This is a genomic window from Streptosporangium roseum DSM 43021 (assembly GCF_000024865.1).
GTDB lineage: Bacteria > Actinomycetota > Actinomycetes > Streptosporangiales > Streptosporangiaceae > Streptosporangium > Streptosporangium roseum.
In genome coordinates this window covers 2,907,872-3,020,530 of the sequence record NC_013595.1, presented here as the reverse complement: position 1 = coordinate 3,020,530, position 112,659 = coordinate 2,907,872, and the positions used below count along the sequence as shown (strand labels likewise).

Below are 112,659 nucleotides of genomic sequence, written 5' to 3'. Positions count from 1 at the left end.
ATCGCCCAGGACCCCCAGCCCAACGCGGAGATCGACAAGGGTGCCGTCGTCCGACTCACCCTCTCGCAGTGCAACAACGGCGAGTGGCGCTGGCCGTGGGAGCACGAGGGCGACAACGGTGGCGGCGGCGACGACAAGATCATCATCATTCCCAACGTGATGTTCAAGGACGTCAAGGCGGCCCGCGAGGAACTACGCGTGGCGGGGATGAGGGTGAAGATAAAAAAAGGCCCGGGCCGGGGCGTGGTCCTGGCCCAGATCCCGCCGGGTGGGCAGCAGGCTCCCCCCGGAACTGAGGTGACCCTCTGGCACTGAGCCGGCGGGCAAGGCGCCCCCCGGCGCGTAAGACACCGAGCCGGACGCGAAGGGCCCGGTCTCCGACCACGGAGACCGGGCCCTTCGCCTCTCCCGGCGCTCGTCCGGGGAAGCCGCCCCGCAGGTCCTTCCGGCGCTCACCGAGAAAGCCGCCCGGGGCAGTGCCGGCCCCGCTGAGGAAGCCGCCCGGCAGGGCCTCCCGGTGGCTCGCCGGGGAAGCCCGCCGACAAGGCCCGTCAGCGCTCGCTGAGGAAGCCGTGCAGGCGGACGCGGGCGAGGCCGCCGTCGGGGTAGACGTCCACCCGGACGTGGGTGGCGACGGGCGCGTCGTCGAGGCGGAAGCGGTGCGAGGTGTCGGGCTGCAGGCGGGTCCTGGGCAGCAGCTCGAACCAGGTGTCCCCGTCGGCGGTGCCCGTGATCGAGACCGCTCCCGGCGCGTTGAACAGCAGGTTGGTCGTGTCGATCTCGGCGAGCTTGACGACACCGGCGCCCGCCAGGCGGATCAGCAGCCAGTCGTTGCCGTCGTCGCGGCGGCGGGCGGTCTCCCAGCCCTCGGCCTGGTGCCGGGCGAGGCCGGGGGCGATGACGTTGTTGGGCGAGGAGTAGAACTCGTTGGAGCAGCCGGTGACCAGCGCGCCGTTCGCCAGCGCGGCCAGGTCCAGGCCGAGGCCGTCGTACAGGGTCAGATCGGGCTTGACCTCGCCGTGCACGCGCAGCCGGGCGATGCCGCCGTCGGGGAACATGTTCAGCCGGACGTGCGTGTGGCGCCGGCCGTCGGTCACGTCGAACAGATGCTCGGCGTCACCCTTGAGGGCGCTCTTCGGGACGATCTCCACCCACTCGGCGGCCTCCAGCTCGGCGACCGTGGGGTAGCCCTCGACCGCGGCCGCCTCGACGGAGGCGTGGGGCGGGTAGTTGCCCTTGAACCACGCGGTGTCGATCACGACGCCGCGGATCACGCCCGGCAGGCCGAGCCGGACCATGGCCCAGTCGTGGCCGGGCTCGCGCCGCCGCCGGGTCTCCCAGCCGTCGTAGACCTGCCCCTTGGGGCCGAAGGTGTGCGCCTGGAAGGCGGGACGGCCGGGGCTGATCAGGCTCTCCCGCTCGGCGAACGACTCGTCGTTGGCCGCGACGACCGAGCCTCCGTGGGTGCGCAGGGCGAGGTCGGGCAGTGCGGTGAATCCGCTCACGGTGAGGGCCTTTCTTCCGTGGTGCGTTCCGATCCCGGGTGGCGCGCTCCGGCCGGGGAGGGGCGCAGGAGCTCTCCGCCGGGGGGGTCGCCCACGGCCCGGCCGCGCAGCCAGGTCGCGCGGACCACGCCGCGCAGCGTCCTGCCGTGGTAGGGCGTGACCGGGTTCCTGTGGTGCAGGGCGGCCGCGTCCACGGTGTGGCCGGCGTCGGGGTCGAAGGCGACCAGGTCGGCGTCCTTGCCCACGGCGATGGCGCCCTTGCCGTCCAGGCCGGCCAGCGCCGCGGGGTTGGCGGCCATCCACCGGACCACCTGGCCGAGGCCGTGCCCGCGACGCGAGGCCTCGGTCCACACGGCCGCCAGGCCGAGCTGGAGGGAGGAGATCCCGCCCCAGGCCGCGGCGAAGTCGGGCACCTTGAGGTCCGGGGTGGACGGTGAGTGGTCGGAGACGACGCAGCTCAGCACGCCGTCGGCGAGCCCGCGCCAGAGTCGCTCGCGGTTGGCGGAGGTCCGGATCGGCGGGCAGCACTTGAACTCGGTCGCGCCCCGCGGCACCTCCTCGGCCGTCAGCGTCAGGTAGTGCGGGCAGGTCTCGGCGGTGATCCTGACGCCCTCCCGCCGCGCCCTGGCCAGGGGTTCCAGGCAGAGCGCGGAGGAGACGTGCAGGATGTGCGCCCGCACACCGGTCTCCCCCGCCAGCGCGACGACCAGTTCGACCGCGCGGCGCTCCGACCGGCCGGGGCGGGAGTCGAGGAACTCCTCGTAGCCGGGGCCGGCCGGTTCGGCGAGCAGCCCCGGGTCCTCGGCGTGGACGATCAGCAGGCCGTCGAAGGAGGCGATCTCCACCATGGCCGCCCGCAGCCCGTCCACGTCCAGCGGCGGGAACTCCTCCACGCCGGACGGCGACAGGAAGCATTTGAAACCGTGCACCCCGGCCTCGTGCAGCGGCCGCAGGTCCTTGACGTTGCCGGGGACCGCACCGCCCCAGAAGCCCACGTCCACCAGGCACTGCCCGGCCGCGGCCCTCCGCTTGCCGGCCAGCGCGCCCACGTCCACCGTCGGCGGCAGCGAGTTGAGCGGCATGTCCACGATCGTGGTGACCCCGCCCGCGGCGGCCGCCCGGGTGGCGGAGGCGAAGCCCTCCCAGTGCGTCCGGCCGGGCTCGTTGACGTGCACGTGGGTGTCCACGAGGCCGGGCAGCAGCGCGGTGTCGCCGAGGTCGACCTGTTCGGCGGCCTCCAGGACGGCGTCGTAGGCGTGCAGGCCGGCGATCCTGCCCCGCCGTACGGCCACCGCCGCCGGGCCCTCCCCTTCCGGGAGCACGGCCCGGCGAGACCGGATGACCAGGTCCGTCACATCTTCGGCCCGCATGCCCATCGCCTCTCAGTCCTCCCCGCCCGGCAGCCGGACGTCCCGGCGCCCGGCCGTCCGGGCCGTCCTCGCCCGGTGCGGCGTGAACGGCCCGGTGGCCGGACCCTCGTCAAAGGTGCCCGCGCGCGACCTCGCGCGCGAGCCGCTCCAGCAGCGGGCCCGCCTCGGACATGCACACGGCCGGGTCGGGCTCGATGTCGGTGAGCGCGTAGGCGGCCGTGATGCCCGCCGCGTTCAGCTCCTCGTCGCCGAGGGTACGGCGGCCGCAGACCGCGACGACGGGGATCCCGGCCTTGGCGGCGGCGGCCGCGACCCCGGCGGGGGCCTTGCCGCGCAGGGTCTGCTCGTCCAGCGAGCCCTCGCCGGTGATGACCAGGCGTGCGCCGTCGAGCCGGTCGTGGAAGCCGAGCAGGTCGAGCAGGTATTCGATGCCGGGGCGGACGTCGGCGGACAGGAAGGCCAGGGCGGCGAAGCCCACTCCCCCGGCGGCGCCCGCGCCCGGCTGGGCGGCCACGCCCATGGGACGGACGATCCCGTCGTGCTCGATGGCACCGGCCAGGCCGTGGGTGTGCGCGGCGACAGCGGCGAGCCTGGCCAGGGCCCCTTCGAGCACCTTCACCTCCTCGGGGCCGGCGCCCTTCTGCGGGCCGTACACGGTGGCGGCGCCGTACGGGCCCAGGAGGGGGTTGTCCACGTCGCCGGCGACGACGAACTCGACCTCGTCGATCGCGACAAGCCCAGATTTGTCGATCTTCTCCAGGGCGCGCAGGGCGGCGCCGCCGCGCGGCAGCTCCTGCCCCGCGGCGTCCAGGAAGCGGACCCCCAGCGCCTGCATCATGCCGGCGCCGCCGTCGGTGCAGGCGCTGCCGCCGAGCCCGAGCACGATCCGCCGGGCGCCGCGCCGTACGGCATGGGCGATCAGCTCGCCGGTGCCGTAACTGGTCGCGGTCAGGGCCTGCGGGTCACCGGGCAGGCGGCGCAGGCCGGACGCCTCGGCGAGCTCGATGACGGCCGTCGCCACCTCGGCCGGGAACGGCGAAGACCCCGGACCGGCCGGGGACGGCGGGGAGCCCGGGACGGCCGCCGCGTCCTCGCCGGCGGCCGGGCCCCGCGCGCCCTCTGCGGCGGGATCGCGCCAGGCGTAGGCGGCGCGGACCGGCTGCCCCGTGGGACCGGTGACCTCGACCTCGACGCGGGTGAAGCCGCAGGCCACGACCGCGTCCACGGTGCCGTCGCCGCCGTCGGCCACCGGCAGCGCGACCGTGACGACATCCGGGCCGAGCCCCGCCGCCACGCGGGCGGCCACCTCGGCTCCGGTCAGCGACCCCTTGAACTTGTCCGGGGCGATGACGACATGTCCCGAAGACTCAGACAACCCTGCTCCCTGATGGAGAATCGGCGGACCCGCGCTCCCGCCCGGCGCGGGGCGGGATGGGCGCGTTCCGGAACCCGGTGAGATGGAGGACCATCATCACACCTGCCCGTCGGCGGGCTCGAACCCGCCTACGCCTCCGGCGGCCGGATCGTGCGGACGGGTGCCCGACCGCCGCCCGGTCACGGTGCCGGGCGGGATCGGGCGGAGGGCCCGCACCCGCTCAGGAGCGGACCTCCTTGCCCGCGGCGAAGCCCCGCTCCTCGGCCAGGCGCATGAGACGGCGGTGGGCCTCGCCCCCCGCCCGGCCGAGCTCGTCCTGGGCGACCGTGCGCAGCTCGTCGTCCTCGACGACCGTCTCGCCGCCCACCAGCAGGCGCGCCAGAGGCGGCTGGCGGCTGCCGAAGACCAGGGTGCAGACCGGGTCGGTGACGGCCGAGGCGAAGGCGCCGTCGGTCCGCCACAGGGCGATGTCGGCGAGCTTTCCCGGCTCCAGGGAGCCGATCTCCTCCTCACGGCCCAGGTTCCGGGCCCCGCCGAGGGTGGCGATCTCCAGGGCCTGCCGGGCGGTGAGCGCGGTCGGCCCGTACCTGGCCCGCTGGAAGAGCAGGGCCTGCCGCATCTCCCCGGACAGCGAGGTCAGCTCGGCGGAGGCGCTGCCGTCCACCCCGAGGCCGACGACCGCGCCGCGCCGGAGCATCTCCGACACCCGGGCGATGCCCGCGCCGAGACGGCCGTTGGAGCTCGGGCAGTGCGCGGACCCGGTCCCGGTCTGGGCGAACACGGCGATGTCGGAGTCGCTCAGGTGGATGGCGTGGGCGAACCACACGTCCGGGCCGAGCCAGCCGAGCTTCTCCATGTAGTCGACCGGGCGCAGGCCGACCTGGGCCAGGCAGTGCTCCTCCTCGTCGAGGGTCTCGGCGAGATGGGTGTGCAGGCGCACGCCCTTGGACCTGGCCAGCGCGGCGGCCTCGGTCATCAGGTCCGCGCTGACCGAGAACGGCGAGCACGGGGCGACCGCGACGCGCAGCTTCGAGGAGAAGGACGGGTCGTGGTAGGCGTCGACGGCCTCGGCCGTCGCGGCGAGGATGTCGTCGAGCTTCTCGACCACGACGTCCGGCGGAAGGCCGCCCTGGGAGGCGCCCCGGTCCATCGACCCCCGGGCGGGATGGAACCGGATGCCCAGGTCCCGGGCCGCCTCGATCTCCGCGGCGAGCAGGTCCCCGCGCCCCTTGGGGAAGACGTAGTGGTGGTCGCTGGAGGTGCTGCAGCCGGACAGGGCCAGGTAGCCCAGGCCCGCGCCGGCCGCGCCCTTGACGACCTCGGCGTCCATGGCGGCCCACACCTGGTAGAGCGCCACCAGCCACTCGAAGAGCGTGGCGTCCTGGGCCAGGCCCTGCGAGGCCCACTGGTAGAGGTGGTGGTGGGTGTTGACCAGGCCGGGGGTGGCCAGGCAGCCCGTACCGTCGATCCTGGTGGCACCCGGGACGGCCGGGGCGGGCCCGGGACCGAGCGCCACGATCCTGTCGCCCTCGACGTGGATGTGACCGGAGGGGATCTCCGGGCCCACGACCGGGGCGATGTGGACGTTCTCCATCAGAACGACGCTCATCGGCGCGGCCCATCCGCTCACGGGGCCGCCGCCTTCCGTGCCGCGGCGAGCCGTACGGCGTCGAGGATCTTCTCGTAGCCGGTGCACCGGCACAGGTTGCCCGCCAGGGCCTCGCGGATCTCGGCGTCGGAGGGCCGCGGGATCCGCTCGATCAGGTCGTGGGCCTGGACGACGAGGCCGGGGGTGCAGAAGCCGCACTGGACGGCGCCGCACTCGACGAAGGCCTCCTGGACCGGGTCGAGCCGGTCGCCCTCGGCGAGCCCCTCGACCGTGCGGACCTCCCGGCCCTCGGCCTGACCGGCCGCCACCAGGCAGGCGCAGACGGGGACGCCGTCGAGGTAGACCGTGCACGACCCGCATTCGCCCTGCTCGCAGGCGTTCTTGGAGCCGGGCAGGCCCACCCGCTCGCGCAGGACGTACAGCAGGCTCTCGCCCTCCCAGACGTCGTCGGCCGTCTCCGCACGGCCGTTGACGGTGAAGCTGACGCGCATCAGCCCGCCCTCCTTCCGAGGTGCCCGGACCGGAACTCGTTCCATGCCCAGGTCAGGGTGCGGCGCGCCATCACCCCGATGGCGTGCCTGCGGTAACCGGCGGTGCCGCGGACGTCGTCGATCGGCGAGGCCGCCTCCGACGCCAGCTCGCCGAAGCGCCTGAGCACCTCGGGATCCAGCCGGGCGTCCCAGTCGAGTTCGGCGGCGAGGAACTCCTCGGCCGCGACGGCCCGGCGGGGGGTCGGAGCGGCCGAGCCGATGCCGGTGCCCACCCGCCGCTCGCCGGGATGCAGCGCGATCGCGAACGAGCAGACCGCGATCACCATGGCGTTGCGGGTGCCGACCTTGGAGAAGTACTGCGGGCCGCTCGCGGGGCTCATCCAGAACGCCCGGATCAGCTCGTCCGGCCGCAGGGCGCTCCGCTTGACCCCGAGGTAGAACTCGGCGGCGGGGATCATCCGCACGCCCCGGGCAGCGGACTCGACCTCGATGACCGCGTCCCCGGCGAGCAGCGGCGGGTGGCTGTCCCCGGCGGGCGAGGCCGCGCCGAGATTGCCTCCCACGGTGCCGCGGTTGCGGATCTGCGGGGAGCCGACCGTGCGCGCCGCCTGCGCCAGGCCCGGCAGCCGGTCGCCGAGTTCGGCGATCAGCCGCGCGTACGGCACGCCCGCGCCGACCCGGAGCCGGCCGTCCTCCTCGGTGGTCCACCGGGCGAGCTCGGCGACCCGGTTCAGGTCGAGCAGCGCGTCGGGCCGGTGGACGTCGAAGTTGATCTCCACCATCATGTCGGTGCCGCCCTGGATGGGCGCCGCGCCGGGCATGGCGGCCTTGGCCTCCAGTGCCTCCGCCCACGTGGCGGGTCGCAGGAATTCCACGGTCACTCCCACGCGAACCGGGCGGCGGGGGCGTCGTCGTCGAGCACGGCGCCCTCGATGAGCCCGTAGGGACGGTCGGCGGCGTAGAAGACCTCGTCCGGGTTGTCCAGCCCGAACGGCGTCAGGTCCACCGGGAAGTGGTGCTTGTTCGGCATCGCCAGGCGCACCTCGCAGATCTCGCCGCGGGTCTCCAGCACCCGCTTGCCCATCGCGTAGAGCGTCTGCTGCAACGACAGGCTGTGGGTCTCGGCGAACGCCTCCAGAAGGCATCGCCGCACCTCACTGTATGACTTGCCGAACGGGGAGCCGTCGGAGACATGCCGCCAAGCGGCCGACACCTCGGTGGCCAGGATGCGGTCGGTGACCGGCTGGAGGGTGGTGTACTCGTCCACGGCGAAGCCGTGGAACTCCGAGCCGGTCGAGTTGAGCACCACCAGGTCCTTCAGGCCGGACAGCACGGTGGTGGTCCCGTCCCGGTCGTGGTGGACGACGCAGGTGCGCACCTCCCTGCCCGAGCGGACGAAGGAGTGCCGCTCCCCGGACGGCCCCTGGACGGGGATGCGGTCCCAGAAGTACTCCTCGATCTCCACCCGGGCGTGGTGGACGGCGGGCTGGGAGCTGACGTAGTGGCGGGCCAGCAGGAGCGCGAAGTCCTCGATCTGGTCGACGCCGTACTTCCGGGCGAAGGCGTAGGCGGTGTTCTTCTGGGTGTCCGTCGGCAGGATCGCGGTGTTGTCCCCGCTCAGGTGGGCCTCGTCCATGTCGCCCGAGAGCGCGGAGCTGACGTTGACGTCCTTGATGTGGTGGACACCGCCGTCCCTGACGACGCGGACCACCCGGGTCTCCGCCTTGCCGTAGCGGTTGGGGCCGAGAATGACGGCCATGCCTAGCTCCCTCGATACGTCGAATAGGCGAACGGGCTCAGCAGCAGGGGCACGTGGTAGTGCTCGTCCGGGTCCCCGACGGTGAAATCGATCGAGACCTCCGGGTAGAAGGCGTCCACCGCCCGGGCGGCGAAGTAGCCGCCGGTGTCGAAGACCAGCCGGTGCGCGCCCTCCCCGGGCGCCCAGCCCCCGATCCGGCCGTCGGCGTCGGTGACGCCCTCGGCGAGCACCGTGCCCGCCCGCTCCAGCCGTACGGCGACGCCGGCCGCGGGCCTGCCCAGCGCGGCGTCCAGGACGTGCGTGGACAGGCTCATCCGAGATCCCTCCGCCTCATGCGGCCTCCCCCGCTCCTCCGCGATCTCCGCGCCGTCACGGCGCCTCTCCCCGCAGCTCTCATGGCGCGTCCCCCAGCAGTTTCGCCACGCGCAGGCAGGTGATGCGGGCCAGCTCGGCCCGGACGACGTCGCGCTCCGTCGCGTCGTCGTTGCGCAGCCGTTCCCGCAGGCGGCTCAGCATCTCCTCGGCCGTCATGCCGGTGGCGCAGACGAGGTAGACGTGGCCGAACCGCTCCTCGTAGGCCCGGTTGCCCTCGGCCAGCCCGTCGAGCACCGTCCGGCCGGCCGTGTCCACGCCGGACTGCTCCTGCCGGGACCAGGACGTCTCCCGCGCCGCCCGGCCGCCGTCGCGGGGCGGCTCACCGATCCTCGCCGGGGACGGGGGGGCGGCCCGGCCACCCTCGCGGGGCGGCTCACCGATCCGAGGATGCGCGGCCAGCGCCTCCTGGACGTCCGGCCAGGCCAGATCGCGTACGGCGGCACCCGCGGCCGCGGTCAGCCCGGCGAGGTCAGGGTAGGGGCGCCGCGCGGCCACCGCGCGGGCGAAGGCCCGGGAGGCGCAGCACGCCAGCAGCTCCGCCTCGGCCTCGGCGGCGCCGAGCGCGTTGAAGCCGGCCGGCCCCGCCGCCGATGCCGCGGAATTCACATTCGGCATGTGAGCAGTACACACACCACCGCCGTACGGGGTCCAGCAGCGAGAACTCCCAAGTGGAATAAAGGTTTGCCCTGGGTTTTCGTGTCATGCTCCAACTGCCCGGTTCCGCGGACCGGTCAGGGCGCCTGCCACCGCGGACCGGCAGGTGGAAGACGCCGGCCCGACGGCCGGGAAGTGTCGGCTCCAGCGCCTAAACTGACGGCATCATGACTTCTCTCTCCCTCATCGGCGGACAGGTGTCCGTCACCGGCGGCCTGGCCAAGGGCGGCCTGCAGTACGCCTCGGACATCGGCGCCGAGATGATCCAGGTGTTCGTCAGCAACCCCCGGGGCTGGACGCCGGCGATGGGCAACCCCGTCCAGGACGCCAAGCTCATCGAGTCGGGCGTGCTCTCCTTCGTGCACGCCCCCTACCTCATCAACATGGGCTCTCCCAGCGCCGACACGCTGGAGAAATCGGTGGCCACCGTACGGCACGGCCTGCTGCGCTCCCACGCGATCGGCGCCGCGGGCATGGTGATCCACACGGGATCGGCGGTGAGCCAGCCCAGGGAAGACGCCCTGCGCCAGTTGCACGAGCACCTGCTCCCCCTTCTGGAGGAGATCCCCGACGACGGCCCGGACCTGCTGCTGGAGCCGATGGCCGGGCAGGGCGCCATGCTCTGCGCGACCGTCCAGGACCTGGAGCCCTATCTCGCCGCCCTCGACTGGCACCCGAAGGCGGGGATCTGCCTGGACACCTGCCACGCCTTCGCCGCCGGCCACGACCTGTCGACCGTCGAAGGCGTCGGGGAGACCCTCGACGCGCTGCACGCGATCGCCCCCGGGCGGCTCAAGCTGATCCACGCCAACGATTCCAAGGACGTGTGCGACTCCAAGAAGGACCGGCACGAGAACATCGGCGCGGGTCACATCGGCATGGAGCCCTTCGCGGAGCTGATGCGTCACCCGGTGTCCGCCGGAGTGCCGCTCTGCATCGAGACTCCGGGCGGCGTCGACAAGCACCGTGAGGACATCGAGCTGCTGAAGAAGCTCCGCGACGGCAACGCCGGGGACTGACGGCGGCGGGGACTGCGGGGGCTGACGGCAGCGGGCGGCTCCAAGCCGCGGCGAGCGGCCGGAGACCGCCGGCTGCGGGCGTGGGTGTTGATCACCTGGCCGGGTTCAGGGCCGCGGCGCGCAGGGCGAGGGCGACGACGGCGGCGTCGCCGGGAGCGCGGACGTCGCGGCCGGTGAGGTCGCGGAAGCGGGCGAAGCGGTGCTGGACCGTGTTGCGGTGGCAGTAGAGCGCGACCGCGGTGTCGGCGATCGACCCGGTGCCCGACAGGTGGGTGCGCACGGTCTCCAGCAACCGGTCGCGTTCGGCCGCGCCGATGGCGGCCAGCGGGCCCAGCACCCGCTCGGCGAGCTCGGCGGCGAGCTCCGGGCTGTGCGCGGCGAAGACGTCCAGCCAGCGCTCCTCCAGCCGCTGGGGCCCCTCGGTGTCCGGGCCGGCGGCCCGCGCGGCCGCCGCCGCCAGCCGGACGGCATGGGGGACCTGGGCGAGCTCGTCCACCGGGGGTGACACCCCGCACCGCACGCCGCCCAGCAGGCCCAGCACGGTCTTCTCCGGGACGCCCACCCTTCCGGAGGGCTGGGCCACGAGCATGTCGCCGGTCGGCGACTCGTGGCGGTGGCAGCGCAGGCCCGAGGAGGCCATCACGGTCGCCGCGGCACGCAGCTCGGCGCTCGCCCCCGGGTCGGCCACCGCCACGAAGAACCGGCCCGAGACGTCGAAGCCCAGCACCTGCCCGGCGTCCCGCACCACGTCGGGGTTGCGGCCGTCGTTGTCGAGGAGCCGGGCGAACCAGGCGCGGCGCTGGTCCTCTCGCTGCCTGCCCATCTCCAGCACCGCCCGCTGGTAGCCCGCCATCAGCCCGGTGACGTGCTGCTCGACCGCCTCCCAGACCAGGTGCGCGCTGCGCAGCAGCTCGGTCATGTCCTCCGGACCGGCCCGCTCGACCAGGCCCTGCCACAGCGCCCGCGCGTCCAGGCGGCCGGCGGCCAGCAGGGACGCCAGCGGCACGCCCTGCCCGGCCCGCCGCTCCCCCAGACGCTCGGAGTGCTCGGCCAGCTCGGGCGGGACCTCGCCCTCGGCGACGTGCCGCAGGATGAGCGCGAACCCGATCCGCGCGCCCTCCCTGACCTCCTCGCGGGGCACGAGCCCTCCGGCGTACGACTCCAGCGCCATCACCTGGTCGGTCCAGACCTCGATGAGGCCCTGGAGGTCGGCCAGCCGCTCAAGGGCCAGGCGTGAGAGCACTTCATTGGGCACATGCACAATCTATCGGCCCATTTCCGCGTTGTATCACCGTTGGCTGCCCCTCTGACCTGCACATACGGTGAACGGAACGTTGCAACTCGGAAGGCGGTGCTGTCGCGCTGTGCACCTGACACCCCGTGAGCAGGAGCGGCTCACCATCTTCACCGTGGCGGAACTGGCGCGCCGCAGGCGCTCCCGGGGCCGCCGTCTCAACGCCCCGGAGGCGATCGCGCTCATCTGCGACGAGATCCTGGAGCAAGCCTGGGACGGCGCCTCGCTGGAGGAGGTCGTGTCCGCCGCCCAGACCCTGCTGACCGCCGGGGACGTGATGGACGGCGTGCCGTCCCTGGTCACACACGTGCAGGTGGAGGCGCTCTTCCCGAACGGCACGGCGCTGGTGGCGGTGGACGCCCCCTTCGGCCCCGCCGCCGGGCAGGGGCCGGGCTGGGTCGAGGCCGGCGAGGGCTCGGTGGAGCTGAACGCGGGGCGCGAGCGGCGCACGCTGCCGGTGCTCAACGAGGGCGACCGCACCGTCTACGTGTCCTCCCACTTCCCGCTGACGGAGGTCAACGCCGCCCTCGCCTTCGACAGGGAGCGGGCGGCCGGAATGCGGCTGGACATCCCGGCGGGCACGGCGACGGCCTTCCCGCCCGGCGAGACCCTGGAGGTCGAAGTGGTGGTGAGGTCGTCATGAGCAGTGTCTCCCGCGACACCTACAACAAGCTTTACGGCCCGACGGCCGGGGACCGGGTCCGGCTCGGCGACACCTGCCTGTGGATCGAGATCGAGCGTGACGACGTCCCGCACGGCGACGAGCTGCTCGGCGGCTGCGGCAAGACACTGCGCGACGGCCTGCTGGCCGCCCCCCGCGGCGACCGGGACTCGGCGCTGGACGTGGTGGTGGCCGGGGTCGTGCTGATGGACCCGGTGCTGGGCGTGCGCAAGACCCACATCGGCGTCAAGGACGGCCGCATCGTCCCCTTCGAGGGCGCCGTCATCGACTCCCACACCGCGATAGTGCCCGGCGAGGGGCTGATCGCCACCCCCGGCGTCGTCGACTCGCACGTGCACCTGTCCTCACCCGAGATCGCCCCGGCGGCGCTGGCCTCCGGCGTCACGACGGTCGTGGGCATGGGCCTGGGCGGCGTCTGGGACGTGGGCTGCAACCCGGCGCACAACCTGCACACGCTGATGAGCGCCTGGCGCGGCACCCCGCTGAACGTCGCGTTCCTGGCCCGGGGATCCTCCAGCTCCTCGACGCTGCTGGAGGAGGCGGTGCTGGCCGGGGCCGGCGGTTTCAAGATCCACGAGGACTTCGGCGCCACCCCGCGCATCGTGGACACCTGCCTCGGCGTCGCCGAGCAGGCGGACCTGCCGGTGGCGTTGCACTCGGACTCGATGAACGAGTCCGGCTACCTCGCCGACACCGTCGGCGCCACGCGGGGCCGTACCGTGCACGCCTACCACGTCGAAGGCGGCGGCGGCCATCCCGACCTGCTGGAGATCCTCGGCGAGCCGAACATCCTCGCCTCCTCCACCACGCCGACCATCCCCTACACCACCAACACGGTCGGCGAGCTGTTCCCGATGACGATGACCGTGCACCGGCAGAACCACCACATCGACAGCGACGTGGAGGTGACGAGGACCCGGCTGCGCGTCCACGGCATCGCCGCCGAGAACGTGCTGCACGACCTCGGCGCCATCAGCATCGTCAACTCTGACTCCATGGGCATGGGCCGGGTCGCCGAGACCGTCCGCCGCACCTGGCAGCTGGCCCACCTGCAGGCCCTGCGCGCGGGGACCCCCGGCGTCGACAACGCCCGGGTGCTGCGGTACCTGGCCAAGCTGACCCTGAACCCGGCCATCGCCCACGGCCTCGCCCACGAGGTGGGCACCCTGCAGCCGGGCCGTCTGGCCGACATCGTGCTGTGGCACCCCGCCTGGTTCGGCACCAAGCCCGAGCTCGTGCTCAAGGGCGGCTTCGTCGCCCACGGCGTGTCCGGCAGCGGCTCGGGCTCCACCCGGCTCACCCAGCCCCGCACCTACCGCCCCTACTTCGGCGGGCTCGGCGACGCGCCGAGCCGGCTGTCGCGGGTCTTCGTCGCCCACGAGGCGCTCGACTCCGCCGAATCCCGTGACGCGCTGCCCACCGGCCTGCGCTACGCGGCCATCCGGCACTCACGCGGCCTGACCAGGGCCGACATGTGCCGCAACACCGCGACCCCGCAGGTCGAGGTGCCCCGCGATCCCGGTCCCGTCCTGGTGGACGGGACCGAGGTCGGCGTGGCCCCCGCGACCGAGGTGCCGCTCGCCCGTCTCCACCACTTCGCCTAACCCCCCTGGTGACTCCCATGAGCAAGACGAACGCCCGCGGCGCGGGCATCGCCTCCTTCGTCGGCACCTCCATCGAGTGGTACGACTTCTACATCTACGGCACCGCGTCCGCGCTGATCTTCGGCAGGCTCTTCTTCCCGGAGGCCAGCCCGACCGCCGGCGTGATGGCGTCCTTCGCCACGTTCTGGGTGGGCTTCCTGGCCCGGCCGCTGGGTGGTGTGATCTTCGGTCACCTGGGCGACCGCATCGGCCGCAAGGGCACGCTGGTGGCCACGCTGCTGCTGATGGGCGGCGCGACCACGCTCGTGGGCGTGCTGCCCACCTACGAGTCGATCGGCATGCTCGCCCCGATCCTGCTGGCCGTCCTGCGCCTGGTGCAGGGCATCGCGGTCGGCGGCGAGTGGGGCGGCGCGGTGCTGATCGCCGCCGAGCACGCCGGGCCGAAGCGCGTCTTCTACGCCGCCTTCGCCCAGCAGGGCTCCCCGGCCGGCTCGATCCTCGCCACCGGCATGTTCGCCCTGGTCAGCCTGATGCCCGACGAGGCCTTCCTGTCGTACGGCTGGCGTATCCCGTTCCTGGCGTCCGCCGTGCTGCTGGCGATCGGGCTGGTCATCCGGCTCAAGGTCGAGGAGTCGCCGGAGTTCGTGAAGATGCGCGACCAGCGCGAGGTGGCCAAGCTCCCCGTCGCGGAGGTCTTCCGTACGGCGTGGCCGCTGGTCCTGCTCGGCATCGGCGCGAGCGGCGTCGGCATCGCCTCCGCCTACTTCACCAACACCTTCATCCTGTCCTGGGCCACCACCGACCTGGGCATCGCCAAGGGCACCATGCTGAACGTGCTGCTCATCGTGGCGGTCGTGCAGTTCGTCACCCAGCCGATCGGCGCGGTGCTCGGCCAGAAGTGGGGCGCCGCCCGCTACATGCTGATCGCCTTCTCGGCGCTGCTGGTCTGCACGCCGATCACGTTCCTGATGGTGGGCACCGGCTCGCCCACGATGGCCACGCTGGGCCTGGCGCTGAGCATCGTGTTCGGCGGCTCGTCCTACGCCGCGCTGGCCGGGTTCCTGGCCGAGGTGTTCCCCGCCCGGGTCCGCTACACCGGCATCTCGCTGGCCTACCAGCTCTGCGGCGCGCTGATCGGCGGCACCGCCCCGATGATCGCTCAGGCCCTGCTGGGCTGGTCCGGCACGATCTGGGCGGTCGTCATCCAGTACATCGCCATCATCCTGCTCACCATGGCCTGTGTCGCCGCGCTGCACCGCCGCTCGGCGGCCACCGCCGAGCCGGTTCCCGTGGGCGCCTGAGAGATCTGAGAGAGAAGAGAAGGGTCGCCATGCGTCTCGACGCACTGTTCGTCAACGGCCGGTTCACCACGCTGGACCCCGGCCGGCCCGAGGCCACCCGTCTGGGCGTGTTCGGCGGCCGGATCGCGGGGCTCAACGAGGAGCTGGACGGCGTCACCGCCGATCTGGTGGTCGACCTCGGCGGCGCGCCGGTGGTGCCCGGCTTCAACGACGCCCACCACCACCTGAGCATGCGCGGCCAGCGGCTGCGCGAGCTCGACCTGCGCGAGAGCCAGGTGGGGTCGCTGGACGAGCTGTACGCGAAGGTGGCCGAGCGGGCGGCCGGGCTGCCCCCGGACGCGTGGGTCCGGGGCGCCGGCTACGACCAGAACAAGCTGGGGGCCCACCCCACGCGCGAGGCCCTGGACAGGGCCTCGGGCGGGCGTCCCGTCTGGCTGCAGCACGTCTCGGGACACATGGGCGTCGCCAGCACCGAGGCCTTCGCCCGGATGGGCTTCTCCCGCGTGGAGGACGTCCCGGAGGTTCCCGGCGGCACCGTCGGGCGCGACGCCGCCGGGCTGCCCGACGGCCTGCTCACCGAGCAGGCCCAGGAGCTCGCCAACCGCGTGCTGCGGCCGGTGACCCACGAGGACTACATCCGGGGCCTCGCGCTCGCGAGCCGGGTGGCCGCGGCCGAGGGCCTGACCAGCTTCACCGAGCCGGGGGTCGGCCACGGCCTGGCCGGAAACGGCTCCTGGGACGTGGCCGCCTTCCAGGAGGCCGTACGGCAGGGCCTGCTGCTGCAGCGGGCCACCCTCATGCCGGGCTCGCCCAACCTCCACGACGTGGGGAACGGCCAGTTCGGGCTGGACCTGGGGATCGGCACCGGCCTGGGTGACGAACGGCTGCGGATCGGCCCGGTCAAGCTCTTCTCCGACGGCTCGCTGATCGGCAGGACCGCGGCGATGTGCTGCGACTACCAGGGGGAGCCTGGCAACCGGGGCCTGCTGCAGGAGGACGCCGAGGCGCTGCGTACGTTCATCCTGCGCGCCCACGCCTCCGACTGGCAGATCGCTACGCACGCCATCGGCGACCACGCGGTGGAGGTGATCCTGGACGCCTACGAGGAGGCCCAGGCCCGCCACCCGCGTCCCGACGCCCGCCACCGGATCGAGCACTGCGCGGTCACCAGCGACGCCCAGGTGGCCAGGATCGCCCGCCTCGGCGTGATCCCGGTCCCGCAGGGCCGGTTCATCTCCGAGCTCGGCGACGGCATGCTCGCCGCGCTCGGGCCCGAACGGGCGCGCGGCTGCTACCGGCAGCGGTCCTTCCTCGACGCCGGGATCCCGCTGCCGGGCAGCTCCGACTGCCCGGTCACCGACGGGGCCCCGCTGCTGGGCATTCACGACCTGGTCAACCAGCGCACCGCCGGCGGGGTCCCCTTCAACCCCGCCGAGGCGCTCACCGTCGCGCAGGCGCTGCACGCCTACACCGCCGGCTCCGCGCACGCCGTGCACGAGGACCACCTGAAGGGCGTGCTGAGCCGCGGCAGGCTGGCCGACTTCGCCGTGCTCTCCGACGACCTGTTCGCGGTGCCCGCCGAGCGCATCCGCGACCTCACGGTGGCCGCCACCGCGGTCGGCGGCGTCCTGGTCCACGACGCCGCGGGCTTCGCCCGCTGACCCCGCTCCGGGCGCCGGCCGGGCGGCCCCCGCTGCCCCGGCCGGCGGCCCCCGGCTGAAGTCGGGCGGCCCCGGCTGAGGACGGGCGGTCCCCGGCTGAGGACGGGCGGTCCCCGGCTGAAGACGGGGCGGCCCCCGCTGCCCCGGCCGGCGGCCCCCGGCTGAGGACAGGCGGTCCCCGCTGCCCGGCCGGGCGATCCCCGGCTGAGGACGGGGTGGGACGGGACGCCCGCTCTCGTGATCCGGCCGCCCCCGCGGGCCAGATCACGGTCCGGCCCGCGGGCTAACGCGGGCGTCCCATCGCACCGGAGATCGCCGGGCCCTCCCCCCGATCCAGGGCCCGGCAACCGGATGACCGGTATTGGTGGTCACCCGGGACTCCGCGCACCAGGACCCGAGCCTTCCGGCTCTGTCCCCCCCTGGTGCGGCGGGTTTGGCTCTCCGATGAAGGGAACACTAGAGGGGAGGCCGGGCAGGCGACCGCCCCTTTCCGACCAGCGCGATTAACGGTCCGTGGTCGTCGATGTGCGGAGCGTCTCATCGCGACGAGCGGTCCGGGCGGCGCGACGAGCGGTCGATTCCCGCGTCCCCGAGGTCTTCGGGGAGGTGCATCCTGGCGAGCTTGCGGGAGACCCCCGGCGGCACGCTCCCGGGTGTCGCCAGCGAGACCACCACCATCACCAGGAAGGCGACCGGGGCGACGAACGGCGCCGGGTAGCGGACCGGCAGCCCCAGGCCGGCCACGAGAGCCGCGGGGGCCAGCCCCTCCACCGCGACGAGCACGGCGACGAGCCCGCCACCGACCACCAGCCCGGCGGCGGCGCCACGGGCCGACAGCCCGCGCCACCAGATGCCGAGCACCAGTACCGGGCAGAGCGTGGCGGCCGACAGGCCGAACCCGAGCATCACCAGCAGGATCACGCTCCCGTGGGGGGCCGCCCAGGACAGCAGCAGGGCCGTCAGGGCGACCCCCGCCACCGAACCCCTGAACCGGCCGATCCGGGTGATCCGAGCGAGCCGGGCCACCCGGGGCGTCCCAGGCGACAGGGCCGCCCCCAGGGCGACGAGCACCCCGCAGGAGGTGGCCAGGAACGCGGCGAAGGCCCCGGCGGCGAGCAGCCCGGTGAGCGCGTCGCCGACCGGCCCCGGCAGCATGCGCGCGGGCAGCACCAGCACCATCACGTCGGCCGGCGCGCCGGGGGTGAAGACCCGCCCCAGCACCCCGTACACGGGCGGCAGCAGGTAGAAGGCGACGAGCATGGCCAGCGCCGCCACGACGGACCTGCGGGCCGACCTGCCGTCGGGGCTCGCGTAGACCCGGACGATCACATGGGGCAGGCCCATGGCGCCCAGCGCGCACGACACCAGCACGCTGAGCACCCCGAGCGGGGACGGGTCACCGGCTCCCGCCAGCACGTGTCCCTGGACGAGGTGCGGCCCGGCCGGCGGCACCGGGACGGCGGGAGGCGCGGCCGCGCCCCAGCGCCAGGCCGACCACAGGACCAGCGCGCAGCCGGCGAAGATCAGGAGCTTCAGCCAGAACTGCAGCGCCTGGAGCCCGGTGACGCTGCCCATGCCCCCGGTCAGCGCGACCGCCACGGCCGCCACGGCCGTCGCCAAGCCCCCAGCCCACGGCGGCAGGCCGGTCACCAGGCGGAGCACGACCCCGGCGGCCTGGAGCTGAGCCACCAGACAGATCATGCCGATCACCGTCACGATGCCGGTGACCAGCCGCCTGACCAGCGGCGAGCCCAGCCGCCACTGGGCGAAGTCGGACAGGGTGTAGGTGCCCGAGCGGCGCAGCGGGGCCACGACCAGGATCAGGACGACCACGTAGCCGCCGGCGGCGCCCACCGAATACCAGAGCATCGGGACGCCGTGCAGGGCGATCAGCCCGGCCAGGCTCAGGCAGCTGACCGCCGAGGTGTACTCGGAGCTGATCGCGGCGCCGTTCCGCCAGGGACCCACCGCCCGCGCCGCGACGTAGAAGTCGAGGATCGTGGCGTATCTGCGCGGCCTGACCACCCCCATCGCGGCCGATCCGAGGAGCACGACCGCCACGCCCAGCAGTGACGCGACGACGGCGGTGCTCATCCGCCGTCCCGCGCCGCCCGGACGAACTCGCGTTCGATCCGTTCGGCGCGGCGCAGATGGGTGACGGCGAGGAGCGCCCAGAGCGGTGGCGGCACCAGGCACAGGACCAGCCACGCCCCGGACGCCCCGATGCCGGCGCGCTCGCCCAGCCACGGCAGGACCGCCACGCCCAGCAGGATCCCGGCCACCGCCGCGAGCGTGCGCCCGGCCAGCGAGAGCTGGCCGGCGACGATCGAGCGCAGCCGGAGCTCGCCGGGCTCGGCCCACCCGTCCGGGTCGGCGTCGACGTCGGCGCCGAGCGGCCGGAGGGGGCCGGCGGTCCCCGTGCCGGCCGCCTGGGCCGGGCTGCGGGTCACGGTCACCCGGCGACCGCTCACCCGAGCACGCCGGAGGACAGGGACCGGTCCTGGAGCTGGCGGTCGCGGACGAGCTGCTCGCGGACCTGCCGGGTGTGGCGGCGGCTGACCGGCAGCGTCTCCGAGCCGACCTGCAGCGTCACGCGGCCGCCGTCGAAGCGCAGCTCGCTCACGTGACGCACCGAGACCAGCGTGCTGCGGTGCACGCGGATGAACCCCGAGTCGGCCCAGCGCCGCTCCAGCGCGGCCAGCGACATGCGCACCAGGTAGTTGCCGTCGACGGTGTGCAGCCGTACGTAGTCGCCCTGCGCCTCGGCGAAGCGGACCGTCTGCTGGGACACGAAGCGGGTCCGCCCGCCGAGCTCGACCGGGATGACGTCCTCCGGGACCGGCTCGCCCGTCGCCGGCGTCATGCACTCCAGGCGTCGTACGGCCTCCGCCAGCCGGTCGGCCCGGACCGGCTTGAGCAGGTAGTCCACCGCCTCCAGGTCGAACGCCTGGATCGCGCAGTCCTCGTGGGCGGTGACGAACACCAGCCGGGGCGGGTTGGGGAAGGCGCCGATGAGCCGCGCCAGGTCGAGGCCGCCGAGACCGGGCATCCGGATGTCGAGGAAGACCCCGTCGAGCCGTTCGCCCGTGCCGATCATCTGAACCATGTCCTGAAGCGCGGTGATTCCTCCGGGGGCGGTGGAGACGTGCTCGATGCGGGGGTCGTGGCGGAGGAGGTAGGCCAGCTCCTCCAACGCGGGGACCTCGTCGTCGACGGCCAGGACTCGCAGCATGGCCCCACGCTGCCCTCGAACCGCGTTCACCGCAATAGAAATGTCAACTTTAAGTAAAACTATGACTACTATTAGCTATTACCTGGTGGGAAGCTTGGGCACGCGCAGCCGGATTTTGGTACCGGCGCCCAGCGCGGTCTCCACGACGAGCCCATAGCCCTCGCCGTAGATCTGGCGCAGCCGTACGTCCACGTTTGCCAGGCCGATGCCGCCCTCGCCCGGCCCCTGGCACGGGTCGTCGTCGAGCAGCCGCCGGGCCCGCCCTGGGTCCATGCCGAGCCCGTCGTCCTCGACGCTGATGTGGGCCTCGGGTCCGGCGTCCCTGACCACCACCCGCACCTCGCCGGAGCCGCCGGTGGCGGCTATGCCGTGCTTGATGGCGTTCTCGACCAGCGGTTGCAGGCACAGGAACGGCACCGGCACCGGCAGCACCTCCGGCGCCACCCGGACGGTGAAGCGGAGCCGTTCACCGAACCTGGCCCGCTCCAGCAGCAGGTAGCGGTCCACGCAGCGCAGCTCGTCGGCCAGGGTGGTGAAGTCCCCTCCCCGGCGCAGCGCGTGCCTGGTGAAGTCGGCGAAGTCCATCAGCAGCTCGCGGGCCCGCTCGGGGTCGGTGCGGACGAAGGAGGCGATGGTAGTCAGGGAGTTGTAGACGAAGTGCGGGGAGATCTGCGCCCGCAGCGCCCGCGTCTCCGCCTCCATCGCGCGCCTGCGGGAGGAGTCGAGCTCGGCCAGCTCAAGCTGGCCGGAGACCCAGCGGGCGACCTCGGTGACGGTCCTGACCAGCCCCGCGCTCACCTCGGTGTCGTAGGCGGCCAGCGCGCCGATCACCCGGCCGTCCACGGTGAGCGGCACCACGGCCGCGCCCCGGATCGCGCAGCCCGGCGTGTCACAGGCGATCGCGTCCCCCGCCACCACGTACGGGCGGCCCGACGAGAACACGGTGCGGGCGTGCTCGGGCGCGTGGTCGCGGTGGCAGCCGGCCGCGCCGTCCCAGGCGAGCACGCCGTCGGCGTCCGTCACCGCGATGGCACTGACGCCCAGCAGCGTGCGCAGGTGGCGGATCGCCTTGCGGGCGGAGTCGCGTGTCAGGCCGGCCCGCAGCGACGGAGCCGCCAGCGCGGTGATGTGCAGGGTGGCGAAGGTGGCTTCGTCCGGCAGGCCGGCCGGATGGCGGGGGGACGCCGGTCGCCGGCGGGAAAGGACGAATCCCAGAAAAGTGCTGAGGGCGCAGAGCAGCACCCAGGCACTGGTCGACCACATGCGGGAAACCGTAGTCAACCACTACGGTCAATCAGGGGAGAACGCGGATCACAGCGGGCCTTCGCCCGGTTCCTCCTGATAGGAGTAGCGCTGCTCGCGCCAGGGGTCGGCGAGGTTGTGGTATCCGCGCTCCTCCCAGAAGCCACGCCTGTCCTCCAGCAGATACTCCACGGCGCGCACCCACTTGACGCTCTTCCACGCGTACAGGTGCGGGACGATCGCCCGGACCGGGAACCCCCGTTCCGGGGAGATGGGCTTCTCGTCGAGTTCGAGGGCGAACAGCGTGTGGCCGCGGCCGAAGTCGCTCATCCGCATGTTGGCGCTGTAGCCGTACTCGGCCCAGATCATCACGTGCTTCACGCCGGGGGCGGGCGGGGCCAGCTCCATCAGCGTCGCCGTGGACACCCCCCGCCACTCGTTCCCCATGATCGAGAACTTGGTGACGCAGTGGAAGTCGGCCATGACCGTGGTGCGCGGCAGCTCGGAGAACTGCGGCCAGGTGAACCTGTGCTGCTCGCCGGAGGCGGTCGCCCCCATGACCCGGAACTCCCACGTCGCCGGGCGGAACGTGGGCACCCGGCCATAGTGGATCACCGGACGCCCCCGGGGGACGTACTGGCCCGGAGGCAGGCGAGTCTCCTCCTGCGGAGTTTCGGACTGCTCCACCACCACTCCCCTCGCCGCTTCCCGATGGCACGGGGTGGTCCTGTTCCCCTACGGCACGGGGTAATCCTGCCATCGTGTGTCCGCCGCCGCCGCAGCGGCCACCGGATAACGCCCTCGCGCCGCGCCGGCGGCGAGATCGCGTGTCGCGGCGCGGGCTCCGGCGGCCGTCCTCGCCCGACCAGGTCTCCGACTGGTCCCGGCGGTGCGCTACCATTACCGGCGATGCGTACTTCGTTCTGGTTTTGGTATGGCGACGGGCCCGTGGGTCGGACCGTTCGCCACCAGATGCTGCGCTGACAGCACAGGCGAACGCGAAGGCCCCGGGTCCGGATTACGGACTCGGGGCCTTTTGCTTTTCGGACCTTTTCATCGAAGGAGAGACATGGTCATCGTCATGGGCCCCGACGCCACCCAGGGTGACGTCCAGGCGATCGTGGAGATCATCGGCACGGCGGGCGGCGACGCGTTCGTCAGCCGCGGCGTGAGCCGTACGATCATCGGACTGGTCGGCGACGTCGCCCAGTTCAGCGCGCTCGACCTGCGCGGCATGCGCGGGGTGGCCGACGTGATGCGGGTGACCGCTCCGTACAAGCTGGTGAGCCGGGACAACCACCCCGAGCGGTCCACGGTCCGGGTCGGCGGCGTGCCGATCGGCCCCGGCACCGTCACCCTGATCGCCGGCCCGTGCGCGGTGGAGACCCCGCAGCAGACCCTGGAGGCGGCGGAGATGGCCAAGGCCGCCGGGGCCACCCTGCTGCGCGGCGGCGCCTACAAGCCCCGCACCTCCCCCTACGCCTTCCAGGGCCTGGGCGAGGCGGGCCTGCGCATCCTCGCCGACGTGCGCGAGCAGACCGGCCTGCCCGTCGTGACGGAGGTCGTGGACGCCCACGACGTCGAGCTGGTCGCCTCCTACGCCGACATGCTGCAGGTCGGCACCCGCAACGCGCAGAACTTCGCGCTGCTCCAGGCGGTCGGCGGGATCGGCAAGCCGGTCATGCTCAAGCGCGGCATGAACGCCACCATCGAGGAGTGGCTGATGGCCGCCGAGTACATCGCCCAGCGCGGCAACCTCGACATCGTGCTGTGCGAGCGCGGGATCCGCACCTTCGAGACCGCCACCCGCAACACCCTGGACGTCTCCGCGGTGCCGGTCGCCCAGCGCCTGTCGCACCTGCCGGTCATCGTCGACCCGTCCCACTCGGGGGGCCGGCGGGACCTGGTGCTCCCGCTCACCCGCGCCGCCATCGCGGTCGGCGCCGACGGCGTGATCATCGACGTCCACCCCAACCCCGAGCAGGCCCTCTGCGACGGCCCCCAGGCACTGGTCGACGACGACCTGCGCGAGCTCGCCCGGGTGATGCGCGACTTCCCCCCGCTGGTGGGCAAGAACCCGGCCGGCGACGTCCTGGCGTCCGCCTGACCGTCGCCCGTGTCCGGCCCCGCGTTCACCCACGCCACAAGCACCCGTGTCTCCCGGTACGGCCGGCGCCACAAGCCCCACCGGCCGTACCCCGCGGGTGAACTGCCCCCGCGCCGGAGCGGATCCTCCCGCCGGGACGGACTCAGCCTTCCAGCTTGTACTCCTGGAGGGAGCCGGCGAGCTGGACGGCCAGTTCCTCGGCGTCGAGACGCTTCTCGATCTGCCGCAGGTCCGCGATCTTGGCTGCGGTCTCGGCGCGACGGGGGGCCAGCAGGGTGCAGCAGTCCTCGTCGGGGAGCTCGGAGATCTCCAGGGTGCCGATACGGCGGGCCTCCGCCATGATCTCGGTCTTGTCGAGACCGATGAGCGGCCGCAGGATCGGCAGGTCGACCGCGTCGTCCTGGGCGGTGATGTTCTGCAGGGTCTGGGAGGAGACCTGGCCCAGGGAGTCACCGGTGATCAGCGCGCCGGCGCGGAGGCGGCGGGCGACCTCCTCGGCGGTCTTGAGCATCAGACGGCGCTGGGAGATGACCGCCAGGCGGTCCTGACCGGAGGCCTTGATGGACTGCTGGGCCTTGCCGAACGGGACGACCCAGAGCCGGGACCTGCCCTGGAATCTGTCCAGGGCGCGCACCAGGGCGTACGCCTTGTAGATCGACTCCGACGTCGTGAACGGGATGCCGGAGAAGTGCAGGAAGTCCACCCGCAGGCCGCGCCGCATCATCCGGTAGGCGGCCACCGGGGAGTCGATGCCGCCGGACATCAGGACCAGGCCCCGGCCGCTGGTGCCCACCGGCAGGCCGCCCTGACCGGGCGTGCCGCCGGTGAAGACGAAGACCTCGTCCCGGTCCACCTCGATGGAGACGACCAGCTCGGGGTTCTTCAGGTCGACCGGCAGGCCGTAGATGTCGTTGAGCTCGCCGCCGACCGAGCGGTCGATCTCCATCGAGGTCAGCGGGAAGCGCTTGTCGCGGCGGCGGGAGCGGACGGCGAAGGAGACGCCGCGCCTGACGTCGTCCCGGTCGGCCAGCAGTTCGATCGCCGCCTTGGTGACCGCGCCCGGGTCCTTCTCCACCCGCCAGGCCCGGTGGATCCAGACCAGACCGGGGACGTAGGCGACCCGCTCGGCGACCGCGTCGGCGACCTCCGGGGTGGTGCCGTCCGGCAGGAAGAGCGCGATGACGCCGTGGCGCTGGCGCACGTCCACCTTGAAGTCGAAGTCCTTCAGGGCCGCCTTGATGTTGGCCTGCAACCGCTGTTCGAAGAGCTCGCGGTTGTTTCCCTTGAGGACGACCTCGCCCAGTTTGAGCAGAACGCAGGGCTCACCCAAGGCGGACATGGTCATGCTGCAACCTCCGGTGGAACTGTGAAGATTCGGGGGAATAAGGGTCTACCGCCCAGTGTGGCGCGTAATCGTCTCAAGACAACGCCTCGACCTAGCTACTTTAGTCCGCCCCACGACCGTCCACGCCTTGCTTGACGGGGGAGCGGACGCGCCCGGCACGGCGCGAGACCCGGAACGGGAGAACGCTCGACGCGGACGCGGAACACGCTCGACGCGCACGCGGAGCAGAACACTCGATGCGCACGCGGAGCAGAGAACTCGATGCGGGGGATGCGGATGACGCGAAGGAGGCGAAGGACGCTCGCGATCCGGCGCCGGGACGGCCGGGCGGGCCGGGACATGCTGAGCCCCCGCCGACGGGTGATCGCCCGTCAGCGGGGGCCGGAAGGTCGGGAGTTCGCCGGGTCCGCACCTATGGCGGCCCTGCGCCCGCCCGACGGTCCGCCGAGCCGGCGAGAGGGTGTCGCGCCGATCGCCGTCATACTCGGCGACCGCGCCCCGATCACCCGGACGCGATTCCGATGCTCCTTACGCGCCGCCCGCCGGGAGAAGACGGTCACAGACGCCTCTTCTTCCTCGGTGATTCTCCCGCCAGGACGGCGGGAGCGGCGGACGGCGACGCGGCCACGCGTGGGGCGCACCGGTGTCCGCCGGGGCGGATCTCGCGGATGTCGCCTTGCGTGCCGAACATGCCCTGACGGCCTCACCGCAGGCTGCCCGGCCCCGTCTCCGCCCCTCCGCCCGATCCCCGGGGGATCGGCGGAGAGAACGCCCCGACTTTCTCAGCAGATCTAGTTGTTGTTGTTATTGTTGTTGTTGTTCCCGCCTCCGTTGTTGTTGTTGTTATTATTGTTGTTGTTTCCTCCGCCTCCGTTGTTGTTGTTATTGTTGTTGTTGTTGTTCCCGCCTCCGTTGTTGTTGTTGTTATTGTTGTTGTTGTTCGCACGACCCCCGTTGTTGTTGTTATTGTTGTTGTTGTTGTTGTTCGCACGACCCCCGTTGTTATTGTTGTTGTTGTTATTGTTGTTGTTGTTCCTGAGCATCCTGGCGCACTTCTTGGGGTGGTTGGAGCACCAGTCCTGCGCGGAGGCACTGAAGGAGGTTGCGGTGGTCGGAGCGGTGGTACCGGCACTGGCGGACTGAGCTGACATCGCCACGGGGGCGACAAGGGCCGAGGCCACCATCGCGCCGGCGGCGAGTGTGTGTCTGAGCTTCGTCATAGAGATCACTCCATGTCGCATGGAATTCCCGGGGCGATACCCGGGTCGATGAAACGCCGAATCGGTATCACGGAAGACGCCGACATGGCGCGGAACCTGAATTCGACGCTAGTTGAGGACAACTGGGGCGGTCATCCCAGGGAGGCAAAAGGCTCGGTTCGGTATGCTTACTCTCCGACTCCGATCAATAACCGTGAGTGAGATTTCAATCACGCGCAGCTACGCCTTCCGAAACAGGCGCCCAGCCGCCGGGGATGCGGGCGGGCTGCCCAAGTAAACGAGCGCGTAAGCCACGCGGCGGACCACCGGCCACGCGACCACCCGGCGGGGCGGACGGAGATCATCGTCACATTCCCGCGCGCCCGAGACCGGTGACCGGCCGCCACGGGACGGTCGTGGCCGGCGGCGGGGATCGGCGCGATCGCCGTGCGCGCGGGGGCAGCGCCACAGGGAGTACGGTGCGGGACACCCTCCGGCGGACCAGAACGGTGTCTCGATCTCCCCCACGCTCCAGTCCTACCTAGACGTGAAGCGATCCCTAGCTGCAATAATTCATCGATTTCCCCTCACGAAAAACTTGGAACATGTCCCACGTAGACCACTTCTCCCATGGCCTGCTCACCCCTGTGCTGGCCTATGTCATGTCGAGCATCGGTTGCATGCTCGGTCTCCTGCTGACCGCGAGGGCCCGGGCCACCACGGGTTCGCACCGTACGCGCTGGCTGATCGGCGCGGCCCTGTCCATCGGCGGCACCGGCATCTGGGTCATGCATTTCGTCGCGATGATGGGATTCGCCGTGGGCGGCGGCCAGATCCGCTACGACGTGCCCATGACGATCGGTTCCGCGGTCCTGGCCGTGGTCGTCGTCGGCGCGGGCCTGCTCCTGGTCTCCCGCGGAGGTGAGCGGATTCTGCCCCTGCTCGGCGGCGGGGTGCTCACCGGTCTCGGCGTGGCCGGGATGCACTACATCGGCATGTTCGCGATGAACATGTCGGCACGTGTCTCCTACGACCCGACGCTGGTGGGACTCTCGGTGGTGATCGCGATAGCCGCCGCCACCGTGGCGCTCTGGTTCACCCTGCGGGTCAGCGGCGCGCCCGCCACCGGCGGCGCGGCCATGATCATGGCCATCGCGGTCTCCGGCATGCACTACGTCGGCATGTTCGCGATGGAGGTGCAGCCTCAGATCTCGCTGACGCCGGTCGCCGGGGCGCGGGGCGTCGACTTCATGCTGCCCGTGCTGGCCGTGGTCAGCCTGCTGACGCTCGGCCTGCTGCTGGCCGTCATCCTGTCCCCCTCGGCGAAGGAGCTGGCGGACGACGCCGCCCTCATGGCCCAGCTGGAGACCCGGCGAAGCGAGGGAGGACAGCCCCTCGCTCCGGCCGCGCCGGCGGCCGAGACCCCGAGGCGACCGTCGCTGTTCGACTCCAACGACGGCTGACGTACGGCTCCGCGCCGCCCGGCCGGGGGCGCGGGCAGCACAGCGGGCCGTACAAGGGCGCGCCCCCGGCCGGCCGGGCCGTGGGGCGCGGGGCCGTGCGAGAGGGGATCGGACGGTCACGGCCGTGCCGCGAGGTCACGGCCGCGCGCCCACGCGGGCGGAGGGGCCGCCCTGGAGCGGCCCCCGCCACCGGCGAGTCAGCCGAAGAAGACCTCGGCCTCCTCGTAGCGGCTGACCGGCACGGTCTTCAGCTCCTTGGTGGCCTCGGCGAGAGCGACCCTGACGATGTCGGTGCCCTGCAGCGCGACCATGACGCCGAAGTGGCCGTCATGCACGGCGTCGATGGCGTGCAGGCCGAACCGGGTGGCCAGCACCCGGTCGAAGGCCGTGGGCGTGCCGCCACGCTGGATGTGGCCGAGCACGGTGGTGCGCGCCTCCTTGCCGGTCCGCTTCTCGATCTCCTTGGCGAGCACCTCGCCGATGCCGCCCAGCCGGACGTGCCCGAAGGAGTCGAGCTCGCCCGCCTGCAGCGCCATCTGGCCCTCGATGGGGTGGGCGCCCTCGGCGACCACGACGATCGGCGCGTAGCGGGTCTTGAAACGGGACTCGACGTAGGCGCAGACCCGGTCGATGTCGAAGGGCTTCTCCGGGATGAGGATGACGTTGGCGCCGCCGGCCATGCCGGCGTGCAGGGCGATCCAGCCCGCGTGACGGCCCATGACCTCGCAGATCAGCGCGCGGTGGTGGGACTCGGCGGTGGTGTGGAGCCGGTCGATCGCCTCGGTGGCGATGTTGACGGCGGTGTCGAAGCCGAAGGTGTAGTCGGTGGCGCTGAGGTCGTTGTCGATCGTCTTCGGCACGCCGACGACCTTCACGCCCTTGTCGAAGAGCTGCTTGGCGACGCCGAGGGTGTCTTCGCCGCCGATCGCGATCAGCGCGTCGACCCCGGTCTCCGCCAGATTGTCCTTGATCTTCTCGACGCCGCCGTCGATCTTTATCGGGTTGGTCCGCGACGAGCCGAGAATCGTGCCGCCACGCGGCAGAATGCCCCGCACGGCCTGGATGTCCAACGGCATGGTGTCGCCTTCCAGCGGGCCACGCCAGCCATCACGGAATCCGACGAATTCATGCCCGTAGACGCTGACCCCCTTGCGCACGACAGCGCGGATAACGGCGTTCAGGCCGGGGCAGTCGCCGCCCCCGGTTAGCACTCCAATACGCATGGCATCCTCCGGTGGTGGTTCCGAGGCAAGACGGCCAGACTAAATGGGGTGACGCGGCCGGTGAGGGATTTCCGTCGCCGACGCAACGCATTCTGCCTGCTGATGCGGCCAATGGTCTAGACCAAATTGGAGGAGTCCTCATATGTCGGTTCTCGCCATCGATGCTGGAACGGCCGGGGCCTGAAACGCCGGCTCTCACCCCAGTCTTCTCCACGCCCCTGAGGCGTTCGCGCGGGAGGCCTCCCGCGCGGGGCTCGGAGGGTTGCCGGCGTCAGGCCCGCGGCAGCACGCACGAGGGGGTGCCCACCGCGAACACCTCTCCGTCGAACTGCGGGATCCCGTCCTTCATCGTCAGTACGGCGACGCCGTCGGAGCGCTGGTTGGCCACATACATCCGGTCGCCGTCGATGGCGAAGTGCCGCGGCCAGACACCTCCGCAGGGGACCTCGGCGACCGGTTCCAGGGTGATCGCGGAGAGTACCGAGATCGTGTCGGGGCCCCGGTTGCCGACGTAGACGAACCCGCCGGACACCTCCAGGTGCGAGGGGTGGCTGGGGCCCTCGGCGGCGCTGGCGGGGACGGCCCGGATCTCGCGCCAGCCGTCGTCGTAGACGCGGACCGTGCCGTCCAGCTCCCCTGCCACGTACCAGTGCTCCCCGGAGCGGGCCATGTGCCGGGGGCCCATGCCGGGCGCGAGCCGTACCGGGCCGTCGGGGTGCTCGGTCACCCGGGTGCCGACCAGGTGGCGGCGGACCTCGTCGGCCCCCAGGTCGGTCACGTACAGCACGCCGTCGGGGCCGAAGACGGCCTGGTGGGCGTGGGCGCCGTCCCGGTAGGGGAAGACCGACACGTCGGTGAGGAGGCCGGACCCGTCGATCCCGTGCACGCTCACCGTGCCGTCGCCGTAGTTGGCCACCGCGAGCAGCGTGCCCGACGGGTCGACGGCCAGGTGGCAGGGGGACGATCCCTCGCTCGGCCGCCGGGCCAGCGGGGTCAGCGTGCCGTCGCCGGCGCGGGCGAGAACGCTGACCGTGCCCTGCTCGCTCTCCCCCACCGCGTACAGGACCGGGAGCCGGGGATGGGTGGCGAGGAATGACGGGCCCGGGGCCACCGTGACGCCGAGCCGGGCGAAACTTCCCAGCTCCACCAGGGTTATCCCCGCGCCCGACCCGCCGGTGTCCGGGGTGTATCCACCGACATACGCGACCTCAGCCATCATGCTCCCGTCACCATAAGGGGGCGACTTGTGCCGCCCGAAGACTCATCATCCCTTCTTGACCGGCTTGACCGGTCTTCTAACCCGACGCCGGCGGCGAGGAGGAGCATTTAGTTGACTCAGTCAGTGAAATAGTTGATCCTGTCAGACATGGAGGAACACATCGCGGCGGTCCGCGCTTTCAACCGCTTCTACACCGGGGTCATCGGCGTGCTCCACCAGGGCGTCCTGGACACCCCCTACTCCCTCACCGAGGTGAGGGTGCTGTTCGAGCTCGCCCAGCGGGAGCACGTGGAGGCCGGCGAGCTACGGCGGCTCCTCGGGCTCGACGCCGGATACCTCAGCAGGATGCTCGGCCGGTTCGAGACCGACGGGCTGGTCGTGCGCGAGCGGTCCGCCGCCGACGGCCGGCGGCAGGTCATCGGGCTGACCGAGGCGGGCGGGGCCACATTCGCGACCCTCGACGCGCGCTCGGCGGCGCAGGTGCGCGGCCTGCTGGAAGGGGTGAGCGAGGAGGACCGGCGGCGGCTGGCCGCGAACATGGCGGCGATCCAGGAGATCCTCACCCGGGCCCCGAAGGCCGAGCCGTACGTCATCCGCCCACCGCGCCCGGGGGATCTCGGCTGGGTGGTGCACCGGCACGGCGTGCTCTACAGCCAGGAGTACGGCTGGGGCGAGGAGTTCGAGGCGCTGGTGGCCAGGATCGTGGCCGACTACGTGGACGGCCACGACCCCCGGCGCGACGCCGGATGGATCGCCGAGGTGGACGGCGAGCGGGCCGGGTGCGTCTTCTGCGTGCACAAGGACGACGAGACGGCCCAGCTCCGGATGCTCCTGGTCGAGCCGGCCGCCAGGGGGATGGGGATCGGCGGGCGGCTCGTCGAGGAGTGCCTGCACTTCGCCAAGGCGGCGGGCTACCGGCGGATCATGCTGTGGACCAGGGACGTGCTGACCGGCGCCCGCCGCATCTACCGGGCGGCGGGCTTCGAGCCGGTCGAGGAGCACACGGCCGACGGGTTCGTCGAGGAGGTCTGGGCCAGGGACCTCTGACCCGCCGCGCCATGGCGCCTGTCCGCCCGCCCCCGGCGGTCAGTCGGACAGGCCCCGGCGGTCAGTCGGACAGGCCCAGGCGGTCGTGGAGACGGCGCAGCGGGGCCGGCGCCCACCAGTTGGCGGGACCGGCCAGCCTCATGAACGCCGGGACCAGGATCGCCCGGATGACCGTGGCGTCCACGAGGATGGCCACGGCCATGCCGACGCCGAGCATCTGGACGAACAGCACCTGGGCGGAGGCGTAGACGGCGAAGGAGAGCGCCAGGATCGCGCCGGCCGCCGTGATGAGGGGGGCGCTGCGCTGCAGGCCCGCCGCGACCGCCGAGGGGGTGTCACCGGTGCGCCCGTACTCCTCCCTGATCCGCGACAGCACGAACACCTCGTAGTCCATCGAGAGTCCGTAGGCGATGCAGAACATCAGGATCGGGATGCTCGGGTCGAGGCTGCCGGTGGGGGTGAAACCGAGCAGCCCGGACAGGTTGCCGTCCTGGTAGACCCAGACGAGCGCGCCGAACATCACCGACAGGCTCAGCAGGTTCAGCACGGTCGCCTTCAGCGGGATCAGCACGCTGCCGGTCATCAGGAACAGGATCACGAAGGTCACCGCGAACATGACGGCGAGCAGCAGCGGCAGCCGGTCGACCACCGAGGTCCGGTAGTCGGCGAGCTCGGCCGGGTAGCCGCCGACCAGCACCCCGAACGGCGCCGGGACCGCCCTGACCTGCTCGACGAGGCGGACCGGATCGGCCTCCATCAGCTCGGCCGAGGGCACCACCGACAGCCAGGTCCCCTCCGCTCCGGCGAACCGTGCCGGGTCCCCGTCCCCGATCCGCCGCCCCGCCGCGAACGAGCCGGCCGCGGAGTCGACCTGCGCCACGCCGGGCAGGCGGGACAGCGTCGTGGCGTAGCCCGCCACGTCCACCGCCGGGCCCGTCGAGACGATCTGCAGCGCGTCGGTCTCCTCGGCGGGGAATCCGGCACGGATCACCTCCTGGGTCTGCCGGGCGGGAGCGGACGCGGGCAGGATCCGGTCGTCGGCCACGCCGAAGCGCAGCCCCAGGAACGGCGAGCCGAGCACGAGCAGCGCGAGCGCCGCCGCGCCGCCGTAGACCACCGGCCTGCGCATGACCCGGGTGGCCAGCGCGTGCCAGAACCCCTCGGCGCGCTCACCACGGTCACGCTTGGGCAGCACCCGGCGGCCCACCGCGGCCAGGATCGCCGGCAGCACGATCACCGCGCCGATCACCCCGCCGGCGACGACCGCGATCCCGGCGTAGGCGAAGGAGCGCAGGAAGTCGAACGGCAGCGCCAGCAGCACCGCGACGGAGGCGGCAACGGTCACGCCACTGAAGATCACCGTCCGGCCCGCCCGTTCCACGCTGCGCGCGACGGCCTCGTGGAGATCATGGCCCCGCGCCACCTCCTCCCGGAAGCGGGAGATCACGAACAGCGAGTAGTCGACGCCCAGACCGAGCCCCATGGCGAGCGTGAGGTTCAGCGCGAAGGTGGAGATGTCGGTGAACAGCAGCGCCCCGCGCAGCAGGGCCAGCGTGGTCACCATGGCGAACACGCCCACCAGGATCGGCAGCAGGGCGGCGACCGCGCGGCGCAGGAACAGCCAGAGCAGCACGAAGACGAGCGGGAAGATCACCATCTCGGCCCGGACGAAGTCCTGCCGGGCCTGCGGGACGGTCTGCCGGAACACCTCCTCGCCGCCGCCGGACCTGACCGAGATCACCTCGTTGCCCCTGGTCAGCCGGGGGACCAGCTCCGGCAGGATCCGGGAACGGACGGCGTCGGCGTCGCCGGGGATGCGGGCGACGACCAGCGCGTGGCGCCCGTCCTCGCTGCGCAGGGTCGCGGGACGGCCCCGCGTCCAGTAGGAGGCAGCCTCGGCGACGCCGCCGGAGGCGGCCAGCTCCCGTGTCAGCGCCTGCCCGGCGGCGGCGACGGCGGGGGTGTTCACGTCGCCGCCTCTGGCGGTGACGAGGAGGATCAGGTCCGCGCTGCCGGTGCCGAACCGCTCGGCCAGCTCGGCTCCCGCCCGGTCGGACTCCGAGCCCGGCGCCTCGAACCGGGCCAGCGACAGCCCGCCCACCGCTCCGGCCGCCAGCACGGCCATGGCGAGCGTCGCCAGCAGGGACACGACCATCACCAGCCGCCTCCGGCGGACCAGCAGGTGACCCAGGCGGCGCAGGGGCGGAGGAGCCGGTGGCGCCGCGACGGCGCGCACGTCAGTTTTCATGATCGTCCCCGAAAGTCGGTAAACTACTCGTGTTTTATGATCCGAGACAGAAATACAAGTAAATGCTCGCATTTGTCAACGGCAGGCCGGTGCCCGCCGAGGCGACGCATGACCGGGGAACGGGGTGGCGCATGCCCGAAGAGCAGCGCACGGTGAGGCGGCAGGCGCGTGGCCTCAGGCGCATGGAGGAGATCCTCGACGCGGCGGAACAGGTGATCGCCGAGGTGGGATACGCCGAGATGACCACCAACACGGTCGCCGCGCGGGCGGGGATGTCCCCGGGCTCGCTGTACCAGTTCTTCCGCAACAAGGACGAGATCCTGCAGGGGCTGCTCAGCCGGTTCACCGACGGGCGGCGCGAGCACTGGGAGACCCGGCTCACCGGCGACGTCGCACGGATGCCCCTGCCGGAGATGATCGACCGGCTGATCGACGAGATCGTCGCCTACAAGACCACCCGCCCGGCCTACTGGGCACTGCTGCACGGCTCGTCCACCGGCGACCGCCTGGCGGCCGCCTCGGAACGGCTCCACCTGGGGATCGCCGGACAGCTGGCCGAACTCTTCGGACTGCGCGCCCCCCACCTGGACGGGGAGCGCCGCCTGGTACTGGCCATGATGGCGCTGGCGGCGGTCAAGGCGGCGATGCCCCTGATCACCGCGGCCCCACCGGCGAGATCACAGGAGCTGATCACCGAACTGAAGGCCATGCTGCTGGGCTACCTGACGCCCGCACTAATTCCCTCTTTGTAGATAGGTAATATGGGGTTAGTATCGGGAGCACCACCCCCTGCTCCATGAGGCGAAGATGCGCTTCCACTGGTTTCTCCCGACCACCGGCGACGGCCACCACGTCAGACCCGCCACGACCACGGTCGCGGCGGGGGCGGCTGCGGCCCGGCCCGCGACGCTCGACTATCTGGTCCAGGTGGCCGGAGCGGCCGAGGCCGCCGGCTTCGACGCCGCGCTGACCCCCGTCGGAGCGGGCTGCCCCGACCCGCTGGTGGCCTGCAGCGCCATCGCCGCGCGGACCGGACGGCTCCGCCTGCTGGTGGCCTTCCGGCCCGGTTTCACCCTGCCCACCCTGCTCGCCCAGCAGGCGCAGACCTTCCAGGAGATCAGCGGCGGGCGGCTGCTGCTCAACGTGGTCACCGGCGGCGACCCCGAGGAGCAGCGGGCCTACGGCGACTTCCTCGACCACGACGCCCGCTACGGACGGACCGAGGAGTTCCTGGCCGTGCTCCGGCGGACCTGGACCGGCCGGCGGTTCGACCACCGGGGCGTCCACTACCGGGTGTCGGGGGGCGGACTGGCCACGCCGCTGCCCGGCATCCCGGAAATCTACTTCGGCGGGGCCTCCCCCGCCGCCGAGCGGGTGGCCGCCGCCCAGGCCGACGTCTACCTGATGTGGGGGGAGCCTCCGGCGATGATCGCCGAGAGGGTCGCCCGGATGCGGCGGCTCGCCGCCGAGGCGGGCAGGGACCTGCGGTTCGGCATCCGGCTGCACGTCATCGCCCGCGACACCGCCGAGGAGGCCTGGGCGCACGCCCGCCGCCTGCTCGACGGCATGGACCCCGGCCGGATCGCCGCCGCCCAGGCGCGGTTCGCCCGGATGGACTCCGTGGGGCAGCGCCGCATGGCCGGCCTCCACGGAGGTTCCGCGGATGCGCTCGAGATATCACCCAACCTCTGGGCGGGGGTGGGGCTGGTCCGCGAAGGTGCCGGTACCGCGCTGGTCGGCAGCTACGCGGAGGTGTCCGAGCGCATCCGCGAGTACGGACGGCTCGGCCTGTCGGAGTTCATCCTGTCCGGCTGGCCGCACCTGGAGGAGGCCTGGCGGGTGGGCGACTCCGTCCTGCCCCGGCTGGCCGCCCCCGTCCCCGCGGCATGAGCGCCCTGATGAGACTCCCGGAGATAGTTGTCACCTGCCGGAGACAACTGTCACCAAGATCGACTCTGAGGCCGCGAGGAAGTCGAGTTACGTGTCTGGCCTCCATGAAGTTGGCAGTACGGCACCGAAGTTGGCAGTAGCGCCTTGTACGGCCGAGTGTCGCGGACTGGAGGGTGATGGCTGCCCGGCCTCGGCGGTATGGCCAAGCCACTCAGAGTGCGCGGTCAGGACGCGTCGGACAGCACAGTCCGGGCGAGGTGCGCGGCCTCCTGCGGGGTCAGTCTCGTGCCGCGCAGGAACACCTCGGCGTGCGCGGCCTCACCCAGGACGGCTCTCGTCACCGCCATGATCCGATCCACGTCACCACGTTCGGCGGGCGGCAGCGGCGCGCCCACGCTTCGCCGCGCCGCGTCCGCCGCGCCGAGCAGCAGCGCCGCGCTCTCGGCTCGGCCCACGTCCCCGGACAGCGCCGCCGCGCCCGCCAGCCCTTCGAAAGACAGGGCCACAGCCCGCAGCTCCCCGAACGAACGGGCGACCTCCAGCCCGCGCAGTTGACAGTCCGCGGCCCGCGCCGCGTCCTCGCGCAGCTCAGCGGTGAAGCCCAGCTCGACGAGCAGCAGGTGCTCGCCGGCCGCCGAGGACATGAGCTCGTCGCGGAGCCGGATCAGGTACGCCTCCGCCGCGTCGAGGTCGCCGGAACGGCGGGCCCCGAGGGCGAGCCCCATGACCGCGTGCACCTCACCGTAGACGTAGCCCTGCTCCGTGGCCAGCTGCAGAGCCCGTTCGTGCAGGTCATGGGCGCGATCCCAGTCATGGGAGAGCAGCGCCAGCCGACCGAGCCCGGAGTGGCGAGCGGCGACCTCCGCCGCCAGCCCCAGCTCCTGGGCGATGCGTAGCCCTTCGGTCTGGCGGCGGGCGGCTTCGGTGTAGTCACCCTTGATCTCGGCGAGCGTGGAGAGCGGTGACACGGTCTGCAACTCGCCCCAGCGGTCCCCGAGCTCGCGGAAGAGCGCGGCGCTGCGCAGGCCGTCCCGGGCGACGGCGTCGAGGTCGCCACGGGCCAGCGCGTTCATGGCTCGCAGCCCGAGTACGGCCGCGGTGCCCCATTCATCGGTGGCCAGGAGGTCGAGCGCACGGGCGTTGACCTCCTCGCTGGCGTCCGGGAGCCCGGCGTGGAAAAGGCCGTACGCGTGCAGCCACAACGCCCGGCCCCGCCGTACCGGGGCGTCGATCCCGGAGGGCAGCGACGGCCGTGAGCTGGAGCGGTCGCCTGTCAGCAGCGTGAACGCGCCTTCCAGCACGCGCAGCTCGGCGGCCTCAGGGGCGACGGCGAGCACCGCCGACAGGGCGCGGCGGCCCTCGCTCAGCCTGCCGCGCAGCAGCCACCACCAGCAGAGGGCGGTGGCCAGCCGGGCGGCCGCATCCGGTAGGACCGCCTCCTGGAGCGCCGAGCGGAAGTTGGCGGCTTCCGCGTCGAGGCGGCCGAGCCACGCCTGCTGCCGAGGACCGCGGAGCTGGGGCTCGGCCTGTTCGGCGAGGTCCAGGTAGTGGCGCAGATGCCGCTCGCGGACCCCGGCGAGTTCCTCCGCCTCGCGCAGGCGCTCCGTCGCGTACGCGGCCACCGATTCGAGCAGCCTGTAGCGCGGCCCCGCCGGGCTGTCGGCCATGACGACCAAGGACCGGTCGACCAGGCGCGTCACCAGGTCGAGCACCTCCTCGCGGGGCACTCCGGCCCCCGCGCACACCGCCTCGGCCGCGTCCAGCGTGCAACCGCCGGCGGGTACGGCCAGGCGGCGCAGCACCACCCGCTCCGGCTCGCTGAGCAGCTCCCAGCTCCAGTCGATCATCGCCCGCAGGGTCTGCTGCCGTGCCGGGGCGCCCCGCTGTCCGGCCGTGAGCACCCGGAACCGGTCCTCCAGCCGCGCCGCCAGCTCCCGCGCACCCAGGCCCCGCACCCGGGTCGCCGCCAGTTCGAGCGCCAGCGGGATGCCATCGAGGCGGCGGCAGATCTCGGCCACCGCCTCGCGGGTCTCGCCGTCGAGAGCGAAGCCCGGGGCGGACGCGGTGGCCCGCTCGGTGAACAGCCGGATCGCGTCGGCAGGTTGGAGCGGCTCGACCAGGTACACGGTCTCGCCCGCCAGGCCGAGCGGCTCCCTGCTGGTGGCCAGGACGCCCAACCCCGGTGCGGCGCGCAGCAACAGGTCCGCGAGCTCGGCGGCCGGGTCGACGACCTGTTCGCAGTTGTCGAGCACGAGCAGGATCCGGCGCTCGCGCAGGGCGGCGGCGAGCCGGTCGGCGGGCGCCCAGGGCGTACCGGGGCCCGGCGAGCCGGCTGGGACGTCGCCGCTCAGGCCGAGCGTGGCCGCGACCGCCTGCGCGAGGTCGGCCACGCCCGCGCGCTGGTCGGCGAGCTCGACCAGCCAGACCCCATCGGGGAACTGCGGACCCTGCGACGAACTTTCCAGCGGTGCTCGCGCCGCGATCCGTGTCGCGGCCTCCACCGCGACCCGCGTCTTGCCCACCCCGCCCGGCCCGATCAGCGTGACAAGGCGGGCACCACTGAGGAGCTTGTCGACCTCTTCCAGGGCATTCCGGCGCCCGACCAGGGCGGTGAGCTGGGCGGGAAGATTCGCCCGGGGGCGATCAGGGACGCCAGGAGGCGGGCCGAGCGACGCGTCCTGGCGCAGGATCGCCTGATGGAGCGCGGCCAGCTCCGGGCTGGGGTCAACGCCGAACTCGTCCGTCAGTCGGTGGCGCAGCTCCTCGTACGAGGCCAGCGCCTCGCCCTGGCGACCGGCCAGGTAGAGGGCCCGGAGCTGGACGGCGCGTCGCCGGGTCGGCGGAGTGGGCCCCGGCCGCCAGGGCCCGGAACCGGTCCGCGTCCACCTCGTCGGCTGGGCCGAGGCGCAGCAGGTAGCTCGACGCCTGGTAGACCACGCGGTCGCGGCCGACAGCCCGGCGCAGCTGGGAGACCTTGGCCTGCAAGGCATTGGCGGGGTTGCCCGGCGGCTCCGCCCCCCACAGGTCGTCGACGAGCCGATCGGCGGCGACCGGCCGCCCCTCGTGCGCGAGCAGATCGGCGAGCAGCGCCCTGACCTTGACCTCGAGGACCTTGACCGGCCGGCCCTCGTCGTCCCGCACCATCAGTGGACCAAGCACTCCGAACCACACAGTGGTCACCGTACAGGGCCGGGCGGCGGACCATCAGCGGACCATCAGGCACTCCGAAGCGCTCAGGAGCACAGTCGTCACTGCCACAGAACATGAGAGATCGGACGATGACCATGTCAAGCACAGCGTTGACCTCCCGCCTGTTCGAACCCGCCAGGCTCGGCGCTCTCCACCTGCCCAACCGGCTGGTCATGGCACCGCTGACGCGCAACCGCGCGTCAGCCGATGGCATCCCCGAGCCGATCATGGCGACGTACTACGCCCAGCGCGCGTCCGCCGGGCTGATCATCGCCGAGGCCAGCACGCCGAACGCGGTCGGGCAGACCTATCCCGACATTCCCGCCATCTATAACGACGCGCACGTGGCCGGCTGGCGGCGCGTCACCGGCGCGGTTCGTGCCGCGGGCGGCACGATGTTCCTGCAGTTGCAGCACGGCGGCCGGATCGGCCACCCGGACACCACCGGGCTGATGCCTCTCGCGCCCTCGCCGGTGGCGTTCCCCGACCCGATCTTCACCCCTGGCGGGTCCAGGCCGGGGGTCGTGCCCCGCGAGATGACCGTCGCGGAGATCCGATCCACCGTGGCCGACTTCGCCGCCGCCGCCCGGCGTGCCATCGACGCCGGGTTCGAGGGGGTGGAGGTGCACGGCGGCAACGGCTACCTCATCCACCAGTTCCTGTCGGAGGCCACCAACCACCGTGCCGATGCCTACGGCGGCTCGGCGGCCGGCCGCATCCGCTTCGCGGTCGAGGTGGTCGAGGCCGTCGCCGACGCGATCGGTCCCGCGCGGGTGGGTCTACGCATCGCACCCGGTGTCACGGCCAACGCCATGCGCGAGCACGACATCGAGCGCGTCTATCCCGCGCTCGTCGGCGCGCTGGCGAACAAGGGCCTGGCCTACCTGCACGTCGTGTTCGCCGACCCCGCCCAACCCCTGTTCCACCGCATCCGCGGCGACTGGCCTTCGGTGTTGATCGCCAACCCGGCGCTGCCCTGGCCGACTCCGTTCCCTGCCGACGGCGGCCGGTACGCGGGCGAGCGGCTGCTCGCGGCGGGCGCCGACCTGATCTCGCTTGGCCGGGCGTTCCTGGCAAACCCCGACCTGGTCGAACGGTTCCGTCGGGGCGCGCCGCTCAACCCGGTGCGCACGGAGCACTGGTACGGGGGTGGCGAGCTCGGATACACCGACTACCCGGTGCTGGCCGCCCAGGAAGATCGCGATCCGGTCGTGGTCTGATCGCCTCCGGTAGCGGCACCGGCTGGGTGACATCGCCCGCGGTTACCGCCGGTGAGGATCACGGCCGGCGGGATGCCGGTGGCATCGGTGATCAGGTGGTGTTTGCCGCCGGCCCCTCCCCGATCGACCGGGGACGGCCCGGTCTGCGTCGGTCAGCGGCGGAACGGGCCGCTGACCTCGTAGGTGACGCCGTCGGTCCCGGCGGCGTCGCCACGGGCGCCGCGCTGGGAGGAGAAGTAGAGGCGGCTGCCGTCCGGGGAGAAGGCGGGGCCGGTGATCTCCGATCTGGGGTGGCCGGCGACGCGGAGGAACGGGGTGACCACCCGGTCGGGGGTGATCAGGTTGATCTCCATGTCGCCGCCGTCCTCGGCGATGTACAGGTCCCCGCCGGGGGTGCCGGTGATGTTGTCCACACCGTTCAGCGGGGTGTCGGCATCGTAGACGATCTCCAGGCGCTCGTTCTCCGCGTCGTAGCCCCACACGCGGTTGTCGCCCTTGGTGGTGAAGAAGCAGACGCCGTCGGCGTAGTGGCAGCCCTCTCCCCCGTCGAAGTGCCTGGCCGCGTCGACCTGGTGACGGGTCGCCTCCAGCAGCGCGGCCGGGTTGGGCACCCGCTGCCAGGTCACCGCCCCGGTCTCGGAGGAGGCGCAGAGCACGTCCAGCCGGCCCGACGTCAGGTCGCCCCAGTGGGTCGGCCGGAACCGGTAGAAGCAGCCGTCCGGCTCGTCCTCGGTCAGGTAGACGACCTGCCGGTCCGGGTCGCAGGCGGCGGCCTCGTGCTTGAAGCGGCCCATCGCCAGGCGCGGCATGGCGGCGCGCGAGCCGTACGGGTCGCACTCGAAGACGCGCCCGCGCAGGACCTCCTCGCACGACAGCCAGGTGTTCCAGGGGGTGCGGCCGCCGGCGCAGTTGAGGTTGGTGCCCGACAGGATCCGGTAGGCGCCGCGGACGTCCCCGCCGGGCCCGAAGCCGATCGCCGTCGCACCGCCGAGCAGCGGGATCTCGGAGTTGGACACGTAGATCCAGCCGTCGCCGTCCGGGAAGCACGCGCCGCCGTCCGGGGCGGGGTGCCAGAGCACCCCGCCGACCCGGCGGCCGGTGCGGGCGACGATCCTGCTGGTGAACCCGGGGGGCAGCGCGACCCCGTCGGCGTCGGGCGCGCCGAGCGGGCCATAGGGGCCGCAGGCGCGCAGCGGGGTGGCGTGCGCGGCCCCCTGCCAGAGTGACCCGGCGAAGGCCGCCCCGGCGGCCACACCTCCGGTGCGCACCAACGTACGGCGAAGCATGGCGCCTCCTCGTTGCCCCCACGGTACGCGCCCAGTTGATCGAACTCATGTGAACGGGGTGACCGCCCCGACACAAACTTTCCGGAAACCCGCGGACAAGCGTTTCCCAAAACAGGTCGCCCTATCGCCAAGATCCGCATGCGGCGGCGGCGGGACGTCCAGAGTGGGGCGTACATCGTCGTCGGGACGGGAGCAGCGTTGAGCGAAGGACTGGCGTCCGCGAAATCGATCCTCGAAACCGCCCCCCGGGTGGGCACCCGCAGGGCCCTGGTCTTCCTCGACCCGCCTCCGGACCCCCTGCCCGGACTGCCGCCGGTCTCGGCCCTCGCCGCCGCCCCGCCGGACGTGCGCCTGGCGAGCGCGCTGCGCGCCGAGGGCTTCGCCGTCGACTCCGGGCGCAGCCGGGGGGCGCAGGCCGACGGCGAGCGGGTGTGGGAGTTCCTGCGCTCGGCCCAGGAGCGCGACCTGCTGGTGGTCCGCCTGCCCGGCGACGACGGCTGGACCTCCGGGCAGCTCGGATCGATGATCGGCGCGTTCGGCCGGCAGGCCGGCGAGACGCTGGCGGCCGCCGTACTGCTAATCATGGATTTCGGCTGGAGCGCGCTGGACGGCTCCGCCGCGCCGGTCCGGCAGCTCGCCGTGGCGGGAGAGCCCCGGGTGGCCGCGGCCGCTCTCACCCTGACCCTGAAACTCGGCGAGACGCTCTCCGGCCGGGCGCCCAGCCTGACCGGCGTCCTCGCCGAGGGGCTGGCCACCCGGGCGGCCGACCTGGACGGCGACGGGATGATCAGCGTCGGCGACCTGCATGCCTACGCGCTGCGGCACTACGAGACCGCCTCCGCCCCGCGGACCCCCATCCTGATCGCCTACGGCGCCGTCACCGGCGTCGCCCTGACCCGGGCCCGGGACCTGTCCACCCCGCCCCACGCCGCCTTCGCGCGGGTCCTGGCCCGGCTCGGCGACCCCGCGCCCCCGGCCTCGGGCGCCGAGATCGTCCGGCGGATCTACGAGCTCCACCTGAGCGAGCCGGCCAGGGAGTTGCTGCGCAGGGCCTCCCTGCTCGACGAGGGCGAGTCGATCGACGAGGTCCTCGGCGACGCCGCCGAGCTCCGGCACTGGGGGCTGCTCGGCGAGACGACCATGTTCGTCCATCCGGACGTGCGGGCCTTCGGCTACTCGCGGCTGTCGGCGGCCGAACGCGCCCAGACCTCCGCCGTGCTGCGCCGTCTGCGGGCCGGGCGGCGCGCCGTGCAGCCGCGGGCCAGGCTCACCGCCGACCGGTGGACCACCGAGGACCAGCTCGGGCACCGGGTCTACGCCGAGGCCATCGCCGCGTTCGTCCGCCATCCCGAGACGCGGCCGCCGCTCACGATCGGCGTCAAGGGGCCGTGGGGCACCGGCAAGACCTCCCTGATGCGGATGATCCAGGATCTGCTGGACCCCGGGGCCGCCGGGGACCGCCCCGCGGAGATCCATCTGCCCGGCTCCCGCCGGGACAGGGCCCTGACCAACGCGGAGGTGCTGGCCAGATCCCGGCAGCGGCCCCGGGAGAGCACGGGCCAGGCCGAGCCGGGCGCCCTTCCGGTACGGCGGGCGGACTGGCGGCCGACCGTCTGGTTCAACCCGTGGATGTACCAGAACGGCGAGCAGGTGTGGGCGGGGCTCGCCCACGAGATCATCGGCCAGGTCACCCGGCGGCTGCCCCTCGCGGAGCGGGAACGGTTCTGGCTGGAGCTCAACCTTGCCAGGATCGACCGGGAGGCCGTCCGCCGGCGTGCCTACCACCTGGCGATGACCCGGCTGGTCCCGCTGGCGCTGGGCCTGGTCGCCACCCTGGTGCTCACCGGAGCCTTTCTCACGGCCTCCGCGCTGCTGCCCGCGTTCGGGGCCCTCCTGCGGAACGCGGCCGCCGGGATCGGCTCGGCCGGTTCGGTGGCCGTGGTCGCGGCGGGCGCCGTACGGCTCGCGAGGTTCTTCCGGGAGTCGGCGGACACGGCCTTCCAGGGGCTGGTCCGCCAGCCCGACCTGCTGTCCCCCGGTGTGGCGGAGGGGCTCGCCGCCGAGGCCGTGACCACCCCCGGCTACGGTTCCAGGACCGGCTTCCTGCACCTGGTGCAGACCGACATGCGGCAGGTGCTCGATCTGATCGCCACCGAGGAACGGCCGCTGGTGGTGTTCGTCGACGACCTGGACCGGTGCTCGCCGGGGACGGTGGCGCAGGTCATCGAGGCGATCAACCTGTTCCTCGCCGGGGAGTTCCCCAACTGCGTGTTCGTGCTGGCCATGGAGCCGGAGGTGGTGGCCGCGCACGTGGAGGCCGCCTATCCGGAGCTGGTGGGGACGATGCCGGACGACGGGCGCTCCGGGCTGGGCTGGCGGTTCCTGGAGAAGATCGTGCAGTTGCCGCTGAGCGTGCCGCTGCTGGACGACGCCGACCGGCTGCCCGGCTTCGTGCGGGCGCTGCTGGGCATGCCCGGGATCGCCGGGCCCCGCGAGCCCGTGGAGTGCTGCCTGCCCGGCGGGGCCACGCCCCGGCGGCACGGCCGGCCGCCACGTGCGACGGGGCTCCGGTCAGGTGAGGCCAGCGCGCAGGCGCGCGAGAGCGGGCCGCCGCCGCGCGGGAGCGTGCCGGAACCACGGGGAGCCGTGCCGGAACCACGCGGGGCCGAGGACGAGGCCGTGCCGGGGTCGCGCGCGCCGGTCGACGTGCCGCTCGCCGTACCCAGGTCACGGCCGGTGGAACCGCCGGATCCGGCGCTGGTGAGCCGCCTGGAGGACGCGATCTGGGCACTGCGGCCGACGGCCGCGGACCTGGACGAGGCGGCGAGGCAGGCGCAGGAGATCCTGGGCATCGAGGCCCTGGACGCGATCGGCGGGCTGGCCTCGGCGACGCGTGAGGCGGCCGACCGGGTCTTCGACGACCTCTACAGCGACGAGAACGCCTACCGGGCGATCGAGTTCGTGCTCCCGGTCATGACCTTCTTCAACCCCCGCGAGATCAAGCGCTACGTGAACGTCTTCCGCTTCTACTCCTTCCTCGTCTACCGGCGCACCCTCGCCGGTGCGGCGCCCGCCTCCGACGGCGAGGTGGCCAAGCTCGCGGCGCTGACCATCCACTGGCCCCACCTGCTGTCGCCGCTGGTCAAGGAGGTCGACGGGGTGAGCGTGCTGCAACGGCTCGAACGCGCCGCGGACGACGACCGCGGCTGGGAGCGGACCGTCCGCGAGGCGGGCCTGGCCGGTCCGGAGACCCCGGGCGTCGCCCACCTGGACACCCTGCGCGACCTGCTCTCCTGCCCCCACCCCATCGCCGGGCTCGCCCGCCACCTCCTCTGAGCACCGGAAACCGATCCCCACCGGCCCGCCGTGGCGCCGGAGGTCTACTTGCGATTACGGGAGGAAGGCCCCTGCCACGCGTAGCCGGCAGTTGCAGGATTCTCCTCGTTTCTCCTCGTTCCGCTCGTGTCGCTTCCCTGCCCTCGCGACCACCGGGCATGCCGCGTAAGCCCCCGGGAACGGCAGGGCGCCCCGGACCGCGTGGGTCCGGGGCGCCCTCCCGGCGCCGGGACGATCTAGCGCTGGGCCTCGATCATCCAGTGGTGCTTCTCCAGGTCCTGCGTGATCTCGATGAGGATGTCCTGGGTCACCGGGTCGGGCTCGTCGGTGGCGGTGATGCGCTCGCGCATCCGGCGGATGATGGATCCGAGGATGTCCGTCATGGCGGCGACGACCTTGCCATCGTTGATGTAACCCGTCTCCAGCTGCGGCACCTCTGTCGTGCTCGCGAGCGTGGAGGCCCGGCCATCGGGGTTGGATCCGATGGCCACCGCGCGCTCGGCGACGGTGTCCGCGTGCTTCCTGGCCGCTGAGACGATCTTGTCGAGCTGCAGGTGCAGCGAGCGGAAGTTGTGGCCGATCACGTTCCAGTGGGCCTGCTTGCCCAGGAGCGACAGGTCGAGCAGGTCGACGAGCGCGCCCTGGAGGGCGACGGAGACGACCTTCTTGTCTTCGGGCTTGAGCGGACTGGTGATCGCGGACATGGGATGTCCTCCCCCTGTTTCGACATCAGTTTCCGATTTGTACTGAAACGTCCCTACCCAGCTATGCGCCGCTTATGTTGACACTGTCACAGTGACAGTGTCACTATCGAGACATGGAATGGACCATCGGTGAACTGGCGGAGCGGGCCTCCGCGGCGCTGACCCCCACCGCCCAGCTCAACGGGCGGGTGAGGGACGTGCCCAACGAGCGCCTCATCCGGTGGTACGCCACGATCGGCCTGCTGGACCCCCCGTCGGCCCGCCGCGGCCGCGTCGCCATGTACGGCAGGCGCCACCTGCTCCAGCTCATCGCCGTCAAGCGCCGCCAGGCCGACGGCCGGACCATCGCCGAGATCCAGGCCGAGCTGACCGGCGCCACCGACCAGGTCCTGGAGTCCATCGCCCGCCTCCCGGAGCCCCCTGCCGAGAAAACCGCCCCCAGGACCGCACGCCCGCGCTTCTGGGCCGAACCGCCCGCCGCGCCCGCCCCGGCCTCCGCCACACCGGAGGCCGGCCCCGCCGCCCCGAAGCCCGCCCCGCCGCCGGCCGCCCCACGGCCCGCCCCTCCCGGCCGGGCGGCGCCCCGACCGGCCGCCTCCCGACCGGCCGCACCGCGATCACCGGCCCCCCGGCCGGCCACCCCGCCGCCCCACGAGCCGCCCCACCCACCGCCCGCCGCGATCGTTCACGGCGTACGGCTGGCGACGGGCGTGACGCTGCTGCTCGACGGCGGCGGCCGCGCCCCCGCACCCGACGACCTCGCCGAGATCACCGCCGCCTCCGAGGCGCTCCTCTCGGTCCTGCGCCACCACGACCTCGCCCCTCCGGAAGGGAAGCTGCCATGATTACCTCGATCGCAACGCTACGACCGGAGGAGTGCGAGCCGGTCCCGGACGCGGGGCTGGGAGCCCTCGTCACCGAGCGCGGCAACCTGCCGCTGGAGAGCGTGGACGTCACCGCCGCCGTGTCCGGCCTGATCGCCGGGGTGGAGGTGGTCCAGGGCTTCCGCAACCCGCACGACGTGGCGCTTGAGGCGACCTACGTCTTCCCGCTGCCCGACCGGGCCGCCGTGACCGCCTTCAAAATGGAGGCCGACGGACGGGTCATCGAGGGGGTCCTCAAGGAGCGCGGCCAGGCCAGGGCCGACTACGACCGGGCGCTCGCCGAGGGCAGGCGGGCCGCGATCGCCGAGGAGGACCGGCCCGACGTCTTCACCATCAGGGTCGGCAACATCGTGCCGGGCGAGCGGGTCACCGTGCACCTCACGCTCAACCAGCCGCTCCCCTACGAGGACGGCGCGGCGACCTTCCGCTTCCCGCTGGTCGTCGCCCCCCGCTACATCCCCGGCACCCTGCTCGACGGCGAGCAGGCCGGCGACGGCTGGGCTCCGGACACCGAGGCGGTCCCGGACGCCTCCCGGATCACTCCCCCGGTGCTGCTGCCCGGCTTCCCCGACCCGGTACGGCTCTCGCTCGCGGTCGCCGTCGACCCGGCAGGGCTGGAGCTGCGCGAGGTCCGTTCCAGCCTGCACGTGGTCCGGGAGGAGGGGGACACGGTCCGCCTCCAGCCGGGTGAGCGGCTGGACCGCGACTTCATCCTGCGCCTGTCCTTCGACGCCTCCACCTCGCTGGCGCTGGTCCCCGACGCGGACGACGGCGACGAGGGCACGTTCGCGCTGACCGTCGTCCCCGACCCGGCGCCGGCCACCGCCAACGCCAAGGACGTCGTGCTGGTGCTGGACCGTTCGGGCAGCATGACCGGCTGGAAGATGGTCGCCGCCCGGCGTGCCGCCGCGAGGATCGTCGACACGCTCACCGGAGGCGACCGGTTCGCGGTGCTCTCCTTCGACGGCGTGGTGGAACAGCCCGAGGGGCTCGGCGAGGGGCTCTCCGAGGCGTCCGACCGCAACCGCTACCGGGCGGTGGAGCACCTGGCCCGGCTGGAGGCGCGTGGCGGCACCGAGATGCTGGCCCCGCTGGAGCAGGCCGTCGCGCTGCTCTCCGAGTCCGGCAGGGACCGGGTCCTGGTGCTCGTCACCGACGGGCAGGTCGGCAACGAGGACCAGATCCTGGAGCGGATCGGCGCCCGGCTGGCCGGGGTGCGGGTGCACACGGTCGGCATCGACCGGGCGGTCAACGCCGGGTTCCTCGGCAGGCTGGCCGGCCTGGGCTCGGGCCGGTGCGAGCTGGTGGAGTCGGAGGACCGCCTGGACGAGGCGATGGAGCACATCCACCGCAGGATCGGCGCCCCCCTGGTCACCGACCTGTCCCTCAAGGCCGACGGGCTCGACCTGGTCCCCGGCACGGTCAGCCATCTCGGCTCGATCTACGCGGGCGTGCCGCTCACCGTCCTGGGACGGTACCGGGGGGCCTCCGGCGGGGCGCTGGCCGTACACGGCCTGGACTCCACCGGGCAGCCGTGGGAGCGGCGGGTCGCCGGGGCGCGCGTGGACGGCCGCGCGATGCGCCCGATCTGGGCGCGGGCCCGGCTGCGCGCCCTGGAGGACCGCTACGCCGCCGGTGACCACTCGCTGGAGGAGGAGATCGTCGGCGTCTCGCTCAGGTACGGCGTGCTCTGCCGGTTCACCGCGTTCGTCGCGATCGACAGCAGGGTGGTCGCCGAGGGCGGGCCGGGACATCACGTCATCCAGCCGGTGGAGCTGCCCGGCGGCTGGGAGAGCCCGGTCGCGGCGGCGCCGATGATGATGCTGTCCGCGATGGCCCAGCCGCCGGCGGGCGCGCCCATGGCCCCCCCGGGGCTCGCGGCCCCCGGCGCGGCGCCGAAGTTCGCGGCCAGCGGGATGGGCGGCGCGCCGAGGGAGATGGCGGCCGACAGCCTCGCCCCGCGTGGCGCGATGATGTCGCCCCGCCCCGCGCCGGCGGCGGCCGTACCGCCGAGGGAGCTGCCCCGGGCCGAGCTCACCGAGGAGCTGAGGCGGCTGCGCGCCGCCGAGTCCCTCGGCCCCGCCGACCGGCTGCGCCACCTTCAGGACCTGGGCAGCCGGCTCGCGGCCCTGGCCGTCTACCTGGGCGGTCACGCGGAGCTTGAGGCCCTGGCCAGGGACCTGCAGACGAGTGGCGACGTGGACGCGCTGTGGCGCCGGGCCGTCGAGGGGCTGGAGGCACTGAGCCGGTCCGGGGGGCGTCGCCCGTTCTGGAAGAAGTGAAGCATGACCGGGGGGGTCAAACCGTGTCGATCATGGGGTGACTCCCCAGGTCAGGTCGGCTAAAGTGCCGGAATGACCAGCCCGATCTTCGCCCTTTGCGATGAATATGTCACCCGTTCGGCGGCACTCGACCCGGTCGGCGCCGGGATGATCGGCATCGACGTCGAATTCGCCCCGGCCACCGACTACGGCCCGGACGGCATCGCCGCCCGGGCCGCCCTGATCAGCGACACGCTGGGCAGGCTCGCCTCCCTGCCGCCGCGGGGGGAGGCGGACGTGCGGGCCGCCGCGCACCTGCGGGAGCGCCTTGAGGCCGAGCTCGCCTGGCACGAGATCGGCGAGCCGTTCCGCGCGGTGCAGGCGCCGTTCGGGCTGATCACCGACCTGCGCGACAGCGTGGACCTGCTGCCGCACGGCACCGACGACGAGTGGCGGGACGTGGCGGCCCGGCTGGCCGCCGTTCCGGAGATGCTGGACGGCTGGCGGGCGAGCCTGGAGGCCGGTCTCGCCCAGGGCATGCCGGCGGCCCGCCGCCAGGCGCTGGAACTGGCCGTGCAGACCGCTCTCTTCGCGAGCGACGGCACCCACCGGGCTCTCGTGACGAGCTACGGCGACGGCCCGCTCCGGTCCGAGTTGGAGCGGGGCGCCGAGGCGGCGCACGCCGGATACGCCGAGGCCACCCGCTACCTGCGGGAGGAGTACGCCCCCCGGGCGGCCCAGGAGGACGCGGTCGGCGCCGAGCGCTACGCGGTGGGCGCCCGGCTCAACCTGGGCGCCGACATCGACCTGGTGGACGCCTACCAGTGGGGCTGGGCCGAGCTGGGCCGCATCGGGGCCGAGCTGGCCGCCGAGGCGCAGCGGGTACGGCCGGGCGCCTCGGTGGAGGAGGCGACCGCGATCCTCAACGAGACGCAGTACGTCGACAGCGTGGACGCCTACCGGGGCTGGCTGCAGGAGCGTCACGACCAGGCGGTCGAGCAGTTGCACGGCACCCACTTCGACATCGCCGAGCCGCTGCGCCGGGTGGACGTCACGCTGGCCCTGGGCTCGACCTCGGGCGCGGCCTACTACACCTCGCCGAGTGAGGACCTGTCGCGGCCGGGCCGCACGTGGTGGCCGGTGGGCGGCGACCGGGGGCGGTTCGAGACCTGGAACGAGCTGACCACCGTCTTCCACGAGGGCGTGCCCGGCCACCACCTCCAGCTCGGGGCCACCCGCGTGGCCGGGGACAGCCTGTCGCGCTTCGGCAGGAACTCCTGGGTGAGCGGGCACGGCGAGGGCTGGGCGCTGTACGCCGAGCGGCTGGCCGACGAGCTGGGCTGGTTCACCGAGCCGGGCACCCGGCTGGGCATGCTCGGCGCGTCGGCGCTGCGGGCCGCCCGGGTGGTCATCGACATCGGCGTCCACCTGGACCTGCCGCTGCCCGACGGCTCGAAGTGGACCTTCGACAAGGCGTGCGAGGTGCTGCGCGACCAGGGCCGCTGCGAGCCGCACCGGGTCCACGCCGAGGTGGTCCGCTACTTCGGCTGGCCGGGCCAGGCCCCCTCCTACAAGCTGGGCGAGCGCGCCTGGCTGGCCGCCCGCGAGGAGGCCCGGCAGCGCCTGGGCGCGGCCTTCGACCTGCGGCGCTGGCACACCGCGGCCCTGGAGCTCGGCCCGGTGGGCCTGTCCGGCCTGGCCGAGGCCCTGCGCCGGATCGGCTGACCGGCGCGGCCCGGACGGATCGCGGGACCCGCCACGGCGGGTCCCGCGACCGGCGTCACGACGGGCCGGCCGAGCTCACCGTGGGGTCCCGCGACCGGTGTCGCGACGGGCCCCGCAGCCGACCTCACAGCCGGTCCCGCGACCGGTGTCGCGACGGGCCCCGCGGCCGAGCCCACCGCGGGTCCGCCGCCGCCCTTGGCCGGGGCCGATACGGCGAACAATGACATAAAGTAGCGAAATGGTAATTCTGGACGGCGGACTGGCCACCCATCTGGAGGCGCTCGGCGCCGACCTGCGGGACGAGCTCTGGTCGGCGAAACTCCTGCTGGAGAACCCTTCGGTGATCAGGCAGGCGCATCTCGACTACTTCACCGCCGGGGCCGAGGTGGCGACCACGGCGAGTTACCAGGCGAGCATCCCGGCGTTCGTGCGGCGGGGCCTGAGCGCGCGCGAGGCCGAGGAGCTGATCGTGCTGTCGGTGCGCCTGGCCGCGGAGGCCCGGGACTCCCACGGCACGGGCACGGTGGCCGCGAGCGTCGGGCCGTACGGGGCCTACCTGGCCAACGGCGCCGAGTACACCGGCGACTACGACCTCGACGAGGACGGCCTGGCCGACTGGCACCGGGACCGCTGGCACATCCTGGCCGGCAGCGGGGCCGACCTGCTGGCCTGCGAGACCATCCCGTCCTACGCCGAGGCCAGGGCGCTGGGCCGGCTGCTCGCCGAGACCCCCGGGACCCGGGCGTGGGTGAGCTTCTCCTGCCGCGACGGCGAGCACATCAGCGACGGCACCCCGCTCAAGGACGCCGCCGCCCTGTTCGCCGGCAACCCGCAGGTGATCGCCGTCGGCGTCAACTGCACGGCTCCGCGCCACATCACCAGCCTCATCGGCCGGATCGAGGGCAAGCCGGTGATGGTCTATCCGAACTCCGGCGAGACCTGGGACGCCGCGAACCGCCGCTGGCTCGGGCTGGCCGATCCGGCCGAGTTCGGCGCGGCGGCGGCCGGGTGGCACGCCGCAGGCTCCGCCTTCGTCGGCGGCTGCTGCCGTACCACCCCCGAGCACATCCGCCAGATCGGCGAGCACCTTAAGGCCGGCTGAGCGACCCCGGCCGCCCGGGACCGCTGATCAGTCGAGGTGGAACACCTCGGCGAGCGTCGCCATGCCCTCGTCCGGGCGGCCGTCCAGGCCCTCGAAGAACGGCGCCATCTCCGCCTGCCACCGCGCGTTGACCCCGGTCGCGGCCATCCCGCCAGGGCGGCCTCGAAGTCCTCGGTCTCCAGGTAGCCGACGAGGAGCCCGTCGTCCCGTACGGACAGCGAGTAGTCGCGCCAGCCGCTGGCCCGCAGGGCGTCGAGCCAACCGACCCGAAACCACCGAGCCCTGGAGTTGACATGGCTGACATGATCGTGCCCGACCCCGTCACGCGGGACATTCTCGCGGCCTTCGAAAACGTGCGCTACCAGCTGTTCGGGCGCCTGGAGGGCCTGACCGACGCCGAGTACCACTGGGAGCCGGTCGGCGACTGCATCGGCATCCGCCCCGGCGACGACGGCCTCTTCCGCGTCGCCACGCTCTTTCCGGAATCGAGTCCGGAGGCGCCGGACCCCGTCACGACGATCGCCTGGCGCATCTGGCACATCGGCAACCTCTGCCTGCGAGGCTACGTGATCTACCTCTTCGACGACGTTCCCGACTACGGCGACCGCGATGTGTGGCCGGGCACCGCCAAAGAGGGCATCCAGGCGCTCGCCGAGGACTGGGAGCACTTCATCTCCCGGATCGCAGCCCTCGGCGACAAGCGCCTGTTGGCGCCGATAGGCATGGGCCCCGGCGGTTGGGCCGATGAGACCTATCTGAAGCTCGCGCTGCACGCTCTGAAAGAGGTCACACATCACGGCGGCGAGATCGGCCTGCTGCGCGACCTGTACCTGCGCGAAGGCGTCTGATTTCGGCGGTGGGCGACCTTGTCCGGCGGCCGTGTGCCGCCGGACAACGGCCGGGGTCGGCGGCTGTCTCCTTCCTCCCGGTCTACTCATCGGCCGGGGTGACGATCCGGACCAGGGCATCGTCACCGGCCTCCGCCAGGCGGCCGGCCATCTGCCTCCACGCCGCATCCAGCGCCAGCAACTTGGTGTCCAGGTGCGCCTCGATCGGGTCGGTCAGCGAGAGCGAGGCGAGCCCGTCCTCGCTGATCGCCTCCCACGCCGGGCCGTCCAGCAGATGGGCGCGTGGGTCGGCCCAGCGCGGCGACGGCGCGGCGAACACATCCCGCACCTGCAGCGCCCGAAACAGCCCCTCCAACACGCACACCACATAGGCGTCACGATCCACCGCCCCCTCCGGCAGGTCGGGGTTGGCGAAGACCGGCCGTTTCCACGCTGCCGTCACCAGCGAGGCGTCGATCGGATGACACATCGCCCCGCGGACATGATCAAGCGGTGAGCGCCATCGCAGCCGCTCGACGTAGTGGGGTGATCCCAAGCCGGGTTGTCAGTGGCGCCCGCGACCGTGTGCTGCATGGGTGAGCTGATCGAGCGGGTGGATGAACAGGACCGCGTGCTGGAAGTCGTGGAGCGCGCAGGGGCGGTGCGTCGGCAGTGGATGCATCGGATCGCGACGACGATCTGCCGCGATCCGATGGGGCAGATCCTCGTGCTGCGCCGAGCCGAGGGGCATGTTCGCTTTCCCGGCCACCATGACGTGATGGTCGGCGGCGCCGTGGCTGTAGGCGAATCGTATGAGGACGCGGCGGCCCGCGAACTGGTCGAGGAACTGGGCGCGGGCGTCCCGGTCCGCTTTTTGTTCAAGTTCCTGTGCCAGGACGGGATCAGCCCTGTCTGGTTCGGGGTGCACGAGGCCTTGATCGCCGAGCCATTCGTGACCAGCTCCGCCACAGGCCGCTGCCTCAACCCGCTCGCCAGTTGGAAGCGTGCCGGAGGTGTCCTTGCCCTCCACGTAGGCCAGCACGTGCAGGCGCTTGCGGGCGAACCGCTCGGCCATCAGCCGCAGGAAGCCGGCCACGGCGCCGCGGCTGGGAATCTCGGCAAAGATCGCCCGTTCAGGGCTGGTGGCATGGGCGTTACCGGCACCCCGAATCACACAACGTAACCGCAACTACTCAGCGTTACTTTGCGGCTGGTGACACCGACCCGAGCGGAGGCCTGAACAAAGGATCGGCGCCGCCGCCACCCGGGCGGCGGGCGGTCAGGCCTGACCACCGTAGAGCCGGGCCACTTCGTGGAAGGCTGCTTTCGGTTCCCAGCGATACGATCCCGCCGTGTCGTCCTGGATGACTTTGACGAGGCCGTAGCCCGCCATGTCGAGATCGTGCCGGGGATCGGCGGAGTGTGGGTGGTGTGGCTCGATGAACTCGAACACGTACGCGCCCTGCACGTTCTCCTCCTCGTAGATCCCGATCAGTTCGGCGATCTCATCGGCCTGGACTCGCTCGTTCCTGACCCACGAGCCGTTGATGACCGGCGTGGACCCGCTGCGATCGATGATCGCGTGGCTGGAGGGGCCCTTCTCTGCGGCGCCGTCGTAGCCGCCGCAGCCGAACTCGACGATGACCACAGGCTTGCCGTACCGGTGGAAGCTGCGCAGGTTCTTGACGTATCGGGAACGGTTGTACGGCATGCGGTAGTAGTCCAGGCCCACGACATCGAACGGTGTCCAGTCCACCCCCTCCCACAATCCCGAGCCGTAGGTGATACGGCCCCCGAAAGCGGACCTGGCGACTGCGGCGGCCCTACCCAGGAGACGGTTCAGCTTCCTGTTGAACCATGGGAACAGCGGCCAGTACAGCGGGGAGGCCAGCTTGGCGCTTCTGTCCTCGTGGGAGGCGCCGGGCATGATGCCCGCGGAGAAGACGGTGAGCTCACAGCCCACGTTGAGGTCGATCGCCTCATACTCCTTCCTGAGGAGTTCGGCGGCTTCGGCCGTTCGCGCCAAATGGTCCAGCATCTCCTGCGGACCGGCGTCGATCAGCCGGGGTTGCAGCCATACGTGCAGCCCGCTCTCCAGCGCGACCGTTGCGGTCTGAACGAGCCGGTCGAGGTCGGTGCCGTAGATACCGACGGAATTGGCGTGCAGTTGGTCACGGATGGCCCGGATCTCCTGCCGCATCAGATCGGGCCGCCACACTCCCCGGGACAGGACGCCATCGGGAAGATAGTCCGTACCGACGTCGTAGTTGACGCCTTTGTGGGTCAGGCCCATGAGAATGTCCCTACTTCCGGGTGGCACGGTCGAAAAGGGTGATCAGCTCGATGGCATAGGCGGTGAGATCGACGGTGGGGTCCACCGCCCACCGGCTGAGCGCCCCGATGAGTGCCTGGCCGACGGTCACGGCGACCACCTGGGGATCGAAGTCCCGAAACTCGCCGTCATCCAGGCCCTGGCGCAGGATGTCGGTCAGCAGCGTGATGACCGATTCGTCGGTGGTCGTCGCGAAGCGCGGCGTGCCGTCGGCTGCGCGGTGGCTGCCGACGATGTCTCCCACCGCCAGCACACGAGAGCGGTGCGACCGCAGGTAGTCGAGGTTGGACTGAATATAGGCCCGGAGCCTGCCTGCTGCGGTCGTCTCGGTTTCGAGTCGCGCCTCGATGAACGCCCACGTGTCGTCGTAGATCTGCTTGACCACCTGTTCCAGCAGCTCATCCTTACCGGCGAAGTGGTAGGAGATCACGCTCTTGCTGATCTGAGCGTGCTGCGCGATCCGGGACAGCGATGCTTGCGCGTAACCGATGCTCGCCACCGTCTCGATGGCGGCGTCGATGATCTGTCTCCGGCGGGCCTCTTCGATGATGGGATTTCGTTTTCGGCCGATCGGCCTACTCTCAGACTGCATGGACTTATGTTAGGCCGATCGGCCTGATTTCACAACGAGCCGCGCCGCCGGCCAGTCGCGCGCTCCCTCTCCTGCGCTGCTTCTTGTGAACTGCTTGCCGCCGGAGCTGGTCCGGCGGTGCGGCCATTAGCGCTGATAACGATCTTGATTTGCTGTAGTAGTGCGGGTACGGCCGGAGTACGCCAGAAACACACCGCACGGCGTATGCGCCCGGCGTCGGCGCTTGCGACGTCGGCGGCCCGCTCAGCCACAGCCCTGTCCTGGCCCACGAGTACGGCATCCCGGCCGTCCTCGGCACCGGCGCGGCGACCGAGCGGCTGCGCGACGGGCAGCGGATCGTCGTGGACGGCGGGGATGAGGCGGCGCGGTGCGTTTCTGCCGCATTCCGGCCGCACCCCATACAGGCTTTAGTCCACGTCGACGTGGTCGAGGAACCGGAGGAGGTGTGAGAGCACCCGGATGCAGGCGGCGATCTCGGTGTCGCTCAGATCGCCGCCGGCTTGGCGTAGCACCGCGCGCTCGCGGTCGATCACGGCGATGATGGCGGCCCGGCCCTCCTCGGTCAGCCGGATGAGCGAGGACCTCTTGTGCGCCGGGTTGGGGACGAACTCAACCAGGTTCCGCGCGGCGGCGTCGTTGATCATGCGCTGCACGAACTGGCGACTCAGCGCCTGGGCCCGGCCCATCTGGGGGACGGTCATGGGCCCGTGCTCGCAGAGCATGTTGAGCACAGCCCGTACGCCGACGGACAACCCCTCGATGGGCGCGTCCTGCTCCACCTTGCGCTGGGCGCGCCGGTACAACGGCCCCACCAGGTCGAATACCTCGGCGAGCCGGTCGGCCGGCTCATTGGGCGCCGGGTTGTGGTCTTTTTCGGTCACCTCACCATGATGACACCTGGGTTGTCATCTTTGGTCGATAATGACACCCTGGTTGTCATGAATGACCTGTTCTGGCTCGACACCGGCACCGGCCGGCCCCTCGTCCTGCTGCACGGCGGCTTCCTGGACCACGGCATGTGGGAGGACCAGATTCCCTTCCTCGCCTCCCGGTACCGCGTCATCACACCCGATGCCCGTGGTCACGGCCGGTCCGCCAACGCCACCGAGCCGTTCCGGCCCACCGACGACCTCGCCGCCCTGCTGCGTCACCTCGGCACCGGCCCCGCGATCCTGGTGGGGATCTCCATGGGGGCAAGCGTCGCGGTCGACACAGCGCTTGAGCACCCGGAACTGGTCAGCGCCGTGGTCGTCAGCGGCGCCGGGACCAGCGAGCCGTACTTCACCGACCCCTGGACCATCCAGACCATGACCGCGTGGCACTCGGCGATGGCCGTCGGCGACCTGGACGCCTCGGTCGAGGCGTTCACGCTCTTCGCCGCGGGCCCGTACCGCACCCTCGACGATCTCGACCCGGGGGTCGTCGCCCACCTGCGCCGGATGACCAGGGACACCATGTCCAAGCACACCGCCGGCGAACCCAACCTGCTCCTCCAGGTACGCGACACCTGGGAGCGCGTCGCCAAGATCGATGTCCCCCTGCTGGCGGTCAACGGCTCCGCCGACTCGCCCGACCACATCGGCATGGCCGAACGCCTCGCCCGCACCGTCGCCAACGGCCGAGCGATCCCGGTCGACGGGACCGCCCACTACCCCAACATGGAGCGCCCGGACGTCTTCAACGAGATCCTCGAAGGCTTCCTGCGCACCCTGTGACCCCACGGGCGGTGGCCACCGCCCGCACTCTCAGCTTGGTCTGCCCCCAGCCTCTGTTCACGAGCAGGCTGAGCACCTTGGCCGCGCCGCCCGCCGCCGCCGCCGCGAGCGCAGCCGGCCCGCACGCTCACCGCTTCGTGACGCATAACCAAGATCAATCTCAGCGATAACCACTGTCCACAGGTTCCGCAACCCTGAAGGTGGCACGCAGCTTCGGGCGGGCGCTGCGGGTGCTCGCGGCCTGGGGTGTCGTCAAGGGTCGTGTCACCAGGTAGACGCGATCGTGTTGACCCTGGTGACACGACCCTTGACGACACCCCCCATCCCGCGCACCCGGCTGGACAAGCTGTTCACCGACGGCCGGTACGGCCTGCGCGAACGGGTCCTGTGGCGAATGCTCTACGAAACAGGTACTTGGTCTGCCCTCCATATCCGCCCGATTTTCCGCGAGTACTACGGGGACCCCGTGCGCCAGGCACCGACCTGACGCGGGCGGCTAGGCGGCTTGGAGTTGTGGGTAGTCCGGGAGCCGCCAGTCTCCACCGCGGTCCTCTTTGGAGAAACGCGCCACAAGGTCGGGGATGTGTAGCGCGGTGGCCAGCCCGGTGACGGTGAGGAAGGCGTCGATCGCGCGCTGGGTCATGGGCATGCCCAACCGTAGGAGGCGCGGGTTGACTTGGCCTTGGATCTCCTCGGCGAAGGGTCGCAGCATCGTGTCATAGTTCGCCAGCGCCGTCGGCAGGTCATCGGGGTGCTGGTTGATCTCTCCGGCCAGGACGTAGGCGCCTACCAGGCCGCCGGAGACGCCCATGCCGCTATAGGGGGAGGCGCAGTGGGCGGCGTCACCGACCAGGACCACGCGGCCCTTGGACCAGGTGTCGATGCGGACCTGGACGATCTCTTGGGAGTAGAAGAACGGGCTGGTCTTCATGCCGTCGATGAAGCGCTCGGTCTGCCATCCGGCGCCGGCGAACCTGCCGGCCCAGAACTCCTGCTGGCGCTCGATGGGCTCGCGGTGAATCGCTGAAGCCTCCTCGGAGTCTTCCCTCATCACGAAGTAGACCTGCGTCTCGCTCGGATTGTGGCTGCGGCGCATGATCTGGCGCCCGCCCGGGACCATGTAGGTGTCCCGGATGTTGCCGTCGGAAGCGATGCGCGAGACGAACCAGTAGGCCATGTGGATGCCGACCCGCCAATACGGGTCGAATCCCTCAGAGAGGATCGCCCGCCGCAGTCGCGATCCCTGCCCGTCCGCGCCGACCAGGAGATCGAATTCCTCCGATGATCTGTCGGAAAAGTACGCGACGACCTGGTGTTCATCCTGATCGAAGCCGTCCACGCTCTTGCCGAAGACGTACTCCACGTTGTCCTTCGTCGCGTCGTTGAGAATGCGCACCAGGTCACCGCGCATGATCTCGTACTCCGACGTCAGGGTCTGGCGGCCCTGCCCGGAGGTGTTGGCCATGATCGTCGCCCTGGCCCTGCCGGCGGCGTTCACGAACGCGACGCCCGCCTCGTTCACGAGTTTGCTCCGGACGGCGCCCATGAGTCCCATGCGCTCGATCGCCTCGATGCCCTGGCCGCGCAGGTCGACCTGGGCGCCTGTGGCCCGCAGCGCCGGGAAGCGCTCGACGACCTTCACCCGGTGACCGCCACGGGCAAGCCAGTAGGCCAGCGCCTGCCCGGCGATCCCGCCGCCGCAGATGAGGATCTTCAAGGAGCGGGTTCCCGATGCGAGAGCCATGTCATCGACCTCCTTATCTATCACTGATAGGTTCATTCACCAGGGAACTCTATCGGTGATAGTTTGTCAAAGGTGGTGAAAGTGAATCGAGAGACCGTCATCGCCCAGGCGCTGGACCTCCTCGACGAGGTCGGCCTGGACGCCATCAGCACCAGGCAGTTGGCCAGACGCCTGGACGTGGAGCAGCCATCGCTCTACTGGCACTTCCGGAATAAGAAGGAACTCCTCAGCGCCATGGCCGAGACCGCCATGGCGCCGCACGCCACAGCACCGCTACCGGCCCCCGGCCAGGACTGGCGGGAATGGTTCCTGGACAACACGCGCAGCTTCCGGCGCACCCTGCTGATGCGCCGTGACGGCGCACGCCTGCACTCCGGATCCGGTCCCGGCCCGGCCGACCTCGACCGGATCGCCCGCAAGATGGCCTTCCTGACCGCCTCCGGCCTGCCCGAGAAGGACGCCCAGATGGCAATGCTGGCCGCCAGCCGCTTCACCGTCGGCAGTGTCCTGGAAGAACAAGCCGACACCGACCTCAGTACGGCCCGCCCGGCTAACATCCCGACGATCGACCACCAAGCGGCTTTCGAGGCCGGACTGGCCCTCATCCTCGATGGCCTGGCCCATCGCGCCGAGCACGCTCAGGAATCGACCAGGACCCTTCCCGATCCCGACCGGATCAACTGACAGACTCTGGCACACACTTTGAGGCTGGGGACACGTTCGGGAGCGGAGGGCCCTGTCTGGGTGCCGCCGGCGAATGGGTCGATCGCAACGGCACCAGCGAAAAGCAGAGCGTGTGGGTGGCCTGTACCGCGTGCGCCGGGACCGGGCGCAGATGACCGATCCGATCACCTGCCCCGAATGCGACGGCGACGGCAGCCGGCGCCTGGGCCGGCTGCGCATCACCTGCACCTTCTGCGGCGGCCTGGGCCAGGTCGGCGGCGACCACGAGCCCGCTGAACGCGGCGAGGGCGAGCTTCCGCCGCGTCCCCCGGCCTGGGAACACCGCATCCGGCCCGAGCCCGCCGTCGCCGCCGCCCTGGCCTGCCGCTACTGCCTGGATTCGGGGACGGTCGCCCACCTGAACGAGACCGCGCGCACTCTGGTCACCGTGCCGTGCCGGTGCCGCGCCTCGGGCGATCCGCCGCCGCGGCCAGGCGCGGGAGGACTTCGTGCTGGAGACCGTCTACTGGGTGCCGACCGTCGCCGGCCGGTGATCGGGAGGAGTGCCCGCTGCCGCCGAGACGCCGTTCTGACTGGGTGTGGGGCCCACTGATGGGCCCCGGTACCTCAGCCGCCGACACCCTGGTCAGCATGGGTGTCGGCGGATTCACCCAACGGTCGCAAACCCCCGGCAGGTCGGGCAGGGCGAAGGAGTAGCGGCCCAGCATGTGCACGTGGGCGTGGATGAAGGGCGAAAGGCGGGCCACGTCTTCATCGCGGACGGTGAAGCCCTGGACGCGCAGCTTGGTCAGGGCGGCGTCCATGTAGCGGGTGTTGAACAGCACCACGGCGTTGAGGACCAGGCCGAGCGCGCCGAGCTGGTCTCCCATGCCTTCGGAGTAGCGCTGGTGGAGGTGGCCGCGTTTGCCGTGGAAGATTCGCCAGGCCAGTGCGTGACGGCCTTCCTGCGGGTTGGGTTTGGCATCACGAGGCTGCTGAACTTCGACCTGCTGCCGCGTATCAAGCGGATCAACAAGGTGAAGCTGTACCGGCCGGTGGCCGGCGAGCCGGACGCCTACCCACAGCTGACCCCGGCGCTGACCCGTCCGATCCGCTGGGAACTCATCGCCCAGCAGTACGACCAGATGATCAAGTACGCCACCGCGATCCGGACCCGTACCGCGTCCACCGAGGCGATCTTGCGGCGCTTCACCCGCAACGCCTCCCATCCCACCTACGCGGCGATGCTGGAGGTCGGCCGCGCCCAGAAGACTATCTTCGTGGCCCGCTACCTGCGGCTGCGGGAGATCGAGGAGGGCCTGAACGTGATGGAGTCCTCTAACGGCGCGAACTCCGTGATCGCGTACGGCAAGGGCGGGGAGATCGCCTCAACCTCGCCGCGACCTCCGTACCGGGCCCCGGGCCCCCGCCGGCCAGACCACGCGATCCACCGTGGAGAACGTATGAGCCTGCGCCTGTACGGCACTGCGCGCGGGCTGCGCCGGCGTCTCGCACGGCGCGACCCCGACATGTGGCTGCCCCGGGCCCGTGCCTGGGCCACCGTGCTGACCTCGCCCGCGTGGTGGCGCCTGCCGGACGATGACCGAGAGGCCCACCCGTCCGGGGTCGAACCCGCCTTCTGGACCAACCGCCAGGTCCGCCGGAGCGGTCTGTGCACGTCGTGCCGGATGCGCGAGAGCGAGCCCGACATCCTCATTCTGCGACGGTGGCCGGTGCTCGGCCGCCTGACACGTGGCCGCGGAATCAACGGTCAGCGCTGGAAGCGGTAGCGGATCTGGCTGTACGTCTCGCCCTTGCCGAAAGCGAATCCGACCTCCGGATCGATGCGGTACAGCAGAACCTTGCCGGAGCGGATGGCATCACCGAGGCCATACCAGGTGCCGTCCGAGCTGGTCAGGAGGTCGCCGTACTTGCTCTCGTAGGCGTCGGCGGTGGTGCTGCGTTCAGCCGGGTCGCACACCAACTCGGCACGTCCCTCGATGGTGATGTCGATACCGTCGAGGACGTTCGTGCCGGTCGTCATGACGCAGTGGTCGTTGGTGCGGAGGTTACGCGCCTTGCGCTCTTGGTCGCCGGTAGCGAAGTACAGGGCGCCGCCGGTCCAGACGGCCAGCAACGGTGTCACGTGGGGTCGGCCGTCGGGGCGGACGGTGGACAGCCAGAACAGTCGCGCCTGCTCCAGCTCACGCAGTGCGATCGGCCAGGGGATCACGTCGGCGCCGGAGTCGCTGAAGGGGCCGATCTCGGCGACCGGGTCACAGTCGGACATGGAAGCTCCTCAATGGGTCAGGTGGGAATGCGGTCGGTCACGATCCGGTCAACGGGAGGCGCCGCGGTCTCTTTGGTGACCGGCGCCGATCGCTTGCCGAGCATGGCCAGAGCGATGACCAGGCCCAGTGCCGCGACGAGGCCGACCACGCCGAACGCGGCCTGATGACCGGGAACCAGCGTCTGCGGCGCGGCTATCCCAGACGTGGGTGCATGCGCGGCGACAACGCTGCCGGCGATGGCTACGCCGAGGGCGGTGCCAACCGCGAAGCAGGTATCGGCGAGTCCGGCGGCCAGACCGGAGTGCCGTTCGGCGACACCGGTGAACGCCGCGATCTGGGCACAGACGGTGGCGGTGCCCATGCCCGCCCCGAAGACCAACAGGGCAAAAGTCAGCAGTTCCGGCGAGCTGTGCTCGGACACCACCCTGGTGAGCAGCAGGCAGGCTCCACCGAGCAGGGCAGTGCCGACGGTCGCTACCGGACGCACGCCGATCCTGGTCACAACCCGCTGGCAGACCAGAGCGCCGACGACGGCCGCCACGGTCATCACCCCGGCCGTGAGGCCGAACCGCACGGGCGACCAGCCGAGCACCGACTGCGCGTGGGCGGTGAGGACGATGAGCATGCCGTCGACCGCCATGCCCGTGACGAGAAGCAGGAGGTCGCCGCCGACCAGAGAACGCGACCGCAGGACCCCGAATGGCACCAGCGGCGCCTTGGACCGCCGTTCGATCACGACAAACAAGCCGGTCAGCGCCATCGCACCCGCCAGCGGCCCGAGGATCCGGTGGCTGGACCATCCGACGTCAGGGACGCCGGTGATGGCGTAGACGAACAGCACGAGAGCCGAAGTGACCGTCAGCGCCCCGGCCAGGTCAAAGGAGCGGACACGCACCTCGTCCCGGCTCTCGATCAGCATCACCGGCGCGAGGACCAGCACCACCACCCCGACCGGGACGTTGATCCAGAAGACCCACTGCCAGCCGAGCGTATCGGTGATCAGGCCGCCCAGCAGCAGCCCGGCGGTGGCACCGAACCCTCCGATCCCACCCCAGATTCCCAGTGCCCTGTTCCGCTCGCTGCCTTCGGCGAAGGCGTTCATCACCATGGACAAGGCTGCGGGGGCGATGATGGCGGCCGACACACCCTGCAAAGCGCGGGCTGCGACCAGGGCTTCGACCGTCGGGGCGAACCCGCATCCCAACGAGGCCAACACGCGCAGCGACATTCCTGCCAGGAAGACCCTGCGGCGGCCGAGCAGATCCGCGGCGCGGCCGCACAACAGCAGCAGGCCCGCAAAGGCCAGCGCGTAGGCCGTGACCGCCCACTGGACGGCGGTGCCGTGCGCCCGAAACTCCCGCTCGATGGCCGGCAGGGCGGTGAGCAGGCTGGTGCCGTCCAGGATGGTCATGAAGAACGCCGTGCCCAGCAACACCAGCACCCGCCACCTCGAGGCGGCCGCCCGCGGGCTCACTCATACCCTCCCGCACCCAGCTCGACGCCCAGCGTGTCAAGCCAGTCGCCGGTGCCGTGCTTCCGCCAGGAGGGCTCCTCCCGGCCATCGAGGAAGGCGCCCTGCTCGGTGAGGACCAGCTGCGTGCCCCCATCGGCCGGGCAGAACGCCACGGTCGTCAGCGACACCGTCGCCAGGTCGTCTCCCACGTGCAACATGGAGGTGTAGACGATGCGCTCGTCCGGGACGATGTCGCGATACAACGACTCAAACGTCATCGACAGGCCGCTGTCCGGGTGGCTGCGGTTGACCTCCCGGCCCCCGACCCGGAAGTCCAGTTCATGGTCCGCATCGGGGGTGGAGAACCAGCGGGCCTTCGCCTTCGGGTCGGCCCATGCCGCGAACACCCGGGCCGCCGTGACCGGGTAGAGGCGTTCGAGGGTGAACGTGGCGTGCGTGACAGAACGGTCGATCATCACAAGCTCCCTTGCTCCGCTGTGCCGGGATCATCGAGCAGGTAGTCACCGAGCCGGTCCAGGCGCCGTTCCCAGGACGTGCGCTGCTCGGCAAGCCAGTCCTCGGCCGTCCGCAGCACGTCCGGCTCGATGCGGCAGGTGCGGACGCGGCCGATCTTCTCGGATCTGACCAGCCCGCACGCTTCCAGCACCTGGATGTGCTGCATGACCGCCGGTAGCGACATCTCCAGTGGCCTGGCCAGTTCGCTGACCGACACCGGCCCGCGGATCAGGCGCTGCACCATCGCCCGGCGCGTTCCATCCGCCAGCGCCTGGAACACCCGGTCCAGCGATTCGCCATAGTTAGGCATGTCCTTAACTATGGGTCGGCACACATTGATAGTCAAGTACTTCCTTAACCAATGACCCGATCGTGGCGGTCCGATCTACTGGCGGGCTCGCGGCAGGCGTGCCGATCGAACCGGCGACCGAGCTCGGGAGCGGGGGCGCGCTCCGGCTGCCGCGCGCCCGGGTGGTGCCCCTGTCCGCCCCTCCCGCCGCGTACACCTCGGCGGTCGAGCGGTATCTCACCGGCGCGGGCATCGCGAAGTCCTCCGCGCGGATCTACCGGATCTCGCCGACAACGTGGGGGTGGATGCTCGCCGGCGAACCGGCGCCGACCGGACCCGGTAGGCGGTCCGCTCCACCGACGTCACCGCACACGCCTCCCGGCTCACCCCGCCAACGGACGAGACGCGCCGTAGAGAGACGAACACGCACACAACAGGCAAAGAAGATCACAGCTTCAGCAACCTCGCCGTTCAACCCTTCAAGATCATCCCAATGCGGGTTTTGGGCTTATGTGGGCTGACCCCCTTGAGCAGGAAGCAGACCCGCTTCATCACAACTCCACCTAAAAACGTTTCAATGAAACGCCGGCGAAGCTCCGTCGGGACGCGCGCCACTGTCAACACCCGCGTACGGCCACGCGGAGACGCGGAGAACCGGAGACGCGGAGACGCGGAGACGCGGAGACGTGGCCACGCGGAGATGTGGCCACGCGGAGACGCGGAGAACCGGAGACGCGGCCATGCGGCCATGCGGAGAACCGGAGAACCGGAGAACCGGAGAACCGGACCTTCCGCCACGGAAGCCCGCCCCGCCGGGCACCCCTGGCGGATAGCCCCAAAAGTGGACACAATGACCGATGGCGCCGGGGCGCCGACCGGCCACCGCGCCCGCCGGACCGCCCGGATGTCATCGATCCATCCGGTTCTCGCTGAGGAACGCTTCACCATCGGGAGATTTCGTGTTCGTCGACATGCCCCTCGAACAGCTCAGGGACTACCGGCCCGAGCGCCGGGAGCCCGCCGGGTTCGACGCCTTCTGGGACAGGACGCTGGCCGAGACGCGGCGGCACGACCTGGACCCCGTCTTCACCGAGGTGGAGACCGGCCTGGCGCTGGTGCGCTGTTTCGACGTCCGCTACGCGGGCTTCGGCGGCCACGAGATCCGGGGCTGGCTGCTGGTGCCGGCCGCGGCCGACGGCCCGCTGCCGTGCGTGGTGCAGTACATCGGCTACAACGGCGGCCGGGGCCTGCCGCACGACTGGCTGACCTGGCCGGTGGCCGGGTGGGCGGTCTTCGTGATGGACTCCCGGGGACAGGGCGGCGGGCGCGCGGGTGACACCGCCGACCCGGTGGGCGGCACCGGGCCGCAGGTGAGCGGCAAGCTCACCCAGGGCGTGCTGGACCCCGACGGCTACTACTACCGCCGCCTGTACACCGACGGCGTCCGCGCCGTCGAAGCCGCCCGCTCCCACCCGCTGGTGGACCCCTCGCGCGTCGCCGTCTCGGGCGCCAGCCAGGGCGGCGCCCTCGCGATGGCCGTCAGCGCCCTGGTCCCGGACCTGCTGTTCGCCTTCATCGACGTGCCGTTCATGTCGCACATCCGCCACGCCGCCGAGATCACCGACGAGGACCCCTACGCCGAGCTCGGCCGGTTCCTCAGGGGCAACCGCCACCGCGACGACCAGGTCTTCGACACCCTCGACCATTTCGACGGCGTGAACTTCGCCGCCCGCAACACCACCCCGGCCCTCTTCTCGGTCGGCCTGCGCGACGGCGTGACCCCGGCCTCCACCGTCTTCGCCGCCTACAACCACTACGCGGGCCCCAAGGACATCCGCGTGTGGCGCTTCAACGGCCATGAGGGCGGCGAGTCCGCCCAGGTGGCCGAGCATCTCAAGGCCGCACGGGAGCTGCTGGCCGGCCGGCTGCCGCTCGCCGCCGGAGAGCTGGTGCCCTAACTGGCGCACCGGGGTTTGTTACGTTTTAATCAATGCTCATGAATTCGGTGAGCATCAAGGATGTCGCGGCGCGTGCCGGTGTCTCCCCCGGCACGGTGTCGAACGTGCTCAACCGTCCGGAGAAGGTCGCCGAGTCCACCCGCGTCCGGGTCGAGGAGGTCATCCGCGAGCTCGGGTTCGTCCGGCACGGTTCGGCCTCCAGCCTGCGGGCCGGGCACAGCCGCACGATCGGCCTGTCGGTCATCGACATCGGCAACCCGTTCTTCACCGACGTGGCGGCGGGCGTGGAGGAGGGGGCCAGCGAGCGCGGATACGCGGTGATCCTGGGCAACTCCTCGGGCGACCGGTTCAAGGAGGAGCGCAACCTGCTGGTCTTCGCCGAGCAGCGGGTCCGGGGAGTGCTCATCACCCCGGCGGGGACGACTCTCGCCAAGCTCGACCAGCTCAGGGAGCGCGGCATCAACGTGGTCCTGGTGGACCATCCGGCCGAGCGGCCCGACCAGTGCTCCGTCGCGGTCAACGACGTCACCGGCGGGTCCCTGGCGGTCTCCCACCTGCTGAACGGCGGGGCCGAGCGGATCGCCTACGTCACCGGGCCCCTCACCATCCGCCAGTGCCTCGACCGGCGGCTCGGGGCCGAACGGGCTCTGGCGGCGGCGGGCCGCGACCCCGGGCGGATGCTGGAGGAGATCGTGACGAACGCGATGAACGCCAGGGCGGGGCAGGAGGCGGCCGAGAAGATGATCTCCCAGGGGCGGCTGCCGGACGCCGTGTTCTGCGCCAACGACCTGCTGGCCCTCGGCATGATGCGCGGGCTGCTCCAGGCGGGCGTCCGGGTGCCCGAGGACGTCGCGCTCATCGGCTACGACGACATCGACTTCGCCTCGGCCTCGGCGGTCTCGCTCAGCTCGGTCCGGCAGCCGACCCACCGGCTGGGCCGGGTCGCCACCGAGCTCCTGCTCGACGAGTGCGACAATCCGGAGTCCCACGCCCACCAGCAGATCATGTTCCAGCCCGAGCTGGTCGTCCGGGAGTCGACCCGCTGACCTCCGGCGCCCACGGCGGGGCAGGGAGAGTACGGTGCCCCGCGACCGCCCCGGCCATCCGGCGGGAGCTCCGCTAGGGTCTGCGGCGGCGGGGTGACGGGACTCCGATGAGCAGGCGGCGGACGGCGTCCCAGGCCGCCCGGAGGGCCTCGTTGACCTCGGGGGACTCCGCTCCGAAAACGCGGGCCCAGGCGCCGCAGTCCTGGGGCAGCACGCTGGCTCCGGCCCGCAGGCCGTACGGGGCCAGCGCCTCGTGCAGGGTGTCGGCCACCATCGTGGCGGGGGCGCCGGCGGTCACCACGAACAGCGAGGCCATCACCCCGAAACCGCCGAGGACGGCGGGTCCCGTGACGCCGCCGTCGGAGGGCACCAGCCGCAGGGTGTCGGCGAAGAGGATGCCGCCGTCCGGGCGGCTCACCTCCAGGTCGGTGCAGAACGCGTCGTAGTCGTTGCGCTCCCCGCGCGCGAGGCGGCCCGCCAGCATGCTCTCGCTCAGCACCACCGTGGCCGACGGGTCGACCACCAGCTCGGTGCGCTGGTAGAACCGGGAGCGCGCGAACGGGATCGCCGGATCGGGGAGATACTCCAGGTAGCCGTCCGCCCCCACCTCGATGGTGACGAGCTGGGTGGCGTAGTCCTGCTCCATCTTGTAGATCTTCGTGGCGGCCTGCGTGGTCAGGTTCACCTCGGCCCCGGCGCCGCAGGTGAAGTCCATCCGGTAGCGGTCCCCCTGGAGGACGCCGCCGCCCGACGACATCAGCATGACGTAGGGCATCTGCGGCCGCCGCTCGTCGTAGTAGATCGGGCGCATGATCTGCAGCGGCGTCTTCTGGTAGTGACCGGTCAGCTCGGTCCGCCCGCCGATCCTGTCGAAGCCCAGCTCCAGCACCCCCACCTTGCCGGAGCTCCCCACCGCGAGCGTGTCGGGGACCCCCGCGTGGCGGGCCACGGCCTCCGGGATCCGGTCCACCGTGTAGTGCTCGGCGGACAGCCTGTCCACGGGGGCCTCTTCCGCCGCTACCGCGCCGAGGAACACGCCACGGCCCCGCGCACCTCGATGAAGTCGGCGACCTCGGCCACGCCGGTCCCGGTCAGGCAGTCGGTGAGGACGACGGGACGGCCGGCGCGCACGTGGTGGGCGTCGCCCTCCATCACCGACAGGTCCGTGCGGACGTATTTGGCGATGTCGATCTTGTTGATCACGAGCAGGTCCGAGTCGGTGATCCCCGGGCCCCGCTTGCGCGGCATCTTCTCGCCCTCGGCGGTGTCGAGCACGAAGATGTAGATGTCGGCCAGGGCCGGGCTGAAGGTGAGCGTCAGGTTGTCGCCGCCGCTCTCGAACAGCAGGATGTCGATGTCGGGGAACCTGTCGAGCATCTCGGCGCCCGCGGCGAGGTTCATGGTGGGGTCGTCCCGGACCGCGGTGTGCGGGCAGGCCCCGGTCTCGACGCCGACCACCCGGTCCGGGTCGAGGACGCCGGCCAGCGAGCGGCGGACGTGCTGGGCGTCCTCCTGGGTGTAGATGTCGTTGGTGATGACGCCCGGACTGTGCCCGCGCTCGATCAGGAGAGGCACCACGGCCTCGATGAGGGCCGTCTTGCCGGAGCCCACGGGGCCGCCGATGCCTACCTTCAGTACGTTCTCCACGGGGATCCTCTCGATGGTGCGGTCAGGTGGTGAAGAGGCGGGCCTCGGCCCGCTCGTGGGCGGCGGAGACGATGTCGGCGAGGGGCACCGAGGCATGGATGTCGTACGGGCTCCGGGCCGCCAGGGCGATCGCCGCGGCGCGCGCGATGTCGGGGTGCGCGCCGTACAGGATGGCCTGGGCCTGGCGGAAGTCCACCCTGCCCATGCGGACGGCGGCGGCGGTCCAGCTGGAGGCGAAGGCGAACAGGTCCCCGGCGACCGCCTGCCTCTCGGGCACCCCCAGGCCGGCGTGGACCGTCCCGACCACGACCGCGTGGTTGCCCGGCGTGGCCCCCGCCCTCACCAGGTCCGCCAGTTTCCCGGCGGCCGGCCCCCCGAAGACGCGGCCGGCGGTGTCCAGGACCTGGCGGCCGGTCCGGGTGGCGGCCGACCTGAGCTCGCGGGTGAGCTTGACGGCGTGCAGCCGCCGGTCGGCCGCCACCAGCCGGTCCCAGTCCCCCTCGGCCGCCGCGCGGTGCGCGAGCACCAGTGCCGTCGCGTCGCCCGGCCCCACGGCGTGGCGGAGCAGGTCGGCCAGCAGGCCCGGCAGGTCCGCCGGACCCGCCAGGCCTGACTGGATGTAGCCCTCCAGGCCGTGCGACAGCGTGTAGAGACCGCTCGGAAAGGCCGAGTCGGTCAGCTGGAGCTGGGCCAGCAGCGAGGCGAGGTTCACGCGACGGTCACGCGATGAAGTAGAGCTGGGTCAGCGGCAGCCTGGTGGCCGGTTCGATGGCGGCGTGCTCGCCGTCGAGCGTGACCTTGTAGGTCTCCGGGTCCACCTCGATCGTCGGAAGCGCGTCGTTGCGGACCATGTCCTGCTTGCCGATCGTGCGGCAGCCCCGCACGGGGCGGATCATCCGCTCCAGGCCGAGCTTGCCGGGCACCCCGGCTTCGATGCCGGCCTGCGACATGAAGGTGATGTTCGTCGCGGGCAGCGCCCTGCCGAACGCCCCGAACATGGGCCGGTAGTAGACCGGCTGGGGCGTCGGCAGCGAGGCGTTCGGGTCGCCCATCTGCGCCCAGTTGATCTGCCCGCCCTTGACGACGATGTACGGCTTGGCGCCGAAGCCGTACATCTGCCAGATCACGATGTCGGCGATCTTGCCCGTCTCCAGCGAGCCGACCGCGTCGGAGATGCCCGTGGTGCGGGCCGGGTTGATCGTCAGCTTGGCCAGGTAGCGCAGGACCCGGAAGTTGTCGTTGCGGTCGGAGTCCTCCGGCAGCTTGCCGCGCAGCTCCTTGCAGTGGTGGGCGATCTGGAAGGCCCGGGTGAAGGACTCCCCGACCCGGCCCATCGCCTGCGAGTCGGAGGAGACCATGCTGATCACGCCCAGGTCGTGCATGACGGTCTCGGCGGAGATGGTCTCGGCGCGGACCCGGCTGTCGGCGAAGGCGATGTCCTCGGGGTTGTCGTGGCTGAGGTGGTGGCAGACCATCACCATGTCCAGGAGCTCGTCCATGGAGTTGACGGTGTAGGGCAGCGTCGGGTTGGTCGAGGAGGGCATCACGTTCGGCTCGCCGGCGATCCGGAGCAGGTCGGGGGCGTGGCCGCCGCCCGCGCCCTCGGTGTGGAAGGTGTGGATCGCGCGCCCGTCGATGGCGCTGATCGTGTCCTCCAGGAAACCGCTCTCGTTCAAGGTGTCGGTGTGGATGGCGACCTGGACGTCGTACTCGTCGGCGATCGCCAGCGCGTTGTCGATCACCGCGGGGGTCGAACCCCAGTCCTCGTGGACCTTCAGCGCGCACGCCCCGGCCAGGATCTGCTCGCTCAGCGGTCCGGGCCGGCTGCCGTTGCCCTTGGCCATCAGGCCGATGTTGATCGGGAGGTTCTCGAACGACTGGAGCATCCGGCTGATCCCCCACGGACCGGGCGTGCAGGTGGTGCCCCGGCTGCCGTCGGAGGGGCCGACGCCGCCGCCGATCAGCGTGGTGATCCCGTTGCTCAGCGCGGCCTCGACCTGCTGCGGGGAGATGAGGTGGACGTGGCTGTCGATGGCCCCCGGGGTGGCGATCGTGTGCTCGCCGGACAGCACCTCGGTGCCGGGGCCGATGACGAGCCGCGGGTCGACGCCGTTCTCGGTGTTCGGGTTGCCCGACTTGCCGATGCCCGCGATCAGGCCGTTCCTGATGCCGATGTCCCCCTTGACGACGCCGAGGACCGGATCGACGACGACGACGTTGGTGATCACCATGTCGAGCGCGCCGCTGTGGTTGGTGGCGTTGGGCGCGGAGCCCATCCCGTCACGGGCGGTCTTGCCGCCGCCGTAGACGGACTCGTCACCGTAGAAACCGACGTTGTAGTCCTTCTCCACCTCGATCACGAGGTTGGTGTCGGCGAGCCGGATCCGGTCTCCGACGGTGGGGCCGAACATGTCGGCGTACTGCTTGCGACTCATGGACACCATGGGGCGTCAGCCTTTCTTCCTGGAGGCCGCCGGGGCCTTCCTCGCGGAGGCCGCAGGGGCCTTCTTGGCCGAGGCCGCCGGAGCCTTCCTCGTAGAAGCCGCCGGAGCCTTCTTCGCGGCGGCCGCCGGAGCCTTCCTCGTAGAGGCCGCAGGGGCCTTCTTGGCCGAGGCCGCCGGAGCCTTCTTCGCGGCGGCCGCGGGGGCCTTCTTCGGGGGTGCCTTCTCGGCCGCCCCGTCCGGGCTCCCGTCCTGACCGGCGGGCACGTCGAGGAAGCCGAAGATGTCCATCCGCTCCAGCGCGAGCCTGTGGGCCTTGTCGCCGCGGACGCTGCCGTCGACCAGCCCGCTGAAGCCGTAGACCCGCAGGCCGCCGCCGTACTCGACGAGGTTGACGTTGTGGGTGTCGCCCGGCTCGATCCGGATGGCGTTGCCCGCCGGGAGGTCGAGGTGCATGCCGAAGGCAGCATCCCGGTCGAAGGAGATCGCCCGGTTGACCTCGAAGAAGTGGTAGTGGGAGCAGATCTGGACGGCCCGGTCCCCGGTGTTTCGGACGGTCAGGCTGACCTTCCTGCGCCCCTGGTTGATCTCGATCTCGCCGTCGCCGTATATGTAGCGTTCGTGCCTCGGCAGGCCCTCGTGCGCTCTGGTCTTGCGTGCCATGACTTCCCCTCAGTGACTGTGATCGTGATGGTGGTGGTGCGCGGCGGCGAGGCCGTCGTCGGCGTCCCTGTCCCAGCGTTCACGCGCGGTCTCGACCCGCCGCCCGACCAGCTCCTCCAGGGAGGCGGCGGAGAGCAGCGGCCCCGCCCAGCTCACGCCCTCGGGCAGGCTCGGCTCGGCGAACGACGCCGGGACGGCCGTCACGTGCCGCGCGCCGAGCAGGCGGCACCGGGCCACCCCTTCGGCGACGTCCGGATCCCCGTCCATGAACGCGACCTCGACCCAGCGGAGCCCGCTGTGCTGGCGGACCAGGCGGGCCACGCGGAACAGCTCCGCGTCGTCCTCCGCCGAGGCCGAGGGCGCGGTCACCAGCACCGCCCGGGGCCCGGCGGGCGGCGCGGGGGCCGGGCCGGTCGCGCGGCCCGCCGCCGCCCGCAGCCAGCCGACCAGGTGGGCGGTGGTGCCCAGGGGCGGGGCGAGCAGCAGCTCGCCCGGCTCGCGGCCGCGGCCGTTCCAGCGGAGGATCTGCGCGATCTGGTGCGCCAGCCCCGGGTCCCGCCCGAGCGTCATCGGGACGACGACCGCCGGGCGCCGGGTGAGGGCGTGCAGATCCCGGCCGACGGCCGTGACCGTCGCGCCGGGCAGCCCGCCGAACGCCCGGCCGTACCGGCTCTCGTGCCCGCCGACGAGCACCGTCTCCCGTTCCACCGGTGGCCGTCGCGCCGTCGCCGGCCGCCGTCCCATCCGCGGTGGCCACGCCCGCTGGAGCGCCGGCATCCTCAGGCGCCGACGGGATCGTGGCAGGAGACGAGCTTGGAGCCGTCCGGGAAGGTGGCCTCGACCTGCATGAGCGGCAGCATCTCCCGGACGCCGTCCATGACGTCGGCCGGTCCGACGACCTTCTTGCCGAGCTCCATGCAGTCGGCGACCGACTTTCCCTCGCGGGCGGCCTCCAGTACGGCCGCGCTGACGAGCGCCACCGTCTCGCTGTAGTTGAGCTTCAGGCCGCGCTCCTTGCGCTTGGCCGCCAGGTCGGCCACGACATAGATCAGTAGCTTGTCCAGTTCTCGCGGTGCGAGATTCATGAGAAATCCCCTTTTTGCGTTATTGGCTTTTTCTGCCCGGCCGAGCCGACCGGCGGATTTCCGTCGGGCGCGGTCACCCGGCGCGCCTGAGCCAGGCGAGCGCCGGGACCGCCGCGAGGAAGGTCCAGGTCACCAGGACGAACGGCCACGTCAGGGTGTGACCGCCGAACGGGGTGAAGAAGGTCGTCAGGGCCGCGGTCAGGCCGGTGGCCGCGATCGCCCCGACGACCGCGTAGACGCCTCCGACCGGGGTCAGCACGACGAAGATCCCGGCGAGCGCCATCCCCACCAGGACGGCGTTGTAGCCGTACAGGCCGGCGGCGATGTCGGCGGCGGGCGCGCCCAGCACCCAGGCGACCGCCATCCCCACCAGGCTGGCGACCACCGCGGCGACGGCGGCGATCCAGCTGCCCACCACCAGCCCGACCAGGAAGACGAGCCCGACGTACCACTTGTTCTGGAAGAAGACCTGGCCGATGCCGTTGAACATGCCCTGCCAGATGTCGTTCCAGGTGAGCGCCGTGCGGCCGGTCGCCGCGGACGGGAGCGCGGGGCCGGTCACGCCCTGCCTGACGCGCTCGAAGGAGGGAGCCGCGAGCAGCATCACGCTGGTGATGATGCAGAACGGCGCGGTGAAGGTCGGCAGGTTGAACGGTTTGAGCAGGGTGACCAGCGCGGAGGTGACCACGCTGCCCGCCACGCACCCCGCGACGACCAGGAGCGTGGTCATCCAGCTCATCCCGAAGTAGAGGACGAACGCGACGCCGATGAGGGTGCCGCTGAACCCTTCGAGACCCAGCTCGACCCGGTCGCGCGCGGCGCCGAAGGCGTAGGCGGTGAGCGTGGCCACCGCCGAGCCCAGCACTCCGTAGACGGCGTAGCGCCAGTTGCCGGCGGCCAGGGCGACGATGAAGACGAGCCCGGTCCATGGGCTGGCCATGAAGTCGACCTGGCCGATCCCGCGGACCACCGCGACGAGCAGGGTGAGCGGTTTCAGGTCTCGCAAGTGCGGAGCGGTCGCCACCGGAGTCGTCGATGTCACGTCGGCCTTCCCGAATTCTCCTCGTTCGGCGGTTACCGGCCGAGTGGAGCCGTCCCGGCCTGTCATTCCCGGGGCCGCTCGACGGACCACCAGGCAGAAGGGCTTTTAATCATGCCAATACCTATTTCTTACCTAACTCCACCTTCACTGTTTTATTAGCGTCAAAATCCTCGAATGCGGCGTTTCACCAAGAGTGCTTCCGATCATTAACCGACAGATCGGAAGCGGCCCTAAGCGAGGTTCGACGATGCCTACCGGATTGAATACCGGCGATTCCGCCTGGGTGCTGGTGAGCACCGCGATGGTGCTGCTGATGACACCGGGGCTCGCCTTCTTCTACGGCGGCATGGTCCGTTCGAAGAACGTCTTCAGCATGCTCTTCATGAGCTTCGTCTCGATCAGCCTGGTGACCGTCCTGTGGTTCGCCTACGGCTACGGGCTCGTCTTCGGCCCGGACGCGGGCGGGCTCGGCCTGATCGGATTCGGCGACTTCCGCTTCGCGAACATCAGGCCCACCGACCTGACGGGTTCGGTCCCGACCTACGCCTACGCGCTCTTCCAGCTCACCTTCGCCATCATCACCGTCGCGCTGATCAGCGGCTCGGTGGCCGGGCGCATCCGCGTGGGGCCATGGATGATCTTCTCGGTGGTCTGGGTCACCCTGGTCTACTTCCCGATTGCGCACTGGGTCTTCGACAGCTCCGGCTGGATCCACCGGATGGGCACGCTCGACTTCGCCGGCGGGCTGGTGGTCGAGCTCAACTCGGGCATGGCGGGCCTGGCCCTGGCCATGGCCCTGGGACCCGGCATCCGGTACCGGCGCGGTGAGCCGCCCCAGCCCAGCAACATCCCGCTGGTCATGCTCGGCCTGGCCCTGCTGTGGTTCGGCTGGTTCGGCTTCAACGGCGGATCGGCGCTGAACGACGGCCCGACCGCGGTGACGGCGTTCCTGAGCACCATGATCGCGGGCTGTGTCGGCATGCTGACCTGGATGTTCCTGGAGTGGCTCCGTTCCCGCAGGCTCAGCAAGCTGGGCTCGGCCACCGGGGCCGTCGCCGGACTGGTCGCCATCACGCCTTCCTGCGCCTACGTGAACGCCGAAGGCGCCCTGGTGATCGGCATCGTGGCCGCCGCCCTCTGCTCCATGGCCGTCGAGTGGAAGTTCGTCCTCGGCTACGACGACACCCTGGACGTGGTCGGCGTGCACGGCATGGGCGGCATCGTGGGCACGCTGCTGATCGGGTTCTTCTCGACCGGCGTGGTCGGGACGGCCGGCCTGTTCTACGGCGGCAGCGGCGCGCTGCTCGGCAAGCAGGCGCTGTCCATCGTGGTGGTGGCCGTCTACTGCTTCGTGGTCACCTTCGTGATCGGCAAGGTCGTCGACAGGCTCTTCCGCCTGAAGGAGACCGAGGCCGAGCAGCTCGCCGGCTCGGATCTGCAGTTCGGCACGGGCTAGACCGCGGGGATGGACGTCACGGCGGACGGGTGGCTCAGCCGTACCCTCCGCCCGAAGAGGGTCCCCGTCCCCTGGGCCGCCGCGGTGCGGGCCGGCGCGGTCATCTCGGCCGGGGTGGCGGCCGGGGTCGTCGCGGGCAACCCCCGGATGGGGATGCTCCTGGCCACCGGCGCGCTCGCCGCCGCGATGCGGGACCGGCACCCCTCCTACCGGCTCCGCCTGGTCCACATCACGGTCGCGGTGCTCGGCGGCGCGGTGGGGACGGCGACCGGCGTGGCGTTCCACGACCGGGGCTGGTGGACCGTGGCGGCGCTCGTCGGGGCGGCGTTCGTGTCCGGCGCGATCAGCGCGATCGGCTCGGCCCTGTCGGCCGCCGGAATGAACCTCCTGGTGACGGCGTCGGTGTGGTCCGCGCTCCCGCTGCGCGAGCCCTGGTGGTGGCCGCCGCTGCTCTATATGGCGGGCGGGGCGGGTGTGCTGGTGCTCGCGCTGGCCGCCTGGCCGGTGCGCGCCGGTACGGCGGAGCGCGCCGCCGTCGCCCGGGTGTACCGGGAGATCGCCGCCATGATGGACGCCGGTGACGCCGGGCGCGCCTGGACGGTCCTGGCCCCGGCCGTGAGCGACGCCTACGACGTGCTGACCGGATACCGCCTGTCGGCCCCCGGACGCGACTCCGAGAGCGTCCGGCTGATGGGCATGCTCAACGCCGCGCAACCGCTGCTGGAGGCGGTCGCGACCATGCTCCGGCACGGCGACGCCTTCCCGCCCGGCGCGAGCGCGCCGGTGACGGCCCTGGCCCGCGCCGTCGCCTCGGGAGCGCACGGGATCCCCCCGCCGGAGCGGCGGCCGGAGACCGCCGACGAGAGGATCTTCTCCCGCGCCCTGGCGTACGCGGTGTCCTGCCTGCGCGGCGACGCGGCGCCGCCGGCCGCCCCGCCGGGGCGGCGCTGGGGGCGGGACCTCTCCGCCGTGCTGACCTCGCCGGACACCCTGGGCTACGCGCTGCGGCTCGCCCTGTGCATGGGCATCGCCACCGTGCTGGTCTCCGTGGTCGCGGTGCCGCACTCCTACTGGGTGCCCATGACCGTGACGCTCGTCTTCAAGCCCGACTTCGGCTCGGTGTTCGGCCGCGCCGTGCTCCGCGCCCTGGGCACGCTGGCCGGCGTGGCCGTGGGCGGCGTCCTGCTCCTGCTCGTCCCCCCGGGCTGGCCGACGGTACCCGTGGTCTTCGCGCTCGGCGCGGTCGCCCGGATCGGCATCGACCGGAGCTACGCCATGATGAGCACCGCCATCACCCCGCTCGTGCTGATCCTGGTCGAGTCGGCCGCTCCGGCCCCGCTGGGCATGGTGCTGCCGGCACGCCTGTACGACACGCTCATCGGCTGCGCGATCGTGCTCGTCGCCGGGTACGCGCTCTGGCCGGGGAGCTGGCGGGTGCGGGTGCGCGGCAGGCTGGCCGGCACCGTGACGGCCGCCGCCGACTACCTGCAGGCGGCGTTCGAGGCCGGGCGGCAGCCGGCGCGGCAGCGGCGCAGGCTGTACCGGCGCTTCAGCGAGCTGCACAAGGGGATGCAGCAGGGCTTGAGCGAGCCGCCCCCGGCCGGCTCCCGGACCGCGGCCTGGTGGCCGGAGGTCGTGGCCCTCCAGCGGATCAGCGCGGCGATCATCGAAGCGGCCGTCCAGGCCCGGTCGGGGGCCGCCGTCCCCTCCTCCGGTGACGTGACGGCCACGGTCGCGGGCCTGCGGAGGCTGGCGGCGGCCGTACAGGACTGGCCCGCCCCGGCCTCTCCTGGGCCGCTCCCCGGGTCGGGACCGCTGGCCGGGGTGGCGCAGGAGATCCGGACCGCCTGGTCGGCGCTGCCCGGCGGACGGCCGCGTGGTCCCGGTGCCCGTACGGCCGGCTGACCGTGCCCCTACGGGCCGGCTGACCGGTGCCCATAGGGCCGGCCTCGGGGCGCCGTGCCCCGCCCGGTGCCCGTGCCGCTAGAGGGCCCGGCCCAGGGCCGCGCCGATGAACGCCGCCACGAGGCCGAACACGACGTTGATCCCCATGTTGGCCACCGCGAGGCGGCGTTCGCCCTTCTCCGCCAGCCGCAGGGTGTCGTTGGCCAGGGTGCTGTAGGTGCTGAGCGCGCCGCAGAAGCCGGTGCCGGCCAGGAGCAGCAGCCATTCGGGCAGCCGCCCGGCGACCGTCCCCGCCGCGACCAGGCCGAGCAGGAACGAGGCCGACACGTTCGCGACGAAGATGGCCCACGGGAAGCGCGCGGGGATCCAGATCCCGAGGAGGTGGCGGAGCGCGGCGCCGACGGAGCCGCCCAGCAGCACCAGGATCGCGGCGGTCACATCACCCTCCTCGCGACGGCCGTCCCGACGAACACGGCGATCATCGCCAGCACGGGGGTGAGCACGAGATGGATGACGGCCACGCCTGTGTCGCCGGAGTGGAACTTGTCCTCCACGTTCACCGCGTAGGAGGAGAAGGTGGTGAACCCGCCGAGGAAGCCGGTCGACAGGAACGGCCCGACGAGCGGGTGGCCCGGATGCCTCTCGATCCAGACCGTCAGCAGGCCGATCAGCAGGCAGCCGGTAACGCTGACCACCAGGAGCGTCCACTGGAGCGCGTGCGGCGGGTTCGGGAAGGCCGCGTGTACCAGGTGGCGGGCCAGCGCCCCCAGCGCTCCGCCGCAGGCCACCGCGGCGAGCGCGGGTCTGGAGATCTTCATTGCGCCAGGCTAACCCCGACATAGGGATCTGACCTGGACAGACACACTCAACATCGAGACATCAGGTCATGGCCGTGACGGCCGGCACGGTCCCGGATACCTCGGTCCGGTCGGGCCGACCGGGGCAGGAGACCTCGGTCCGGCCGGGCCGACCGATCCCGGATACCTCGGTCCGATCGGGCCGACCGGGGCCGGGCGCCGTCGGCGGCGGCGCCTGCCCGTCCGGCCGGGCCTGGCGAGGGGCCGGGCGCCGTCAGCGGCGCCTGCCGGCCTCCTTGGCCGCGCGGGCGGCCTCGGCCTTGGCGCTCGCGGCGTATTTGTCGACGTACTCCTGGCCGGCGAGCTCCATCAGCGCGTACATGATCTCGTCGGTGACGGCGCGCAGGACGAGGCGGTCCTCCTCCATCCCGTAGTAGCGGGAGAAGTCCAGCGGCTTGCCGAACCGCACCCCCGGGCGGATGCCCAGCTTGGGGAAGGGACGGCCGGGGGGCATCATCTCGAAGGTGTTGACCATCGCCCACGGGACGACCGGCGCCCGCGACTCCAGCGCCAGCCGGGCCACGCCGGTCTTGCCCTTGTAGAGGCGGCCGTCGGGCGAGCGGGTGCCCTCGGGATAGATGGCGAGCACCTGGCCCTCGCCGAGGATGCGCTTGCCGGTGCGGAGCGCCGCCTCGCTGGCCTTGCCGCCCGAGCGGTCGATCGGGACGGTGCCCACGCCGCTGAAGAAGGCCCGGCTGAGGACGCCTTTGAGGCCGCGGCCGGTGAAGTAGTCGGACTTGCCGAGAGAGATCACCTTGCGCGGCAGGAAGAGCGCCCCGAAGAAATGATCGGCGAATGACAGGTGGTTGCCCGCCAGGATTACCGGCCCCTCCTTGGGCACGTTCTCCACCCCCTCCGCCCACGGACGGAAGACGAGATGGAGGAAGGGCCAGAGGATGGCCTTCACCACCCAGTAGAACACGTGAGGCTCCTTCGATTGACAGGCGGGACCTTGAGTTATCTTCGCACCTCCGGTGCCGGCCAACTACACCGCGAAACCACTCAAATCGACCTCTCGCAAAATACGCCCCACTCGTGCGACGATCGGGCGAACCTTACAAGGAGCTGCGATGCCAGTCATGCCCGGTGCGGAGCCGTACCACCATAAAGGTGGTCAGATCGGCGTCTTGCTCTGCCATGGATTCACCGGCTCGCCCCAGTCGCTGCGCCCGTGGGGCGAGCACCTGGCCGCGGCGGGCCTGACCGTGGCGCTGCCCCGGCTGCCCGGCCACGGCACCACCTGGCAGGAGATGAACCGCACCCGGTGGGAGGACTGGTACGCCGAGCTGGACAGGACCCTGGCGGACCTGCGCGGCCGGTGCACCGAGATCTTCGTGATGGGCCTGTCCATGGGCGGCTGCATGGCGCTGCGGCTGGCCCAGGTCCACGGCGCGGGGATCAGGGGGCTGGTGATCGTCAACCCGTCGGTGACCAGCGACGTGCCGCTGCTCCGGCTGGCGCCGCTGCTGGGGCTGGTGGTCCCGTCGGTGCCGGGCGTGGCGGGTGACATCAAGAAGGAGGGGGCGATCGAGCTAGGCTACACACGCACTCCGGTCAGGGCCGCGGCCAGCCTCACCCGGCTGTGGGCACTGACCCAGGCTGAGCTGGGCAAGGTCACCCAGCCGGTGCTGGTCTTCCACAGCCCGCAGGACCATGTGGTGAAACCGGCCAGTGTGCGTATTCTGCGTGAGAGGCTGAGCGGGGGGAATCTTAATGTGGTGGAGCTCAACGACAGCTACCACGTCGCGACGCTCGACAACGACGCGGATCGGATCTTCTCGGGGAGCCTGGAGTTCGTCCATGCGAACGCCTCGGTACCCTTGCAGGCAGACTGATCGCGAGTGGGGGATGCGCGGTTTCCGGGAGGAAGTGGCCCGCCGATGAGTAACGAGCCCAGCTAAGTGACACCTCAAAGCGATGAGGACGAGGTCTGGCGTCAGATCGTCGCGTCCTTCAACGACACCGCCGTACGCGACTCGGCCGACCAGCCGTGGCCCGACAGCGAGAACCTGCCCTCCGAACCTCCCCGGCGCGTGGTCAAGCAGTCGGACGAGGACGAGCGCCCGCCGGCGGAGGACCTCGCCGACACCGACGCCGACACCGACACCGAGCAGGCGGATCCCGACGACGAGGGTCACTACGTGCCCCCGCCGCCGCCCCCGCTGCCCAAGACGGACACCACCACCAAGATCGCCTGGCTGGCCCTCTTCGGCGGCCCGGCCTACCTGCTGCTCAGCGCCGCCCTGAACTGGCAACTGCAGGGCTGGATGCTGTTCACCGCGGTCGCGGCGTTCATCGGCGGTTTCGTGGCGCTCGTGGTGCGGATGGGCGACGGCCCGCCCAACGACTCCGGCTGGGACGACGGCGCGGTCATCTGACGGCTACGGCTTGGCGCGCTCCGAGGTGCCCAGCCGCTCGATCACGTCGGTGTAGCGGCCGTCGGCGTCCACCACGTGGCCCACGGTCACCACGGTGCCGGCGCCCGGCAGGTAGGCCACCGACTGGAGCCTGATGGTCCGCGGGACGATGGCGGCCGCGCCGCGGAGCGGCCTGACCGTGTGGCCGTCGTAGCGGAGCAGGAAGGCCTCGCCGGGCCGCTCCAGATCCACCCCGGAGATCCAGAAGCGGCCCTTGCGATCACCGGTCACGCCGTACAGGCGCACGTCGCCGCCGGGCGGGGTCAGCCGGGACCACTTCTTGCCGTTCCAGGACAGGATCAGCGGTCCCGCCCTGCCGGAGTCGTCGTAGACGCCGCCGACGGCCAGCGCCCGCTTCGGCCCGTCGAGGTGGATGTCGCGCAGGTAGCCGCCGGGGATGTCCGGGACGTGGAAGGTCTTCCAGCGCCCGCCGGACAGCCTCGTGATCAGCGGCCTGCCGCCGGTGTCGCCCACCGCCCACCCGTCGCTCTTGCCGGCCAGGGCAACGCCGTACAGCGTGCCCTTCCCGTCGAGCTGCGTGAGCTTCCACTTGCCGCTCCCGGTCCCGGTGACGACGAGCGGGTGCTTGTCGCGGCGGCCGACCGCGACCATCCGGTTCGGGGCGGCCGCCACCCCGCCCAGCCAGTCGCCCACGCGCAGGCTGTCGACGGTGACCCGGTCGAAGGCAGCCCCGTCCCCCCTCGCCAGGTACGGCAGGCCGTCATGGCCCTCGCCGACGGCCCACAGCTCGGTCGTGGAGGCGGCCGCGACCGAGCGCAGGAGCCCCGCGCCGGTGGGATCGTTGCGGATGCCGACCTCGGTCCAGGTCACGCCGTCCCAGTGGGTGATCGCGCCCCGGCTCTGCCAGATGTCCCAGACGCTCTGCTGGCCCACCGCCCAGACGCTGGTGGCCGAGGCCCCGGCCACGTCGGACAGCGACCCGTCACTGCTCAACCGCGCGCTCGTCGGCGCCTGCCAGGCCTCCGCCGCGGGCGGGCTGGCGGGCTCGGCGTGGGCGGCGGGCAGACGCGGAGACAGCAGGAGCAGGCCTCCCGCGCAGAGCGCCAGCGCACGCCGCGGAAGGCGACGGGTCATGTTCAAATGGTAAGGGCCGCGCCCGGCCCGTGTGCCCGCTCCCCCCGGTTGCCCTCCTACGGGCGCGGGCGGCCCAGCTCGGCCACCACCGGCAGATGGTCGGTGGCGGCCACCAGATCGGCGGGATCGGCCTCGGCAACGCCGCAGGAAAGGACCGGGAGCTCCGCCGCCGCGAAGATCGCGTCGATGCGTTTCCCGGGCCGCCGGGCCGGGAAGGTGAGGCCGTCACCGCGCGGCGAGACCGGGTAGCAGTCGGTCAGGTGTCCGGCCAGGTGCCGCCAGGCCGGCTCGTGGGACTGCTCGTTGATGTCCCCGGCCAGCACCGGCAGTGCGCCGAACCGGTCGGCGACGGCCCGCAGCAGGGTCAGTGCCTCCGTCGCGTGGCACAGCCGGGCCCCCCTGTCGAGGTCCAGGTGGACGGAGGCGACGGCCACCCGCCGCCCCTCGGTCTCCACCACCGCGATCGCGACCGCGCGCTGTTCCAGGCCGAGGAAACACCTGAGCAGGTGCCCCTCGCCGTGCAGCAGCCGCACACGCGGGCCGACCAGCACGGCCACCCCGCCCAGCCGGCGGCCCGCCGCCACGGTCAGCCCGCCGGAGGCGGCCAGCTGCCCGCGCCTGCGGCGCCAGCACAGAAAGCGGGGGGCCTCCTGCACGCAGAGCACGTCGGGACGGACCGCGCTGATCACCCGTCCCAGCGCGGCGACGTCGTCTTTCATGGAACGCACGTTGTAGCCGGCGACCCTGAGCACCACAGCCACCTCACTCGGCGGAGCCGCATGAAACGCGACAAGACGTGCCGTGAGGGTAGCCCCGCGGGCCCCGGCGTGCCAGAGCCCGCGGACAGATCACGGACCGGCGCCCAGCCGCGGGCCCCGGACCCGGCGGCCCCGCGCGGGGCCGCGCCCGGACGGCCGGGCAGGTCACGCGCCGGCGACCCGGCCACGCGGGCCGCGGGTCAGCGCCTGCGCGCGAGGTCCGCCGCGCCGACCAGGCCGGCCGACGCGCCCAGCTCGGCCAGGCGGATGTCGGCCAGGGGACGGTGCCCCCGGCCGGTCAGGTTGCGGGCGAAGGCCTCACGGACCTGGTCGATCCAGAGGTCGGCGGCGCGGGAGACGCCGCCGCCGAGGACGAAGCACCCGGGGTCGAGGACCGCGGCGAGGTCGCACAGGCCCTGGGCGAGCCACTCGGCCATCGCGGAGAACGCGGCCAGCGCGGCCGGGTCTCCCTGCTTGGCCGCCTCGGTGACCTCGTGGCCCTCGACGTGCTCGGGGGTGCCACCGGCGATCTTCAGCAGCACGGCGGCACGTGCCGGGTCGGCCTCGGCGATCGCCCTGGCCTCGGCGACCAGGGCGTTGCCACTGGCGTACTGCTCCCAGCAGCCGAGGTTGCCGCACCCGCACAGGCGACCCTCCGGCACCACCTGCATGTGGCCCAGCTCGGCGCCCATGCCCCAGCGGCCACGGTAGAGGGCGCCGTCCAGCACGATCCCGCCGCCGATGCCGGTGCCGATGGTCACGCAGACGAGATGGCTCTCATCGCGCCCGGCGCCGAACTTGGCCTCGCCCCACGCCATCGCGTTGGCGTCGTTCTCCACCACGACGGGCAGGCCGACGAGGTCGGAGACCTTCTTCTGCAGCGGCTCCTCGCGCCAGGCGAGGTTGGGCGCGAAGCGCACGACGGACCGGGTCTCGTCGACGAATCCGGCGGCGCCGAGGCCGACGGCCTCGATCTCCCGGCCCTTGGACAGCTCCCGGACCGCCTCGGCGATCGTCTCGGCGACCTGTTCGGGGTTGGTGGCCGGGGTGGGCCGCAGAAGGTGCTCGACGATGTGGCCGTCGTCGTCCACGACGCCCGCCGCGACCTTGGTACCGCCGATGTCAACGCCGATGGTCAGCGCCATTGTCCACCCTTTCCCCCTGGGCTCCCCCAGGTCTCCCCCGGGGCTCACCCCAGGTCGATGTGCTCCACGGGGGTCTCTTCTCTGCCGCGCTCCCGTGCCCGCTGCGCGGGCGTGGGCTTGTTGAGCCCGTCGACGGCCGACCTGAACGCGGCGAACAGCTCGCTGCCCGCCTGCATCAGGTGGTCGGCGACCGCTCCGCCGGACTCGCGCTGGGCGGCCATCGCACGGCAGACGGGGCAGGCCCGGCAGATGTATTCGTCATGCTCGGAGACCGCCTCCTCCCACACGTCACGGCTGCCGCCGCGGCTTCCGCCGCTGGAGAAAGCGCCGCCGAACCCGGTCATCGTGCCCTTGATCAGGTTCTTCCGGAGCTCTCTGGCCGCTTTCTGCTGGAACGTGTCGAAGAGTTTGAACGCCTCCTCGGTCGCGCTGCCCAGCGGATCCCGGTCGTTCTCAGTCCTGTCGGTCTTCTCAGTCATCAGGCCCTCCCGATTGGAACCGTACCCGGAGAAGGCCGTCACGGAGCACTGCCTCTTGCACGGATCTGCGGGCCAGGGCGGCGGGCAGGGCCAGGACGCGGCGGTGGGAGCCCGCGTTGACGATCAGCTCGTCGCCCTTGCGGGCCAGGTCCACCTCGCTCTTCTCGGCGAGCGGCAGGGCCAGGATCAGCTCGCCCTCGGGGGTGATCCGCAGCGGCGGGTCCACGGTGGGCGGGGCGAAGGGGTCGGCCTCGCCGTACATGGCCTCGGCGACCCGGGCGAGGGCGGCGGGGCCGACGGGCTCGGCGTCCAGGTAGGGCACGATGTGGACGGGCAGCGGGGCGAAGGACTGCTCGACCTCGGCCAGGTGCCTGGCCTGGGCGTCCACCCACCGCTGCCGCCACGGGTCGGCGCCCTCGGCGGGGAAGACCCGGTTGGCGATCACCGCGTCGACGCGGTAGCCGTACAGGCTGAGGGAGGTGAGCGTGCGGCGGGCCTCGGCCAGCACGACGGCCTCGGGGGTGAGCACCAGCCGGACGCTGGCGTCGGGCCCGGTGAGCAGCTCACGGACCTCCAGCAGGCCCCGATGGAGCCGCTCCCCCGCGCCGACCACGTGGTCCTCGGGCACGCTGACCTGCGCCACCCGGCGGATCAGCGGGGAGAGCGTGCGCAGGAGCCGCCTGCCGACCGGCAGCAGCCGGTTGACGTGCCAGTCGAGGGCCTCGGGCAGGGCGAGCAGCCGGAGCGTCTCGGCGGTGGGCGCGCAGTCGATGACGATGACGTCCCAGCGGCCGCTGCGGGCATGCTCGCGCAGCTCCAGCAGGGCGATGACCTCATCGGCGCCCGGCAGGACGGTGATCTCCTCGGCGGTGACCTCGTCCAGGCCCAGCTCGGCGAAGAACCCCCTGGCGTAGTCGCGCAGGTCGCCCCACTGGCGCTCCAGCGCCTTCTGGGTGTCCACCTGGTGCAGGTGGAGGCCGGGCGAGATCTCGGTGGGCTCGCCGCCGGCGGTCGCGCCGAGCGCGTCGGCGAGCGAGTGCGCGGTGTCGGTGGAGACCACCAGCGTCTTGTGCCCCGACCCGGCCGCGAGCGTGGCGGTGGCGGCCGCCGCGGTCGTCTTGCCGACGCCGCCCTTGCCGGTGAACAGCAGGACCCGGCTCACGCGCCCTCCCCGGCCGGCGGCCCGGGGCTCACACCCGCGGGCCCGGCCCCGGGCCGGCCCGGCTCCCTCATGAGGCCTCGACGCGCTTCTTCAGTCCCTTCAGGGCGGTGTCGATGATGACCTTCTCCGCCTTCCGCCTGATCATGCCGATCATGGGGACCTTGAGGTCCACGGCGAGCTCGTAGGTCACCTCGGTGCCGCCGCCCTCGTCGGCGAGGCGGTAGCTTCCGGTGAGCCCGGAGACCATCTTCCCCGCCTCGGCGATGTTCCAGTCGACGGAGTCCTCGCCGTGCCAGGTGTAGGCGAGGGTGTATTCGTCGCTGATCACGCCCGCGTCCAGGGCGAACCGGACCGTGGCCGGACGTCCGTCCGCGTCGGCGGAGAGCACGCGCGCCGACTTCACCTGGCCCGCCCACTCCGGGTATGAGGCGAAGTCGGCGATCACCGTCATGATGGGCGACCGGCCGGCGCCGATCGTGATGCTCGAAGTGGTGCGGTCAGCCATGGGGTTACCGTACTCGTTCGACGTTTCCAGGCGAACTCCCGGCTCACCACTCGAGCACGAAGGGCTCTCCCCTGCCGCGGAAGTGGCCCACGTTGAGGCATTCGGTCCTGCCGATCCGCGTGCGGGCGGCCAGGGGCTGGTGCACGTGGCCGAACAGGGCGTAGCGCGGCTGGGTCCGCCTGATCGCCTCCAGCGTGGCCTCGCTGCCCCGCTCGAAGCGCCGGGCGACCACGTCGTAGAGCAGCTCGGGGACGGCGGGAGGGATGTGGCAGCAGAGCACGTCCACCTCTCCCACGGCCTCCACCTTGCGCGCGAACTCCTCGTCGTCGATCTCGTTCGGCGTCCGGTACGGCGTGCGCAGCCCGCCCCCGACGAAGCCGAAACGGAGCCCGCCGATCTCCACGCTCTGCCCGTCGAGCACGTGGTGGCCCTCCCGGAGGTATTCGGGCCAGTAGCGCGGCAGGTCCACGTTGCCGTGGGTGAGGTAGGCCGGGGTCGGCATGGCGGCGAAGATCTCGCCGTACTGCCGGCGGACGGAGCGCTCGATGTGGTCGCGGGGGTCGCCGTCCAGCGAGGCCCAGAGGGCGGCCGACATCTCCCGCGCCTCGTCGAACCGCTTGGCCGTGCGCAGCGCGATGAACTGCGTGGCCCTCTCCTGCCCGAACAGCTCGGGGAAGATGCCCTGGGAGTGGTCGTCGTAGTCGATGAACAGGATCAGGTCGCCCAGGCAGACGAGCGCGTCGGCCCCCTCTCCCGCGCGCGCCAGGGCGGCGGCGTTGCCGTGCACATCGCTGACGACATGAACCCGCATGCCGGACATCCTAACCATCCGCTAAATACGGACATAAGTAACAACTCGGATGCGACCTCGGCGCCGGAAGGTCGGCCCGGAGGCCCCGCCTGACGAGACTGATACCGTGAAATCGCCCCCGGCAACGCCTGGGTAACGGTATCTACCAGCGCGTAACTTATCGCGGTAACTTCCAGGCAGCCCATTGATCCGCGCGTCTTCAGGAGTGACCCGTGCGCGAGTACAGCGTCCCCGTACTGGTGGATGTCCCCGCCTCCGCCAACCTGACCGACACGGTGTTCCGGCGCGCCGAACGGGAACCGGGCACGGTCGCCCTGCGGCGCAAGATCGGCGACGACTGGATCGCCGTCACCGCCGGAGAGTTCCGCGACCAGGTCGCATCGGTGGCGAAGGGACTGATCGCGGCCGGGATCGGTGCCGGCGACCGGGTGGCCCTGATGTCGCGCACCCGCTACGAGTGGACCGTGATCGACTACGCGATCTGGGCCGCGGGCGCGGCCAGCGTGCCGATCTACGAGACCTCCTCCTCCGACCAGATCGGATGGATCATCTCCGACAGCGGCGCGAAGGCCGTGTTCGTGGAGCTGGAGTCGCACGAGGAGACCGTCCGCGAGGCGCTGGCCGAGCTGCCGGACCTCAAGGACGTCTGGCGCATCGAGGGCGGCGCGCTGGAGGAGCTGATCGCGGGCGGCGCCGAGGTGTCCGACGAGACGCTGTCCGAGCGCAGGACCGGCCGCGGCGCCGCCGACCTGGCCACCATCGTCTACACCTCGGGCACCACCGGCAGGCCCAAGGGATGCTCGCTGACCCACGACAACCTGCTGTTCACCGCCAGGAACGTGGCGGCGGGCCCGCTGGAACCGCTGTTCACCGCGGCCGGCCGGGCGGCCCTGCTGTTCCTGCCGCTCGCGCACGTCTTCGCCCGCATGATCCAGCTCGTGCTGATCGAGACGGGCACCGTGCTCGCGCACACCCCGAACATGAAGAACGTCGCCCCCGACCTGCAGGCTTTCAAGCCGACCTTCCTGCTGGGCGTGCCCCGGGTGTTCGAGAAGGTCTACAACGGCGCGGAGCAGAAGGCCGCCGGCGACGGCAAGAGCAAGATCTTCCACGCCGCGGCCGACACCGCCATCGCCTGGAGCCGGGCGCAGTCGGCGGGCGGCCCCGGGCTCGGCCTCAGGCTGAGGCACACCCTGTTCGACAAGCTGGTGTACGGCAAGCTCCGGGCGGCCACCGGAGGCAGGCTGTCGGCCGCGGTGTCCGGCGGCTCGGCCCTGGGCGAGCGGCTCGCCCACTTCTTCCGGGGCGTGGGCATCGAGGTCTTCGAGGGGTGGGGCCTGACCGAGACCTCCGCGCCGTCGGCGGTCAACATGCCGGGCGCCAACAAGATCGGCACCGTCGGCAAGCCGTTCCCCGGCGTCACGATCGGCATCGGCGACGACGGCGAGGTGCTGGTCAAGGGCCGTCACGTCTTCGCCGGCTACTGGAACGACGACAAGGCGACCGGCGAGGCGATCGACGCCGACGGCTGGTTCCACACCGGCGACGTCGGCGAGCTCGACAAGGACGGCTACCTGCGCATCACCGGCCGCAAGAAGGAGATCCTCGTCACCGCCGCGGGCAAGAACGTCGCCCCGGCCCCGATGGAGGACCTCATCCGGGCCCACCCGCTGATCAGCCAGGCGATGGTCGTCGGCGACGACCGGCCGTTCGTCGCGGCGATCATCACCCTCGACCCCGAGGCGCTGGAGCAGTGGAAGGGGTCCAACGGCAAGACCGGGGCCACCATCGCCGACCTCAGCACCGACCCGGCGATCCTCGCCGAGGTGCAGAAGGCGGTGGACCGGGCCAACAGGTCGGTCTCCAAGGCCGAGCAGATCAAGAAGTTCACGGTGCTCGACAGCGACATCAGCGAGGAGAGCGGGCACCTCACCCCGACCCTCAAGGTCAAGCGCAACATCGTGATGCGCGACTTCGCCGAGCACATCGACTCCCTGTACGGCTGACGCCGTCCCGGGTCCGGCGGGCCCGGCGGGCCGTGTACGCGGTGAACCGCCGGGTCACCGCCCGGCCCACTCGGACCGGCGCGCGTCAGACCCGGCCGCACGGACCGGCGCGTCAGACCCGGCCACTCGGACAGTCGCGCGTCAGACCCGGCCGCACAGACCGGCGCGCGTCAGACCCGGCCACTCGGACAGTCGCGCCTCAGGAGGGCCGCGCCGGTTCGAGCAGCCGGGCGAAGCGGGCGGCGACCAGCTCCCAGTCCCACTCCCGCGTGACCCACTCGCGCCCGCGCTCGCCCATCGCCCGCGCCCTCGCCGGATCCGTGAGCAGGTCGATGAGGGCCCCGGCCACCTCGGCCGGGGAGGTCCCGTCCACGACCAGGCCGGTCTCCCCCTGCAGCACCGCGTCGGGGGCCCCGCCCGACGAGCCCGCCACCACGGGCAGCCCGCTGGCGGAGGCCTCCAGGTAGACGATGCCGAGCCCCTCCACGTCGATGCCGCCCAGCCGGGTACGGCACGGCATGGCGAACACGTCTCCGGCGGCGAGGTAGGCGGGCAGCGCCGCCGACGGCACCGGCCCGGCGATCCTGACCGAGCCGCCCATCGGCCGGGCCAGCCGCTCCAGGGTCCTGCGGTACGGCCCGCCGCCGACGAGCAGCAGCACGCCGTCCGGTACGGCCCGCAGCACCTGGGGCCAGGCCCGCAGCAGGACGTCCTGCCCCTTGCGCGGCACCAGCCGGGACAGGCAGACCACGACCGGCCGGTCCCCCAGCCCCAGCGCCGCGCGGACCTGTCCGGCGCCGGCCTCCGGCCGGAACAGGCCGGTGTCGACGCCGGGCGCGAGCCGTACCAGCTTGCCGCCGGGGATCACCCGGGCCAGCCGCTGCCTGGTGTACTCCCCCAGGTAGGTGACCACGTCGGCGTGGCCGCCGATCCTGGCCAGCAGGCGGCGGGCCAGCGGGACCTGCGCCCAGGAGGCCTCGTGGCCGTGGGTGATCATGACGATGCGGTCCGCGCCGGCGGCCCGCATCCTGGGCGCGAGCAGCCCGAGCGGGGCCGCCGCCCCGAACACCACGGTGTCGCACTTGAACTCGGCGACCAGCTCCGCGGCCCGGCGGGCGACCGCGCGGGTGGGCAGCATCAGCGAGGTGGGGTGCCGCACGACCGGGTACGGCTGCCGCGCGTCGAACGCCTCGCAGCCGGGCCACCGCGGGGCGTAGACGACCACCGAGTCCGGCGGGCGGCCGGCGGCGAGACCGTGCACGAACGACTGGATGCCGCCCGCCCGGGGCGGGAAGTCGTTGGTGACGACCAGCGCGCGGTTCACGGCTCCCGCATGCCGTTCAGCAGGGCCCAGGAGCGCGCCATGGAGATGCGCTGCGGCGCCGTGGGGTGGGAGACGTAGAGGAAGTATTCGAAGGCGTCCGGCGACAGGTCCGAGATGTTGGTGACCGACAGCCGTCTCTGCATGGACACGAACGCGGCCGGATCCCTGGTCAGGTCCAGCGCGTGCGCGTCGGCGCGGGCCTCGATGTGCCTGCTGACCAGGTTCTGCGCCGGCCCGGACAGGACCGTGGCCAGGCTCAGCAGCCCCATGACCAGACCCACCGCCTTCGGGTCGGCCACCGAGGCGATCCCGGTGCGCCGCCGTACGGGCCGCCAGGACGTCACCAGGTAGAGCAGGCACGCCCCGCAGGCCGCGCCCAGGGCGCCGACGAGCGTGCCGTACAGCACGTCGCCGGCCTTGGCGTGGCCCAGCTCGTGCGCGACCACCAGCTCGACCTCGTCGGCGGGGGCCCTGAGCAGCGTGTCGTAGACCACGATCCTGCGGGTCGCGCCGAAGCCGGAGACGTAGGCGTTGAGCGCGGTGGTCCGTCGGGAGGCGTCGGCGACGAGGACGTCCTCGACGGGCACGCCGTCGCGGGCGGCCATGCCGAGCAGGTCGTCGCGGAGCTGCCCGGCGGGCATCGGCGTGAAGTCGTTGAAGACCGGCTCGATCAGCACGGGGTAGGCGAAGGAGGCGGCCACGGTCAGCGCGAACGCGCCGGCGGCGGCGGGGATCCACCAGCGCCGGTAGCGGCGCGCCAGCGCGACCACCGCGAGCACCATGATCGCGGTCAGCCCGGTCCTGATGCCGATGTTCTTGGCCCGGTCGGCCGCCCAGGCCGGCCAGTTCTGGGTGGACAGGCCGAACTCGCGCAGGTAGGTCTCCGACCACATGCCCAGCGGCCAGCGGAGGATCTCCACCGCCACCGACAGGACGAGGATGCCCAGCAGCACCCGCAGCCACCACGGCCCCCTCAACCGGCCGAGCAGCCGCGCGCCCAGCGGGGTGCTCACCAGGACCCCGGCCACCACCAGGGTCAGGCCGAGCGACAGGTAGGCGGGCACGCTGACCGCGGCGTCGAAGGCCTCGGAGCGTGCGATCTGGTCGGGGGTGAAGTCACGGGTCGGATCCGGCGGGACGGACGGGGCGGCGGCGGGCAGAGCCCGCCAGGGCGTGGTGAACGCCACGATCGCCAGCGTGGCCGCGCCGAGGGCGGCCAGCGCCCACCCCGCCACCCGGATGCCCGGGAGCGCCTCCGCCGTGGTCGTCGTCATCGGGACCCTCCCCGCAGGCGCGTCGCAGGCCCCGGGGAGACCGGAGGCGTGCCCGCCGTGGCCCGCGCCATGATGATCCCTCCGGAGACCGGAGGCGTGTCCGTCGTGGTCCGCGTCAACCCAGTTCCCTCCGGAGGTGGTCACGCCAGGCGGCGGTGAGCTCCGCCCGCGACAGGCCCAGCGCGCTGCCGACATCGCTACCGTAGAGCCTCACCAGCGCCTTCTCACCGAAGCGCTCCGCGATGTAGCGGCAGGCGAGCCACGCCTCCTCGTAGGCCTGCGCCAGCCGCGGGGCGCCGGGGGCGAAGTCGGCGGCTCCGGGGAGCCGGGCGGGCAGGGTGCCCGCGCGCACCTCCGCTGCCAGCTCGGCGGCGGCCTCGCGGACCCCGATCCCGGCGTCGCGGTATCCCACGTAGTCGGCGAACCCCTCCGACAGCCACATCGGCACCCGGCCGCCGCGGGTCGCGCCGGTGGCCACGTGGGTGAGCTCGTGCGTGATCACCACGTCCCGGCCGGCCGCGCTGAGCCTCGCGTAGCCCGACGGAAGGACGATCACCCTGTCGGCGGTGGCCATCGCGGCCAGCCCTCCCGTGCTCCCGGCACCCGCGAGCGCCGCCGCCTCCGCGTCGGTGGCGGGAAAGAGGATCACCGGCCGGACCGGTCCCCAGATCCGCCCGACGGTACGGCGGGCACGGTCGGCCCTCGACGCCAGATCGCGGAGATCGGCGAGCGGGACGCGGTGGCCGATCACGACGGAGTGCTCCCCGCGGACCACGGTCGCGGCCCCCGGCCAGAGGCCGCGCGTATCCTGCGGGAGCGGCCCCGCCCCGGCGGTCAGGCCGGCGCTCATCAGCGCCAGCATCCCGGTGAGCACGGCGCGGCGCCCTCTCCGGACGGACATATGAGCTGATGTTACTCGACCGGCATGGAGCGGCCCCGTCCATCCGCGGAGGATGGACGGGGCCGATTCGCTCGGGGTCAGCCGCCGGGACGGACCGCTCCGGCGAAGGAGGACTTGTAGTACCCCTTCAGCTTCACGATCCGGACCGTCTTGCCGCTGCTCGGCGAGTGGACCATCTTGCCCTTGCCGACATACATGCCCACGTGGCCCTTGCCGTAGAAGAACATCAGGTCACCGGGGCGCAGGCTGCTCCACGAGACCTTCTTCCTGACGGCGCGGTACTGGCTGTGCGTGATCCGGGGGAGGGAGACGCCGGCCTTGCGCCACGCGTACTGGACGAGCCCGGAGCAGTCGAACGAGCCGGGGCCGGAGGCTCCCCACCGGTACGGATCGCCGATCTGCTTCGTGGCCGCCGAGACGGCCTTGTGTGCCTTCACCTTCTGTCGTGCGACCTTGCTCGTCCGGGTGGTCTTGGCCTTCGCCGTACTCTCGGCCTTCGCCGTGCTCTTGGCCTGGACCGCGACCACGATGTCCGTCGTCGCCTGTGCCGCCGTGGATCCCAGCACGACCGCTCCGGACGAGGCGGTCAGGGTGAGTGCGGCACCGCCGAGGGAAAGGCGGGCAAGGCGCGACAGACGGGGGTTACGCAGGGTGGTAGACAGGATTTCTCCTTGGGGCTTCCACTGATGCCTACCGGGTTAGCTGACGGATTCGGGCGGGGAAGTCGCCCTACGGCATGAAATATGCCGATTCACCCCTGGCCATACCTTGAGGGCCCTTGGGTCCCCGGTTCCATGCCTCCTGGCTGCACGGATTCGGCAGGCCGCCGCGATGGGGTCCAACCCCTCAGGGGAGCGGCGGCCAATTGGATTTTCTGCGGAATGCCTGACCTTCGGGCAGGCATTCGGCGCGGCGACATGGCTTGCCACCGCGACGCCAGAAGGTACTCCGATCACCAAATTTCAGCAAAGCTATGCCAGGGAAATGGAGATCGACAAGCACCCCGCCCGGTTCCGTAATCCCTGCGTGATAGGCGGTTCCGTTATTTTTTTATGACCCTCGTCACATTATTATGATCATCATCCGAAGGCCGTCACTTCTGTAACATTCGTCACACTGCATTCGATCTTCAATTCCTCCGTCCCACCGGGTCGCCGTACCAGGACTCGCAGGCGTTGCCCGCCTCCGCGGGCACCGCGCCGGGCTGGAGGTACCGGCCGAACGCCGGATCGTACAGGCGGCCGCCCAGCCGGACGGTCCCGTCGAGGGTCTCCGCGGGGCTCCGCGTGCCGCCCAGCCAGCCGTACCGCCGGATCTCCGACCGCGCCACGCCGTACTCGTCGTAGTCGAGCACCGTCGCGGTCCCGGTCTCCGGCTCCAGCTCGGTGCCCACGTCGCCGTGGATGGTGGTGGGCTGCAGGCGGGCCGGCCCCTCCCTGCCGACGACCCTGGCGCCGCCCGGCGGCGTCGTAGATCGAGCGGGTGGACAGCAGCTCGGCGCGCTCGGGCGCGTCGAACCGGGTGATGGTGAGCTCGGCGAGACGGTAGCTGTCCTTGCCGAGTGCCGGCGCCCGGTTGTGCGCGGTGAGCTCGCGCACCACGCGGCCGTACCGGTCGTACTCGGCGACGGACAGATGGCCGCCGGGGACGAGGGCGCCGACCGCCCGGCCGTTCTCAGCGAGGGAGCAGCGCGTCCCGCATCACGCCCGCCAGCCAGTCGCGGAAGGAGTCGGCGGGCCAGTCGCACCGCTGCACCATGGCGCTGTAATGGGCGGGGTCGTTGAGGAGCCACATGACGTCGACGGCCCGCTCCCCGTCGAGTCCCGGCCGCAAGGGCCCCGTCGACCGCAGGCGCTCGACCACCATGCGCGCCCCCGCGCGGCGGTTGGCCTGCAGCGTGTCCCACAGCTCGGTCACCTCGGGCGCCGCGTCCGCGGCCCGGCGGACGGTCTCGAAGAGCGCCGCCGCGCGCCCCCCGATGAGCACGCACACCTGCGCGTAGGCGTCGAGGACGGCGGCCTGCGTGGTCGCGTCCCAGACGGGCTTGAACCACGGCCGGTCGGCCACCGGGACGGGGGCGTCGTCACCGGCGAGGGCCTGGTCGAGCACCTCGCGCAGCAGCGCCGGCTTGGAGCCGAAGGCGGCGAAGACGGTCGGGCGCGCGACACCGGCGGCGACGGCGATGTCGGCCAGGGAGGTGGCCACGTAGCCGTTCGCGACGAACAGCTCGCCGGCCGCCGCGACGATCGCCTGGCGCGTGCGCCGCGTGCCGTCCTCACGGAGGCGGGACTGGTAGCGCCTTTTCGGCTCCTGATCCTTGACCACATTCAGCACGCTATCGTTATATTGACCATACCGATGTCTATCGAAAAACGGGGAGGCACGGCAGCGCCGACGCCTGCCCGCACCCGCGACCACCAGCGCGGCCACACCGCGTTCGGCGGCCGGCCGCGTGTCCCCCCTCACGGACAGAACGCCCGCACGGGACAGAACGCCTGGCCCACGGGCACAGGCGCCCGCGACGTCCCCGGAGTGCAGCCGTACCGCGTCACCGTGGCCGGGGACCGCCCACGCCTGGCCCACGGACGGGGCCGCCCACGGCGTCCCCCGCACGGGCACGGCCTCACCGCCCGCCCACGGCGTCCCCCGCACGGGCACGGCCTCACCGCCTGCACCCTCGGCGAGGCGGCCGGCGGGCACTGCGCTTCCGGAATCGCGCGATTGCGATTATCCTGACCCGTCCGCTTACGCGCTGTTCTGCGAGGTGCCGCTTGGCCGCCCCGGTCTCCGCCGAGACTCTGCACTATCCATCCGGGTCGCTGGTGATACTCACCGGACTGCCCGGCGCGGGCAAGAGCACCCTCCTGGACCGGCTGTACCAGCTGCGGGGCACCGAGACCCGGCCGGTGACGATCAGCGCGGTGCGAGTGATCGACTCACGGCAGTCCCGCAACCTGTGGGCTCGCCGCCTCGCCTCGGCGCCCAAGCGGATCCGCACCCCGATCGTGCACGCCACCCACGTCTGGCGCATCGCCCGAGCCGTGGCGGACGGCCGCTCCGTCGTCGCCCACAACCGGGGGACGTGGCCTCACATGCTGTACGGCTTCGCCTGGCTCGCCCGCCGCTCGGGCGGCGAGTTCCACCTCATCATGCTCGACGTGGATCCCCAGACCGCCCGTGCGGGCCAGCGCGCCCGCGGCAGGGTCGTGGCCGACGCCACCTTCGCGCGCCATTGCCGCCGCTGGCGCGTGCTCGTCGCCCACGCCCGCACCGGTACCCTCCCCCCGGCCTCCAGCGTCACCGTCCTGGGCCGAGCCTCCGCGGATCTCCTCCAGGCCATCCACTTCGACAGGTGACCCGGCGCGGGCCATCCGCTCCGGCAGACGCCCCTGTACGGCCATCCGCTCCGGCGGACGAGCCCGCGGGGGGAAACCGGACGGCGAAATCGAGCCGCCCCCGGACGGCGCGCTCGTCTCCACCACGCCGGGCACGTCACCTCCACCACCCGGACACGTCACCTCCCTCCTTCCCCAGGCACGTCACCTCCACCCTTGGGCACGTCACCGGCCTCGGCGGAGCCTTCGCCGGCCTCGGCCACGAGGCGGCCGCCTTCATGACCGGACACGACGGGCGCGAACCGACCTCGGGCACGAACCGACGACGGGCACGAACCAACCTCGGGCACGAACCGGCCTCGGGCGCGAAATGCTTCTGCAGGCGAGGTGCAAGGGGTCCGGGGTCAGATGGTCACCGCGCGGCGGACCGGGTCCGCGCACGCCGCCACTCTCCCCGGGAGGCTCCCTTGGTCACTCAGGCCGTTCTCGTCTTTCTCGCCCTGGTCCTCGTGCTGCTCCTCGTCCTGCTCATCGTCTCGACCTACAACGGCCTGGTCCGCAAGCGCAGCGCGGTGGACGACGCCTGGGCCCGGATCGACGTGCAGCTCAAGCACCGTCACGAGCTCGTCCCCGACCTGGTGGAGACCGTGAAGGGCCACGCCGCCCACGAGCGGCAGGCCCTGGAAGCGGTGCTCGCCACGCGCGCCCAGGCGATCAGCGCCCAGACCCGTGCCGAGCGGGCGACCGCCGAGAACACGCTGTCCGGGGCGCTGCGAAAGCTGTTCGAGGTGGCCGAATCCCTTCCCGGCCTGAAGGCCGACCAGAACTTCATCGAACTGCGGGAGGAACTGGCCGCCGTCGAGAACCGGATCGCCTCCTCCCGGCAGCACCACAACGACGCCGTTCTCATCTACAACAGCGTGATCCAGATGGTCCCGGCCAACATCGTGGCGGGCGTGACCGGCTTCGCGCGGCGCGAGTACTTCCGGGCACCGGATGAGGACTGCGGCCGGGTCCGGGCGCGGTCCCGGCGATGAGGTCCCCGGCCTCCCCACCATCCCCTTTGTCGCCGGACAGAGCCGGACGGAGCCGGACGGAGCCGGACGGAGCCGGACGGAGCCGGACGGAGAAGAGCATCGTCGGCCAAGCCCCCTCGGGCGGGGGCAGGACGGTGAGGGACGGCCCTTCCCGGGAGCAGGAAGCCCACCGCCACCGCACACAGGACGACGGCAACCACCGCCGCCGCCGAAAGCCGCCGCCGAGGAGCAGGCGGCACGACCTCGGGCGTCAGGGGCGGACGGCCCCGACCAGGCGGCGGCCGTAGGCCGACAGGGGGACGACCTTGACGACGTCACCGGTCTGCGGAGCATGGACGATCTTGCCGTTGCCCGCGTAGAGGCTCACGTGGCCCAGCCCCTCGCTGAAGATGAGGTCCCCGGCCTGGAGCTCGCTGATGGAGACCTTGCGGCTCGCGCCCCAGCTCCACTGCTCCCAGGTCGTGCGGGGAAGGCTGACGCCGCCGCTGCGCCAGGAGGCCTGGACGAGGCCGGAGCAGTCCCAGCCCCCCGGGCCCGTGCCGCCGTACTGGTAGGGCTTGCCGACCTGGGCGAAGGCGAAGGCCAGGGCGGCCCGGGCGTTGCCCGAGGCCGGGCCGTTGTACTGGATCCCGGTGCTGTTGGGATTGCCGCTCTGGAAGGTGCCCAGCTCGCGCAGGAGCTTGGTCTGGGCCTTCACCATCTTCTCGGCCTTGGCCTTCTCCGCGGCCAGCTCGTCACGCGTCTTGTCGGCCTCGGCCAGGGCCTCCTTGGCCTTGTCGCGGCTCACCCGCAGCAGCTTGTTGGCCTCGTCGAAGGCGCCCAGGGACCGGGCGCGGGAGGCGGACATCTGGTCGACGGCGGCCAGACCGCTCAGCAGCGTTCCGGGGTCGGGCTGGTTGATCATGCTCTCCCAGCCGCTCACCCCGCCGAGCTGGTAGCTGCTGACCGCCATCGTGACGAGCTCCTGGCGCAGCCCAGCGACCGTGGCGTTCTGGCGCGTGAGGTCGCCGTTCAGCGTCCGGTACTTCTTGCGGGCCTTCTTCAGCTTCTCGCCGGCCTGGTTGTACTTCTCGACGACCTTGTCGGCCTGGTCGTTGAGCTTCTCCAGCTTCTTCTTGGCCTGGGCGACGGTCGGCTTCGGCTCGGCGAAGGCACCGCCGACCGGTAGCAAGAACAGCGCGAGCGCCACCCCCACGGCCATCGGCATCCGCCCGAACCCAACCGGCATACCCGCCACGGCCACGACGCCGCCTCCCCCAGTGCAAAGACCTGGGCGGAATAGTACAGAACCAGTAAGGGTTAGCTCACCTTTTTGGCTGTTTTGCTCTTTACGCGCAGGTGGCGATCCCGCAGATCTTCGCGGTCATCCTGGTGGCGTCCTTCACCTGGTCGGCCCAGTCCCGCTTGACCGGCTTGTAGTACTCCCCGGCCCGGAGGTAGACCAGCACCGCGTTCCCCTTGCGGACCACCACGCTCCGGTCTCCGCCGATGCCGACCTTCTTGCCGTAGTAGGCCTGCCCGGAGACCTTCAGGGCGTCGTCTCCGAGGCCGGTCACGGCGGTGGAGGCGTAGCGGTAGCCGGCGCCGCTGTCGCTCCTGGCCCCGCACGCGGACAGCGCCGCGCGGACCTGGGCCATGGCCTGCTCCGCGGCCGCCTTGGAGCCGTACAGGAGCACCTGCTCGACCTTCATGAAGTCCGGCACACCGGTGAATGTCACCGTCCGCGCGGCCACCCGGCCCGCCTTGCCGACGGCGCCCCTGCCACACGGGTCGACCGCGAACCGCGCCTTCGGCGAGTCGCTGACCTTCCAGTTGGTCTCGGGGTCGCGGTCCTTCGTGGCCGCGGCCTTCTCGTACAGCAGGAAGCCCTTGGGGATGCCGGGGGCGGCGGCGGCCGTACCGGCCACGAGTGCGGCGCAGACCAGTGCGATGATCTTCTGCATCGAATCAACCTCCAGTGTGATCCGATGCACCATAAGGCCAAAAGGTTCAGCCGCGCCCGAGACGTCGCAGGAGCAGAACCGATGGAACCGGCCGCGCGCCCATCCGGCGGACCGACTCGGCCACCTCGCGATCGGAGGAGACCACCGCGACGGCCCGGCCGGCGGGCTCGGCGCGGACCAGCTGGCGGATCAGGTCGTCGGCGATCTGGCCGGGAGCGCTGAACATCACCCGGACTCCCCGGGGAGCCGACACCGGGACCGGGCCGTTCAGCTCGGCACCGTCGAAGACGCAGGTCAGCTCGGTGCGCGTCTGCGCGTACAGCGCGCCGAGCCCGGTGAGCAGGCGGTTGCGCTGGTCGGCGAGGGTGAGCGTGCCGTAGCCGGACTTGGTCACGTTGTAGCCGTCCACGATCAGGTGGATCTGCGGCAGGGCGAGCAGCTGGTCGAGAAGGACCGGGTCGTCGTCGGCGAGCGCCCTGGCGGGCACCGCCTGGACCCCCTGCCTGCCGGGTGCCACCGAGGCCACCGAATCGGCGGGCCGGCTGATGCTGGAGGGCAGGGCGAGCTCCCTGCGCAGCCCGGCGGCGGCGTCCTGGAGGGCGTCGAGCAGCATGCGGACCTTGGTGTCCTCCACGCTCCGGCCCTCGCGGGCGGCCCGGCGGGTGGCCTCCAGCTGCCGCTCGGCATCGGCCACGCGCTCACGGAGGCGGCGCAGCTCGCTCTCCCCCGCGCTTCCCGCCGACGCGGCGGCGGCCTTGACCTCCTGCGCGGCCTCCTCCACCTCGGCAGCCCGCGCGTCGGCCGCCTTGGCCCGCTCGCGGGCGTCGTGCAGCTTGCGGCGGAGGTCGGAGATCTCCGAACGGGCCGTCTTGAGCTGCTCGCGCAGCCGGTCGGACTCCTCCTTGGCGGAGCTCTTCTGCGCGGCCAGCTGCTCGCGCAGCCGGGTGAGGGTCTGCTCCTGCGCCGAGCCCTCCGCCGCCGCGGCCGACTGCTCCAGGTCCGCGCGGGCGATCTCCACCATCCCCGCCCAGCCCGGCGGCCGGGTCAGATAGGCGGCGGCGGCGACCAGGACGGGCTCGGCGGCCGGCGGCATGACGCCCTCGGCGAGGCTGGCCACCAGCTCGGGCCAGCCCGCGCTCAACGTCTCGGCGACCAGCTCGCGGAACTTCTTGTCGCTCTCCAGCTGGGCGGCGATCGGCGCACTGCCCAGTTTGGCGCGTTTACGAGGGTCGAACCTGGCGATTCCCCTGAGAGGCAGGGGCACGGCCGAGGCCGGCATCGACCCCAGGATCTGGGATGCCAGCTCTACGACATGTAAGCGAACCTGCTCGGGTAACGGACGAGACAGGCCCTCTCCGGCTGAACTCATCACGGCCCCTACTCGGATTGGTCTTCACGTCAAGGGTACGGCTACCGCACCCTGACCCGGACATGACCGGAAATCCGGCTCCGGCCCGGCGGGCAGGTGAACATTATGTGGACAAGCCCTTGATCGCAGGTATACGACTGTGCCCATCGACGTGTGACGCACGCCACCCCGGAGGGCGCGATGGACGAGCAGGGCGGCCAGGCCGGACAGATGCGCACCTCCACCCGCGACCTCGGCGAGCTGCGCGAGCGGGTGCGCTCCTGGCTCGCCGGCCGCCTGGGCCGCCCCGTCGCGGTGTCGCGGCTGTCCCAGCCGTCGGGCAACGGGATGTCCAGCGAGACCCTGCTCTTCGACGCCTCATGGGACTCCCCCGAAGGCAGGCGGGAGGTCGAGTGCGTCGCCCGGATGGCCCCGTCGAGCGAGGCGGTTCCGGTCTTCCCGGACTACGACCTCGGCAGGCAGTTCGAGGTCATGCGGATGGTCAGGGAGCGCGCCGGGGTGCCCGCCCCTCGCACCCTCTGGTTCGAGCCCGATCCCGGGCCGCTGGGCACGCCGTTCTTCGTGATGGAACGGCTCGCCGGTGACGTGCCGCCGGACGTGATGCCCTACACCTTCGAGGGCTGGCTGCTCGACGCCTCCCGGGCCGACAGGGACCGGCTGCAACGGCAGAGCGTCGAGATCCTGGCCAGGCTGCACGACGCCCCGTTCACCGCCGAGGAGCTCGAGGTGGTGGAGCCCGGCGGGTCCGGAGGGTCTGCCCTGCGCAGGCACGTCGACGCCCAGCGGGCCTACTACGAGTGGGCGCACGGCTCGATGCGGATCCCGGTGCTGGAGCGGGCGTTCGCCTGGCTGGAGGAGCACTGGCCCGCCGCCCCCGGACCCGCCGTGCTGAGCTGGGGCGACGCGCGCATCGGAAACGTGATGTACCGGGACTTCACCCCGGTGGCGGTGCTGGACTGGGAGATGGCCACCGTCGCCCCCCGCGAGCTGGACATCGCCTGGATGATCTTCCTGCACCAGTTCTTCCAGGAGGTCGCCCAGGTCTTCGGGCTGCCCGGCCTGCCGGATTTCATGCAGCGTGAGGACGTCTGCCGGACATATCAGGAGATCACCGGCTACCGGCCGCGAGACATGGAGTTCTACGAGATGTACGCCGCGCTCCGGCACGGCGTCATCATGGCCCGCGTCTGGCACCGGCGCATCCACTTCGGCGAGCAGCCCATGCCCGACGACCCCGACGACCTGGTCATGCACCGGGCCGCGATCGAGCGGATGCTGGGCGGGAGCCACGGCGGCTGACCCCGTACCTCCCGGTTCCGCCCGCCGGCGCCGGGTCGGGCCCGGCACGGCGCCGCGCGTCCGGGGCCGCCGCGTTAAATGTCGGTCGAGGCTCCTATCGTCTTGAACCGTGGATTACGTCGTGCAGGGAACGCTGGACGAATTGGGCACGCCGCTCAGCCAGATCACGTTCGTCGTGTTCGACCTGGAGACCACCGGGGTTTCGGCGGGCGAGCACGCGATCACGGAGATCGGCGCGGTCAAGGTCCGGGGTGGTGAGGTGCTGGGCGAGTTCGGCACCCTCGTCGATCCCGGGTCGCCGATCCCGCCGTTCATCTCGGTTCTGACCGGCATCACCGACACCATGGTCGTGGCGGCACCGAAGATCGAATCGGTGCTGCCCTCGTTCCTGGAGTTCGCCGAGGGCACCACCCTCGTGGCGCACAACGCGGGATTCGACCTCGGCTTCATCAAGGCGGCCTGCGCCGCTCACGGCTATCCCCCGCCCGCCCATCCGGTGGTCGACACCGTCGTCCTGGCGCGCAAGCTGCTGACCCGTGACGAGGCGCCCAACTGCAAGCTGTCCACGCTGGCCCGGATCTTCAGCAAGACCGAGCCCCGCCACCGCGCGCTCGCCGACGCCCAGGCCACCGTGGACGTGCTCCACGCCCTGCTGGAGCGGGCGGGCTCGTTCGGGGTGCACACCCTGGAGGAGCTCAGGGGCTTCGTCCGCGCGCCCACCCCGGAGCAGCGTCGCAAGCGGCACCTGGCCGACGGGGTGCCGACCGGCCCCGGCGTCTACGTGTTCGAGGACGAGCGGGGCGACCCCCTCTACGTCGGCAAGAGCACCAACCTCCGCAACCGCGTGCGCAGTTACTTCACCGCGGGCGAGACCCGGCCCCGGATCCGCGAGATGATCGGCATCGTCGAGCGGGTCCGGCCGATCGCCTGCGCGACCGCGCTGGAGGCCGAGGTCAGGGAGCTCAGGCTGATCGGCTCCGCCAAACCTCGCTACAACCGCAGGTCGCGCTTCCCGGAGAAAATGGTCTGGCTCAAGCTCACCGACGAGCCGTTCCCGCGCCTGTCGATCGTCCGTGAGGTCAAGGACGACGACGCCGGCTACCTGGGCCCGTTCACCAGCACCCGCGCGGCCGAGGACGCCCGCACCGCGCTGCACGAGGCGGTCCCGCTCCGGCAGTGCACCGAGAAGATCACCTCCCGCACCAGGCGCTCCGCCTGCGCCCTCGCCGGGCTCGGCAGGTGCGGGGCGCCGTGCGAGGGCCGCCAGAGCGCCGAGGAGTACGGCCTGCACACCGCGGCCGCACGCCGGGCGATGGAGCTGGACGTCACCCCCGTCTTCTCCGCGGTCCAGGCGCGCATGGAGCGCCTGGCCCTCGAACAGCGCTACGAGGAGGCGGCGGCCGACCGCGACAGGCTCGCCTCCTACGTCCGCGCCTCCGCGCGCATGCAGCGGCTGAGCGCGCTGACCTCGATCCCCCAGATGGTCGCCGCCTCCCCCGCGGCGGGCGGCGGCTGGCAGATCCACGTCATCCGGTACGGCAGGCTGGCCTCGGCCGGGGTGATGCCCAGGGGCGCGCATCCCACCCCGTTCGTGGACGCGCTGGTGGCCACCGCCGAGACCGTCGTGCCGGGACCGGGCCCCGTCCCCGCGGCCAGTGCCGAGGAGACCGAGTGCATCCTGCGCTGGCTGGAGTCCCCCGGAGTGCGGTTGGTGCAGGTGGAGGGCACCTGGAGCCTGCCCGCCGGTGGCGCGGGGCGGCTCAGGGCCCGCCTCGACCGCGCCCATCCGGCTCCCGAACCGCACCGGCGGCGTGAGGGGCGCCCGATGCGCTGATAACTTCGGAGCTGCAAGCCGTACTCAACGAGGAGGAAGCTCGTGGTCACCGCGATCGTGCACATCAACGCCGAGGTGGACCGGATCCCCGAGGTTGCCCAGACGATCGCCGAGATCGACGGGGTGAGCGAGGTCTACTCCATCACCGGGGAGTACGACCTGATGGCCATGGTCCGGGTCTCCGCCTACGAGGAGATCGCCGAGGTCATCCCCGGACGGATCAACAAGGTGGACGGGGTGCTGCGCACCGAGACGCACATCGCCTTCCGCACCTACTCCAAGCACGATCTCGACGCCGCCTTCTCGATCGGTCTCGGCGAGTCCGACTGACGCTCACGCGGCCGGGCGGGGGCCTGAACGGACCTCGCCCGCCGTGGGCAGCCGGGCTCGCACCTCGAATCCCCCCTCGGGGAGCGCCTCGGCTTCGAGGGTCCCGCCGAAGAGCGTGGCGCGCTCGCGCATGCCGAGCAGGCCGTGGCCGGTGGTCGCCGTGGTGGTGACCTGGCCGTCGTCGCGGACCAGCACGTCCAGGAAGCCCGGCCGCCAGCGCAGGGTGACGTGGGCCGAGTGCGCCCGGGCGCGTCTGAGAGTGTTGCTGAGCGCCTCCTGAACGATCCGGTAGGCCGACAGTTCGAGGGCGAGACCGATCTCGACGGGCCTGCCGTCCTCGATCACGTCCACCATCAGGCCCGCCGTGCGGACCTGGCTCAGCAGGTCGGACAGGTCCGACAGCTTGGGCTGGGGCGTCCTGGTCCCCGGGGACCCCTCGGTCCTCAGCAGGCACAGCATGCGCTGGAGCTCCAGAAGCGCCTGGCGGCCCGACTCCTCGGCCAGCCGCAGGGTCTCGCGGGCCCGCACGGGATCCTTCTCCATGATCATGCGACCGGCGCCGACGCCGAGCGTCATCATGCTGATCCCGTGGGCGACGACGTCGTGCAGTTCGTGGGCAATGCGGGTGCGTTCCTCGGTGACGGCGGCATGGGCCAGCGCGTCCTGCTGGTCGGCGAGCTTGTCCTGCTCCCGGCGGAGCCTCAGGAGCAGGAGCTGGCGTTCGCGGGCGAGCCCCGCGATGACCAGAAACAGGCCGAACACCACCAGAAGCACCAGGACAGGCAGTATCTGCTCGGCCGGGGGGTCAACACGCCACATGACCGCAATCTAGGACGGCCCTCGGAGGAGCTGCATCCCCTCACGGGTGGATCTTCCGTCCGCCCGTGAGGGGATGATCCGAGGTCAGCGCGGCTTCAGCGCCTGGCTGGCCTCGATCCAGCGGTCGAGGGTGGCCGCGGCGGCACCGGAGTCGAGGGCCTGGACGGCCCGCCCGTAGCCGGCGGACATGGCGGCGTCGAGGTCGTCGCCCTTGCCGTCGAGCGCGACCAGCGCGGCGGCGGCGTTGAGCAGCACCGCGTCACGGACCGGGCCGGTCTTGCCGCCGACCAGGTCGTGCACGGCCTGGGCGTTGTACGCCACGTCCCCGCCGCGCAGCGCGTCGGGACCGGCCCTGGGGATGTCCAGCACGGCCGGGTCGAAGACGGTCCGCGTGGCGTTGCCCTCGCGCACCACCCAGACGGTGGAGGTGGTCGCGGTGGTGAGCTCGTCCAGCCCGTCGTCGCCCCGGAAGACCAGCGCCGACACCCCGCGCTCGGCGAACACGCCCGCGACCACGGGGAGCATGCCCGGCTCGAAGATGCCGATCGCCTGCGCCTCGGGCCTGGCCGGGTTGGTCAGCGGGCCCAGGAAGTTGAAGACCGTCGGGATGCCGAGCTCCTTGCGCGGCGGACCGGCGAAGCGCAGGGCCGGGTGGTAGAGCGGCGCGAAGCAGAAGGCGATGCCCGCCTCCATCGCGACCTTGGCGGTGCCGGACGGGGACAGGTCGAGCACGACCCCCAGGTGCTCCAGCACGTCGGCGGCCCCGCAGGAGGAGGACGCGGAGCGGTTGCCGTGCTTGACCACCCGCGCGCCCGCGGCGGCGGCCACGATCGCGGCCATGGTCGAGACGTTGACCGTGTGCGCGCGGTCGCCGCCGGTGCCGACGACGTCGACGATGGGGCCCTCCACCGACAGCGGGGTGGCCCGCTCCAGCATCGTGCGCGCCAGCCCGGTCACCTCCGCGACCGTCTCCCCCTTCGCCCGCAGGGCCACGGCGAAGCCGGCGATCTGTGCGGGCGTGGCCGAACCGGACATGATCTCGTTCATCGCCCAGGCGGTCTCGTCCGCCGTGAGGTGCTCACCGGCGAGCAGGGCCGTCAGCAGCGCGGGCCAGGTGGTGCGCGCGTCCATGGGGGTCTCCAGAGGGTTCTACCGGGCGGTCAGGCGGGTGGAGAGGCGACGGCGCATCAGGTCGGCGACGGTGTCGGCCAGGACCACCGGGTCGATCGGCTGCGGCACGACGGCCTCGGCTCGGGACCATTCGGCCAGCCAGCGGTCGTCGCGGCGGGCGATCAGCAGGCAGATCGGCGGGCAGTCGTAGACCTCGTCCTTCGCCTGGCGCGCCACGCCCATGCCACCGGCCGGCTGCGCCTCGGCGTCGAGCACGGCGACGTCGATGCCGTCCGAGTCGAAGTGCTGGACGACCTTGGCGTGGGTGGCGCACTCCACGATCTCCACGAGGGGCACGTCGGCGGCGGGACGCCGGCCGATCGCCTGACGCACCTTCTCGCGGGTGCTCGCGTCGTCGCTGTAGACGAGGACCCTCATTTTGTCGTCGGTGCTCACGGTCGCGCTCACTATCCCTTGTCGATGTATGGTCACCTGGGATGCTACCGGTCACCCGGCCCGCAGACCCAGGCCGGAGGCATCGGCGAGCGAAATGCCCCGTACGTCCACTTTGAACGGACGTTTGAACCCCCTATTGGGGGGTCGTGCGGCGACCCGAGCCGGGGAGCCGCAATAATGCTGCCCGTGGCGACAGCATCCGCAATCTCAACGACGACGACAGCACATTCGTCCCGCAGACCAGATCTGGTCAGCGTCGGGACGATCGTCTGGCTGTCCTCTGAGCTCATGTTCTTCGCGGCGCTGTTCGCGATGTACTTCACCATCCGGTCGGTGAGCCTCGGCCAGGGTCTGCCCTGGCCCGAGGCCCACCTGAACGTTCCGTTCTCGCTGGCCAACACGATCATCCTGGTCCTGTCGAGCGTGACCTGCCAGCTGGGCGTGTGGGCGGCCGAGAAGGGCCAGGTCGCCAAGCTGCGCTTCTGGTACATCGTCAGCTTCCTGATGGGCGCCGTGTTCGTCGGCGGCCAGCTGTACGAGTACAGCCAGCTGGTCCACGAGGGGCACACCCTGTCGCACTCCGCGTACGACTCGGTGTTCTACCTGACCACGGGCTTCCACGGCCTCCACGTGACCGGTGGACTGATCGCGTTCCTGTTCATGCTGGGACGCACGTACGCCGCGAAGCGCTTTACCCGTGAGCAGGCGACCAGCGCGATCGTCGTGTCCTACTACTGGCACTTCGTCGACGTGGTCTGGATTGGCCTTTTCGTGACCATCTACGGCATTCATTAAGGAATCGGGGATCTCAGTGAACAGGATCACCGCTAGGCGGCGGCATCCCCTCGCGAGATACGCCGTCCTGCTTCTGGCCCTCGGGCTGGTCGGGGGGTTCTACACCCTCGCGGCCCCGCCGGGCGAGCGGGCCGACGCGGCCATCGCCTCCGGCAGGGCCGACGACGTGGCGGAGGGCAAGAAACTCTTCGAGCAGAGCTGCTCGAGCTGCCACGGCCTCAACGCCGAAGGCACCGCACAGGGTCCGTCGCTCGTCGGCGTCGGCGCGGCCGCCGTGGACTTCCAGGTCAGCAGTGGCCGCATGCCCCTGGCCAACCCCGGCGCCCAGGCACCGCGCAAGCCCACGGCCCCGTGGGTCAACGACGAGACCATCAAGCAGCTCTCGGCCTACATCCAGTCTCTCGGCGGCGGCCCGACCGTCCCCACGCAGGAGCAGGTCGACCCCGCCAAGGGCAACAAGGCGAAGGGTGGCGAGCTGTTCCGCGCGAACTGCATCCAGTGCCACAACTTCGTCGGCGCGGGCGGCGCCCTGACCCAGGGCAAGTACGCCCCGCCGCTGCACGATGCCACGCCGACGCAGATCTACGAGGCCATGATCACTGGCCCGCAGGCCATGCCGGTGTTCAACGACAGCATCATCACTCCCGAGCAGAAGCGGGACATGATCGCCTACATCGTGGGCGTGCGTGAGGAGCCCAACCCCGGCGGCGCAGGTCTCGGCCGCATCGGCCCGGTAACCGAGGGCCTGGTGGCCTGGATCGCGGGCATCAGCCTGCTCGTCCTGGCCGCCATCTGGATCACCGCGAAGAAGCGACAGGCCCACTAATGACTGACACCAATCACGACATCGAGCAACCCGAAGGACGCGTGCCCAAGCGCGTCATCGGCACCCCCTCGCCCGCCACGGGAACCTCCCTGCTCGGAACCGAGGAGCAGCACGCCGGGGACGTCGCCGTCCCCGGCGTGATCCCGCAGAACGAGGCGACGGCGAAGAAGGGCGAGAAGATCGCCGCCCTGTGCTTCACCGTCGCCCTGATCGCGGGCATCGGCTTCATCGTGGCCTACGTGGCGTTCCAGGTCGGCGACGTCGAGAAGACGCAGATCTCCAACCTGGCCCTGGGCGGCACGCTCACGCTGGCGCTGCTCGCGCTGGCCGCGGGCATCGTGGTCTGGGTCCGCATGATCATGCCGAAGTACAACCTGGTCCAGGAGCGCCACCCGATGGCCTCCGACGGTCAGGCCCGGGAGTACGTCGCCGAGACCTTCCTGCAGGGCGCGGCCGAGAGCGGCATCACCAAGCGGCCGCTGCTCCGCCGTACGCTGCTGATGGCCGCGGCCCCGCTGGGCCTGGCCCCGCTGGTCCTGCTCCGCGACCTCGGCCCGTCCTACAGCGACTTCCCGAAGAAGCTGCGGCACACCGTCTGGGGCGAGAAGACCAAGGACGGCAAGCACCGCAAGCTCGTCGTCGAGGGGACCGGCGCGCCGATCCGCGCGGCGGACTTCAACTCCCCGGGCGGCATCCTGTCGGTGGTGCCCGAGGGTTACGAGCACGACCTGAACGCGCTGGCCAAGGCCACGCTGATCCTGATCAAATTCCGTCCGGAAGAGATCAAGTCCGGAACGAACCTGAACTGGACGCACGACGGCATCGTGGCGTACTCGAAGATCTGCACGCACGTCGGCTGCCCCGCGGCCCTGTACGAGCAGACCACGCACCACATCCTGTGCCCGTGCCACCAGTCGACCTTCGACGCCGCCGACGGCGCCAAGGTCGTCTTCGGTCCGGCCGCCCGGCCCCTGCCCCAGCTGCCCATCGCCGTGGACAATGAGGGCTACCTCGTCGCCACGGCGGACTTCGCCGTTCCTCCTGGTCCTAGCTTCTGGGAGCGCGGCGACGCTGAGGCCGAGGTCCGTGAGAACGGAGGCCACGCATGAGCACCGGAAACGTTCCGAAGCCCATAGCGAGCACAAGCAGCTTCATCGACGACCGCATCGGCGCGGGAAACTTCCTCAAGCGCAACCTGCGGAAGGTCTTCCCCGACCACTGGTCGTTCCTGCTGGGCGAGATCGCGCTGTACTCGTTCATCGTCCTGCTGCTGACCGGCACGTTCCTGACCTTCTTCTTCAAGCCCACCATGGCTCACGTCGTCTACGACGGCTCCTACGAGCCGCTCAAGGGCGTCATGATGTCCGAGGCGTACGCCTCGGCTCTGCACATCAGCTTCGACGTCCGCGGTGGCCTGCTGATGCGGCAGATGCACCACTGGGCCGCCCTGCTGTTCGTCGCCGGCATGATGGTGCACGCGCTCCGAGTGTTCTTCACCGGTGCGTACCGCAAGCCGCGCGAGCTCAACTGGCTGATCGGCGTCGGCCTGCTGACGCTGGCCCTGGCCGAGGGCCTGACCGGCTACTCCCTCCCCGACGACCTGCTCTCCGGCGCCGGTCTGCGGATCACCGAGGGCGTGGCGATCTCCCTGCCGCTGGTCGGCACCTGGATCACCTTCTTCCTCTTCGGCGGCGAATACCCCGGCGAGGACGTGGTCTCCCGGTTCTACTCGCTGCACATCCTGCTCATCCCGGGCATCCTGCTGGCGCTCATCACCGCCCACATGATCCTGATGTGGGTGCAGAAGCACACGCAGATGCCGGGCAAGGGCCGCACGAACACCAACGTGGTGGGCGCTCCGTTCTACCCGGCCTTCATGGCCAAGGCCGGCGCGTACTTCATGTTCACCTTCGGCGCCATCGCGCTGCTGGGCACCTTCGCCCAGATCAACCCGATCTGGCTGTTCGGTCCCTACACTCCGGCCGACATCTCGGCGGGCTCCCAGCCCGACTTCTACATGGGATTCCTGGAGGGTTCGCTCCGCCTGATGCCCGCCTGGGAGATCAACTTCCTGGGCTTCACGCTGCCGCTGAGCGTGCTGATCCCGGCGCTGGTCCCGATGGGCATCGTCATGACGGGCCTGGCCCTGTATCCCTTCATCGAGCAGTGGGTCACCGGGGACCGCAGCGAGCACCACGTCGCCGAGCGTCCCCGCAACAACCCGCACCGCACCTCGATCGGCATCTCCGCGGTCACCTTCTACGGTGTCCTGTGGCTGCTGGGCGCCAACGACGAGATCTCCGCGTTCTTCCACGTCTCGCTGAACTGGACGACCTACGTCGGCCGGGTGCTGGTCTTCGTCGGTCCCGCGGTCGCCTACTTCATCACCTACCGGATGTGCCTGGGCCTGCAGCGCAGCGACGCCGCGGTCATCGGGCACGGCGTGGAGTCCGGCGTCATCAAGCGCCTGCCCTCGGGTGAGTACATCGAGGTCCACGTTCCGCCGAACGAGGCCATCGAGGCGCACATGCGGGGCAAGACGGCGATCCCGGTGATCACCGGCACCTCCGCCGACAGCGACGGCATCCCGCCCAAGGGGATGCGCGGCCCGCTCGGCAAGCTCCGCGCCAAGCTGAGCAAGGCCTACGGCGGGGAGAAGATCCCGCTCGACGGCGAGCACCCTCACGAGGAGCACGCGGCCGTCGGCTCGGGCGAGGAAGACAAGTCCCTCACCCGGCACTGACCGATCCGCCACAGGCAGGGCCCGGACACCTCGGTGTCCGGGCCCTGTCGTCTCTCCGGACCGCCCCGCCCTCGCCGGCCGTACGCGCTTCTCGGAGCGCCGTGGAGACCTCCGGAGACCGCCCCCGGACCGAAGCGTTCTTCGGAGCACCGCGCCGTACGCGTCCCTCACAGGGCCGCAGAGGGCTCCGGACAGCCACCCGGGGGCCGTACGCGCTTCTCAGAGCGCCGTGGAGGCCTCCGGATGCCGGTCCGAGGAAAGGGACGCAGCCGGGGTCGGCGGGGCCGTGTGGTGCGCCTGGGGCGCCGTCAGTGGGCCTCGGTGGTGAAGTGCTTGACGCTGCTCCACTTGAGCCACTGCTTCCAGTTCTCCTGCCAGTGCCCCCAGCCGTTGGTCGGCTCCAGCACCCGGGGCGATCCGGTGATGATGATCGGGTCGCCGATCAGGGTGTTGTCGATGAACCACTTGGCGTTCGCCGGGCTGACGTTGACGCAGCCGTGGCTCACGTTGGAGTTGCCCTGCGAGCCCACCGACCACGGGGCGCTGTGGATGTACTCGCCGCTGTTGGAGATCCGGACGGTGTTGTAGACGGTCATCTGGTAGTAGCCCGGCGAACCGGGCCCGATGCCGGGCGAGGTCATGATGGTGACGGGCTCGCGGGACATGGCCAGGTGGATGCCGCTGGTCGTGTAGTACTTCCAGACGCCGCCCTGGCCCGCGCTCATGGGCATCTCGCGGATCTTCCTGCCGTCGCGCCTGACGGTCAGGTGGTGGGTGCCGGTGCTCCCCCTGGTGATCTGGGAACGGCCGATTTTGAAGTCGATGCTCTGGTTCCGCTTGCCGTACAGGCCGTCGCCGCCGCGCACACCCGCCAGCCGGGCCTCGACCCGGACCTTGGTGTGCGCCGGCCAGAACTCCCGGGGGCGGAAGTGCACCGTCTTGTCGTCGAACCAGTGCCACGCCCCGAAGACCGGCCTGGAGGCGTGGACCGTCAGGTTCCGCTCCACCGAGACGCGGTCGGAGATGGGCTGGTCGAAAGTGATCATGACCGGCATGCCGACGCCGACGGTGAGGCCCGTCATGTCCCTGTTGGGGGCGAAGGTCTCGATCGCGAAAGTCTTGTCCGCCTTGACGGTGGAGAAGGAGGTGGTGGTCTCGGTGGCCTTGCCCGCCGGGTTCACCGCCGTGGCGCTGACCCTGTAGGAGGTTCCGGGGGTCGCCGTGCCCCGGCTGCGCCACTGGGTGCCGTCGGCGCTCAGCACGCCCGCCAGGGAGCCGTTCTCCCCCTTGACGGTGACCTTCTTCAGAACCCCGCCCCGGGCCGCCACCAGGACGGTCGTGCCCGTCGGCACCTTGCCGGTCCTGTCGACGGGGACCACGCTGACGGCGGCGTCGGCGTAGCTCATGGGGCTCGGCGTGCCCGGCACACCGGCGCCGTTGCTCGCCGCACATGAGGTCGCCAGCACCAAGGCCAGCAGCCCGGCCCCCTGGCTCGAACCACGGATCGCCTGCCCCACGTGAACTCCCCCGTCCCGGACTCATCTACTGATTCTGTTATTACCCGGAGTAAGCGGAGCACCACGTAAGACATCACTCCTAACCTGCCAACAAACGCCAAAAAGCGGACCACGGAAATTTTCCGTGGTCCGCTTCTTCGGCGGAGACGTGCCGGGATCAGTGCGAGAAGTGACCCCGGTAGTACTCGAAGACGAATCCGATCATGGTCATGATGACCGCGAAGACACCGATGAGGAAAAGCCACCAGCCGATGACCAGGCCGACCGCGGTGAGCGAGACGGCCAGGCAGACGAACAGCGGCCACCAGCTGTGCGGGCTGAAGAAGCCGAGCTCTCCGGCGCCGTCGCTGATCTCACCCTGCTTGTTGTCCTCCGGCTGCTCGCCGATGCGGCGAGCGGTGTACATCAGGTAGTAGCCGATCATGAAGGCGAAGCCCACCGAGATGGCCATCGCCGTCGTGCCGACCGGCTCCCTGGACCAGAACCAGTAGACGACGTCCACTGCGGCGAAGAAGATCCCGCAGAGGATGAACAACCAACCCTGGACCTTCATCGCTTCTCCTCCAGCTGCTCGCGCGGGGCCGAGGCGTAGGGGTATCTGAGGTCGAACGCCGGGCGCTCGGACCGGATGCGCGGCAGCGAGGTGAAGTTGTGCCGCGGCGGCGGGCAGGAGGTCGCCCACTCCAGCGAGTTTCCGAAGCCCCACGGGTCGTCCACGGTGACCTTCGGCGCGGTCTTGTGGGTCTTCCACACGTTGTACAGGAACGGCAGCGTGGAGGCGCCGAGCAGGAAGGCTCCGACCGAGGAGACCATGTTCAGGTCGGTGAAGCCGTCGATCGGGCTGTAGTCGGCGTAGCGGCGCGGGAAGCCCTGCGCGCCCAGCCAGTGCTGGACCAGGAAGGTGGCGTGGAAGCCGATGAACAGCGTCCAGAAGTGCACCTTGCCCAGGGTGTCGTTGAGCATCTTGCCGGTGAACTTGGGCCACCAGAAGTAGAAGCCCGCGAACATCGCGAACACCACGGTGCCGAAGACGACGTAGTGGAAGTGGGCCACGACGAAGTAGGAGTCGGACACCTGGAAGTCCAGCGGCGGCGAGGCCAGGATGACTCCGGTCAGACCACCGAACAGGAAGGTGACCAGGAAGCCGATCGAGAACAGCATCGGCGACTCGAAGGACAGATGCCCTCGCCACATCGTGCCGATCCAGTTGAAGAACTTCACCCCGGTCGGTACCGCGATGAGGAACGTCATGAAGGAGAAGAACGGCAGTAGCACCTGGCCGGTCGGGAACATGTGGTGGGCCCACACGGTGATCGACAGACCGGCGATGGCGATGGTCGCGCCGACGAGGCCGATGTAGCCGAACAGCGGCTTGCGGCTGAAGACCGGGAGGATCTCGGTCACGATGCCGAAGAACGGCAGCGCGATGATGTAGACCTCGGGGTGGCCGAAGAACCAGAACAGGTGCTGCCAGAGCAGCGCGCCGCCGGTGGACGAGTCGAAGATGTGGGTGCCGAGCTTGCGGTCGGCCTCCAGGGCCAGCAGGGCCGCGGCGAGCACCGGGAAGGCCATCAGCACCAGGATCGAGGTGAGCAGGATGTTCCAGGTGAACATCGGCATCCGGAACATGGTCATGCCGGGTGCGCGCATGCAGACGATCGTGGTGATGAAGTTGACCGAGCCGAGGATCGTGCCCAGACCGCTGATGGTCAGGCCGACGATCCACAGGTCACCGCCGATTCCCGGCGAGCTGATCGCGTTCGACAGCGGGGTGTAGGCGAACCAGCCGAAGCTGGCCGCGCCGCCCGGGGTAAGGAAACCCGACAGGGCGATGGTGCTGCCGAAGGTGAACAGCCAGTAGCTGACCATGTTCAGGCGCGGGAACGCCACGTCGGGCGCGCCGATCTGCAGCGGCATGAGCTCGTTGGCGAAGCCGGCGAACAGCGGCGTCGCGAACATGAGCAGCATGACCGTGCCGTGCATGGTGAACAGCTGGTTGAACTGCTCGTTGCTGGTGATCTGCAGGCCCGGCTGCGCCAGCTCCGCTCGCATGATCAGCGCCATGACGCCGCCGATCAGGAAGAACACGAACGAGGTGATCAGGTAGAGATGTCCGATGATCTTGTGATCGGTGGACGACATCCACTTCGCGATGACGGAGCCCTTGCGGGCCCCCACCGGCGCGAGAGTGAGGGGTTCGTTAAGTGCGGTCACTGGGCACCCGCC

General features: G+C 71.6%; 107 protein-coding genes, 4 pseudogenes and 1 riboswitch (2 of these 112 only partly in view). Of the genes and pseudogenes, 42 read left to right on the top strand and 69 right to left on the bottom strand.

The genetic code is table 11. The features are described from left to right. Positions 1-315, top strand: partial view of a Stk1 family PASTA domain-containing Ser/Thr kinase gene (pknB, locus tag SROS_RS13460; RefSeq protein WP_012889483.1) — the end only. Its footprint begins 1,614 nt before the window's first position; the window shows 315 of its 1,929 coding nt (coding positions 1,615-1,929); its start codon lies off the left edge, out of view; it ends in the stop codon at positions 313-315. A gap of 236 nt (positions 316-551) precedes the next feature. Here pknB and alc read toward each other — a convergent pair whose 3' ends face one another. The 9 genes from alc to uraD form a co-directional block, all read right to left on the bottom strand. Further along, positions 552-1,505 carry an allantoicase gene (gene alc / locus SROS_RS51655; RefSeq protein ID WP_012889482.1) on the bottom strand — a complete coding sequence of 318 codons (954 nt, stop codon included), beginning with the start codon at positions 1,503-1,505 and terminating at the stop codon, positions 552-554. Then, complete coding sequence (allB, locus tag SROS_RS51650; protein WP_012889481.1) at positions 1,502-2,875, bottom strand: allantoinase AllB; 1,374 nt, start codon at positions 2,873-2,875, stop codon at positions 1,502-1,504. The genes alc and allB overlap by 4 nt, the downstream gene beginning before the upstream one ends. Before the next feature lie 109 nt (positions 2,876-2,984). Further along, on the bottom strand, positions 2,985-4,250 hold the full coding sequence (locus SROS_RS13445) for a glycerate kinase (protein WP_012889480.1): 1,266 nt from the start codon (positions 4,248-4,250) through the stop codon (positions 2,985-2,987). Between the two features lie 220 nt (positions 4,251-4,470). Continuing rightward, positions 4,471-5,859, bottom strand: coding sequence for an 8-oxoguanine deaminase (locus tag SROS_RS13440; RefSeq protein WP_174435254.1), 1,389 nt, complete (start codon positions 5,857-5,859; stop codon positions 4,471-4,473). 17 nt (positions 5,860-5,876) lie between these two features. Beyond that, entirely contained in the window at positions 5,877-6,350 is a 474-nt protein-coding gene (locus SROS_RS13435) for a (2Fe-2S)-binding protein (protein ID WP_012889478.1), read from the bottom strand. Further along, positions 6,350-7,225, bottom strand: coding sequence for an FAD binding domain-containing protein (locus SROS_RS13430; protein WP_012889477.1), 876 nt, complete (start codon positions 7,223-7,225; stop codon positions 6,350-6,352). The genes SROS_RS13435 and SROS_RS13430 overlap by 1 nt, the downstream gene beginning before the upstream one ends. Positions 7,226-7,227: 2 nt before the next feature. Next, the gene (pucL, locus tag SROS_RS13425; RefSeq protein WP_012889476.1) at positions 7,228-8,109 is read right to left on the bottom strand and encodes a factor-independent urate hydroxylase; all 882 of its coding nucleotides are present in this window, start codon (positions 8,107-8,109) and stop codon (positions 7,228-7,230) included. Between the two features lie 2 nt (positions 8,110-8,111). Further along, positions 8,112-8,423 (bottom strand): hydroxyisourate hydrolase, encoded by a 312-nt coding sequence (gene uraH / locus SROS_RS13420; RefSeq protein ID WP_012889475.1) that lies wholly within the window; start codon positions 8,421-8,423, stop codon positions 8,112-8,114. Positions 8,424-8,502: 79 nt separating this feature from the next. Then, a complete protein-coding gene (uraD, locus tag SROS_RS13415; protein WP_012889474.1) occupies positions 8,503-9,099 on the bottom strand; it encodes a 2-oxo-4-hydroxy-4-carboxy-5-ureidoimidazoline decarboxylase in 597 nt (198 codons plus the stop codon). A gap of 206 nt (positions 9,100-9,305) precedes the next feature. On the opposite strand from uraD, the gene SROS_RS13410 reads away from it, so the two are divergent. Continuing rightward, positions 9,306-10,157 (top strand): deoxyribonuclease IV, encoded by an 852-nt coding sequence (locus SROS_RS13410; RefSeq protein ID WP_012889473.1) that lies wholly within the window; start codon positions 9,306-9,308, stop codon positions 10,155-10,157. A gap of 91 nt (positions 10,158-10,248) precedes the next feature. Here the strand turns inward: SROS_RS13410 and SROS_RS13405 are convergent, their stop codons facing one another. Further along, entirely contained in the window at positions 10,249-11,412 is a 1,164-nt protein-coding gene (locus SROS_RS13405; RefSeq protein WP_245564628.1) for a PucR family transcriptional regulator, read from the bottom strand. Positions 11,413-11,521: 109 nt separating this feature from the next. On the opposite strand from SROS_RS13405, the gene ureA (SROS_RS53860) reads away from it, so the two are divergent. The 4 genes from ureA (SROS_RS53860) to SROS_RS13385 are packed head-to-tail and all read left to right on the top strand — an operon-like array spanning position 11,522 to position 16,699. After that, positions 11,522-12,094, top strand: coding sequence for an urease subunit gamma (gene ureA, locus SROS_RS53860; protein ID WP_012889471.1), 573 nt, complete (start codon positions 11,522-11,524; stop codon positions 12,092-12,094). Further along, on the top strand, positions 12,091-13,737 hold the full coding sequence (locus SROS_RS13395; RefSeq protein WP_012889470.1) for an urease subunit alpha: 1,647 nt from the start codon (positions 12,091-12,093) through the stop codon (positions 13,735-13,737). Before ureA (SROS_RS53860) ends, SROS_RS13395 begins: the two co-directional genes overlap by 4 nt. 17 nt (positions 13,738-13,754) lie before the next feature. Further along, positions 13,755-15,038, top strand: coding sequence for an MFS transporter (locus SROS_RS13390; protein ID WP_012889469.1), 1,284 nt, complete (start codon positions 13,755-13,757; stop codon positions 15,036-15,038). A gap of 29 nt (positions 15,039-15,067) precedes the next feature. After that, positions 15,068-16,699, top strand: a complete 1,632-nt coding sequence (locus tag SROS_RS13385) for an amidohydrolase (RefSeq protein ID WP_012889468.1) — start codon at positions 15,068-15,070, stop codon at positions 16,697-16,699. Between the two features lie 537 nt (positions 16,700-17,236). Here the strand turns inward: SROS_RS13385 and SROS_RS13380 are convergent. From SROS_RS13380 to SROS_RS13360, 5 genes are all read right to left on the bottom strand, one after another. Further along, the gene (locus tag SROS_RS13380) at positions 17,237-18,793 is read right to left on the bottom strand and encodes a sodium:solute symporter family transporter (RefSeq protein WP_012889467.1); all 1,557 of its coding nucleotides are present in this window, start codon (positions 18,791-18,793) and stop codon (positions 17,237-17,239) included. Then, a complete protein-coding gene (locus SROS_RS45930; protein WP_012889466.1) occupies positions 18,790-19,155 on the bottom strand; it encodes a hypothetical protein in 366 nt (121 codons plus the stop codon). Before SROS_RS45930 ends, SROS_RS13380 begins: the two co-directional genes overlap by 4 nt. Positions 19,156-19,166: 11 nt before the next feature. Further along, on the bottom strand, positions 19,167-19,931 hold the full coding sequence (locus SROS_RS13370) for a LytR/AlgR family response regulator transcription factor (protein WP_012889465.1): 765 nt from the start codon (positions 19,929-19,931) through the stop codon (positions 19,167-19,169). A 78-nt stretch (positions 19,932-20,009) separates the two neighbouring features. Next, positions 20,010-21,194 (bottom strand): histidine kinase, encoded by a 1,185-nt coding sequence (locus SROS_RS13365; RefSeq protein ID WP_012889464.1) that lies wholly within the window; start codon positions 21,192-21,194, stop codon positions 20,010-20,012. 48 nt (positions 21,195-21,242) lie between these two features. Next, entirely contained in the window at positions 21,243-21,863 is a 621-nt protein-coding gene (locus tag SROS_RS13360; protein ID WP_012889463.1) for a molybdopterin-dependent oxidoreductase, read from the bottom strand. Between the two features lie 379 nt (positions 21,864-22,242). Between SROS_RS13360 and aroF the strand changes: the two genes are divergently transcribed. Further along, positions 22,243-23,280: a 3-deoxy-7-phosphoheptulonate synthase gene (aroF, locus tag SROS_RS13355; protein ID WP_012889462.1), complete on the top strand. Its 1,038-nt coding sequence runs from the start codon at positions 22,243-22,245 to the stop codon at positions 23,278-23,280. A gap of 142 nt (positions 23,281-23,422) precedes the next feature. Here the strand turns inward: aroF and thiI are convergent, their stop codons facing one another. Further along, positions 23,423-24,625, bottom strand: coding sequence for a tRNA uracil 4-sulfurtransferase ThiI (thiI, locus tag SROS_RS13350; protein ID WP_012889461.1), 1,203 nt, complete (start codon positions 24,623-24,625; stop codon positions 23,423-23,425). A 791-nt stretch (positions 24,626-25,416) separates the two neighbouring features. Continuing rightward, a complete protein-coding gene (locus tag SROS_RS51645) occupies positions 25,417-25,845 on the bottom strand; it encodes a hypothetical protein (RefSeq protein WP_012889460.1) in 429 nt (142 codons plus the stop codon). A gap of 584 nt (positions 25,846-26,429) precedes the next feature. On the opposite strand from SROS_RS51645, the gene SROS_RS13340 reads away from it, so the two are divergent. Beyond that, positions 26,430-27,287: an MHYT domain-containing protein gene (locus SROS_RS13340; protein WP_012889459.1), complete on the top strand. Its 858-nt coding sequence runs from the start codon at positions 26,430-26,432 to the stop codon at positions 27,285-27,287. Positions 27,288-27,484: 197 nt separating this feature from the next. On the opposite strand, the gene SROS_RS13335 is transcribed toward SROS_RS13340, so the two are convergent. Both SROS_RS13335 and SROS_RS13330 read right to left on the bottom strand, forming a co-directional pair. Beyond that, positions 27,485-28,510 carry a 6-phosphofructokinase gene (locus SROS_RS13335; RefSeq protein ID WP_012889458.1) on the bottom strand — a complete coding sequence of 342 codons (1,026 nt, stop codon included), beginning with the start codon at positions 28,508-28,510 and terminating at the stop codon, positions 27,485-27,487. Between the two features lie 271 nt (positions 28,511-28,781). After that, on the bottom strand, positions 28,782-29,729 hold the full coding sequence (locus SROS_RS13330; protein WP_052316931.1) for a lactonase family protein: 948 nt from the start codon (positions 29,727-29,729) through the stop codon (positions 28,782-28,784). 147 nt (positions 29,730-29,876) lie between these two features. On the opposite strand from SROS_RS13330, the gene SROS_RS13325 reads away from it, so the two are divergent. Next, on the top strand, positions 29,877-30,776 hold the full coding sequence (locus SROS_RS13325) for a bifunctional helix-turn-helix transcriptional regulator/GNAT family N-acetyltransferase (protein ID WP_012889456.1): 900 nt from the start codon (positions 29,877-29,879) through the stop codon (positions 30,774-30,776). Positions 30,777-30,837: 61 nt separating this feature from the next. On the opposite strand, the gene SROS_RS13320 is transcribed toward SROS_RS13325, so the two are convergent. Continuing rightward, on the bottom strand, positions 30,838-33,024 hold the full coding sequence (locus SROS_RS13320) for an MMPL family transporter (protein WP_043651968.1): 2,187 nt from the start codon (positions 33,022-33,024) through the stop codon (positions 30,838-30,840). Positions 33,025-33,086: 62 nt separating this feature from the next. On the opposite strand from SROS_RS13320, the gene SROS_RS13315 reads away from it, so the two are divergent. Together SROS_RS13315 and SROS_RS13310 are read left to right on the top strand one after the other, a co-directional pair. Beyond that, entirely contained in the window at positions 33,087-33,776 is a 690-nt protein-coding gene (locus SROS_RS13315) for a TetR/AcrR family transcriptional regulator (protein WP_012889454.1), read from the top strand. A gap of 55 nt (positions 33,777-33,831) precedes the next feature. Next, entirely contained in the window at positions 33,832-34,914 is a 1,083-nt protein-coding gene (locus SROS_RS13310; protein ID WP_012889453.1) for an LLM class flavin-dependent oxidoreductase, read from the top strand. Positions 34,915-35,138: 224 nt separating this feature from the next. On the opposite strand, the gene SROS_RS53855 is transcribed toward SROS_RS13310, so the two are convergent. Together SROS_RS53855 and SROS_RS53850 are read right to left on the bottom strand one after the other, a co-directional pair. Further along, complete coding sequence (locus SROS_RS53855) at positions 35,139-37,904, bottom strand: ATP-binding protein (protein WP_281048010.1); 2,766 nt, start codon at positions 37,902-37,904, stop codon at positions 35,139-35,141. A gap of 10 nt (positions 37,905-37,914) precedes the next feature. After that, positions 37,915-38,058: pseudogene (locus SROS_RS53850) on the bottom strand (hypothetical protein); the annotation flags it as partial. Between the two features lie 140 nt (positions 38,059-38,198). On the opposite strand from SROS_RS53850, the gene SROS_RS13300 reads away from it, so the two are divergent. Further along, on the top strand, positions 38,199-39,323 hold the full coding sequence (locus SROS_RS13300; RefSeq protein ID WP_081453411.1) for an alkene reductase: 1,125 nt from the start codon (positions 38,199-38,201) through the stop codon (positions 39,321-39,323). A gap of 152 nt (positions 39,324-39,475) precedes the next feature. Here the strand turns inward: SROS_RS13300 and SROS_RS13295 are convergent, their stop codons facing one another. Beyond that, positions 39,476-40,609, bottom strand: coding sequence for an alkaline phosphatase PhoX (locus SROS_RS13295; protein ID WP_012889451.1), 1,134 nt, complete (start codon positions 40,607-40,609; stop codon positions 39,476-39,478). A 198-nt stretch (positions 40,610-40,807) separates the two neighbouring features. Here SROS_RS13295 and SROS_RS53845 point away from each other — a divergent pair, with 198 nt between their 5' ends. Further along, on the top strand, positions 40,808-43,945 hold the full coding sequence (locus SROS_RS53845) for a KAP family P-loop NTPase fold protein (RefSeq protein WP_043651961.1): 3,138 nt from the start codon (positions 40,808-40,810) through the stop codon (positions 43,943-43,945). A gap of 236 nt (positions 43,946-44,181) precedes the next feature. Here the strand turns inward: SROS_RS53845 and SROS_RS13285 are convergent, their stop codons facing one another. Then, positions 44,182-44,649, bottom strand: a complete 468-nt coding sequence (locus tag SROS_RS13285) for a Dps family protein (protein ID WP_012889449.1) — start codon at positions 44,647-44,649, stop codon at positions 44,182-44,184. Between the two features lie 113 nt (positions 44,650-44,762). On the opposite strand from SROS_RS13285, the gene SROS_RS48600 reads away from it, so the two are divergent. The 4 genes from SROS_RS48600 (at position 44,763) to mmuM (ending at position 50,621) form a co-directional block, all read left to right on the top strand. Further along, positions 44,763-45,494 (top strand): MerR family transcriptional regulator, encoded by a 732-nt coding sequence (locus SROS_RS48600; RefSeq protein ID WP_012889448.1) that lies wholly within the window; start codon positions 44,763-44,765, stop codon positions 45,492-45,494. Then, the gene (locus SROS_RS13275) at positions 45,491-47,815 is read left to right on the top strand and encodes a VIT domain-containing protein (RefSeq protein ID WP_012889447.1); all 2,325 of its coding nucleotides are present in this window, start codon (positions 45,491-45,493) and stop codon (positions 47,813-47,815) included. The genes SROS_RS48600 and SROS_RS13275 overlap by 4 nt, the downstream gene beginning before the upstream one ends. Before the next feature lie 72 nt (positions 47,816-47,887). Continuing rightward, positions 47,888-49,519 carry a DUF885 domain-containing protein gene (locus SROS_RS13270; protein ID WP_012889446.1) on the top strand — a complete coding sequence of 544 codons (1,632 nt, stop codon included), beginning with the start codon at positions 47,888-47,890 and terminating at the stop codon, positions 49,517-49,519. A gap of 238 nt (positions 49,520-49,757) precedes the next feature. Beyond that, positions 49,758-50,621, top strand: coding sequence for a homocysteine S-methyltransferase (gene mmuM / locus SROS_RS13265; protein ID WP_012889445.1), 864 nt, complete (start codon positions 49,758-49,760; stop codon positions 50,619-50,621). Between the two features lie 27 nt (positions 50,622-50,648). Here the strand turns inward: mmuM and SROS_RS54405 are convergent, their stop codons facing one another. After that, the gene (locus SROS_RS54405) at positions 50,649-50,768 is read right to left on the bottom strand and encodes an L-rhamnose mutarotase (protein WP_245564627.1); all 120 of its coding nucleotides are present in this window, start codon (positions 50,766-50,768) and stop codon (positions 50,649-50,651) included. Between the two features lie 146 nt (positions 50,769-50,914). On the opposite strand from SROS_RS54405, the gene SROS_RS13255 reads away from it, so the two are divergent. Continuing rightward, positions 50,915-51,469, top strand: a complete 555-nt coding sequence (locus SROS_RS13255; RefSeq protein ID WP_012889444.1) for a DinB family protein — start codon at positions 50,915-50,917, stop codon at positions 51,467-51,469. A gap of 82 nt (positions 51,470-51,551) precedes the next feature. On the opposite strand, the gene SROS_RS13250 is transcribed toward SROS_RS13255, so the two are convergent. Continuing rightward, entirely contained in the window at positions 51,552-51,938 is a 387-nt protein-coding gene (locus tag SROS_RS13250) for a hypothetical protein (protein WP_043651956.1), read from the bottom strand. Positions 51,939-52,040: 102 nt separating this feature from the next. Between SROS_RS13250 and SROS_RS52115 the strand changes: the two genes are divergently transcribed. Next, a complete protein-coding gene (locus SROS_RS52115; RefSeq protein WP_012889443.1) occupies positions 52,041-52,631 on the top strand; it encodes an NUDIX domain-containing protein in 591 nt (196 codons plus the stop codon). Between the two features lie 96 nt (positions 52,632-52,727). Here SROS_RS52115 and SROS_RS13240 read toward each other — a convergent pair whose 3' ends face one another. Next, positions 52,728-53,741 (bottom strand): glycoside hydrolase family 113 protein, encoded by a 1,014-nt coding sequence (locus SROS_RS13240; RefSeq protein ID WP_012889442.1) that lies wholly within the window; start codon positions 53,739-53,741, stop codon positions 52,728-52,730. Between the two features lie 10 nt (positions 53,742-53,751). After that, entirely contained in the window at positions 53,752-54,372 is a 621-nt protein-coding gene (locus SROS_RS13235; protein WP_012889441.1) for a TetR/AcrR family transcriptional regulator, read from the bottom strand. Positions 54,373-54,608: 236 nt separating this feature from the next. On the opposite strand from SROS_RS13235, the pseudogene SROS_RS54400 reads away from it, so the two are divergent. Further along, positions 54,609-54,821, top strand: a pseudogene (locus SROS_RS54400) (PEP-utilizing enzyme); the annotation flags it as partial. Here the strand turns inward: SROS_RS54400 and SROS_RS13230 are convergent. Further along, positions 54,780-55,253: a MarR family winged helix-turn-helix transcriptional regulator gene (locus SROS_RS13230; protein WP_012889440.1), complete on the bottom strand. Its 474-nt coding sequence runs from the start codon at positions 55,251-55,253 to the stop codon at positions 54,780-54,782. The pseudogene SROS_RS54400 and the gene SROS_RS13230 overlap by 42 nt on opposite strands. Before the next feature lie 57 nt (positions 55,254-55,310). On the opposite strand from SROS_RS13230, the gene SROS_RS13225 reads away from it, so the two are divergent. Together SROS_RS13225 and SROS_RS49510 are read left to right on the top strand one after the other, a co-directional pair. Further along, positions 55,311-56,087 (top strand): alpha/beta fold hydrolase, encoded by a 777-nt coding sequence (locus SROS_RS13225; protein WP_012889439.1) that lies wholly within the window; start codon positions 55,311-55,313, stop codon positions 56,085-56,087. A gap of 307 nt (positions 56,088-56,394) precedes the next feature. Further along, a complete protein-coding gene (locus SROS_RS49510) occupies positions 56,395-56,574 on the top strand; it encodes a hypothetical protein (protein WP_148269070.1) in 180 nt (59 codons plus the stop codon). A gap of 9 nt (positions 56,575-56,583) precedes the next feature. On the opposite strand, the gene SROS_RS13220 is transcribed toward SROS_RS49510, so the two are convergent. Then, entirely contained in the window at positions 56,584-57,831 is a 1,248-nt protein-coding gene (locus SROS_RS13220) for an FAD-dependent monooxygenase (RefSeq protein WP_012889437.1), read from the bottom strand. 81 nt (positions 57,832-57,912) lie between these two features. On the opposite strand from SROS_RS13220, the gene SROS_RS13215 reads away from it, so the two are divergent. Then, complete coding sequence (locus SROS_RS13215) at positions 57,913-58,515, top strand: TetR/AcrR family transcriptional regulator C-terminal domain-containing protein (protein WP_012889436.1); 603 nt, start codon at positions 57,913-57,915, stop codon at positions 58,513-58,515. Positions 58,516-58,627: 112 nt separating this feature from the next. Further along, entirely contained in the window at positions 58,628-59,107 is a 480-nt protein-coding gene (locus SROS_RS52865) for a hypothetical protein (RefSeq protein ID WP_043651950.1), read from the top strand. Between the two features lie 79 nt (positions 59,108-59,186). Here the strand turns inward: SROS_RS52865 and SROS_RS52860 are convergent. Continuing rightward, positions 59,187-59,468: pseudogene (locus tag SROS_RS52860) on the bottom strand (Tn3 family transposase); the annotation flags it as partial. Between SROS_RS52860 and SROS_RS49505 the strand changes: the two are divergent. Beyond that, positions 59,466-59,885: pseudogene (locus SROS_RS49505) on the top strand (Tn3 family transposase); the annotation flags it as partial. The pseudogenes SROS_RS52860 and SROS_RS49505 sit on opposite strands and share 3 nt — an antisense overlap. Before the next feature lie 380 nt (positions 59,886-60,265). On the opposite strand, the gene SROS_RS13195 reads toward SROS_RS49505, so the two are convergent. From SROS_RS13195 to SROS_RS13180, 4 genes are read right to left on the bottom strand one after another with little or no spacing between them, the layout of a single operon-like run. Further along, positions 60,266-60,784 carry a pyridoxamine 5'-phosphate oxidase family protein gene (locus tag SROS_RS13195; RefSeq protein ID WP_012889435.1) on the bottom strand — a complete coding sequence of 173 codons (519 nt, stop codon included), beginning with the start codon at positions 60,782-60,784 and terminating at the stop codon, positions 60,266-60,268. Between the two features lie 17 nt (positions 60,785-60,801). After that, on the bottom strand, positions 60,802-62,226 hold the full coding sequence (locus tag SROS_RS13190; RefSeq protein ID WP_148269068.1) for an MFS transporter: 1,425 nt from the start codon (positions 62,224-62,226) through the stop codon (positions 60,802-60,804). 29 nt (positions 62,227-62,255) lie between these two features. After that, positions 62,256-62,714: an SRPBCC family protein gene (locus tag SROS_RS13185; protein ID WP_012889433.1), complete on the bottom strand. Its 459-nt coding sequence runs from the start codon at positions 62,712-62,714 to the stop codon at positions 62,256-62,258. Continuing rightward, positions 62,714-63,064: an ArsR/SmtB family transcription factor gene (locus SROS_RS13180; protein WP_012889432.1), complete on the bottom strand. Its 351-nt coding sequence runs from the start codon at positions 63,062-63,064 to the stop codon at positions 62,714-62,716. The genes SROS_RS13185 and SROS_RS13180 overlap by 1 nt, the downstream gene beginning before the upstream one ends. Before the next feature lie 938 nt (positions 63,065-64,002). Here SROS_RS13180 and SROS_RS13175 point away from each other — a divergent pair. After that, the gene (locus tag SROS_RS13175; RefSeq protein WP_012889430.1) at positions 64,003-65,001 is read left to right on the top strand and encodes an acetylxylan esterase; all 999 of its coding nucleotides are present in this window, start codon (positions 64,003-64,005) and stop codon (positions 64,999-65,001) included. Between the two features lie 32 nt (positions 65,002-65,033). Then, positions 65,034-66,047 carry a LacI family DNA-binding transcriptional regulator gene (locus SROS_RS13170; protein WP_012889429.1) on the top strand — a complete coding sequence of 338 codons (1,014 nt, stop codon included), beginning with the start codon at positions 65,034-65,036 and terminating at the stop codon, positions 66,045-66,047. 73 nt (positions 66,048-66,120) lie between these two features. On the opposite strand, the gene SROS_RS13165 is transcribed toward SROS_RS13170, so the two are convergent. From SROS_RS13165 to SROS_RS13130, 8 genes are all read right to left on the bottom strand, one after another. Continuing rightward, positions 66,121-67,047 (bottom strand): urease accessory protein UreD, encoded by a 927-nt coding sequence (locus SROS_RS13165; RefSeq protein WP_012889428.1) that lies wholly within the window; start codon positions 67,045-67,047, stop codon positions 66,121-66,123. A gap of 17 nt (positions 67,048-67,064) precedes the next feature. After that, entirely contained in the window at positions 67,065-67,694 is a 630-nt protein-coding gene (ureG, locus tag SROS_RS13160) for an urease accessory protein UreG (RefSeq protein ID WP_012889427.1), read from the bottom strand. A gap of 22 nt (positions 67,695-67,716) precedes the next feature. Beyond that, complete coding sequence (locus tag SROS_RS13155) at positions 67,717-68,406, bottom strand: urease accessory protein UreF (protein WP_012889426.1); 690 nt, start codon at positions 68,404-68,406, stop codon at positions 67,717-67,719. Between the two features lie 7 nt (positions 68,407-68,413). Beyond that, positions 68,414-70,138: an urease subunit alpha gene (ureC, locus tag SROS_RS13150; RefSeq protein ID WP_012889425.1), complete on the bottom strand. Its 1,725-nt coding sequence runs from the start codon at positions 70,136-70,138 to the stop codon at positions 68,414-68,416. A gap of 6 nt (positions 70,139-70,144) precedes the next feature. Then, a complete protein-coding gene (gene ureB / locus SROS_RS13145; protein ID WP_012889424.1) occupies positions 70,145-70,798 on the bottom strand; it encodes an urease subunit beta in 654 nt (217 codons plus the stop codon). A 9-nt stretch (positions 70,799-70,807) separates the two neighbouring features. Next, positions 70,808-71,506, bottom strand: a complete 699-nt coding sequence (locus SROS_RS13140) for a sirohydrochlorin chelatase (RefSeq protein ID WP_052316927.1) — start codon at positions 71,504-71,506, stop codon at positions 70,808-70,810. Between the two features lie 71 nt (positions 71,507-71,577). Further along, a complete protein-coding gene (gene ureA, locus SROS_RS13135) occupies positions 71,578-71,883 on the bottom strand; it encodes an urease subunit gamma (RefSeq protein WP_012889422.1) in 306 nt (101 codons plus the stop codon). A 73-nt stretch (positions 71,884-71,956) separates the two neighbouring features. Continuing rightward, the gene (locus SROS_RS13130) at positions 71,957-72,925 is read right to left on the bottom strand and encodes an urea transporter (protein WP_245564626.1); all 969 of its coding nucleotides are present in this window, start codon (positions 72,923-72,925) and stop codon (positions 71,957-71,959) included. 247 nt (positions 72,926-73,172) lie between these two features. Between SROS_RS13130 and SROS_RS13125 the strand changes: the two genes are divergently transcribed. Both SROS_RS13125 and SROS_RS13120 read left to right on the top strand, forming a co-directional pair. Then, positions 73,173-74,381: an ammonium transporter gene (locus tag SROS_RS13125; protein ID WP_012889420.1), complete on the top strand. Its 1,209-nt coding sequence runs from the start codon at positions 73,173-73,175 to the stop codon at positions 74,379-74,381. Between the two features lie 9 nt (positions 74,382-74,390). Next, entirely contained in the window at positions 74,391-76,286 is a 1,896-nt protein-coding gene (locus tag SROS_RS13120; protein ID WP_012889419.1) for an FUSC family protein, read from the top strand. 78 nt (positions 76,287-76,364) lie between these two features. Here the strand turns inward: SROS_RS13120 and SROS_RS13115 are convergent, their stop codons facing one another. The 3 genes from SROS_RS13115 to SROS_RS13105 all read right to left on the bottom strand — a co-directional run bounded on the left by SROS_RS13115 (position 76,365) and on the right by SROS_RS13105 (position 78,065). Then, positions 76,365-76,724, bottom strand: a complete 360-nt coding sequence (locus SROS_RS13115; protein WP_012889418.1) for a fluoride efflux transporter FluC — start codon at positions 76,722-76,724, stop codon at positions 76,365-76,367. Further along, entirely contained in the window at positions 76,721-77,104 is a 384-nt protein-coding gene (locus tag SROS_RS13110; protein ID WP_012889417.1) for a fluoride efflux transporter FluC, read from the bottom strand. Before SROS_RS13110 ends, SROS_RS13115 begins: the two co-directional genes overlap by 4 nt. Before the next feature lie 253 nt (positions 77,105-77,357). Next, entirely contained in the window at positions 77,358-78,065 is a 708-nt protein-coding gene (locus SROS_RS13105; protein WP_012889416.1) for a lysophospholipid acyltransferase family protein, read from the bottom strand. Positions 78,066-78,213: 148 nt separating this feature from the next. Here SROS_RS13105 and SROS_RS13100 point away from each other — a divergent pair, with 148 nt between their 5' ends. Together SROS_RS13100 and SROS_RS13095 are read left to right on the top strand one after the other, a co-directional pair. Then, positions 78,214-78,978, top strand: a complete 765-nt coding sequence (locus tag SROS_RS13100) for an alpha/beta hydrolase (protein ID WP_012889415.1) — start codon at positions 78,214-78,216, stop codon at positions 78,976-78,978. 66 nt (positions 78,979-79,044) lie between these two features. After that, a complete protein-coding gene (locus SROS_RS13095; RefSeq protein WP_012889414.1) occupies positions 79,045-79,521 on the top strand; it encodes a hypothetical protein in 477 nt (158 codons plus the stop codon). 3 nt (positions 79,522-79,524) lie between these two features. On the opposite strand, the gene SROS_RS13090 is transcribed toward SROS_RS13095, so the two are convergent. From SROS_RS13090 to SROS_RS13060, 7 genes are all read right to left on the bottom strand, one after another. Then, complete coding sequence (locus tag SROS_RS13090) at positions 79,525-80,655, bottom strand: hypothetical protein (protein ID WP_012889413.1); 1,131 nt, start codon at positions 80,653-80,655, stop codon at positions 79,525-79,527. A gap of 56 nt (positions 80,656-80,711) precedes the next feature. After that, a complete protein-coding gene (locus tag SROS_RS13085) occupies positions 80,712-81,407 on the bottom strand; it encodes an endonuclease/exonuclease/phosphatase family protein (protein ID WP_342632928.1) in 696 nt (231 codons plus the stop codon). 206 nt (positions 81,408-81,613) lie between these two features. Continuing rightward, positions 81,614-82,558, bottom strand: coding sequence for an ROK family glucokinase (locus SROS_RS13080; protein WP_012889411.1), 945 nt, complete (start codon positions 82,556-82,558; stop codon positions 81,614-81,616). A gap of 44 nt (positions 82,559-82,602) precedes the next feature. Beyond that, complete coding sequence (locus SROS_RS13075) at positions 82,603-83,037, bottom strand: DUF5304 family protein (protein WP_012889410.1); 435 nt, start codon at positions 83,035-83,037, stop codon at positions 82,603-82,605. Beyond that, a complete protein-coding gene (locus SROS_RS13070) occupies positions 83,030-84,199 on the bottom strand; it encodes an ArsA family ATPase (RefSeq protein ID WP_012889409.1) in 1,170 nt (389 codons plus the stop codon). Before SROS_RS13070 ends, SROS_RS13075 begins: the two co-directional genes overlap by 8 nt. 67 nt (positions 84,200-84,266) lie before the next feature. Next, complete coding sequence (locus tag SROS_RS13065) at positions 84,267-84,704, bottom strand: SRPBCC family protein (RefSeq protein WP_012889408.1); 438 nt, start codon at positions 84,702-84,704, stop codon at positions 84,267-84,269. Positions 84,705-84,747: 43 nt separating this feature from the next. Beyond that, positions 84,748-85,515, bottom strand: a complete 768-nt coding sequence (locus SROS_RS13060; RefSeq protein ID WP_086012345.1) for a metallophosphoesterase family protein — start codon at positions 85,513-85,515, stop codon at positions 84,748-84,750. Between the two features lie 212 nt (positions 85,516-85,727). Here SROS_RS13060 and SROS_RS13055 point away from each other — a divergent pair, with 212 nt between their 5' ends. Next, positions 85,728-87,521: an AMP-dependent synthetase/ligase gene (locus SROS_RS13055; RefSeq protein WP_012889406.1), complete on the top strand. Its 1,794-nt coding sequence runs from the start codon at positions 85,728-85,730 to the stop codon at positions 87,519-87,521. 199 nt (positions 87,522-87,720) lie between these two features. Here SROS_RS13055 and SROS_RS13050 read toward each other — a convergent pair whose 3' ends face one another. The 4 genes from SROS_RS13050 to SROS_RS13035 all read right to left on the bottom strand — a co-directional run bounded on the left by SROS_RS13050 (position 87,721) and on the right by SROS_RS13035 (position 91,586). Next, positions 87,721-88,845 (bottom strand): glycosyltransferase family 4 protein, encoded by a 1,125-nt coding sequence (locus SROS_RS13050; protein WP_012889405.1) that lies wholly within the window; start codon positions 88,843-88,845, stop codon positions 87,721-87,723. Further along, positions 88,842-90,119 carry a M48 family metallopeptidase gene (locus tag SROS_RS13045; RefSeq protein WP_012889404.1) on the bottom strand — a complete coding sequence of 426 codons (1,278 nt, stop codon included), beginning with the start codon at positions 90,117-90,119 and terminating at the stop codon, positions 88,842-88,844. The genes SROS_RS13050 and SROS_RS13045 overlap by 4 nt, the downstream gene beginning before the upstream one ends. Before the next feature lie 115 nt (positions 90,120-90,234). Next, complete coding sequence (locus tag SROS_RS13040) at positions 90,235-91,020, bottom strand: hypothetical protein (RefSeq protein WP_148269064.1); 786 nt, start codon at positions 91,018-91,020, stop codon at positions 90,235-90,237. 77 nt (positions 91,021-91,097) lie between these two features. Then, on the bottom strand, positions 91,098-91,586 hold the full coding sequence (locus tag SROS_RS13035) for a C40 family peptidase (RefSeq protein ID WP_012889402.1): 489 nt from the start codon (positions 91,584-91,586) through the stop codon (positions 91,098-91,100). Between the two features lie 106 nt (positions 91,587-91,692). Then, a riboswitch (cyclic di-AMP (ydaO/yuaA leader) is annotated at positions 91,693-91,851 on the bottom strand. On the opposite strand from SROS_RS13035, the gene SROS_RS49495 reads away from it, so the two are divergent. Further along, complete coding sequence (locus tag SROS_RS49495) at positions 91,852-92,076, top strand: hypothetical protein (RefSeq protein ID WP_012889401.1); 225 nt, start codon at positions 91,852-91,854, stop codon at positions 92,074-92,076. Positions 92,077-92,149: 73 nt separating this feature from the next. Here SROS_RS49495 and SROS_RS13030 read toward each other — a convergent pair whose 3' ends face one another. Both SROS_RS13030 and SROS_RS13025 read right to left on the bottom strand, forming a co-directional pair. Continuing rightward, a complete protein-coding gene (locus SROS_RS13030; protein WP_043651935.1) occupies positions 92,150-92,413 on the bottom strand; it encodes a hypothetical protein in 264 nt (87 codons plus the stop codon). Positions 92,414-92,694: 281 nt separating this feature from the next. Beyond that, the gene (locus tag SROS_RS13025; protein ID WP_218919834.1) at positions 92,695-93,354 is read right to left on the bottom strand and encodes a TetR/AcrR family transcriptional regulator; all 660 of its coding nucleotides are present in this window, start codon (positions 93,352-93,354) and stop codon (positions 92,695-92,697) included. A gap of 437 nt (positions 93,355-93,791) precedes the next feature. Between SROS_RS13025 and SROS_RS13020 the strand changes: the two genes are divergently transcribed. Together SROS_RS13020 and SROS_RS13015 are read left to right on the top strand one after the other, a co-directional pair. Then, positions 93,792-94,376, top strand: a complete 585-nt coding sequence (locus SROS_RS13020) for an AAA family ATPase (RefSeq protein WP_012889399.1) — start codon at positions 93,792-93,794, stop codon at positions 94,374-94,376. A gap of 446 nt (positions 94,377-94,822) precedes the next feature. Further along, positions 94,823-95,392 (top strand): LemA family protein, encoded by a 570-nt coding sequence (locus SROS_RS13015; protein ID WP_012889398.1) that lies wholly within the window; start codon positions 94,823-94,825, stop codon positions 95,390-95,392. A gap of 250 nt (positions 95,393-95,642) precedes the next feature. On the opposite strand, the gene SROS_RS13010 is transcribed toward SROS_RS13015, so the two are convergent. The 3 genes from SROS_RS13010 to SROS_RS13000 form a co-directional block, all read right to left on the bottom strand. Further along, positions 95,643-96,620 (bottom strand): C40 family peptidase, encoded by a 978-nt coding sequence (locus SROS_RS13010; RefSeq protein ID WP_245564625.1) that lies wholly within the window; start codon positions 96,618-96,620, stop codon positions 95,643-95,645. A gap of 100 nt (positions 96,621-96,720) precedes the next feature. Beyond that, positions 96,721-97,335, bottom strand: coding sequence for a hypothetical protein (locus SROS_RS13005; protein ID WP_012889396.1), 615 nt, complete (start codon positions 97,333-97,335; stop codon positions 96,721-96,723). A 46-nt stretch (positions 97,336-97,381) separates the two neighbouring features. After that, on the bottom strand, positions 97,382-98,614 hold the full coding sequence (locus SROS_RS13000; protein ID WP_245564624.1) for an NYN domain-containing protein: 1,233 nt from the start codon (positions 98,612-98,614) through the stop codon (positions 97,382-97,384). Positions 98,615-98,857: 243 nt separating this feature from the next. Between SROS_RS13000 and SROS_RS12995 the strand changes: the two genes are divergently transcribed. The 3 genes from SROS_RS12995 (at position 98,858) to SROS_RS12985 (ending at position 102,167) form a co-directional block, all read left to right on the top strand. Next, complete coding sequence (locus SROS_RS12995; protein ID WP_245564623.1) at positions 98,858-100,003, top strand: phosphotransferase family protein; 1,146 nt, start codon at positions 98,858-98,860, stop codon at positions 100,001-100,003. A gap of 109 nt (positions 100,004-100,112) precedes the next feature. Further along, positions 100,113-101,837, top strand: coding sequence for a DEDD exonuclease domain-containing protein (locus SROS_RS12990; protein ID WP_012889393.1), 1,725 nt, complete (start codon positions 100,113-100,115; stop codon positions 101,835-101,837). Between the two features lie 42 nt (positions 101,838-101,879). Continuing rightward, on the top strand, positions 101,880-102,167 hold the full coding sequence (locus SROS_RS12985) for an Lrp/AsnC family transcriptional regulator (RefSeq protein WP_012889392.1): 288 nt from the start codon (positions 101,880-101,882) through the stop codon (positions 102,165-102,167). 3 nt (positions 102,168-102,170) lie between these two features. Here the strand turns inward: SROS_RS12985 and SROS_RS12980 are convergent, their stop codons facing one another. The 3 genes from SROS_RS12980 to SROS_RS12970 form a co-directional block, all read right to left on the bottom strand. Next, positions 102,171-102,986 (bottom strand): sensor histidine kinase, encoded by an 816-nt coding sequence (locus SROS_RS12980; protein ID WP_012889391.1) that lies wholly within the window; start codon positions 102,984-102,986, stop codon positions 102,171-102,173. Positions 102,987-103,070: 84 nt separating this feature from the next. Next, positions 103,071-104,117: an anthranilate phosphoribosyltransferase gene (trpD, locus tag SROS_RS12975; RefSeq protein ID WP_012889390.1), complete on the bottom strand. Its 1,047-nt coding sequence runs from the start codon at positions 104,115-104,117 to the stop codon at positions 103,071-103,073. An 18-nt stretch (positions 104,118-104,135) separates the two neighbouring features. Further along, positions 104,136-104,534, bottom strand: a complete 399-nt coding sequence (locus SROS_RS12970; protein WP_043655460.1) for a response regulator — start codon at positions 104,532-104,534, stop codon at positions 104,136-104,138. Positions 104,535-104,729: 195 nt separating this feature from the next. On the opposite strand from SROS_RS12970, the gene ctaE reads away from it, so the two are divergent. Genes ctaE through qcrB form a run of 4 tightly spaced genes read left to right on the top strand, consistent with a single transcriptional unit; the run spans position 104,730 to position 108,916 of the window. Beyond that, on the top strand, positions 104,730-105,347 hold the full coding sequence (ctaE, locus tag SROS_RS12965; protein WP_012889388.1) for an aa3-type cytochrome oxidase subunit III: 618 nt from the start codon (positions 104,730-104,732) through the stop codon (positions 105,345-105,347). 16 nt (positions 105,348-105,363) lie between these two features. Continuing rightward, positions 105,364-106,173 carry a cytochrome bc1 complex diheme cytochrome c subunit gene (gene qcrC / locus SROS_RS12960; protein WP_012889387.1) on the top strand — a complete coding sequence of 270 codons (810 nt, stop codon included), beginning with the start codon at positions 105,364-105,366 and terminating at the stop codon, positions 106,171-106,173. Further along, positions 106,173-107,282 carry a cytochrome bc1 complex Rieske iron-sulfur subunit gene (gene qcrA / locus SROS_RS12955; protein ID WP_012889386.1) on the top strand — a complete coding sequence of 370 codons (1,110 nt, stop codon included), beginning with the start codon at positions 106,173-106,175 and terminating at the stop codon, positions 107,280-107,282. The genes qcrC and qcrA overlap by 1 nt, the downstream gene beginning before the upstream one ends. Further along, positions 107,279-108,916, top strand: a complete 1,638-nt coding sequence (qcrB, locus tag SROS_RS12950; protein ID WP_012889385.1) for a cytochrome bc1 complex cytochrome b subunit — start codon at positions 107,279-107,281, stop codon at positions 108,914-108,916. Before qcrA ends, qcrB begins: the two co-directional genes overlap by 4 nt. 308 nt (positions 108,917-109,224) lie before the next feature. On the opposite strand, the gene SROS_RS12945 is transcribed toward qcrB, so the two are convergent. From SROS_RS12945 to ctaC, 4 genes are all read right to left on the bottom strand, one after another. Then, positions 109,225-110,433, bottom strand: a complete 1,209-nt coding sequence (locus SROS_RS12945; protein ID WP_012889384.1) for a L,D-transpeptidase — start codon at positions 110,431-110,433, stop codon at positions 109,225-109,227. 157 nt (positions 110,434-110,590) lie between these two features. Next, positions 110,591-110,986, bottom strand: a complete 396-nt coding sequence (locus SROS_RS12940) for a cytochrome c oxidase subunit 4 (RefSeq protein WP_012889383.1) — start codon at positions 110,984-110,986, stop codon at positions 110,591-110,593. Further along, complete coding sequence (ctaD, locus tag SROS_RS12935) at positions 110,983-112,575, bottom strand: aa3-type cytochrome oxidase subunit I (protein WP_245564733.1); 1,593 nt, start codon at positions 112,573-112,575, stop codon at positions 110,983-110,985. Before ctaD ends, SROS_RS12940 begins: the two co-directional genes overlap by 4 nt. A 68-nt stretch (positions 112,576-112,643) precedes the next feature. Beyond that, positions 112,644-112,659: the 3' end of an aa3-type cytochrome oxidase subunit II gene (ctaC, locus tag SROS_RS12930; protein ID WP_434096150.1), read on the bottom strand. The gene runs 734 nt beyond the window's last position; only the last 16 of its 750 coding nucleotides appear in the window; its start codon lies beyond the right edge, outside the window; its stop codon occupies positions 112,644-112,646.

Bases quoted from the DNA above. Each gene is read 5' to 3' on its own strand.
- allB (WP_012889481.1), bottom strand. From the start codon at position 2,875: ATGCGGGCCGAAGATGTGACGGACCTGGTCATCCGGTCTCGCCGGGCC.
- SROS_RS13440 (WP_174435254.1), bottom strand. From the start codon at position 5,859: ATGAGCGTCGTTCTGATGGAGAACGTCCACATCGCCCCGGTCGTGGGC.
- SROS_RS13435 (WP_012889478.1), bottom strand. From the start codon at position 6,350: ATGCGCGTCAGCTTCACCGTCAACGGCCGTGCGGAGACGGCCGACGAC.
- pucL (WP_012889476.1), bottom strand. From the start codon at position 8,109: ATGGCCGTCATTCTCGGCCCCAACCGCTACGGCAAGGCGGAGACCCGG.
- uraH (WP_012889475.1), bottom strand. From the start codon at position 8,423: ATGAGCCTGTCCACGCACGTCCTGGACGCCGCGCTGGGCAGGCCCGCG.
- uraD (WP_012889474.1), bottom strand. From the start codon at position 9,099: ATGCCGAATGTGAATTCCGCGGCATCGGCGGCGGGGCCGGCCGGCTTC.
- SROS_RS13410 (WP_012889473.1), top strand. From the start codon at position 9,306: ATGACTTCTCTCTCCCTCATCGGCGGACAGGTGTCCGTCACCGGCGGC.
- SROS_RS13395 (WP_012889470.1), top strand. From the start codon at position 12,091: ATGAGCAGTGTCTCCCGCGACACCTACAACAAGCTTTACGGCCCGACG.
- SROS_RS13390 (WP_012889469.1), top strand. From the start codon at position 13,755: ATGAGCAAGACGAACGCCCGCGGCGCGGGCATCGCCTCCTTCGTCGGC.
- SROS_RS13385 (WP_012889468.1), top strand. From the start codon at position 15,068: ATGCGTCTCGACGCACTGTTCGTCAACGGCCGGTTCACCACGCTGGAC.
- SROS_RS13380 (WP_012889467.1), bottom strand. From the start codon at position 18,793: ATGAGCACCGCCGTCGTCGCGTCACTGCTGGGCGTGGCGGTCGTGCTC.
- SROS_RS13370 (WP_012889465.1), bottom strand. From the start codon at position 19,931: ATGCTGCGAGTCCTGGCCGTCGACGACGAGGTCCCCGCGTTGGAGGAG.
- SROS_RS13365 (WP_012889464.1), bottom strand. From the start codon at position 21,194: ATGTGGTCGACCAGTGCCTGGGTGCTGCTCTGCGCCCTCAGCACTTTT.
- aroF (WP_012889462.1), top strand. From the start codon at position 22,243: ATGGTCATCGTCATGGGCCCCGACGCCACCCAGGGTGACGTCCAGGCG.
- thiI (WP_012889461.1), bottom strand. From the start codon at position 24,625: ATGACCATGTCCGCCTTGGGTGAGCCCTGCGTTCTGCTCAAACTGGGC.
- SROS_RS51645 (WP_012889460.1), bottom strand. From the start codon at position 25,845: ATGACGAAGCTCAGACACACACTCGCCGCCGGCGCGATGGTGGCCTCG.
- SROS_RS13340 (WP_012889459.1), top strand. From the start codon at position 26,430: ATGTCCCACGTAGACCACTTCTCCCATGGCCTGCTCACCCCTGTGCTG.
- SROS_RS13335 (WP_012889458.1), bottom strand. From the start codon at position 28,510: ATGCGTATTGGAGTGCTAACCGGGGGCGGCGACTGCCCCGGCCTGAAC.
- SROS_RS13330 (WP_052316931.1), bottom strand. From the start codon at position 29,729: ATGATGGCTGAGGTCGCGTATGTCGGTGGATACACCCCGGACACCGGC.
- SROS_RS13325 (WP_012889456.1), top strand. From the start codon at position 29,877: ATGGAGGAACACATCGCGGCGGTCCGCGCTTTCAACCGCTTCTACACC.
- SROS_RS13320 (WP_043651968.1), bottom strand. From the start codon at position 33,024: ATGAAAACTGACGTGCGCGCCGTCGCGGCGCCACCGGCTCCTCCGCCC.
- SROS_RS13315 (WP_012889454.1), top strand. From the start codon at position 33,087: ATGCTCGCATTTGTCAACGGCAGGCCGGTGCCCGCCGAGGCGACGCAT.
- SROS_RS13310 (WP_012889453.1), top strand. From the start codon at position 33,832: ATGCGCTTCCACTGGTTTCTCCCGACCACCGGCGACGGCCACCACGTC.
- SROS_RS53855 (WP_281048010.1), bottom strand. From the start codon at position 37,904: ATGCCTTGCAGGCCAAGGTCTCCCAGCTGCGCCGGGCTGTCGGCCGCG.
- SROS_RS13300 (WP_081453411.1), top strand. From the start codon at position 38,199: ATGTCAAGCACAGCGTTGACCTCCCGCCTGTTCGAACCCGCCAGGCTC.
- SROS_RS13295 (WP_012889451.1), bottom strand. From the start codon at position 40,609: ATGCTTCGCCGTACGTTGGTGCGCACCGGAGGTGTGGCCGCCGGGGCG.
- SROS_RS13285 (WP_012889449.1), bottom strand. From the start codon at position 44,649: ATGTCCGCGATCACCAGTCCGCTCAAGCCCGAAGACAAGAAGGTCGTC.
- SROS_RS48600 (WP_012889448.1), top strand. From the start codon at position 44,763: ATGGAATGGACCATCGGTGAACTGGCGGAGCGGGCCTCCGCGGCGCTG.
- SROS_RS13275 (WP_012889447.1), top strand. From the start codon at position 45,491: ATGATTACCTCGATCGCAACGCTACGACCGGAGGAGTGCGAGCCGGTC.
- SROS_RS13270 (WP_012889446.1), top strand. From the start codon at position 47,888: ATGACCAGCCCGATCTTCGCCCTTTGCGATGAATATGTCACCCGTTCG.
- mmuM (WP_012889445.1), top strand. From the start codon at position 49,758: ATGGTAATTCTGGACGGCGGACTGGCCACCCATCTGGAGGCGCTCGGC.
- SROS_RS54405 (WP_245564627.1), bottom strand. From the start codon at position 50,768: ATGGCCGCGACCGGGGTCAACGCGCGGTGGCAGGCGGAGATGGCGCCG.
- SROS_RS13255 (WP_012889444.1), top strand. From the start codon at position 50,915: ATGGCTGACATGATCGTGCCCGACCCCGTCACGCGGGACATTCTCGCG.
- SROS_RS13250 (WP_043651956.1), bottom strand. From the start codon at position 51,938: ATGTGTCATCCGATCGACGCCTCGCTGGTGACGGCAGCGTGGAAACGG.
- SROS_RS52115 (WP_012889443.1), top strand. From the start codon at position 52,041: ATGGGTGAGCTGATCGAGCGGGTGGATGAACAGGACCGCGTGCTGGAA.
- SROS_RS13240 (WP_012889442.1), bottom strand. From the start codon at position 53,741: ATGGGCCTGACCCACAAAGGCGTCAACTACGACGTCGGTACGGACTAT.
- SROS_RS13235 (WP_012889441.1), bottom strand. From the start codon at position 54,372: ATGCAGTCTGAGAGTAGGCCGATCGGCCGAAAACGAAATCCCATCATC.
- SROS_RS13225 (WP_012889439.1), top strand. From the start codon at position 55,311: ATGAATGACCTGTTCTGGCTCGACACCGGCACCGGCCGGCCCCTCGTC.
- SROS_RS13220 (WP_012889437.1), bottom strand. From the start codon at position 57,831: ATGGCTCTCGCATCGGGAACCCGCTCCTTGAAGATCCTCATCTGCGGC.
- SROS_RS13195 (WP_012889435.1), bottom strand. From the start codon at position 60,784: ATGTCCGACTGTGACCCGGTCGCCGAGATCGGCCCCTTCAGCGACTCC.
- SROS_RS13185 (WP_012889433.1), bottom strand. From the start codon at position 62,714: ATGATCGACCGTTCTGTCACGCACGCCACGTTCACCCTCGAACGCCTC.
- SROS_RS13180 (WP_012889432.1), bottom strand. From the start codon at position 63,064: ATGCCTAACTATGGCGAATCGCTGGACCGGGTGTTCCAGGCGCTGGCG.
- SROS_RS13170 (WP_012889429.1), top strand. From the start codon at position 65,034: ATGCTCATGAATTCGGTGAGCATCAAGGATGTCGCGGCGCGTGCCGGT.
- ureC (WP_012889425.1), bottom strand. From the start codon at position 70,138: ATGGTGTCCATGAGTCGCAAGCAGTACGCCGACATGTTCGGCCCCACC.
- ureB (WP_012889424.1), bottom strand. From the start codon at position 70,798: ATGGCACGCAAGACCAGAGCGCACGAGGGCCTGCCGAGGCACGAACGC.
- ureA (WP_012889422.1), bottom strand. From the start codon at position 71,883: ATGAATCTCGCACCGCGAGAACTGGACAAGCTACTGATCTATGTCGTG.
- SROS_RS13125 (WP_012889420.1), top strand. From the start codon at position 73,173: ATGCCTACCGGATTGAATACCGGCGATTCCGCCTGGGTGCTGGTGAGC.
- SROS_RS13120 (WP_012889419.1), top strand. From the start codon at position 74,391: ATGGACGTCACGGCGGACGGGTGGCTCAGCCGTACCCTCCGCCCGAAG.
- SROS_RS13110 (WP_012889417.1), bottom strand. From the start codon at position 77,104: ATGAAGATCTCCAGACCCGCGCTCGCCGCGGTGGCCTGCGGCGGAGCG.
- SROS_RS13100 (WP_012889415.1), top strand. From the start codon at position 78,214: ATGCCAGTCATGCCCGGTGCGGAGCCGTACCACCATAAAGGTGGTCAG.
- SROS_RS13090 (WP_012889413.1), bottom strand. From the start codon at position 80,655: ATGACCCGTCGCCTTCCGCGGCGTGCGCTGGCGCTCTGCGCGGGAGGC.
- SROS_RS13080 (WP_012889411.1), bottom strand. From the start codon at position 82,558: ATGGCGCTGACCATCGGCGTTGACATCGGCGGTACCAAGGTCGCGGCG.
- SROS_RS13075 (WP_012889410.1), bottom strand. From the start codon at position 83,037: ATGACTGAGAAGACCGACAGGACTGAGAACGACCGGGATCCGCTGGGC.
- SROS_RS13065 (WP_012889408.1), bottom strand. From the start codon at position 84,704: ATGGCTGACCGCACCACTTCGAGCATCACGATCGGCGCCGGCCGGTCG.
- SROS_RS13060 (WP_086012345.1), bottom strand. From the start codon at position 85,515: ATGCGGGTTCATGTCGTCAGCGATGTGCACGGCAACGCCGCCGCCCTG.
- SROS_RS13045 (WP_012889404.1), bottom strand. From the start codon at position 90,119: ATGACGACGACCACGGCGGAGGCGCTCCCGGGCATCCGGGTGGCGGGG.
- SROS_RS13040 (WP_148269064.1), bottom strand. From the start codon at position 91,020: ATGTCCGTCCGGAGAGGGCGCCGCGCCGTGCTCACCGGGATGCTGGCG.
- SROS_RS49495 (WP_012889401.1), top strand. From the start codon at position 91,852: ATGGGGTCCAACCCCTCAGGGGAGCGGCGGCCAATTGGATTTTCTGCG.
- SROS_RS13010 (WP_245564625.1), bottom strand. From the start codon at position 96,620: ATGCCGGTTGGGTTCGGGCGGATGCCGATGGCCGTGGGGGTGGCGCTC.
- SROS_RS13005 (WP_012889396.1), bottom strand. From the start codon at position 97,335: ATGCAGAAGATCATCGCACTGGTCTGCGCCGCACTCGTGGCCGGTACG.
- SROS_RS13000 (WP_245564624.1), bottom strand. From the start codon at position 98,614: ATGCCGGCCTCGGCCGTGCCCCTGCCTCTCAGGGGAATCGCCAGGTTC.
- SROS_RS12980 (WP_012889391.1), bottom strand. From the start codon at position 102,986: ATGTGGCGTGTTGACCCCCCGGCCGAGCAGATACTGCCTGTCCTGGTG.
- trpD (WP_012889390.1), bottom strand. From the start codon at position 104,117: ATGGACGCGCGCACCACCTGGCCCGCGCTGCTGACGGCCCTGCTCGCC.
- SROS_RS12970 (WP_043655460.1), bottom strand. From the start codon at position 104,534: ATGAGGGTCCTCGTCTACAGCGACGACGCGAGCACCCGCGAGAAGGTG.
- ctaE (WP_012889388.1), top strand. From the start codon at position 104,730: ATGCTGCCCGTGGCGACAGCATCCGCAATCTCAACGACGACGACAGCA.
- qcrA (WP_012889386.1), top strand. From the start codon at position 106,173: ATGACTGACACCAATCACGACATCGAGCAACCCGAAGGACGCGTGCCC.
- qcrB (WP_012889385.1), top strand. From the start codon at position 107,279: ATGAGCACCGGAAACGTTCCGAAGCCCATAGCGAGCACAAGCAGCTTC.
- SROS_RS12940 (WP_012889383.1), bottom strand. From the start codon at position 110,986: ATGAAGGTCCAGGGTTGGTTGTTCATCCTCTGCGGGATCTTCTTCGCC.
- ctaD (WP_245564733.1), bottom strand. From the start codon at position 112,575: ATGTCGTCCACCGATCACAAGATCATCGGACATCTCTACCTGATCACC.